At 67.0% G+C, this 112,002-nt stretch carries 114 protein-coding genes and 6 pseudogenes (2 of these 120 running past the window's edge); 37 read left to right on the top strand and 83 right to left on the bottom strand.

All coding sequences use genetic code 11. From position 1 onward, the window contains the following. Nucleotides 1–475 carry the 3' portion of an ABC transporter ATP-binding protein gene (locus F1643_RS05965; RefSeq protein ID WP_370540502.1) on the top strand. Its footprint begins 230 nt before the window's first position, so 475 of the gene's 705 nt are visible here — the last part of the coding sequence; its start codon lies off the left edge, out of view; it ends in the stop codon at nt 473–475. Here the strand turns inward: F1643_RS05965 and F1643_RS05970 are convergent. Together F1643_RS05970 and F1643_RS05975 are read right to left on the bottom strand one after the other, a co-directional pair. Then, the gene (locus tag F1643_RS05970; RefSeq protein WP_194911763.1) at nt 403–1,011 is read right to left on the bottom strand and encodes a hypothetical protein; all 609 of its coding nucleotides are present in this window, start codon (nt 1,009–1,011) and stop codon (nt 403–405) included. The two genes, F1643_RS05965 and F1643_RS05970, sit on opposite strands and share 73 nt — an antisense overlap. Beyond that, a complete protein-coding gene (locus tag F1643_RS05975; protein WP_206692361.1) occupies nt 1,008–1,346 on the bottom strand; it encodes an aquaporin in 339 nt (112 codons plus the stop codon). Before F1643_RS05975 ends, F1643_RS05970 begins: the two co-directional genes overlap by 4 nt. Before the next feature lie 80 nt (nt 1,347–1,426). Between F1643_RS05975 and F1643_RS05980 the strand changes: the two are divergent. Then, nucleotides 1,427–3,077 (top strand): annotated as a pseudogene (locus F1643_RS05980) (IS66 family transposase). Nucleotides 3,078–3,110: 33 nt separating this feature from the next. On the opposite strand, the gene F1643_RS21655 reads toward F1643_RS05980, so the two are convergent. The 4 genes and pseudogenes from F1643_RS21655 to F1643_RS06000 all read right to left on the bottom strand — a co-directional run bounded on the left by F1643_RS21655 (nt 3,111) and on the right by F1643_RS06000 (nt 6,331). Next, nucleotides 3,111–3,347 carry a hypothetical protein gene (locus F1643_RS21655; protein ID WP_206692384.1) on the bottom strand — a complete coding sequence of 79 codons (237 nt, stop codon included), beginning with the start codon at nt 3,345–3,347 and terminating at the stop codon, nt 3,111–3,113. 251 nt (nt 3,348–3,598) lie between these two features. Then, nucleotides 3,599–4,350, bottom strand: a pseudogene (gene istB, locus F1643_RS05990) (IS21-like element helper ATPase IstB). Nucleotides 4,351–4,359: 9 nt separating this feature from the next. Then, a pseudogene (gene istA, locus F1643_RS05995) lies at nt 4,360–5,571 on the bottom strand (IS21 family transposase). A 235-nt stretch (nt 5,572–5,806) separates the two neighbouring features. Continuing rightward, nucleotides 5,807–6,331: an NAD(P)/FAD-dependent oxidoreductase gene (locus tag F1643_RS06000; protein ID WP_255542462.1), complete on the bottom strand. Its 525-nt coding sequence runs from the start codon at nt 6,329–6,331 to the stop codon at nt 5,807–5,809. Nucleotides 6,332–6,427: 96 nt separating this feature from the next. On the opposite strand from F1643_RS06000, the gene F1643_RS06005 reads away from it, so the two are divergent. The 3 genes from F1643_RS06005 (at nt 6,428) to F1643_RS06015 (ending at nt 8,872) form a co-directional block, all read left to right on the top strand. Then, complete coding sequence (locus F1643_RS06005) at nt 6,428–6,820, top strand: transposase (protein ID WP_194911765.1); 393 nt, start codon at nt 6,428–6,430, stop codon at nt 6,818–6,820. Further along, the gene (tnpB, locus tag F1643_RS06010) at nt 6,817–7,164 is read left to right on the top strand and encodes an IS66 family insertion sequence element accessory protein TnpB (RefSeq protein WP_194911767.1); all 348 of its coding nucleotides are present in this window, start codon (nt 6,817–6,819) and stop codon (nt 7,162–7,164) included. The genes F1643_RS06005 and tnpB overlap by 4 nt, the downstream gene beginning before the upstream one ends. Before the next feature lie 82 nt (nt 7,165–7,246). Beyond that, nucleotides 7,247–8,872 (top strand): IS66 family transposase, encoded by a 1,626-nt coding sequence (locus F1643_RS06015; RefSeq protein WP_194911770.1) that lies wholly within the window; start codon nt 7,247–7,249, stop codon nt 8,870–8,872. A 688-nt stretch (nt 8,873–9,560) separates the two neighbouring features. Here F1643_RS06015 and istB (F1643_RS06020) read toward each other — a convergent pair. Both istB (F1643_RS06020) and F1643_RS06025 read right to left on the bottom strand, forming a co-directional pair. Continuing rightward, a pseudogene (gene istB, locus F1643_RS06020) lies at nt 9,561–10,178 on the bottom strand (IS21-like element helper ATPase IstB); the annotation flags it as partial. Between the two features lie 45 nt (nt 10,179–10,223). Further along, complete coding sequence (locus tag F1643_RS06025; protein ID WP_370540493.1) at nt 10,224–12,725, bottom strand: MobA/MobL family protein; 2,502 nt, start codon at nt 12,723–12,725, stop codon at nt 10,224–10,226. Nucleotides 12,726–12,753: 28 nt separating this feature from the next. On the opposite strand from F1643_RS06025, the gene F1643_RS06030 reads away from it, so the two are divergent. The 9 genes from F1643_RS06030 (at nt 12,754) to F1643_RS06070 (ending at nt 23,210) form a co-directional block, all read left to right on the top strand. Then, nucleotides 12,754–13,218, top strand: a complete 465-nt coding sequence (locus F1643_RS06030; RefSeq protein WP_194911772.1) for a hypothetical protein — start codon at nt 12,754–12,756, stop codon at nt 13,216–13,218. Nucleotides 13,219–13,299: 81 nt separating this feature from the next. Beyond that, the gene (locus F1643_RS06035) at nt 13,300–13,560 is read left to right on the top strand and encodes a hypothetical protein (RefSeq protein WP_109156595.1); all 261 of its coding nucleotides are present in this window, start codon (nt 13,300–13,302) and stop codon (nt 13,558–13,560) included. Further along, the gene (locus tag F1643_RS06040) at nt 13,557–15,233 is read left to right on the top strand and encodes a recombinase family protein (RefSeq protein WP_194911773.1); all 1,677 of its coding nucleotides are present in this window, start codon (nt 13,557–13,559) and stop codon (nt 15,231–15,233) included. The genes F1643_RS06035 and F1643_RS06040 overlap by 4 nt, the downstream gene beginning before the upstream one ends. A gap of 202 nt (nt 15,234–15,435) precedes the next feature. Next, on the top strand, nt 15,436–16,593 hold the full coding sequence (locus F1643_RS06045) for a site-specific integrase (protein WP_194911778.1): 1,158 nt from the start codon (nt 15,436–15,438) through the stop codon (nt 16,591–16,593). Nucleotides 16,594–17,023: 430 nt separating this feature from the next. Continuing rightward, nucleotides 17,024–17,644 carry a TetR/AcrR family transcriptional regulator gene (locus F1643_RS06050; RefSeq protein WP_194911779.1) on the top strand — a complete coding sequence of 207 codons (621 nt, stop codon included), beginning with the start codon at nt 17,024–17,026 and terminating at the stop codon, nt 17,642–17,644. Next, nucleotides 17,641–18,636: an efflux RND transporter periplasmic adaptor subunit gene (locus tag F1643_RS06055; protein WP_194911780.1), complete on the top strand. Its 996-nt coding sequence runs from the start codon at nt 17,641–17,643 to the stop codon at nt 18,634–18,636. The genes F1643_RS06050 and F1643_RS06055 overlap by 4 nt, the downstream gene beginning before the upstream one ends. Next, nucleotides 18,573–18,743 carry a hypothetical protein gene (locus tag F1643_RS06060; RefSeq protein WP_194911781.1) on the top strand — a complete coding sequence of 57 codons (171 nt, stop codon included), beginning with the start codon at nt 18,573–18,575 and terminating at the stop codon, nt 18,741–18,743. The genes F1643_RS06055 and F1643_RS06060 overlap by 64 nt, the downstream gene beginning before the upstream one ends. Then, nucleotides 18,736–22,074 carry an efflux RND transporter permease subunit gene (locus F1643_RS06065; RefSeq protein WP_194911782.1) on the top strand — a complete coding sequence of 1,113 codons (3,339 nt, stop codon included), beginning with the start codon at nt 18,736–18,738 and terminating at the stop codon, nt 22,072–22,074. Before F1643_RS06060 ends, F1643_RS06065 begins: the two co-directional genes overlap by 8 nt. Before the next feature lie 209 nt (nt 22,075–22,283). Next, nucleotides 22,284–23,210, top strand: coding sequence for a zinc-binding alcohol dehydrogenase family protein (locus tag F1643_RS06070; protein WP_194911784.1), 927 nt, complete (start codon nt 22,284–22,286; stop codon nt 23,208–23,210). A gap of 153 nt (nt 23,211–23,363) precedes the next feature. On the opposite strand, the gene F1643_RS06075 is transcribed toward F1643_RS06070, so the two are convergent. Genes F1643_RS06075 through F1643_RS06085 form a run of 3 tightly spaced genes read right to left on the bottom strand, consistent with a single transcriptional unit; the run spans nt 23,364 to nt 26,427 of the window. Then, entirely contained in the window at nt 23,364–24,950 is a 1,587-nt protein-coding gene (locus F1643_RS06075) for an NAD(P)/FAD-dependent oxidoreductase (RefSeq protein WP_194911786.1), read from the bottom strand. A 42-nt stretch (nt 24,951–24,992) separates the two neighbouring features. Continuing rightward, nucleotides 24,993–25,361 (bottom strand): nuclear transport factor 2 family protein, encoded by a 369-nt coding sequence (locus F1643_RS06080; RefSeq protein ID WP_194911788.1) that lies wholly within the window; start codon nt 25,359–25,361, stop codon nt 24,993–24,995. 34 nt (nt 25,362–25,395) lie between these two features. After that, nucleotides 25,396–26,427 carry a hypothetical protein gene (locus tag F1643_RS06085; protein WP_194911791.1) on the bottom strand — a complete coding sequence of 344 codons (1,032 nt, stop codon included), beginning with the start codon at nt 26,425–26,427 and terminating at the stop codon, nt 25,396–25,398. 334 nt (nt 26,428–26,761) lie between these two features. Between F1643_RS06085 and F1643_RS06090 the strand changes: the two genes are divergently transcribed. Continuing rightward, nucleotides 26,762–27,643, top strand: a complete 882-nt coding sequence (locus tag F1643_RS06090; protein WP_194911794.1) for a fumarylacetoacetate hydrolase family protein — start codon at nt 26,762–26,764, stop codon at nt 27,641–27,643. A gap of 7 nt (nt 27,644–27,650) precedes the next feature. Here F1643_RS06090 and F1643_RS06095 read toward each other — a convergent pair whose 3' ends face one another. From F1643_RS06095 to F1643_RS06145, 11 genes and pseudogenes are all read right to left on the bottom strand, one after another. Then, complete coding sequence (locus tag F1643_RS06095; protein ID WP_255542466.1) at nt 27,651–28,544, bottom strand: DMT family transporter; 894 nt, start codon at nt 28,542–28,544, stop codon at nt 27,651–27,653. 16 nt (nt 28,545–28,560) lie between these two features. After that, nucleotides 28,561–28,737 carry a hypothetical protein gene (locus tag F1643_RS06100; RefSeq protein WP_194911798.1) on the bottom strand — a complete coding sequence of 59 codons (177 nt, stop codon included), beginning with the start codon at nt 28,735–28,737 and terminating at the stop codon, nt 28,561–28,563. Between the two features lie 129 nt (nt 28,738–28,866). After that, nucleotides 28,867–29,793 (bottom strand): electron transfer flavoprotein subunit alpha/FixB family protein, encoded by a 927-nt coding sequence (locus F1643_RS06105; protein WP_194911800.1) that lies wholly within the window; start codon nt 29,791–29,793, stop codon nt 28,867–28,869. Nucleotides 29,794–29,795: 2 nt separating this feature from the next. Beyond that, a complete protein-coding gene (locus F1643_RS06110; RefSeq protein WP_194911803.1) occupies nt 29,796–30,545 on the bottom strand; it encodes an electron transfer flavoprotein subunit beta/FixA family protein in 750 nt (249 codons plus the stop codon). A 21-nt stretch (nt 30,546–30,566) separates the two neighbouring features. Next, nucleotides 30,567–34,072: pseudogene (locus tag F1643_RS06115) on the bottom strand (indolepyruvate ferredoxin oxidoreductase family protein). 124 nt (nt 34,073–34,196) lie between these two features. Next, the gene (locus F1643_RS06120; protein ID WP_194911806.1) at nt 34,197–35,027 is read right to left on the bottom strand and encodes an SDR family NAD(P)-dependent oxidoreductase; all 831 of its coding nucleotides are present in this window, start codon (nt 35,025–35,027) and stop codon (nt 34,197–34,199) included. A gap of 43 nt (nt 35,028–35,070) precedes the next feature. Further along, entirely contained in the window at nt 35,071–36,195 is a 1,125-nt protein-coding gene (locus tag F1643_RS06125; RefSeq protein ID WP_194911808.1) for an acyl-CoA dehydrogenase family protein, read from the bottom strand. Between the two features lie 93 nt (nt 36,196–36,288). Then, nucleotides 36,289–37,128, bottom strand: a complete 840-nt coding sequence (locus tag F1643_RS06130; RefSeq protein ID WP_206692362.1) for an SDR family oxidoreductase — start codon at nt 37,126–37,128, stop codon at nt 36,289–36,291. Nucleotides 37,129–37,246: 118 nt separating this feature from the next. Next, entirely contained in the window at nt 37,247–38,440 is a 1,194-nt protein-coding gene (locus F1643_RS06135) for a thiolase family protein (RefSeq protein WP_206692363.1), read from the bottom strand. Continuing rightward, nucleotides 38,437–38,835 carry a Zn-ribbon domain-containing OB-fold protein gene (locus F1643_RS06140; RefSeq protein ID WP_194911811.1) on the bottom strand — a complete coding sequence of 133 codons (399 nt, stop codon included), beginning with the start codon at nt 38,833–38,835 and terminating at the stop codon, nt 38,437–38,439. The genes F1643_RS06135 and F1643_RS06140 overlap by 4 nt, the downstream gene beginning before the upstream one ends. Before the next feature lie 127 nt (nt 38,836–38,962). Further along, on the bottom strand, nt 38,963–39,832 hold the full coding sequence (locus tag F1643_RS06145) for an NAD(P)H-binding protein (protein WP_194911813.1): 870 nt from the start codon (nt 39,830–39,832) through the stop codon (nt 38,963–38,965). Between the two features lie 185 nt (nt 39,833–40,017). Here F1643_RS06145 and F1643_RS06150 point away from each other — a divergent pair, with 185 nt between their 5' ends. From F1643_RS06150 to F1643_RS06160, 3 genes are all read left to right on the top strand, one after another. Beyond that, complete coding sequence (locus F1643_RS06150) at nt 40,018–40,434, top strand: winged helix-turn-helix transcriptional regulator (RefSeq protein WP_370540494.1); 417 nt, start codon at nt 40,018–40,020, stop codon at nt 40,432–40,434. Nucleotides 40,435–40,623: 189 nt separating this feature from the next. Beyond that, nucleotides 40,624–41,178 (top strand): glutathione peroxidase, encoded by a 555-nt coding sequence (locus F1643_RS06155; protein ID WP_194911817.1) that lies wholly within the window; start codon nt 40,624–40,626, stop codon nt 41,176–41,178. 23 nt (nt 41,179–41,201) lie between these two features. After that, nucleotides 41,202–42,032, top strand: a complete 831-nt coding sequence (locus tag F1643_RS06160; RefSeq protein ID WP_194911825.1) for a universal stress protein — start codon at nt 41,202–41,204, stop codon at nt 42,030–42,032. Between the two features lie 67 nt (nt 42,033–42,099). On the opposite strand, the gene F1643_RS06165 is transcribed toward F1643_RS06160, so the two are convergent. The 20 genes from F1643_RS06165 to F1643_RS06255 form a co-directional block, all read right to left on the bottom strand. Further along, on the bottom strand, nt 42,100–44,217 hold the full coding sequence (locus tag F1643_RS06165) for a methyl-accepting chemotaxis protein (protein WP_194911827.1): 2,118 nt from the start codon (nt 44,215–44,217) through the stop codon (nt 42,100–42,102). Nucleotides 44,218–44,253: 36 nt separating this feature from the next. Next, complete coding sequence (locus F1643_RS06170) at nt 44,254–44,715, bottom strand: PaaI family thioesterase (RefSeq protein WP_206692364.1); 462 nt, start codon at nt 44,713–44,715, stop codon at nt 44,254–44,256. Next, nucleotides 44,708–45,991, bottom strand: a complete 1,284-nt coding sequence (locus tag F1643_RS06175; RefSeq protein ID WP_194911829.1) for an NAD(P)/FAD-dependent oxidoreductase — start codon at nt 45,989–45,991, stop codon at nt 44,708–44,710. Before F1643_RS06175 ends, F1643_RS06170 begins: the two co-directional genes overlap by 8 nt. 203 nt (nt 45,992–46,194) lie before the next feature. After that, the gene (locus F1643_RS06180) at nt 46,195–46,929 is read right to left on the bottom strand and encodes a fumarylacetoacetate hydrolase family protein (RefSeq protein ID WP_206692365.1); all 735 of its coding nucleotides are present in this window, start codon (nt 46,927–46,929) and stop codon (nt 46,195–46,197) included. Next, a complete protein-coding gene (locus F1643_RS24495; RefSeq protein WP_206692366.1) occupies nt 46,926–47,039 on the bottom strand; it encodes an Rv2993c-like domain-containing protein in 114 nt (37 codons plus the stop codon). Before F1643_RS24495 ends, F1643_RS06180 begins: the two co-directional genes overlap by 4 nt. Continuing rightward, a complete protein-coding gene (locus tag F1643_RS06185; protein WP_194911831.1) occupies nt 47,039–48,109 on the bottom strand; it encodes an amidohydrolase family protein in 1,071 nt (356 codons plus the stop codon). Before F1643_RS06185 ends, F1643_RS24495 begins: the two co-directional genes overlap by 1 nt. Nucleotides 48,110–48,348: 239 nt before the next feature. Beyond that, nucleotides 48,349–49,149 carry a crotonase/enoyl-CoA hydratase family protein gene (locus tag F1643_RS06190; RefSeq protein WP_194911833.1) on the bottom strand — a complete coding sequence of 267 codons (801 nt, stop codon included), beginning with the start codon at nt 49,147–49,149 and terminating at the stop codon, nt 48,349–48,351. Nucleotides 49,150–49,212: 63 nt separating this feature from the next. Further along, entirely contained in the window at nt 49,213–50,373 is a 1,161-nt protein-coding gene (locus F1643_RS06195; protein WP_194911835.1) for an acyl-CoA dehydrogenase family protein, read from the bottom strand. A 14-nt stretch (nt 50,374–50,387) separates the two neighbouring features. After that, nucleotides 50,388–51,452, bottom strand: coding sequence for an acyl-CoA dehydrogenase family protein (locus tag F1643_RS06200; protein WP_194911838.1), 1,065 nt, complete (start codon nt 51,450–51,452; stop codon nt 50,388–50,390). Nucleotides 51,453–51,480: 28 nt separating this feature from the next. Beyond that, nucleotides 51,481–52,653, bottom strand: a complete 1,173-nt coding sequence (locus tag F1643_RS06205; RefSeq protein ID WP_194911841.1) for a thiolase family protein — start codon at nt 52,651–52,653, stop codon at nt 51,481–51,483. A gap of 2 nt (nt 52,654–52,655) precedes the next feature. Further along, nucleotides 52,656–53,546, bottom strand: coding sequence for a 3-hydroxyacyl-CoA dehydrogenase (locus tag F1643_RS06210; protein WP_194911843.1), 891 nt, complete (start codon nt 53,544–53,546; stop codon nt 52,656–52,658). 18 nt (nt 53,547–53,564) lie between these two features. Continuing rightward, nucleotides 53,565–54,371, bottom strand: coding sequence for an enoyl-CoA hydratase/isomerase family protein (locus F1643_RS06215; RefSeq protein WP_194911844.1), 807 nt, complete (start codon nt 54,369–54,371; stop codon nt 53,565–53,567). Between the two features lie 344 nt (nt 54,372–54,715). Continuing rightward, the gene (locus F1643_RS06220) at nt 54,716–55,558 is read right to left on the bottom strand and encodes an IclR family transcriptional regulator (RefSeq protein WP_194911846.1); all 843 of its coding nucleotides are present in this window, start codon (nt 55,556–55,558) and stop codon (nt 54,716–54,718) included. 84 nt (nt 55,559–55,642) lie between these two features. Continuing rightward, complete coding sequence (locus F1643_RS06225; RefSeq protein ID WP_194911849.1) at nt 55,643–56,356, bottom strand: SDR family NAD(P)-dependent oxidoreductase; 714 nt, start codon at nt 56,354–56,356, stop codon at nt 55,643–55,645. Nucleotides 56,357–56,398: 42 nt separating this feature from the next. After that, nucleotides 56,399–57,274 (bottom strand): SDR family oxidoreductase, encoded by an 876-nt coding sequence (locus F1643_RS06230; protein ID WP_194911851.1) that lies wholly within the window; start codon nt 57,272–57,274, stop codon nt 56,399–56,401. A gap of 74 nt (nt 57,275–57,348) precedes the next feature. Next, nucleotides 57,349–58,701, bottom strand: a complete 1,353-nt coding sequence (locus F1643_RS06235; RefSeq protein ID WP_206692367.1) for a DUF1329 domain-containing protein — start codon at nt 58,699–58,701, stop codon at nt 57,349–57,351. A 127-nt stretch (nt 58,702–58,828) separates the two neighbouring features. Beyond that, nucleotides 58,829–61,297, bottom strand: coding sequence for an RND family transporter (locus F1643_RS06240; RefSeq protein ID WP_211106790.1), 2,469 nt, complete (start codon nt 61,295–61,297; stop codon nt 58,829–58,831). 64 nt (nt 61,298–61,361) lie between these two features. Continuing rightward, a complete protein-coding gene (locus F1643_RS06245) occupies nt 61,362–61,835 on the bottom strand; it encodes a hypothetical protein (RefSeq protein WP_194912154.1) in 474 nt (157 codons plus the stop codon). Then, on the bottom strand, nt 61,768–62,418 hold the full coding sequence (locus F1643_RS06250; RefSeq protein ID WP_194911854.1) for a YCF48-related protein: 651 nt from the start codon (nt 62,416–62,418) through the stop codon (nt 61,768–61,770). Before F1643_RS06250 ends, F1643_RS06245 begins: the two co-directional genes overlap by 68 nt. 93 nt (nt 62,419–62,511) lie before the next feature. After that, the gene (locus tag F1643_RS06255; protein WP_370540495.1) at nt 62,512–64,143 is read right to left on the bottom strand and encodes a DUF1302 domain-containing protein; all 1,632 of its coding nucleotides are present in this window, start codon (nt 64,141–64,143) and stop codon (nt 62,512–62,514) included. Nucleotides 64,144–64,377: 234 nt separating this feature from the next. On the opposite strand from F1643_RS06255, the gene F1643_RS06260 reads away from it, so the two are divergent. Further along, the gene (locus F1643_RS06260) at nt 64,378–65,115 is read left to right on the top strand and encodes a TetR/AcrR family transcriptional regulator (RefSeq protein ID WP_085084377.1); all 738 of its coding nucleotides are present in this window, start codon (nt 64,378–64,380) and stop codon (nt 65,113–65,115) included. 44 nt (nt 65,116–65,159) lie between these two features. On the opposite strand, the gene F1643_RS06265 is transcribed toward F1643_RS06260, so the two are convergent. The 13 genes and pseudogenes from F1643_RS06265 to F1643_RS24505 all read right to left on the bottom strand — a co-directional run bounded on the left by F1643_RS06265 (nt 65,160) and on the right by F1643_RS24505 (nt 78,098). Further along, on the bottom strand, nt 65,160–66,122 hold the full coding sequence (locus tag F1643_RS06265; RefSeq protein WP_085084375.1) for a lactoylglutathione lyase: 963 nt from the start codon (nt 66,120–66,122) through the stop codon (nt 65,160–65,162). A gap of 38 nt (nt 66,123–66,160) precedes the next feature. Further along, a complete protein-coding gene (locus F1643_RS24500) occupies nt 66,161–66,355 on the bottom strand; it encodes a fumarylacetoacetate hydrolase family protein (protein WP_370540496.1) in 195 nt (64 codons plus the stop codon). A 34-nt stretch (nt 66,356–66,389) separates the two neighbouring features. After that, nucleotides 66,390–67,142: pseudogene (locus F1643_RS06270) on the bottom strand (fumarylacetoacetate hydrolase family protein); the annotation flags it as partial. Between the two features lie 43 nt (nt 67,143–67,185). Next, a complete protein-coding gene (locus F1643_RS06275; RefSeq protein ID WP_085084371.1) occupies nt 67,186–68,808 on the bottom strand; it encodes an ATP-dependent acyl-CoA ligase in 1,623 nt (540 codons plus the stop codon). A gap of 195 nt (nt 68,809–69,003) precedes the next feature. Next, a complete protein-coding gene (locus F1643_RS06280) occupies nt 69,004–69,399 on the bottom strand; it encodes a dihydroneopterin aldolase (RefSeq protein ID WP_167393198.1) in 396 nt (131 codons plus the stop codon). 46 nt (nt 69,400–69,445) lie between these two features. Then, nucleotides 69,446–70,216: an SDR family oxidoreductase gene (locus F1643_RS06285; protein WP_167393197.1), complete on the bottom strand. Its 771-nt coding sequence runs from the start codon at nt 70,214–70,216 to the stop codon at nt 69,446–69,448. 97 nt (nt 70,217–70,313) lie between these two features. Beyond that, nucleotides 70,314–71,621 carry an amidohydrolase family protein gene (locus tag F1643_RS06290; RefSeq protein ID WP_194911858.1) on the bottom strand — a complete coding sequence of 436 codons (1,308 nt, stop codon included), beginning with the start codon at nt 71,619–71,621 and terminating at the stop codon, nt 70,314–70,316. Nucleotides 71,622–71,811: 190 nt separating this feature from the next. After that, complete coding sequence (locus F1643_RS06295) at nt 71,812–72,381, bottom strand: 3-phenylpropionate/cinnamic acid dioxygenase subunit beta (RefSeq protein WP_194911860.1); 570 nt, start codon at nt 72,379–72,381, stop codon at nt 71,812–71,814. A gap of 64 nt (nt 72,382–72,445) precedes the next feature. Then, nucleotides 72,446–73,819, bottom strand: coding sequence for an aromatic ring-hydroxylating dioxygenase subunit alpha (locus tag F1643_RS06300; RefSeq protein ID WP_255542481.1), 1,374 nt, complete (start codon nt 73,817–73,819; stop codon nt 72,446–72,448). Between the two features lie 170 nt (nt 73,820–73,989). Then, nucleotides 73,990–74,904: a VOC family protein gene (locus F1643_RS06305; protein WP_194911865.1), complete on the bottom strand. Its 915-nt coding sequence runs from the start codon at nt 74,902–74,904 to the stop codon at nt 73,990–73,992. 58 nt (nt 74,905–74,962) lie between these two features. After that, nucleotides 74,963–76,321: an MFS transporter gene (locus tag F1643_RS06310; protein ID WP_194911868.1), complete on the bottom strand. Its 1,359-nt coding sequence runs from the start codon at nt 76,319–76,321 to the stop codon at nt 74,963–74,965. A 140-nt stretch (nt 76,322–76,461) separates the two neighbouring features. Further along, nucleotides 76,462–76,695, bottom strand: coding sequence for a ferredoxin (locus F1643_RS06315; RefSeq protein ID WP_085084356.1), 234 nt, complete (start codon nt 76,693–76,695; stop codon nt 76,462–76,464). A 146-nt stretch (nt 76,696–76,841) separates the two neighbouring features. Next, the gene (locus tag F1643_RS24505; RefSeq protein ID WP_206692369.1) at nt 76,842–78,098 is read right to left on the bottom strand and encodes a cytochrome P450; all 1,257 of its coding nucleotides are present in this window, start codon (nt 78,096–78,098) and stop codon (nt 76,842–76,844) included. Between the two features lie 516 nt (nt 78,099–78,614). On the opposite strand from F1643_RS24505, the gene F1643_RS06325 reads away from it, so the two are divergent. Both F1643_RS06325 and F1643_RS06330 read left to right on the top strand, forming a co-directional pair. Continuing rightward, the gene (locus tag F1643_RS06325; protein ID WP_206692370.1) at nt 78,615–79,010 is read left to right on the top strand and encodes a VOC family protein; all 396 of its coding nucleotides are present in this window, start codon (nt 78,615–78,617) and stop codon (nt 79,008–79,010) included. A gap of 14 nt (nt 79,011–79,024) precedes the next feature. Beyond that, nucleotides 79,025–79,804 carry an SDR family oxidoreductase gene (locus F1643_RS06330; RefSeq protein ID WP_194911872.1) on the top strand — a complete coding sequence of 260 codons (780 nt, stop codon included), beginning with the start codon at nt 79,025–79,027 and terminating at the stop codon, nt 79,802–79,804. 40 nt (nt 79,805–79,844) lie between these two features. On the opposite strand, the gene F1643_RS06335 is transcribed toward F1643_RS06330, so the two are convergent. After that, nucleotides 79,845–80,594 carry an SDR family NAD(P)-dependent oxidoreductase gene (locus F1643_RS06335; protein ID WP_206692371.1) on the bottom strand — a complete coding sequence of 250 codons (750 nt, stop codon included), beginning with the start codon at nt 80,592–80,594 and terminating at the stop codon, nt 79,845–79,847. A 46-nt stretch (nt 80,595–80,640) separates the two neighbouring features. Next, the gene (locus F1643_RS06340) at nt 80,641–81,288 is read right to left on the bottom strand and encodes a TetR/AcrR family transcriptional regulator (protein WP_136703602.1); all 648 of its coding nucleotides are present in this window, start codon (nt 81,286–81,288) and stop codon (nt 80,641–80,643) included. 581 nt (nt 81,289–81,869) lie between these two features. Between F1643_RS06340 and F1643_RS06345 the strand changes: the two genes are divergently transcribed. From F1643_RS06345 to F1643_RS06380, 8 genes are all read left to right on the top strand, one after another. Beyond that, a complete protein-coding gene (locus F1643_RS06345; RefSeq protein WP_085084346.1) occupies nt 81,870–83,243 on the top strand; it encodes an aromatic ring-hydroxylating dioxygenase subunit alpha in 1,374 nt (457 codons plus the stop codon). A gap of 52 nt (nt 83,244–83,295) precedes the next feature. Then, entirely contained in the window at nt 83,296–83,853 is a 558-nt protein-coding gene (locus tag F1643_RS06350; RefSeq protein ID WP_136703600.1) for a 3-phenylpropionate/cinnamic acid dioxygenase subunit beta, read from the top strand. A 53-nt stretch (nt 83,854–83,906) separates the two neighbouring features. After that, a complete protein-coding gene (locus F1643_RS06355) occupies nt 83,907–85,214 on the top strand; it encodes an amidohydrolase family protein (RefSeq protein ID WP_194911877.1) in 1,308 nt (435 codons plus the stop codon). Nucleotides 85,215–85,383: 169 nt separating this feature from the next. After that, complete coding sequence (locus F1643_RS06360) at nt 85,384–86,298, top strand: VOC family protein (RefSeq protein WP_194911879.1); 915 nt, start codon at nt 85,384–85,386, stop codon at nt 86,296–86,298. Between the two features lie 110 nt (nt 86,299–86,408). Next, nucleotides 86,409–87,998 (top strand): NAD(P)/FAD-dependent oxidoreductase, encoded by a 1,590-nt coding sequence (locus F1643_RS06365; RefSeq protein ID WP_194911881.1) that lies wholly within the window; start codon nt 86,409–86,411, stop codon nt 87,996–87,998. Between the two features lie 80 nt (nt 87,999–88,078). Then, complete coding sequence (locus F1643_RS06370; RefSeq protein ID WP_194911883.1) at nt 88,079–88,321, top strand: hypothetical protein; 243 nt, start codon at nt 88,079–88,081, stop codon at nt 88,319–88,321. Between the two features lie 135 nt (nt 88,322–88,456). Then, complete coding sequence (locus tag F1643_RS24510) at nt 88,457–88,558, top strand: LysR family transcriptional regulator (RefSeq protein ID WP_194911885.1); 102 nt, start codon at nt 88,457–88,459, stop codon at nt 88,556–88,558. A gap of 12 nt (nt 88,559–88,570) precedes the next feature. Next, nucleotides 88,571–89,371, top strand: a complete 801-nt coding sequence (locus F1643_RS06380) for a LysR family transcriptional regulator (RefSeq protein WP_194911895.1) — start codon at nt 88,571–88,573, stop codon at nt 89,369–89,371. An 8-nt stretch (nt 89,372–89,379) separates the two neighbouring features. Here F1643_RS06380 and F1643_RS06385 read toward each other — a convergent pair whose 3' ends face one another. From F1643_RS06385 to F1643_RS06490, 22 genes are all read right to left on the bottom strand, one after another. Then, nucleotides 89,380–90,363, bottom strand: coding sequence for a TrbI/VirB10 family protein (locus F1643_RS06385; protein WP_194911897.1), 984 nt, complete (start codon nt 90,361–90,363; stop codon nt 89,380–89,382). Beyond that, complete coding sequence (locus tag F1643_RS06390; protein ID WP_194911915.1) at nt 90,360–91,316, bottom strand: TrbG/VirB9 family P-type conjugative transfer protein; 957 nt, start codon at nt 91,314–91,316, stop codon at nt 90,360–90,362. Before F1643_RS06390 ends, F1643_RS06385 begins: the two co-directional genes overlap by 4 nt. Next, on the bottom strand, nt 91,313–92,104 hold the full coding sequence (locus F1643_RS06395; RefSeq protein ID WP_194911918.1) for a hypothetical protein: 792 nt from the start codon (nt 92,102–92,104) through the stop codon (nt 91,313–91,315). Before F1643_RS06395 ends, F1643_RS06390 begins: the two co-directional genes overlap by 4 nt. Then, nucleotides 92,101–93,372: a type IV secretion system protein gene (locus F1643_RS06400; protein WP_194911926.1), complete on the bottom strand. Its 1,272-nt coding sequence runs from the start codon at nt 93,370–93,372 to the stop codon at nt 92,101–92,103. Before F1643_RS06400 ends, F1643_RS06395 begins: the two co-directional genes overlap by 4 nt. Nucleotides 93,373–93,378: 6 nt before the next feature. After that, nucleotides 93,379–93,561: a hypothetical protein gene (locus F1643_RS06405; RefSeq protein WP_194911929.1), complete on the bottom strand. Its 183-nt coding sequence runs from the start codon at nt 93,559–93,561 to the stop codon at nt 93,379–93,381. 3 nt (nt 93,562–93,564) lie between these two features. Further along, entirely contained in the window at nt 93,565–94,158 is a 594-nt protein-coding gene (locus tag F1643_RS06410) for a hypothetical protein (RefSeq protein WP_255542467.1), read from the bottom strand. A 322-nt stretch (nt 94,159–94,480) separates the two neighbouring features. After that, nucleotides 94,481–96,964 carry a conjugal transfer protein TrbE gene (locus F1643_RS06415; protein WP_194911931.1) on the bottom strand — a complete coding sequence of 828 codons (2,484 nt, stop codon included), beginning with the start codon at nt 96,962–96,964 and terminating at the stop codon, nt 94,481–94,483. 17 nt (nt 96,965–96,981) lie between these two features. After that, nucleotides 96,982–97,317, bottom strand: coding sequence for a VirB3 family type IV secretion system protein (locus F1643_RS06420; protein ID WP_194911941.1), 336 nt, complete (start codon nt 97,315–97,317; stop codon nt 96,982–96,984). 3 nt (nt 97,318–97,320) lie between these two features. After that, nucleotides 97,321–97,611, bottom strand: a complete 291-nt coding sequence (locus F1643_RS06425; RefSeq protein ID WP_194911943.1) for a hypothetical protein — start codon at nt 97,609–97,611, stop codon at nt 97,321–97,323. Next, nucleotides 97,595–98,626: an ATPase, T2SS/T4P/T4SS family gene (locus F1643_RS06430; protein WP_194911952.1), complete on the bottom strand. Its 1,032-nt coding sequence runs from the start codon at nt 98,624–98,626 to the stop codon at nt 97,595–97,597. Before F1643_RS06430 ends, F1643_RS06425 begins: the two co-directional genes overlap by 17 nt. Further along, nucleotides 98,623–98,985 (bottom strand): hypothetical protein, encoded by a 363-nt coding sequence (locus tag F1643_RS06435; protein WP_194911954.1) that lies wholly within the window; start codon nt 98,983–98,985, stop codon nt 98,623–98,625. Before F1643_RS06435 ends, F1643_RS06430 begins: the two co-directional genes overlap by 4 nt. Nucleotides 98,986–98,999: 14 nt before the next feature. Continuing rightward, complete coding sequence (locus F1643_RS06440; protein ID WP_194911957.1) at nt 99,000–100,484, bottom strand: type IV secretory system conjugative DNA transfer family protein; 1,485 nt, start codon at nt 100,482–100,484, stop codon at nt 99,000–99,002. 10 nt (nt 100,485–100,494) lie between these two features. Further along, nucleotides 100,495–100,842 carry a hypothetical protein gene (locus F1643_RS06445; RefSeq protein WP_194911959.1) on the bottom strand — a complete coding sequence of 116 codons (348 nt, stop codon included), beginning with the start codon at nt 100,840–100,842 and terminating at the stop codon, nt 100,495–100,497. Beyond that, nucleotides 100,839–101,579, bottom strand: a complete 741-nt coding sequence (locus F1643_RS06450) for a hypothetical protein (RefSeq protein WP_194911962.1) — start codon at nt 101,577–101,579, stop codon at nt 100,839–100,841. Before F1643_RS06450 ends, F1643_RS06445 begins: the two co-directional genes overlap by 4 nt. Before the next feature lie 326 nt (nt 101,580–101,905). Continuing rightward, nucleotides 101,906–102,559 (bottom strand): ParA family protein, encoded by a 654-nt coding sequence (locus tag F1643_RS06455; RefSeq protein ID WP_194911964.1) that lies wholly within the window; start codon nt 102,557–102,559, stop codon nt 101,906–101,908. Beyond that, complete coding sequence (locus F1643_RS06460) at nt 102,556–102,789, bottom strand: chromosome partitioning protein ParB (RefSeq protein WP_194911968.1); 234 nt, start codon at nt 102,787–102,789, stop codon at nt 102,556–102,558. Before F1643_RS06460 ends, F1643_RS06455 begins: the two co-directional genes overlap by 4 nt. After that, nucleotides 102,786–103,424: a ParA family partition ATPase gene (gene parA / locus F1643_RS06465; RefSeq protein WP_194911970.1), complete on the bottom strand. Its 639-nt coding sequence runs from the start codon at nt 103,422–103,424 to the stop codon at nt 102,786–102,788. The genes F1643_RS06460 and parA overlap by 4 nt, the downstream gene beginning before the upstream one ends. Nucleotides 103,425–103,623: 199 nt before the next feature. Then, complete coding sequence (locus F1643_RS06470; protein WP_194911973.1) at nt 103,624–104,508, bottom strand: replication initiator protein A; 885 nt, start codon at nt 104,506–104,508, stop codon at nt 103,624–103,626. A gap of 10 nt (nt 104,509–104,518) precedes the next feature. After that, a complete protein-coding gene (locus tag F1643_RS06475; protein ID WP_194911976.1) occupies nt 104,519–104,770 on the bottom strand; it encodes an AlpA family transcriptional regulator in 252 nt (83 codons plus the stop codon). A 135-nt stretch (nt 104,771–104,905) separates the two neighbouring features. Continuing rightward, the gene (locus F1643_RS06480) at nt 104,906–105,349 is read right to left on the bottom strand and encodes a DUF2285 domain-containing protein (protein WP_370540497.1); all 444 of its coding nucleotides are present in this window, start codon (nt 105,347–105,349) and stop codon (nt 104,906–104,908) included. Nucleotides 105,350–105,377: 28 nt separating this feature from the next. Beyond that, nucleotides 105,378–105,680 (bottom strand): transcriptional regulator domain-containing protein, encoded by a 303-nt coding sequence (locus F1643_RS06485; protein ID WP_194911979.1) that lies wholly within the window; start codon nt 105,678–105,680, stop codon nt 105,378–105,380. A 215-nt stretch (nt 105,681–105,895) separates the two neighbouring features. Next, the gene (locus F1643_RS06490; protein ID WP_194911982.1) at nt 105,896–106,165 is read right to left on the bottom strand and encodes a DNA -binding domain-containing protein; all 270 of its coding nucleotides are present in this window, start codon (nt 106,163–106,165) and stop codon (nt 105,896–105,898) included. 119 nt (nt 106,166–106,284) lie between these two features. Between F1643_RS06490 and F1643_RS06495 the strand changes: the two genes are divergently transcribed. Next, the gene (locus F1643_RS06495; protein WP_194911984.1) at nt 106,285–106,557 is read left to right on the top strand and encodes a helix-turn-helix domain-containing protein; all 273 of its coding nucleotides are present in this window, start codon (nt 106,285–106,287) and stop codon (nt 106,555–106,557) included. A gap of 209 nt (nt 106,558–106,766) precedes the next feature. On the opposite strand, the gene F1643_RS06500 is transcribed toward F1643_RS06495, so the two are convergent. Further along, the gene (locus F1643_RS06500) at nt 106,767–107,204 is read right to left on the bottom strand and encodes a hypothetical protein (protein WP_194911986.1); all 438 of its coding nucleotides are present in this window, start codon (nt 107,202–107,204) and stop codon (nt 106,767–106,769) included. A 376-nt stretch (nt 107,205–107,580) separates the two neighbouring features. Between F1643_RS06500 and F1643_RS22415 the strand changes: the two genes are divergently transcribed. Then, nucleotides 107,581–107,847, top strand: coding sequence for a helix-turn-helix transcriptional regulator (locus F1643_RS22415; RefSeq protein ID WP_255542469.1), 267 nt, complete (start codon nt 107,581–107,583; stop codon nt 107,845–107,847). Here F1643_RS22415 and F1643_RS06510 read toward each other — a convergent pair. Further along, a complete protein-coding gene (locus F1643_RS06510) occupies nt 107,832–108,287 on the bottom strand; it encodes a helix-turn-helix domain-containing protein (protein ID WP_194911992.1) in 456 nt (151 codons plus the stop codon). The genes F1643_RS22415 and F1643_RS06510 overlap by 16 nt on opposite strands. Before the next feature lie 153 nt (nt 108,288–108,440). On the opposite strand from F1643_RS06510, the gene F1643_RS06515 reads away from it, so the two are divergent. Continuing rightward, nucleotides 108,441–108,674: a helix-turn-helix domain-containing protein gene (locus F1643_RS06515; RefSeq protein WP_014188684.1), complete on the top strand. Its 234-nt coding sequence runs from the start codon at nt 108,441–108,443 to the stop codon at nt 108,672–108,674. A gap of 64 nt (nt 108,675–108,738) precedes the next feature. On the opposite strand, the gene F1643_RS06520 is transcribed toward F1643_RS06515, so the two are convergent. After that, nucleotides 108,739–108,882 carry a hypothetical protein gene (locus tag F1643_RS06520; protein WP_194912156.1) on the bottom strand — a complete coding sequence of 48 codons (144 nt, stop codon included), beginning with the start codon at nt 108,880–108,882 and terminating at the stop codon, nt 108,739–108,741. A gap of 323 nt (nt 108,883–109,205) precedes the next feature. Then, entirely contained in the window at nt 109,206–109,502 is a 297-nt protein-coding gene (locus F1643_RS06525; protein WP_194911993.1) for a DUF736 domain-containing protein, read from the bottom strand. A gap of 429 nt (nt 109,503–109,931) precedes the next feature. Between F1643_RS06525 and F1643_RS06530 the strand changes: the two genes are divergently transcribed. From F1643_RS06530 to F1643_RS06550, 5 genes are all read left to right on the top strand, one after another. Then, complete coding sequence (locus F1643_RS06530) at nt 109,932–110,348, top strand: helix-turn-helix domain-containing protein (RefSeq protein ID WP_194911994.1); 417 nt, start codon at nt 109,932–109,934, stop codon at nt 110,346–110,348. Between the two features lie 106 nt (nt 110,349–110,454). Then, on the top strand, nt 110,455–110,757 hold the full coding sequence (locus tag F1643_RS06535; RefSeq protein ID WP_194911995.1) for a hypothetical protein: 303 nt from the start codon (nt 110,455–110,457) through the stop codon (nt 110,755–110,757). After that, nucleotides 110,754–111,113, top strand: coding sequence for a helix-turn-helix domain-containing protein (locus F1643_RS06540; RefSeq protein WP_194912015.1), 360 nt, complete (start codon nt 110,754–110,756; stop codon nt 111,111–111,113). Before F1643_RS06535 ends, F1643_RS06540 begins: the two co-directional genes overlap by 4 nt. 15 nt (nt 111,114–111,128) lie before the next feature. Beyond that, complete coding sequence (locus F1643_RS06545; protein ID WP_194912017.1) at nt 111,129–111,965, top strand: ImmA/IrrE family metallo-endopeptidase; 837 nt, start codon at nt 111,129–111,131, stop codon at nt 111,963–111,965. Next, nucleotides 111,958–112,002 carry the start of a hypothetical protein gene (locus tag F1643_RS06550; protein WP_194912019.1) on the top strand. It continues 453 nt past the right edge of the window, so only the first 45 of its 498 coding nucleotides appear in the window; it begins with the start codon at nt 111,958–111,960; its stop codon lies off the right edge, out of view. The genes F1643_RS06545 and F1643_RS06550 overlap by 8 nt, the downstream gene beginning before the upstream one ends.

Below are 112,002 nucleotides of genomic sequence, written 5' to 3' on the forward strand. Positions count from 1 at the left end.
GCCGCTGGATTTGCGTGGGCGGCTGCCACGCGCGGAGCGGCTGTCCAGCGCGCGGGCGATGCTGGCGCTGGTCGGTGCCGCCGACATCGGCACCCGCATGCCTCACGAGATTTCCGGCGGCATGCGCCAGCGGGTGGCCATTGCGCGGGCGCTGTCCTACGATCCCGATGTGCTGCTGATGGACGAGCCCTTCGTGGCACTCGACGCGATTTCCCGCGAGGCCTTGAACATGGAGCTTCAGTCGCTCTGGCTCGCGACCCGCAAGACCGTTGTCCTGGTAACGCATTCAATGGTGGAGGCGGCCTTCCTGGCCGACCGGATCGTCCTGTTCTCGCCGGGACCGGGGCGCATCGACAGTGTGATCGACGTGCCTTTTCCAAGGCGGCGCACCCGCGATCTCACCTATTCGCCGGAGTTCCAGCGGATGGTGCGCGACCTGCACGAACGATTGGCCGAATTGATGGGGCAACCATGAAGAAGGTCCGGTTGCGCGATGCGGTCTGGCTGCCGTGGCTGGTCACGCCGTGCCTGCTGGCGGCTGGGCTGCTGGGCTGGCACGGAGTTGTCACCGCCTGGGGCGTCGAGCAGCGCCATGGTCAGCAGGAACAGCGCCGAGATGCCGGTGCCCAGATAGCCGCCGACCTCTTGCACGCCGCGGAACAGCTCCAGCGAGCCGGCGGTGGCGCCGACCGCCGCGGCCACCAGCACAACCAGCGCCGAATGACCGAGCGCGAAGAAGAATCCGACGGCGACCGGGCGCTCTCCCTCCTGCATCAGCTTGCGCGTCACATTGTCGATGGCGGCGATGTGGTCGGCATCCAGCCCATGGCGCATGCCAAGCCCATAGACCAGCAGCGCCATGGCGAACAAGGCAGGATCGCCGCCGAAGGACAGGCAGGCGCCAAGCCAGCCGCCGCCGTTCAGCAGCAGAACGGCCGCGGACACCAGGGCGAGCCGGGCCTTCAGACCAGGTTGCCCGAAGACGGCGGGGGGTGCCGGAAGCGGGATCATGACGCTTCTCCTTTGACGGTGTTGGGGATCGCGCCGCCGGTCGTTGAAGAGGGTTTCGGATAGGCGACCGAAATCGCCAGAAAGGCGACCAGCGCCCCCGCCGACTGCGCCACGACATAGAGCAGCGCCGATCTTCCCGGCAGTCCCACCGGCCCGCCGGTGAACAGTGTTCCGAGCGTGACCGCCGGGTTGGCATAAGACCCCGACGGCGTCGCCAGGATGGCCGCGGCCAGCCACGCGCCGACGGCGAAGGGACCGGTCTGCGCCCGGCCGCTGCGGCTGCAGCCGAACACGACGATCATCAGGCCGGCCGTCGCCACCGCCTCGCTCGGCACCAGCGTCCCTAGAGCATCGCGCCTGAAATCCGAATCGCGGGTTGCGCATTGGCGTCTGGCGTGATTCACCGTAGCTGGAGGTGGATCATGGGCCGGAGCTATTCGTCGGACCTTCGGGTTCGGATTTACGGAGAGATCGAGCAAGGCGGTTCGCGTCGGGCGGCGGTGCGCCGGTTCGATGTGAGCGCGAGCACGAGCGTGCGGCTTGCCCAGCGGATGGCGGCGACCGGCACGCCGAGAAGCTCCGGCGCGAACTCTACGACACGCGCTCCGAGCGCAAGGCACGTCTGCTGGACCAGTTGGAGTTCCAGCTCGAAGAGCTGGAAGCGACAGCCAGCGAGGACGAGCTGGCGGCCGAGCAGGCCGCTGCCAAAACCACCGCGGTGGCGGCCTTCACCCGCAAGCGGCCATCGCGCCAACCCTTTCCCGACACCTGCCGCGCGAGCGCGTCGTTGTGCTGGCACCGGCGAGCTGCCCGTGCTGCGGCTCGGACAAGCTGTGCCGGCTGGGCGAGACGATCACCGAGACGCTGGAGGTGATCCCGCGCCAATGGAAGGTGATCCAGACGGTGCGCGAGCGGTTCTCCTGCCGGGCTTGCGAGACGATCAGCCAGCCGCCGGCGCCGTTCCACACCACCCCGCGGGGCTGGGCCGGCCTCAACCTGCTGGCCACCCTGCTGTTCGAGAAGTTCGGCCAGCATCAGCCGCTGAACCGGCAGGCCGAACGCTTCGCGCGGGAAGGCGTGCCGCTCAGCCTGTCCACCTTGGCCGACCAGGTGGGCACCGCCGCCGCGGTGCTGAAGCCGCTGCACGACCTGATTGCCGCGCATGTGATGGCGGCCGAGCGGTTGCATGGCGAGCCCGAAGGGCCAGCGAAGCTACGATACGCCGGTGCCGGTGCTGGCCAAGGGCAAGACCGACACCGGGCGGCTGTGGGTGTATGTGCGCGATGACCGGCCGTTTGCCGGCCAAGCCCCACCGGCAGCGCTGTTCCACTATTCGCGAGATCGCGGGCGAGCATCCTGAACGGCACCTGGCCGGCTTCACGGGCTGGCTGCAGGCCGATGCGTTCGCCGGCTACAACCGGCTGTACGAACCCGACCGCCAGCCGGGGCCGATCCGCGACGTGCTGTGCTGGGCACATGCAAGGCGCGGCTTCTTCAAGCTGGCCGACATCGCCGCGAACACCAGGCGCGGCAAGGACGCCCCGCCGATCTCACCGCTGGCGCTGGAGGCCGTGAGGCGCATCGACGTCATCTTCGATCTCGAGCGCGCCTTGAACGGCAAGCCGGCAGCCGAGCGGTTGGCAGCACGCCAGGAGAACGGCATCGCCCTGGTAGCCGCTCTGGAGGGCTGGATGCGGACGGAGCGCGCCCGGCTCTCCCGCCATGCCCCCATAGCCAAGGCGATGGACTACATGCTGACCCGCTGGGACGGCTTCTCTCGTTTCCTCGACGATGGCCGGCTGTGTCTCACAAACAACGCCGCCGAACGCGGCCTGCGCGGGATCGCCTTGGGCAGAAAGGCGTGGCTATTCTGCGGATCCGACCGAGGCGGCCAGCGGGCGGCGATCATGTATGGTCTGATCACCACGGCCAAGCTCAATGACGTCGATCCCCAGGCGTGGCTCGCCGACGTGCTGGCGCGTATCCCCGACCTGCCGCAGAACCGCCTGCCCGAACTCCTGCCCTGGAACTGGAAGGCAATCCGCGAGCAGACGAAAGCTGCCTGACCGCGGTACTCACCGGATGCGTACGCTACAGCGTCAAAAAAAACTCTGCTGGCGAGCGAGGCCGGGCGCGCCGACGTCGCGGAAGGCCGCCGAACTTGGCGCAGCCACCGCCAGCCCCGGATGTGCGAGGAACCGGATCGGCTGGTATTCCTCGATGAGACCGCAACCACGACGAAGATGACCCGGCTGCGCGGCCGGGCCAAGCGCGAACAGCGGTTCAATGCAGATTCCGATGAAGCCGGCCGGGTATTCCGATTTGAAGGCGGCCACCGTTCCGAACTGAAGCTGGCCAGGGTTCCGAAAGAACGCGGCCGGGGCGGCGTATCCCCGCGAGGCGTTTTTCGTGTCGCATGAGCATGGCGTCGGGTCAAGCCGCCATGATCATGTCGAGGTGGAGGGCGTCCCCGGAATCCACAGGAGGGCCCCGGGCAAGCCGGTCGCGAGCGCGCCTCATCACGCTGGAGAGCGGCCGGCTTGCCTGGGAGGTGCCTGTGGAGCTCCGGGGGCGCCCGGCGGTCTCGTCACTCTCCGTCGGCCAGGGTTGGCGGACGCCGAGGCTTGCGCATTGAATCTCCGGTAAGATCGATGCGGTAGGCGTTGTGAAGAATTCGGTCCAAGATCGCGTCCCGAGAGTCGGGTCCCCGATGAGTTCGTGCCAGCGGTCCGTGGGGATTTGGCTGGTGATCAGCAAGGAGCCGGCGTTGTAGCGGTCCTCTACGATCTCGAGCAGGTCGCGGCGCTGCTCTGCGTTCAGCGGCTCTGGTCCCCAGTCGTCCAGGATGAGAAGCCGCACTCGGGCGAAGCCGCGCATCAGGCGGGCGTAACGGCCGTCGCCATGTGCCAGGGCCAGGGTCTCGAACAGCCGGGGCATCCGCTGGTAGAGTACCGACAGGTTCTCGCGGCAGGCACGGTGGCCAAGCGCGCAGGCCAGCCAGGATTTGCCGATACCGGTCGGCCCGGTGATGATCACGTTCTGGTGGTCGTGGATCCATCGGCAGGTCGCCAGCTTCTGGAACAGCGCGCGGTCCAGCCCACGCGGCGCCCGGAAATCAACATCCTCGATCACGGCGGGATGGCGCAGCCGGGCGCTCTTGGCGCGGGCTTCGAAACGTTTCTGCCGCCGCAGCGTCACCTCGTGATAGAGCAGCACACCCAGCCATTCCTCATGGCTGAGGGTGCCGGCCTCGCGGTTGGTCTGCATCTCGCGCAACGCCTTGGCCATGCCGTGCAGCCCCAGGTCGCTGAGCTGGTCGAAGGTGGGATGGGAAAGCATGGTGGGCTCCTAATGAAAGTAGCGCGAACCGCGGATGTTGGCGTGGTCCAGCGCCGGCGCCTCGGGGGCGGGCGGTGGAGCGAACCCGGTCCAGGTTGTTGCGCAGGATCGAGGCGATGCTGTCGGCGGTGGTGGCGCCGATCTCCAGCGCCCGGGCACTCACCGCCTCGGCGCGGGCCCGGTTGGAGCCGCGAAACAGCTTCAGCACGCCACGGCAGGTGCGGAAGCCCTGTTCCGGGTGCGGCCGGCTGGCGAGGATGGTGCGGATCAACGCCACAGTGTTGGGGCCAAGGTCGCCGGCGTCCCGCTCGAAACGCTCGGGGCTCCACTCGGCGTAGCGGCGGTGTGCCGCCGGCATGTGCTCGGGAACGGTGCTGTGGCACTCGCCGCCGTGCCGGCGGGCATGGGCGGCGACCCGCTGGCCGCGGTGGAAGAACTCCACGGTGGTGGCGGTGAGGCGCGCGTCGATCTGCTGGCGGATCAGTGTCGCCGGTACCGAGTAGTAGAAGCCGGCGACCTCGACATGGTAGTCGGGTAGCTGCGGTTGAGCTCCGGGTCGTAAAAGGACGCCTTGAGGACGCCGCTTTTCAGGTTGTCCGGCACGATCAGGCGTGGGCAACCGCCGAGGTCCTCGAACATGCGGACATGCGCCCCGATCCAGTCGGGCAGTGTCTGGGTCCAGGTCGCCTCGGCGTAGGTGTAGTTGGAGGCGCCCAGCACGGCGATGAAGAGCTGGGCGGGCCACACGGCGCCGGTGGCGGGATCGCGGATGGGCAGCGTCTTGCCGGAGTAGTCGACGAAGACCTTGTCGCCGGCCAGGTGGGGCTGACGCATGCTGGGGGCGAGCCGCGCCTCGAACTCCCGGTACAGTTCGCAGAAGCGACTGTAGCCGTAGCCGTCGGGATGAGCGGCACGGTACTCCTCCCACAGGATCATCAGCGTGACGCCCGGGCGTTTGAGTTCGCGGTGCATGGCCGCCCAGTCGGGTTCCGGACGCCGGCGGACGCCGGGGCGAATGTTCGGACGGGCGAACAGCCGCTCCTCCAGTTCGGCATCGCTGAGGTCGGGGGGCAGTGGCCAGGACAGGCCGGCGGCATGGGCGCGCTCCAGGTACTCCGCCACGGTGCTGCGCGCGACACCGAACTGGGCTGCGATCTGACGATCGCTGGTCGGCAGCAGGCTGCCGAACTTCAGGCGAAACAATTCACGGATCTGCCGCATGGAAAGCCTCAAGGCTGGCATCCGCTCCTCCTGTCGGTTGGATCAGGAGGCGGTGCTTGATGGAAGCTCTCCTCGCAGGGAAGACGCCATCATCATGCCGACGATGGAGCCGGCCGCCTTCACAGCGGAAGGGTGGCCGGCTTCATGTCGGAATGGTGGCCGCCTTCAAATCGGAATGCCGGCCGGCTTGAGATAGGGACCCTGGCCGCTTTCGCGTCGGAAACCGTGGCCGCTTTCAGTCGGAATCTGCAAACAGGGTCACGGTCGGGCTGTAAGTGCGGATGAAGCTCGCTTCGCCGACCGCCTGCGCGCCGTGGCCGAGGACGGCGATCCGCTTATCGATGACCTCGTAGCCGTCGCAGATCGGACAGACCCGGATTTGGCCGCGCTGCATCGCCTCATAAAGATGAGCTACCCGCGGCTGGCCGTCGATGACGCCGGTCGCGAGCAGAACGGCGGCCGCGTTTACCTCCCTGTCGTCTCCCAGCGTGGCGCGGAAGCCGCCTGCCACCCGCTCCAGCGCGGCGACCGACCCGGTTTCGATATGGCCGCCATGGGTTTCGGCCTGGGCGCGGATGCGGGCGAGCAGATCGGTGCCGCGGATGCCTCCCGTGAAGCCGGCGAGGTTGTGGGAGGTCGGAATCCAGGCGCAACGGCTCTTCGCCTCGTCCACCACCAGGGCCGAGCGGCGATAGCGGGCCAAGTAGATGGCGGCAGTCAGCCCGGCAGGACCACCGCCGACGATCAGGCAATCGAGCATGGACGGCAGTACCCCTCCGCCGAGTGCCGCCTTGTGACGGCCTTGGGAAGCTGAATCATGGCGCCTGTCCCTATGGCTATCCCTATGGCAGTCCCTATGACTATCCAACGCGTCGAGGTGATTACGGGTCTGGAGAAACGGCGGCAGTTCACTGACGATGAGAAGCTGCGGCTGGTCGAAGAGGCTTTCCAGCCCGGCGCCAAAGCGACTGAGGTTGCCCGACGTCAAGGCGTGGACGTCAGCCTGCTCTATCGCTGGCGCCGCCAGTTCTTCGGTCCGCAACCCCGGCTGCCGGCCTTCATGCCGATCACCGTCGCCACCGATGAGCCGTCGCCGGAGGACGCGCCGGAACCGCCCCCAGCCTCCTGCACTCTGCCCGCCGGCATCATCGAGGTTGAGTTCGCGGTCGCCCGCCTGCGGATCACCGGCTCGGCCGATCCGGCTCTGGTCGGAACGGTGATCGCCGCGCTGTCGGGGCGGTCAGCATGATCCCGGTGCCGTCAGGCGTGCGGGTCTGGCTGGCCGGCGGGGTCACCGACATGCGTTGCGGAATGAACTCACTGGCGCTGAAGGTCCAGGAAGGGCTTGGCCGCGACCCTCATGCCGGCGATCTATACGTCTTCCGTGGGCGTCGCGGCGACATGGTGAAGTGCCTGTGGCACGATGGGCTTGGCATGTCGCTGTACGCCAAGAGGCTTGAGCGAGGCCGTTTCATCTGGCCCAGCCCGGTTGACGGAGCCGTGGCCATTTCCGCTTCCCAACTCGCGTATCTGCTCGACGCGATCGACTGGCGCAATCCCCAGCAAACCTGGAGGCCGCGCTCGGCCGGATAGGCTGCGGCACAATGAATCAGCCCGCCGTCATCCGGCAGGAAGAGCAAGGATCGATGCGGGTTTCAGGGTATAATCCGGCCCTATGGACGCCTTGCCCGACGACATTGCCAGCTTGCGCGCCGCCTTGGCGCAGGCCGAGGCGCGGGCGGACGCGGCCGAAGCGGAAGCGGCACGGGCCAAGGCGATGGCGTCGAATACCGAGGCGCTGATCGCCAACCTGAAGCTGGAAATCGAGAAGCTCCGGCGCGAACTCTACGGTACGCGCTCCGAGCGCAAGGCGCGCCTGCTGGATCAGTTGGAGTTCCAGCTCGAAGAGCTGGAAGCGACGGCCAGTGAGGACGAGTTGGCGGCCGAGCAGGCCGCTACCCGAACGACCGCGGTGGCGGCCTTCACCCGCAAGCGGCCGTCGCGCCAGCCCTTTCCCGACCATCTGCCGCGCGAACGCGTCGTTGTGCCGGCCCCGGCGAGTTGCCCGTGCTGCGGCTCGGACAAGCTGTGCCGGCTGGGCGAGACGATCACCGAAACACTGGAGGTGATCCCGCGCCAATGGAAGGTGATCCAAACGGTGCGCGAGCGGTTCTCCTGCCGGGCCTGCGAGACGATCAGCCAGCCGCCGGCGCCGTTCCACGCCACCCCACGCGGCTGGGCCGGCCCCAACCTGCTGGCCACCCTGCTGTTCGAGAAGTTCGGCCAGCATCAGCCGCTGAACCGGCAGGCCGAACGCTTCGCACGGGAGGGTGTGCCGCTCAGCCTGTCCACCCTGGCCGACCAGGTGGGCACCGCCGCCGCGGTGCTGAAGCCGCTGCACGACCTGATCGCCGCGCATGTGATGGCAGCCGGGCGACTGCATGGAGACGATACACCAGTGCCCGTGCTGGCCAAAGGCAAGACCGACACCGGGCGGCTGTGGGTGTATGTGCGTGATGACCGGCCGTTCGCCGGCCAAGCCCCACCGGCAGCGCTGTTCCACTATTCGCGCGACCGCAAGGGCGAGCATCCCGAACGGCACCTGTCCGGCTTCACGGGCTGGCTGCAGGCCGATGCGTTCGCCGGCTACAATCGGCTGTACGAACCCGACCGCAAGCCGGGGCCGATCCGCGACGTGCTGTGCTGGGCGCATGCAAGGCGCGGCTTCTTCAAGCTGGCCGACATCGCCGCGAACACCAGGCGCGGCAAGGACGCCCCGCCGATCTCGCCGTTGGCGCTGGAGGCCGTGAGGCGCATCGATGCCCTCTTCGATCTCGAGCGCGCCTTGAACGGCAAGCCGGCGGCCGAGCGGCTGGCGGCCCGCCAGGAGCACGGCGTTGCTCTGGTAGCCGCGCTGGAGGATTGGATGCGGACGGAGCGCGCCCGGCTCTCCCGCCATGCCCCCGTGGCCAAGGCGATGGACTACATGTTGACCCGATGGGACGGCTTCACCCGGTTCCTCGGCGACGGCAGGCTATGCCTGACGAACAACGCCGCCGAACGCGGCCTGCGTGGGATCGCTTTGGGCCGGAAAGCGTGGCTGTTCTGCGGCTCCGATCGCGGCGGGCAGCGGGCGGCGATCATGTATGGCCTGATCACCACGGCCAAGCTCAACGACGTTGACCCGCAGGTGTGGCTCGCCGACGTGCTGGCCCGCATCAACGACATCCCCCAAACCCGCCTGCACGAACTGCTGCCCTGGAACTGGAAGGCAATCCGCGAGCAGACGAAAGCGGCCTGACCGCGGCGCTCAGCGGATGCTTACGGACGGCATCGCGTTCCTTGTCCTGAACCGGGCAAACGAAGCGTGCCCTTCGGTTCATAGACAAGCGGAGCGGCCGGATGTCACGCCCCGCGCCCATCGGACAAAATGTGCACAGCAAAAAGCCCGCCGAGCGCAAGCTCGGCGGGCCTTTTTTGTAGGTTTGGTTGCGGGGGCGCGAAGCCACCGAGAGTTGACTCTGCCGCCAGTGACGATCTGATGCGCGACGGCTCCATCCCTGCCCATTGCAAGCGACGCCTCTGCCATACTCCAGCGAACGCCTTCTCGAACAAGGCGCCGCCATGGCTGGACAACGTCCTGCCCCGCTTGACGGGCGCGCGAAAGAACGGCCACCAACTTGACAAGTTCCAGGAGAAAACTCCCCCCTATTCGACCTGTTCCAAGTCGGCCTCTTCCCCGGTGATCTCGCCCGGGGTTGGCGCGCTTGGGTCGATGTCCGTCAGCCCAAGCTTCCGAAAGATGTCAATCGGCTTGAGATAGGGACCCTGGATCGGCACGGAAAAGGGACCCCGTGATCTGGCGAGGACTTGTCGTCCAGGTAGTCCATGGAGGGGACCCGCGCGTGCCGCGCAGTGCCCTCATCTGCGACGGAGCGGCACGCGTGGGGAGGCGCTGTGGACCCACCTGGGCGACATCGGGGGGGAAGTCAGGCGCGGTTCTTGAAGCGCCAGCTTTCGTTGCCGGTCTCGAGGATCTCGCAGTGGTGGGTGAGGCGATCGAGCAAGGCGGTGGTCATCTTGGCGTCGCCGAAGACCGACGGCCATTCCCCGAACGCCAGGTTGGTGGTGACGATCACGGAACTGCGCTCGTAAAGCCTGCTGATCAGGTGGAACAGCAGCTGGCCGCCGGATTGGGCGAACGGGAGGTAGCCGAGTTCGTCGAGAACGATGAAATCCATGCGTGCGAGGTGGTCGGCCAAACGGCCCTGCCGGCCAGCCCGGGTTTCGGCTTCCAGGCGGTTGACGAGGTCGACCACGTTGAAGAAGCGCCCCCGGGAGCCGGCCCGGATGCAGGCCCGGGCGATCGCTACGGCGAGATGGGTCTTGCCGGTCCCGGTGCCGCCGACCAGGACGACGTTACGCTGCTGGGCGAGAAAAGCGCCGCCGGCGAGATCGCGCACCAGGGTTTCGTTGACCGGCGTGTCGTCGAAGACGAAATCGTCGATGTCCCTGGCGAGCGGCAGCTTGGCGATGGTGATCTGGTACTTGATCGAGCGCGCCTGTTTTTCGGAGATTTCGGCGGCAAGCAGGTCGCCGACCAGCCGCCACGACGGGCGGACGCAAAGCCGACGCGTCCCAACCGTCACCTGTCACCGCGCATACTCGTCGCGGATCCGGGGCTTGGAGGGCTGGAGAGGCTGCAGGGCGACGTCGCGTTGCCGCGCAATCCTTGCGATGATCGAGTAGGCGTGCCGGTGTTCGTTCCGGCGCCTCTCCTCGCCCGCCTCACGCGCTGCCCGTTCCGTTTCCTGCGCCACCTTCAGGAGGTCGTCCTTGCTCATGACCTTGAGCCGCGCCTCCAAGGCCTTGACAGCCTCGGTCGCGGCGCTGGTCAACCGGACGGCGCCCGCCACCGCGCCCGGCGCCCGCGGCTTCTCGCCTGTCATGACCTCCAGCGACTCCTGGGTTGCCGCGGGTGGTTTCACGCCGCCCAAGATGGGCGCCGCTTCCGCGTCGGGCTTCACCTTGTCGGTGCGGCCAGTCCGTTGGCCTTCCTCCTGCCGCGGGCTCCTGTTCGGCGCCTCACCGCGCACTTGAGCATCATTGCGCCGGCTGGCGAGCGCAGAGGAAAGATCGCCCGGCTCTTTGCCATGACTGATGGCATCCATCAGCAGACGCCACGCCGCCTTCGCCGGTTCGACCAACCCGGCCTGCCGGGCAAGGAGCAACACCAATCGCCGGCCGTGGCGAACCAGTGTCTGATAGGCGCGCTTCCACCCCTGCGCTTCCAGTTCCGCCTGCTCGCGGCTGGCGCGCTCCCGCACAAGCTCCGCATCCCGACCTTCGATCGCCGTCGTGAGGATCGCCAGAGCCGCCGGAACCCGCTCGGCAGCGGCGCCGCGGAGGTGCACACCAAGCGCCCGCACCGGCGCATCCAACAGGGTGGCCACCTCATCCAGTGCCCGGTCGCGGTTCGCCTGCGCAATCGCCCGCAGCCGGGCGCCGGGTTCACTGGGCAGGACCTCCGGCGTCAGCCCCGCTGACCGCGCCGCCTCCGCCACGGCGTCGGCCTGTTGGCTGGCAGCTTGCAACCGCTTGCGCAGCTCAAGCGCCAGTTGCTCGTCAGCAACGTCGGTGTCGATCGTCTGGCGCACGAGGCGGAGTGCCTGTTCGGCGCGGTGACGCCCTTGCCGATCTTCGTCGGCCTGCCGGGCGGCAGCCGCTCCGGTGATGGTCGCCGCCTCGGCGTTGCGCTTCGCCTCGGCCAGTTGCTGCCGCAGTGAAGTCCCTTCCGCGCGCAGGGCACCACAGTCCGCATCCGTTGCCCGCCGCTTCTCCTCCTCCAGCGCCAGGGCGGCCTTCGTACGTGCCAACTCCAAGGTGAGCTCCTCGGCGCGCGTCTCCGCCGACGCACGCGCTTGCTGCTCACGCGTCAGCGCGCCGCGCGATCTCTGGTACGCGGTCGCCATGGCGCCGCGGGCGACGGTGACGATGCCATCGGCCAGAGAGGCCGCGGCATCCGGCTGCGCCTGCCCGGTCGCCGCAGCTATGGTCGCGACGCTCCGCGAGGCAGCATCGAGTTCTTCCCGCAGCCGCACCGCCTCCGCCGTCGGCTCCGGCATCGTCACCGTCCTGTCGCTTGCCTCAGGAACGGCGATCCCGACGGAGCCCGGTTCGGGCGCGCGCGCTTTCCGTTCCGCGTCGCGGGCCTCCAGGTAGTCGAGCACCATCGCGTGTATCCCGCTCCACAAGCCGCGGTCATGCCAGTCAACGACAACACCGCGAGGAGCTTCGACCTTCACCATCCCACCCGTTTCCCGGCTGAAACGAACCCCTTGCGCTTCCAGCTCCTCGATCCGGACAACGGCACGAGCCAGACGCACCGATTTTTTGTCGGGCGCTGCGCGTCTGGACTTTTCGAGTTCCGCCACGATGGCATTGAATTCATGAGGCATGACGTCCACTCCTCCAAAATCCACAGCACGCCCCTCGACGACCGGGTGGTAGGCCGGACCGAGTGGCACCTGGGAAAGCGGTTCAGGGATTGGCCCGGCGGCGGCGCCGAGGTCCTGCTGTTGACGGTGGCGATGCCACTTCGACCGCTGAGATACGCGATGGGTCGCCCCGGTTTCGGCCAAGACCTCGTTGCACAGCCGCTCCCACAGCTTACGGCTTCCGATCAGAAAGGCCTTCCGCGACAGGTCGCGGTCCTTCGGGCCGAGGGCGCCGTCGACGAGCGGGCGCGTCGTCGCCAGAACGTGCGCGTGCGGCTGGTAGACGACGAGGCGCCCATCGGGCAATTCCAGGGCGTGGGGGCCGTCCACCGGGGGAGCGCTGGGGACACGGGCCACCGGGATCACCGGCCACGCGGGATCGACCGTGTTCGCCAACTTCTCGGCGGCGGCCGGCACCCTGGGGTCCAGGGGGCGCCCGTACAGGTGGACCGCAATGTCGGCGATCAGGTTGCGTGCCACGAGGTGCTCATCGACGAAGCGCTCGACCGACCGGATCGATGTCGCGATGGGGACCTCCCGGCTGAGCGACAGCGTGTATTGCAGCGCCAGCGTCGCGTCACGGCGCCGTTCGCTGAGTTCCACCCGGGTCCACAAGATCTGCCGATCGGCGCACCAAGCGGGCGCGCCCGCGGGCACGCGGATGTCGGTGTGGTGAACGCCCGACTTGACGGCCGAGATCGCTGAACAGGAGCAGGGCTATGAGGATCTGGCGCAGGAACACGACCGGATCATGGAAGACCGCAACCATCTGGCGGTGACGGTCGCCGAGCAGGGCGCGGCGCTGACCCGGATGTCCGCGGAGATCAAGGATTGGCAGCGGCAGGCGGCGGACGCGCAAGCCGCTGTGGAGACCGTGAACCGCCTTCTGTCGGAAGAAAAGGCTGCCCTCCTGCGCTCCTCGCTGCAGCTCGACCAGCTGCGTTCTGAACTGACCGACAAGCATCAGGTGGAGCAGGCGCTGGACGAAGCGCGCCGCGAGAACGCCCGCCTGCGGGGGCGGCTGGAGGTTCTGGAGCCGTTGGCGGCGACGCTCGCGGCATCCGCCCATCGTGAAGCCGGTGGCAAGGTGAAGCCCGGCAAGCAGGGCTCGCTGGGGTTGCCGGCCACGGCCGCGCCGCCCGGCTCCTGACCGCACCGATGACCGGGTTGGCGTCGACGACGCCGATCTGCCGCTGTGTTTCCGCTCCTGCCGCCATCGGACCATATCGTCATGGCCGCTCCCACCATGGACTTTCCACCCGTGCCCCACTCCACCGACTCCACCGCCGCGACGACGACGCCCGCTGTCCAGCCGCCCCAGCAGGAGCCGCGGACCGTTCCGCTCGAGAAGCTGCTCGGATTGGCCCGCATTCTGGCGCGCCATGAGATGCGCCGGCGGCCGTCCCAGGCCGGCTTCATGACGTTCGCTGCCGGCCTCGCCCTTGTTCTTCTCGCCGCCCTGATCGCGTTCTCCCTGAAGGCCCTGCGATGACCGTTCTCCACCACCCCCGACTCCGTGCCGTGATCTACGCCCGCTACTCGACCGACAAGCAGCGCCAGGAATCGATCGCCGACCAGATCGAGCTGTGCCGGCGTTACGCCGTCCAGCAGGGCTGGGACGTGGTGGATACCTACACGGACGCCGCGATCAGCGGCGTCTCCCGGCACCGCCCGGGCTTTCTGAAGCTGGTGGATGACGCTGGACGCCGCCGCTTCGATGTCGTGGTGTCGGAGGGCATCGACCGTCTGGGCCGACGGTTGGCGGACACCTCCGATCTCTATGACCGCCTCAACTTCCACAATATCAAGCTGTACACGCCCCACCTCGGCGAGATCACCACGCTCCACATCGCCATCATGGGCATGATGGCGCAGGTACAGCTCAAGGAGACCGGTCAGAAGACCCGACGCAGTCATCTCGGCCTCGCCAAGGAGGGACGTATTCCCGGCGGCAAAGCCTATGGATACGACATCGTCGACGGTGACAAGGCTGGTGGCGGGTACCGCCGCATCAACGCGGACGAAGCCGCAGTTGTCCGCCGCATCTTCACGCTATACGCCGACGGCATGAGCCCCCGCGCCATCGCCCGCCTGTTGAACGACGAGAATGTTCCAGGTCCCAGGGGAAGGAGATGGGTCGATACCACGATCCGCGGACAGGTCGCCCGCGGGACCGGTATCCTCAACAACGTCAACTATGCCGGCGTCCTGGAATGGGGACGTTGCGAGTTCGTCAAGGATCCGGGCACCGGCAAGCGCGTCGCCCGCATCAACCCTCAGGAAAAGCGGGAGATTGTTGAAGTCCCCGAGTTGCGCATCATCGACGACGTTCTATGGAACCGCGTAAAGGCGCGACAGGAGGCGGTTGCCACCGAGATCGGTCGGGATGACCAAGGCAACGCTCTGAACCGCGTGCATCGGCGGCGCTTCCTTCTGTCCGGCATGCTGGTGTGCGGCGTCTGCGGCGGCCGCTACACCATCATGGGCAAGGACCGCTACGGTTGCGCCGGCCACCGGAAATCCGGCACCTGCCCGAACGACCGCACCATCACCCGGCAGGCGATCGAGGGCCGTGTTCTTGCCGGGCTGAAGGAGCGCCTGCTCGGCGCCGACGTGGTCGCCGCCTTTATTGAGGAAATGGTCGTGGCGCAACGGCGTGATCAGGCCGAGGCCCGGAACCGGCGCGGCGACCAGGAGCGCGCCCTCGTCGGCATCGACCGGAAGATCGCGTCGATCCTGGAGGCGGTGGAGAACGGGATGTACAGCCCGGCTCTGAAGGAGCGGCTGTCCGCCCTGGAGGCCGAGCGCGCCACACTCGCCGCCGAGATCGACGCCCTGGGCACGGAGGCGCCGGAGATGCTGCTGCCGGTCAACCTGCCGGAGTTGTACCGGCGGAAGATCGCGGAGCTCGAGTCCGTGCTCGGCGACGGCGACGAGGGGATGGCCGCGATGGAGATGATCCGGTCCATGGTCGACCGTGTCGTGCTGTCCCCCTGCCCCTCGGGCGCCGGGCTGGAGGCGCAGCTTCATGGCGACCTGCTGGCGATCATGGAGGCGTGCACAGAGGCGGACCCGAAACGCCGACAGCCCGCCTTGTTGGAGGCGGGCTGTCAACTGTCGGTGGTTGCGGGGGCAGGATTTGAACCTGCGGCCTTCAGGTTATGAGTCAGATTTTAGCTCTCTACGCTATGATTTCCAATTGCTGCCGAAGCTTGCCAATATCGCGACAAGACTTTGAAAGTCCTTGAATATTTCTGCGTATTTGTCATCCTTCTTCTACGCCACACCATCCCAAGATTTTTGTCCTGGCGCTTCCACGATGCTGCCACGAACCCGATGGAAGTGCATACAGGAAAGGAGGGGAAGCATGCCAAAACTCACCAAACGCAATATTGAGGCTCTCGAAATCAGATCGAAAAACTACATCGTTTTCGACGCTGAATTGCCTGGCTTCGGCGTCCGGATCATGCCCAGCGGCAAACGCTTCTTCCTCGTCCAGTATCGACGTCATGGCCGCACCCGCCGCATCATGATCGGTCAATTCGGACCGATCACCGCTGAAATTGCCCGGCAACACGCGATGGCCCTTCTCGGTCAAGCGAAAGGTGGGGGCGATGACCCGGCGCTCACCCGCGATTCGCTGCGCCAATCGACGACCATGGAGCAGCTTGGTGCCCGGTTCCTCAAGGAACATGTTGCCGTGCGCTGCAAGCCAACCACTCAACGGGAATACAGGCGGTCTGTCGAACTGTTCCTCAATCCTTTCTTCGGCAAACAACGCGTGCGGTCGGTGACCCCAGCCGATGTAGCCGAATTGCATGGCTCTCTCACCAATACTCCCTATCAGGCGAACCGTACCCTTGGCGTCTTGTCGAAAATGATGAGCTTGGCCGAAGTCTGGGGGCTACGAGACCGACATACCAATCCGTGCGACGAGATCGAGCGCTACCCGGAACACAAACGCGAGCGTTTTCTCTCCTTGAAGGAAATCGCAACTCTCGGTCAGGCCCTTAATGACGCGGAAAGTGAGCATCCATACGCGGTCGCCGCCTTTCGGCTCCTTCTTTTAACAGGCTGCCGCCTTGGCGAAATCCAAACGTTGCGTTGGGAGCATGTTTACCTGGACCAAAGCGAACTTCGCTTGGCCGATAGCAAGACAGGAGCAAAGGTCGTGCATCTCGGCACCACCGCAATCAGCATCCTTCAAACCCTACCTCGCATTGATAAAAATCCTTTCGTAATCGCGGGCACCAAATCAAACGCTCATCTCACCGATCTTCAGAAGCCCTGGCGGCGTATCCGTAAAGCTGCCGGCCTTGAGCAGGTGCGTATCCATGATCTACGCCACACCTTCGCATCCGGCGGTCTCGCCGTTGGTGAGGGATTGCCAATGATTGGCAGGCTTCTGGGACATACCCAGGTCCAGACCACGGCCCGCTATGCCCATCTTGCTGCCGACCCGCTCAAAGCGGCGGCGGATAAAATCTCTGACCGGCTTGCCGCCGCGTTGATCTCCCCCCGATAACGCAAAAGCAATTTAAAGTGGCATTAATGGAAGACAATTAGCCTGTGCGTACTGATCATCTCCGGGTGCTCGGTTTGAGGCGGTGCGGACGGAGTTCGGGTATGCTTGATCAATCATGCGGTTGAATACGGCGACGCCGATGGCGGCTTTGGGCCTGCTGAGCGGGCAGCGTCCGGGACTGGAGATGACCGCCAAAGCTCCGCTTGTAGCGCGCCATCGCGATTTCTGCTTTGGCCCGTTTTTCCATAGTCGGTCTGCCTCTGGCTGCGCATGGGCCATCACCTCCACAATCAAGGTGATCCACTACGGCAGCACCGATACCACGATCAAGCCAACCCGAACGCGGTCTGCCCCCCGATATCCACCCCCTGGACGGACCGATCCCGATGCACCATACTGAACTTAACGATCGTTCAGTAAGGATGCCGACATGGCGACCGTCAGCACAAAAGACACCATTCTGGAGGTTGCGGCCCGGCTCTTCGCCTCGCAGGGCTACGCCGCCGTCTCGATGCGCGACGTCGCCACCGAGGTCGGCGTCACCCCGGCCAACCTTTATTACCATTTCAAGGACAAGGAGACGCTGATCCGGGAAGCCCTGGCCCATGTCTTTGCCGACCGGACCGCTCCCTTGGAAGCGATCGCCGGGGATTCGTCGTCGCCCGACCGGACGTTCGAAGTCGTGGTGGGCTGGTTCGTCCGGCTGATCTTCGAAGACGCGGTGTTCTCCCGCCTGTTGTTCCGGGAACTGCTCGACGGCGACGGCCAGCGCCTGGAATACCTGTCGAAGACCGTCTTCGAACGCCCCTTCGCCCTGATCACCGAGGTGACAAGCGCCTACGCGACCCGGTCCGATCCCGTCCTGTCGGCGGTGTCAGTCATTGGCATGATCTTCGGCCATTTCCAGCTGTCGCGGGTCCTGCCTCATCTTCCCGGCGGCCGGGTCGAGTACACCAACACCGATGCGGTCACCCGCCATGTCCTCGCCCTGCTGCGCGGCGCGCTGAACGGTGGGCCGGACGGCGAACCGAACGTGGAAGCCGCGCCATGACCACCCTGCTCCACCCCACGGCCCGCGCCACGGCCCTGCTTCTTCTCGGCTTGCTGACCGCCTGCCAGGACAGCAACCGGGACAGCGGGGCGAAGCCGGTCCCCGAGCCCCGGCGGCTCGCGCTGCCGACGGCGGTGGTGCAAACCGCCGACATCCCAGACCTCTACAGCGTGCCCGGCACGGTCGCCTCGGACGACCGGATCGAGCTGACCTCGCGCGTCGTCGGCTTCATCCAGAGGCTGGAGGTCCGCGAGGGACAGCGGGTCACCAAGGGCGACGTGCTCGTCCGGATCGACCCGGCCGAGATCGACGAGGCCATTCGCCAAGCGCAAGCCGGCCTGTCCGCTGCCCGCAAGGATCGCACCGACGCCGGGCAGGATGTCGGCAAATACACGGCGCTGGCCGAACGCGGCTGGGCCTCGGCGGAAGTGCTGCGCAAGGCCCGGCTGCGGCGCGACCTCGCCCAGGCGGCGCTGGACAAGGCCGAGGCCGCCCTGGCCGCCACCCAGGCCCAGGCCGGCTACGCGGCCATTGCCAGCCCGGTCGACGGCATCGTCATCGCGCGCCACAAGCAGGCCGGCGATCTGGCGACCGCCGGGACGCCGATCCTCACCATCGAATCCCGCCAATCGCTGCTGTTCCGCATATTCGTTGCAGAGAGCCAGCTGGTGCGTTTCCACGCCGCCCTGCCGGTGACCGTCCGCATCGACGCCCTCGCCGGCCGTACGATCCAGGGACATGTGCAGCGCATCGTCCCCTCCGGCGACACCGTGACGCGGCGCTACGAGGTGGCGGTCGCCCTGCGCGCCGATCCGGCGCTGCTGCCGGGCATGTTCGGTCGGGCCGAGATCGCGCTCGGTGCCACCGCCGTGCCAGTGATCCCCCGCAGGCCATGGCGCGGCGCGGCGGGCTGGACGGCGTCTTCGTCGTGGAAGCCGACAACACCGCCCGCTTCCGCTGGCTGCGCACCGGACGGGAGTGGAACGGCCTGACCGAGGTGACGGCCGGGCTGTCGGCCGGCGAACGGATCCTGCTGCGGACCGACACCGCCGTCCGCGATGGCGCCCTCGTCGCCGCCGAGGGCACGGCGCATGACTGACACCCGGCCGAATCTCGCCGGCCGGCTGGCCGGCGCCTTCATCACCTCGAAGCTGACCATTCTGTTCATGCTGGGACTCGTCCTGCTGGGCGGGATGGCCGTCGTGATGACCCCGCGTGAGGAGAATCCGCAAATCCTGGTGCCCGGCGCCGTGGTCACCGTCGCCCTTCCCGGCGCCTCGGCGGCGGAGGTCGAGGAGTTGATCGTCGCCCCGCTCGAAGGGGTGGTCGGCGAAATGACCGGGGTCGATCACACCGGCGGGCTGGCCCAGACCGGCGTCGGCATCGTCCAGGTCCAGTTCAAGGTCGGACAGCCCAAGGAAGCCTCGCTGGTCAAGCTGTACGACCGCGTCATGTCGAACCTCGGCCGGCTGCCGGCCGATGCGGGCACACCGCGAATCCGTTCGGTGGACGCCGACGACGTGCCCATCCTCGCGGTCACCCTGGCGTCGCACCGCTACGACGATCATGACCTCAAACGCCTCGCCGACCGCATGGCCGAGCGGCTGCGCAGCCTGGAGACCGTCTCCGTCGTCTCGGTGCATGGCGGCCGCGACCGGGAAATCGGCGTCGAACTCGACCCCGAACGGCTCCAGGCCTTCGCCGTCGACCTGACCCAGGTCTACGCGGCCTTCGGCTCCGGCAACCTTGCGATCCCGCTGCAAGGCCCGCTCCGCAACCGTCAGGTCGAGGCGATCAAGCTCCAGGGCTTCCTGACCTCCGCCGCGGAAACCCGCAACCAGATCGTCGGCGTCCATGACGGACGGCCGATCATGGTGGGTGACATCGCCACCGTCACCGACGGCCCGCCCCGCGAGATCGACCGGCTCAGCCGCTTCGCCTTCGGCCCCGGCGATCCCCGCTTCGCGTCGGAAGGCCCCGGGGAGATGGCGGCGGTCACCATCGCCGTGGCGAAGAAGAAGGGCGCCAACGCCGTCGTCGTCGCCGACGGCGTGCTCGACCGGATCGAGCGGCTGCGCCAGACCGTCGTGCCGGACGGCGTGCATGTGACCGTCACCCGCGACGACGGGGCGAAGGCCGACGACGCCGTCAACACGCTGATCGAGCATCTCGGCATCGCGGTCGCCACCGTCAGCCTGGTCCTGATCCTCTTCCTGGGCTGGAGGGAGGCGCTGATCGTCACCGTCACCGTGCCGCTCGTCCTGTTCCTGACGCTGGCGGCCGACCTGTTCGGCGGCGTCACCATCAACCGGGTGACGCTGTTCGCGCTGATCCTGTCGCTCGGCCTGCTGGTCGATGCCGCCATCGTCGTCATCGAGAACATCCACCGCCACTACGCCGGCCCGATGAAGGACAAGCGGAAGACCACCGTCGCCGCCACCAACGAGATCGGCAACGCCACCAACCTGGCGACGCTGGCGGTGATGCTGGTGTTCGGGTCGCTGTTCCTGATCACCGGCATGGCGGGCCAGTATTTCTACCCCATCGCCTTCAACGTCCCTATCGCCATGGCCGGATCGGTGCTCGTCGCCTACATCGTGACGCCCTGGGCGGCCAACCGCTGGCTCGGCCCTCACCACGGACATCACGACGGCCCTGCGGACGCGGCGCGGGACAGGGGGATGGACGGCCATGGGAAACCGGACGCCCTGCACCGCGTCTATCACCGGCTGATCACGCCGTTGCAGGAACAGCCCAAGGCGCGCCGCCGTCTGGCCGTGCTGGTCATGGTGCTGATGACCGCCTCCACCCTCCAGGGGGCGTGGCAGTTCGTCCGGTCCTCGGGCGTCGGCGGCCCGCCCTCTCCCTTCGCGGTCGCTTTGGGCTTTCTGCCGAAGGACAACAAGAACACCGTCAACATCGTCGTCACCATGCCGGAGACCGCCCCGCTGGAGGAGACCGACCGGCTGGTCCGCGAGATCGGGCGGGTGCTGGCCGGTAACGCGGAGGTCGTGAATTACCAGAGCTGGGTCGGGCAGGCCGGGGTGGCCGACTTCAACGGGCTGCTCCAGGGCACGGCGGACCGTGTCGGAAACGCCGTCGCCGAAATCCGGGTCAACCTGACCGACAAGCACGCGCGCCGCACCAGTTCGATCGCCATCGTGCGCGCGCTGCGCCCGGCGCTGGAGGCGGTCCGCGCCCGCCACCCCGGCGCCCGCATCCGTCTGGTCGAGGATCCACCGGGGCCGCCGGTGCGCGCGACCGTGCTGGCGCAGATCCACGGCCCCGATCCCGACGGGCTGCGGGTGCTGTCGGCCCAAGTGATCCAGGCCTTTGCCGACACGCATGACATGGTCGACCTGTCGGACAGCGAACCGGTAGACGTGGTCGAGCACCGCATCGTCCCCGACAAGGAGAAGGCCGCGCTGTCGCAGGTGTCGGTGGCGCAGATCGCCCAGGCGCTGCGGCTGGTCTATGGCGGCGAGGTGGTCAGCCGGGCTCATCCGGCCGACGAGAAGAACCCGGTGGACGTCCGGGCCTTCGTGCCGCGCCGCCACGAGGTCGATCCGGCGCGCCTCGACCGCGTTTTCGTCGACAACGCCGAGGGGCGGGCGGTGCCGTTGTCGGAGCTGGTCGCGGTGACGGCCGGACCGCGCGACCGGCCGATCCAGCGCCGGGACGGCGAGCGCGTGACCTTCGTCGGCGGCGAGCTGTCCCATTCCGTGCCGCTGTACGCGGTGCTCGACCTCGACCGGCGGCTCGACGGGATCACCGCCCCGGACGGGCGGCCGCTGACGACCGGCAACCTGACCTTCAAACCGCAGGCGCCCGACGTCATCGGCGGCTACCAGCTGCTGTGGGACGGCGAGATGCGGATGACGCTGGACATCTACCGCGACATGAGCGTCGCGCTGGGCGCCGCGCTGACGCTGGTCTTCCTGATCCTGGTCGCCTATTACCGGTCATTCATCATCCCGATGATCGCGATGTCGTCGGTACCGCTGGGGATCATCGGCATCTTTCCCGGCCATTGGCTGGTCAGCGCCGATTTCTCCGCCACCTCGATGGTCGGGATCATCGCGCTGTCGGGGGTGGTGATCCGCAACTCGCTGCTGATCATCGACTTCATCCAGGACAACCTGCGCCAGGGCATGGCGCTGGAGGAGGCCGTCAAGGAGGCCGGAGCGGTGCGCCTGCGGCCCATCCTGCTGACGACGCTCGCCATCATCCTGGGGTCGGGAATCATGGTCGCCGATCCGGTCTTCGGCGGGCTGGCGATCTCGCTGATCTTCGGGACCGTCGCCTCGACCGCGCTGACGGTCTTCGTCGTGCCGATCCTGTTCCAACTCGATGTCCTGCGGCGCCGGCGCCATCAAGCCGGTGCAAGGGCGCGGCGCGAGGCCGCTTTCGGCATCGGAGAGCCGCCTTGACCAGGGTGGTGATCCGGCAAAGAAGCTATGCTCCAACGCTCCTCCATTCGCTTGACGTGACGCACAATATTGTACATATACAGTAATATTGTTCAATAAATTGGCCCCGCAGGCTGGAGCCACGTGTCGGGAGCCGAACAGGTCCTGCTCCGATTCCGACCGACGCGCCTCTCGAACCACGCCGGGGCATCCAACAGAGGAGTCGCCAAATGCGCGCAGCCGTCATCACGGAGCGGGGCGCCGCCCCTGTCATCGCCGAGTTCCCGGAACCCCAGCCCCGCGACGGTGCGGTCCTGATCGACGTCGATACCGTCGGGCTTGGCGGCTGGGACGTGCTGGGCGCCTACCGCCTCGGCATCCAATATCCCTGCGTCATCCGTGGCGAGGGGGTCGGCCGCACCGCCGATGGCCGGCGGGTCTATTTCGGTGAGCGGTCGGTGCAGCCCTATGGCGCCTGGGCGGAGCGCACCCTCGTTCCGACCGAGGAGGTGTGGGAGGTTCCCGACGGGGTCGACGACAAGCTGGCGATCGTGATGGGCATCGCCGGAACCGGCGCGCTGGTTCCCCTGGAACAGGCAAACATCCAAAAGGGCGAGCGCGTCCTCGTCCTGGGCGCCACCGGCACGCTGGGGCAGATCGCCCTGCAACTGGCTCGCCACCTTGGCGCCGGGCGCGTGGTCGCCGCCGCCCGCAACGAGCGGGCGCTGGCCCGGCTGGTGGAGCGCGGAATCGCCGACGCGGCCGTCCGTCTGGGCGGCGAGGATGACGTCGCCGCGCTGAAGGCCGAGGCGGGGGAAGGCTTCGACGTGGTGCTCGACCTCGTCTGCGGGACACCCATGCTGGCCGCTCTGAAGGCGACACGCTGGGGTGCGCGGATCTTCACCATCGGCACCGGAGCCGGGCGGGAGGTCAAGCTGGACATCGCGGATCTGCTGTTCCGCTCCCTGTCCTGCATCGGCACGGGACAGCGTCCCCCCGCCGACCGGCGCGCGATCTGGGAACGCCTGCTGGTCATCGCCCGTGAACAGGCCATAACCGTCGATTACGCCGATTACCGATTCGACCAGGCCACCGAAGCCTGGGCGGCGCAGACCGCCGGGCCGCACGCAAAGATCACCGCCGCCATTCCCCGGTAACGCTGGCCCCGGCAACGCCGGCTTAGCCGGTAAAAATTCGCTGACGGGAAGAATGCCGAGGATCCGATCCTCGGCATGTCCAGTGCCGTCACTTTTCCCAGGAAGGACAGCCGATCCCGCCAAGCCATTGTCCCGGCCACGTCAACGGCGATGTCACCGGCCGAGGAAGCGCTTGACCCGACCGGCGGCGATCTTGCCCGGCATCCCAGTGACGCCGCCGCCCGGATGGATTCCGGCACCGCCGAAGAACAGGCCCGCCACCGGAAGAGTCTCGCCCCCCAGCCCGGCGGCCGGACGCAAGACGCTGGATCGGAGGATCGAAACGTCAAGGTGCAGGACGCAACCGTTCAGGACGTTCAGCCGCTTGGCCAGCTCCGGCGAGGTTTCGACCCGGCGGCCGATCTCCATGCGCTCCAACCCGTCGATATAATCACCCGCATGGGCGATGGTCCGCGACACCGCCGTTTCGCGCACGGCGTCCCACCCTCCGTCCGGGGACACCGGCATCGCCGGCGGGTAAAGATACACGACATCCTGACCAGCCGGTGCCTGCGACGGATCGGCGGCGCTGGGGGTGGCGATCCACATGTAGGGAAGCTTGGGAACCTGACCGCGGGCGGCCGCGGCGAAATTCTCCAGCACCGCCTCGTCGGTGCCGACCAGCAGAACCGGCCCGCGCAGGTTCAGCCCGTCGCTCCGCATCGCCTGATGCTTGGGCAGGAAAATCTCGCCGTTCAGCGCCAGATCGACCCGCAGGGGCGACGCGCCATGGGCGTTCGACGGCACCATCGCGACGCGGGTCATCAGCTTGCGCGCGATGGAGCCGGGGGTGACCATGTCGAACGTCATCTTCGGATGGCAGGTGGACACCACCGCGCGGGCGGTGACGGCCCGGCCATCCTTCAGGCGAACACCCGTGGCGCGCCCGTCGCGGACGATGATCTCCTCGACCGGCGCGCTGGTCATCACCTCGCCCTTGAAATCCTTGAAGCGGGCCAGCATGGCGTTGGTCAGCATCTGCATGCCGCCCATCGAGCGGCCGATGCCGAAACGGTGCAGGAACCCCAGAATCGAATAATACAGCCCGCTGCCGTCCGCCAGCACCGGCCCGGCGGCGCCGGTCAGGCAGGTCAGCGCCGAGATGGTCACCGGATGCTCGAAACGCTCCCTGGCCACCTGATAGGCCGAGCCGGTCGCCAGCGCGACGATGTCCGGCTTCAGCCTGCGATGGCGGCGCAGCGCCCGGAGGGCGCCCAGCTTGGTCAGCAGGTTCCGTTGCGCCGGATCGACCCGCATCATCGGATGCACGATGTCGAGCAGGGCGTTGACGACCTCCATGAACTCCAGATAGGCGTCCGCGTCGTGCGGCGAATAGCGGCGGATTTCCTCCACCGTCTTCTTGTAGTCGCGCCACAGCACCAGGGACTGGCCGTCCGGATGCAGATAGACGTAGGAGGGTGACAGCTCCTTCTGCTTGAAGCCGTAACGCTCCAACTCCAGCTCGTCGCCGACCGTGTGCGCCCGCCAGGACAGCAAATCCAGGGCGCAAGGGTGCACCAGATGGTTCGGCGCCTCGGGGATGGCGTAGGAGGACGAGGCCATGCCACCGATGCTGGGCAGCGCCTCCACCACCAGCACCCTCTTGCCGTCCGCCGCCAGGTAGCACCCCGCCGAAAGACCGTTGTGCCCCCCGCCGACGATGATCACGTCGTAATCGGCACCCGCACCGTAAGCCGTCATCGCGTCCACCCGTCGCACGATTTCATGAAAGAAGACATTCCGTCAGGCCTCGATGAAATAGCGGACGGACAGTGTCCCGCTGCCGAACCGGTACAGTTCGATCGTCGGAATCGCGCCATCGCCGCCGATCAGCCGGTTGCGGTGATGGCACGCCGCTTCGCGGCCGTTGACGATGGTGGCCACGACCTCGATGTCGATCCGGGCGCTCTGGCCGGTCCACATCGCGTCGAGCGCTTGCCACGCATCGCCGCGCGGCGGCTGGCCGGCATACTCGCCAGCATACTCAATGGTCAGGCCGTTCGGCGCCACCGCGCGGTAATGCGCGAAGAAGCCGTCCCGGTCCTTGGCGTTCCAGCAAGCGACCTGCCCATGCAGGAAATGCGCGATGACATCGCGTTCGTTGGCGTCCATAGCCGTTCCAATCCCTTCGTCGCTCGTCTTGTTTTTACAGATCCAAGCCCGGCACGTTGCGGGCGCTGCCGTTGCGCCGGTCGGACTCGCCCCAGGCGACCCAGCGATCGGGCTCGCGGGTGTCGCCGACCCGGCGCCAGCGCCCCTCCTGCTGGGCGGTGATCGGGAAGCCGCCGACGAAATCGATCATCTCGCCCTTCGGATCGGGCAGGAATTCCCACTCCTCCGACCCGTCGACGGTGACGCGCACCGTTTCGGCGAAGTGGCTGCCGGGCTTGTGGGTGACCGACCCCTCGATGTCCGTGGTGCAGCGAACCCTGCCCGTCTGGTCCATCAGAATGGCGTAGCCGAGGTGGTCATGGCCGACCATCAGCGACCCGGCGTCGAAGCTGCCGTCCTTGTAGACCGTCGCGAAGGTCCACCAGAGGACGTGCTTGTTGTTGTTGACGATCAAATCCTTTTGGAAGTGGATGGCGCCGCCCTCGGCCATGTAGACCTGATCGAGCGCCACGATCCCCTTGACCGGCCGCCCCTGGCAGGTCCCGGCGAGGTCGTAGAGCTGCGAGGCGTAGAAGGTCCCCCAATCGACGCCGGGCAGATACCATTGCATCCCGGTGCCGAGCAGCGGCCCCCGCAGGTCGAACAGCCCCTCCTCCCGCCATGACAATGCGGCGCCGGACGCGGTGAGCGTCCATGGGTTGCCCGCCTCGCCCGGCTGGCTGGTCCAGGTCACGGCCTCGCGGTCGAAGGACTGCACCGGCGTCGGGGTCAGCGCCTGCCGGGCCATCCGCTCGCGATCGAGGCGGATGTTCCGCCCGTCGATCTCGGTCGAGAGGTAGAAGAAACGGGTCGGGTTCGGCGTCCCGGTCGGCGCCATGACCGAGCGGACGAAGGAGAAGATCGTGCCGTCGGCGTCGCGGACCGATCCGAACGGCATGCTCTTGCTGAGAGCGAGGCCGAAGAAGCCACGCAGGCCGTTCAGCGAGGCCCCCGTCACCTTTTGTGGCCCGACCAGCTGCTGGAAAGCGAAATCACCGCGCTCCGGCGCGGCATCGAACCGTTTCATCGAACCGGCTCCTCCCAAGAAAGCCCTGCGGGGATGGTTGTGCAAGCGGGTGGTGGCGGCCCCGGATCACCGGAACCGGCACGGTGAAGGATCGGTTTTCCGCGATCACCGCCGAATCCTGGAACCCACCGACTGTCGCACAACCCCGCAAATTCTGGCGCGTCCCTTCGTTTGACCTGGAGTCAAACGAAGGGACGCTTTCCAGCGCATCGACTGCTGACGGACATGTCTTCGCTTTGCTAAATTATGGCGTCCGCATCCCTTTGACCGGGAGTCGAAGCCCTTTGCCGGACCGTCCACGAGCTTGGACCTCCCCCCGGACCAGAGGCAATGCATGAAGATCGCACGCATTCGCGAGGCCGACGAGCGCTGTGGCTGGGCGCTGGTCGATGCCGACGACGGTCGGGTCCAGCGCATCCGCGCGCCATTCTCACATTGGGCTTCCAGGCTGGCCGGTGACGGCATCGACGCTCTCGACCTCAACACCGCATCCATCGATCTGGCCGACGTGCAGTTACTGGCTCCGGTCGATCCCTCGGCCCGCGTGTTCGGCGTCGGGCTGAACTACCTGACCCATCTGACCCGCCTTGGCCGCAAGGAGGCTCCACCCCACACCATCGCCTATCTCAAGCCGGACTCCGCGCTGGTGGATCCCGGCGGCGTCATCCAATATCCGGCGGTCACCCGTCAGCTCGATTATGAGATCGAACTGGTCGCGGTGGTCGCCCGCCGCCTCACCGACGAGGAGGACGCGACGGAATGCCTGCTCGGCTACACCATCGGGAACGACGTCAGCGCGCGGGACGCCGGAAAGGCGCTCGGCAGCCTGGATCTGTTCACCCAGAAGGCGCTCGACCGCACCGCGCCGATCGGCCCCTGGATCGCGACGCTCGACACGTTCGGCGGCCCGGGCCAGCCGGAACGCGACATGACCCTGCGCATCAACGGGGAAACCCGGCAGCACGACAACACCCGCAACATGATCTTTCCGTTGGCGGAACTGCTGAACTTCGTGGACGCCAGGGTCGCGTTGCGCCCCGGCGATCTGCTGTTCACCGGCTCGACCTGCGGCGTGGGGCTGGAGGACGGGCGCTTCCTGCGGCCGGGAGATTGCATCGAGGCCGAGATCGAGGGGATCGGCGTCCTGCGGAACAGCGTGGGGCCGCAGCGCATCCTGCCGCCTCGGCGGCGGAACGGGCGTCTCGGCATTCCTTGACCGTCCCTTAAGGATGGCCGGAGCGTGTCCGCGCTTCCCACAGCGTGATGGAGAGGGTCGACACGATGATGAGAGCGCCACCCGCCACCATCGACAGGGTCGGCACCTCGTTGAAGAAGCAGACGCCGATGATCACCGCGAAGATCAGGCGCAGATAGTCGAGCGGCGCCAAGGCCACGGCGTTGCCACAGGTCATCCCCTTGATGTAACAGGCCTGCGCCCCGACGCTGGCCGCGCCCATGACGACGAAGAGAGCCGCGTCGCCCGGCGTCGGCCATGTCCAGACCAGGATGGCCGGCGGGATCGACAGCAGGAAACCCAGGATCGACGACCAGCACAGAAGGCTGAAGGTGCCGTGCTGTTTGGCCAGCAGCTTGATGCTGACGACCGTCAACGCGAAGAGCAGGGCCGACCCGATGGCGGCGGCGTGGGGCCAGCCGACCTCCGTCTGGGCGGACGGGTTGACGACCACCAGAACCCCGATGAATCCGGCGATCAAGGCGGCGGCCCGCCCCGGCCCGACCCGCTCCCCCAGCAGGACGACGCCGAGCGGCGCCATCCATAAGGCGCGGGTGAAGGACAACGCGTTGGCGTCGGCAAGCGGCAATTCCTGAAAGGAATAGTAGGAGAGCAGGACCCCGGAGACCGCCGTCAGCGCCCGCCCGAACAGCAGCGTCAATTGCCCCGACCCCAGGATCCCCGGCTTGCGAATCAACGTCGGCGCCAATCCGATCACGACGGCAAGCTGGCTGAAGAACAGCTGGAGCGGCGGCGAATAGCCGGCCAGCCGCTTCACCAGAACCGTCATCACCGTGAAGCAGACGGCCGACGCGATCATCCACACCGCCCCCCGAAGGTTTGGCGTGAGGCGCGCAAAGCCGGCCGAAAGGAACGGAACCATCGGCGGCGTCACGGCGTCAGGTCTCGCCGTCCGCCCAACGGTTCGGCCCCGATGCGCGGAACGGCCGTGCACCGGGATCGACGTCGGCGCGCGCGATGAGGCGCAGGGCGGAAATGGTCCCGACCTCGCGCAACACGGGGGTGGAAGCGAAATCGCCGTCGGCAAGGGCCACGCAATCGTCGAAGGTCAGCATGACAATCATCATCCTTGGTCGAAAAAGGCTTGGTCGAAAAAGGGCCGGGCGCCATCGGGACCGCCCGGCCCAGGTTCCGCGCCGGCCGGGAAGCGCCGGAGCGGCAGACGTGCCTTACGCAGACGTGCCTTACAGGGCCTCCGCCAACTCCGGCAGGGCTTTGAACAGGTCGGCGACGAGGCCGTAATCCGCGACCTGGAAGATCGCGGCCTCCTCGTCCTTGTTGATCGCGACGATGACCTTGCTGTCCTTCATGCCGGCCAGATGCTGGATGGCGCCGGAGATGCCGACGGCAACGTACAGATCCGGCGCCACGATCTTGCCAGTCTGGCCGACCTGGTGGTCGTTCGGCACGAAACCGGCGTCCACCGCCGCTCGACTCGCTCCGACGGCGGCGCCCAGCTTGTCGGCGATGACCTCCAACAAGGGGAAGTTGTCGCCCGACTGCATGCCGCGCCCGCCGGAAATGACAATGCGGGCCGAGGTCAGTTCCGGACGTTCCGACTTGGACAGCTCGGCCGAAACGAAGGAGGACAGGCCGGGATTCCCCGCCGCACTCACCGTCTCCACCGGGGCGGAGCCGCCCGGACCCGCCGCTTCGAAGGCGGTGGTGCGGACGGTGACGACCTTGACCCCGTCCCGCGACTGGACGGTGGCGATGGCGTTGCCAGCGTAGATCGGCCGCTCGAAGATATCCCCCGAGACCACCCCGGTGATGTCCGACACCATACCGACGTCGAGCAGTGCCGCGACGCGCGGCAACACATTCTTGCCGACTGAGGTCGCCGGAGCGAGGATATGGCTGTAATTCCGGCCGCTCTCGACCAGCAGGGCCGCCAGCGGTTCGGCCAGCGCGTGCTCGTAGGCCGCATCGTCGACCAGCAGCACCTTCGACACACCGGCGATCTTCGATGCGGCCTCCGCGACGCCCTGCGTGCCCTTGCCGGCGACCAGCACATGGATGTCGCCACCGATCTTGGCGGCGGCGGTGACGGCGTTCAACGTCGCCGGCTTCAGTATGGCGTTGTCATGTTCGGCCAGAATGAGGATCGTCATGGTCAGATCACCCGCGCTTCGTTTTTCAGCTTGTCCACCAGCGTGGCGACGTCCGGCACCTTGACGCCGGCCTTGCGCTTGGCCGGTTCGACCACCTTCAGCGTCGTCAGGCGCGGTGTCACATCGACGCCGAGCGCGGCCGGGGTGACGGTCTCCAGCGGTTTCTTCTTCGCCTTCATGATGTTGGGCAGCGAGGCGTAGCGCGGCTCGTTCAGCCGCAGGTCGGCGGTGACGATGGCCGGCAGTTTCAGCTCCACCGTCTCCAACCCGCCGTCGATCTCGCGGGTCACGGTGACCGAGCCATCGCCCAACGCAACGTCGGAGGCGAAGGTGCCCTGGCCCCAGCCCAGCAACGCGGCCAGCATCTGGCCGGTCTGGTTGCAGTCGTCATCGATCGCCTGCTTGCCCAGTATGACCAGCGTCGGGCCTTCCTTATCGACCAGCGCCTTGAGAATCTTGGCAACCGCCAACGGCTGGGTTTCGGCGTCGGTCTGCACCAGGATGGCGCGGTCGGCGCCCATCGCCAGAGCGGTGCGCAGCGTTTCCTGGCCCCCGGACGGGCCGACCGACACGGCGATAATTTCGGTCGCCTTGCCGGCTTCCTTGAGGCGAACCGCTTCCTCGACGGCGATCTCGTCGAAGGGGTTCATGCTCATCTTCACGTTGGCGGTCTCGACGCCGCTGCCGTCCGCCTTGACGCGGACCTTCACGTTGTAGTCGACCACCCGCTTCACGGGCACGAGGATCTTCATGATGCGATCTCCAACGCTCTCTTATTCCGCCGCGATGGCGCTGACGTCGCCGTTCCGGTAGGACTGGATCAGTTCGGACAGGCGTTCTCTGGCCTTGGCGACGCCCGCGTCCTTGACCGGTCCGTAGCCGCGCATGTCCGACGGCAGAGAGGCGATCTCCACCGCCAGCACGTAGTTGTCACGGGTCAGGGTGCGCAGCACGTCGCGGATCGTCGTCTCGTATTCGGCGATCAACCGGCGCTCCATCCGCCGCTCCGGCGTCCGGCCGAACGGGTCGAAGGGCGTGCCACGCAGCCCCTTCATCCGCGCCAGCAGTTTGAAGACGCTCAGCATCCACGGTCCATAGGTCCGCTTTCTCGGTCTCTCGCCCGCCGGCACGCCATGATCGAGGAACGGCGGCGCGAGGTTGAACTCCAGCCGGTAGTCGCCTTCGAACATCTCGGCGATGCGCTCGACGAACCCGGAGTGGGCGTGAAGGCGCGCCACCTCGTACTCGTCCTTGTAGGCGAGCAGCGTGAAGTGGTTGCGCGCGACCGCCTCGGTCAGGCTGGTTTTTCCCGGCGCGGCGCGGCGTTCGGCGTCACGGACCCGATCGACGAACGCGGCGTAGCGCGCGGCGTAGGCGGCGTCCTGATAATCGGTGAGGAAACGGGCGCGCCGCTGGATCACCTCCTCCAACCCGCCCGAGCGGCGGCGCAGATCGGCGATGGCCGTCGGCGTTCCGACCGCTTGCGGCGGATGGGCGAGAGCCTCCACCGCCGCCGGATCATGCGCGGCGAACCGGCCCAGGTGAAAGGCGGTGGTATTCATCGACACGGCGACGCCGTTGACCACAATGGCCTTCAGAAGCGCCGCGGCCGACAGCGGAACCAGCCCGCTCTGCCACGCGAAGCCGAGCATGAACGGGTTGGCGGCGATGCTGTCGCCCAGCAGGGCGGTGGCGAGCCGCGTCGCATCGACCAGGGCGAGCGAGCCGCCCGCCATCGCCATATCGATGTCACCGACGAGGTCCTGCACCGGAACCTTGAAATCGCGCTGCCGCGCGAACTCGGCGGTGACGGCCTCGTGGCTGTTGATGACCGCGCGGGTCCGTCCCGGCCGAATCTTCGACAGGCAATCCCCGGCGGCGGCCACCACGATGTCGCAGCCGATGATCGCGTCGGCGCCACCGGCGGCGATGCGGACGGCGTGCAGATCCTCCGGCGTGTGGCCGATGCGGATGTGGCTGGTGACCGCCCCGCCCTTCTGCGCCATGCCGGTGATGTCGAGAACGCTGACGCCCTTGCCCTCGATGTGGGCGGCCAGCCCGAGCAGCGCGCCCAGCGTCACCACCCCGGTGCCGCCGACGCCGGTGACGTAGATCCCCCAGGGCCGATCGACGGAGGGCAGGACCGGTTCGGGCAAGGCGGAGACATCGACCGCGTCCTTCGCCAGCGGCCGGGGCTTGCGCAGCGTGCCCCATGGATCGTGACGAAGCTGGGGCAGAAGCCCTTCACGCAGGAGAAATCCTTGTTGCAGGTGGATTGGTCGATCTGGCGCTTGCGGCCGAACTCGGTCTCCACCGGCACCACCGACATGCAGTTCGATTGGACCGAGCAGTCGCCGCACGCCTCGCAGACCAGCTCGTTGATGACGACGCGCTTGGGCGGGTCGGCCATCGTGCCACGCTTGCGCCGGCGGCGTTTCTCCGTGGCGCAGGTCTGGTCGTAGATCAGGATGGAGACGCCGGGCACCCCCCGCAGTTCACGCTGCACCGCGTCGAGATCGTCACGATGCCGCACCCCGGTGAAGGGAGGCAGATCACCGCCGTTGCCGTATTTTTCCGGCTCGTCGGAGACCACCACGATGCGCGCGGCACCCTCCGCCGCAAGCTCCCTGGCAATCATCGGCACGGTCAGCGTGCCGTCGATCGGCTGCCCGCCGGTCATGGCGACGGCGTCGTTGAACAGGATCTTGTAGGTGATGTTGACCCCGGCGGCGATGGCCTGCCGCACCGCCAGGCTGCCGGAGTGGTAATAGGTGCCGTCACCGAGGTTGGCGAAGACATGCGTTTCCTCGGTGAAGGGGGCTTGGCCCACCCACGGCACCCCCTCGCCCCCCATCTGGGTGAAGGTGTCGGTCTTGCGGTCCAGCCCCATTGCCAGATAATGGCAACCGATGCCGGCCAGCGCCCGGCTGCCCTCCGGCACCACGGTGGAGCTGTTGTGCGGACAGCCGGAGCAGAAGGTCGGCTTGCGATCGACGCGTGCCCGTTGCACCCCTTGCGTTTCGCGGGCGTCGAGGAAATCGACACGCTGGCGGATCCCGTCATGGTCCAGGAAACGCAGCAGACGGCGCCCGATCACCACGGCGATCCGCGCGGGTGAGAGTTCACCGGCCGAGGGAAGAATCCAGTCGGCGTCTTCGTCGAACTTGCCGACCACGCGCGGACGGACGTCGGGGTTCCAGTTGTAGAGCTGTTCCTTGAGCTGGTTCTCGATCAGCGCACGCTTTTCCTCGACGACAACGATCTCCTCCAGCCCTTCGGCGAAGCTGCGCACGCCCTCGCGCTCCAGCGGCCAGGGCATGCCCACCTTGTAGACGGTGATGCCCCAGTCGGCGGCCATCGCCTCGGAGATGCCCAGCTCATCAAGAGCCTGGCGAACGTCGAGATAGCTTTTCCCGGTGGTGACGATGCCGAAGCGCGGGCGCGGGCTGCCGATCACCACACGATCCAGATGGTTGGCACGGGCGAACGCCAGGGCGGCGTACAGCTTGTGCTTCATCAGCCGGTGTTCCTGCTCCAGCGGCGGATCGGGCCAACGGATGTTCAACCCGCCGGGCGGAAGCGGAAAATCGGTGGGGATGACCGGGTCGATCCGATGCGGATCGACATGCACCGACGCCGAGCTGTCCACCGTCTCGGCGATGGTCTTCATGGCGACCCAGCAGCCGGACCAGCGGCTCATCGCCCAGCCGATCAGGCCATAATCCAGGATCTCCTGCACGCCGGCGGGATTCAGCACCGGGATCATCGCGTGGACGAACGCGTGCTCGGACTGGTGCGGCACCGAAGAGGATTTGCAGGCGTGATCGTCGCCGGCCAGCACCAGCACCCCGCCGTGATTCGACGAGCCGGCGAAATTGCCGTGGCGCAACGCGTCGCCGGAGCGGTCGACGCCCGGCCCCTTGCCGTACCACATCGCAAAGACGCCGTCGTGCCTAGCCCCCTCGAACAGCCCGACCTGCTGGCTGCCCCAGACGGCGGTGGCGCCGAGCTCCTCGTTCACGCCGGGCTGGAAGTGGATGTGGTTCTTCTCCAGGAACTTGCGGGCGCTCCACAAATTCTGGTCGAGACCGCCCAGCGGCGACCCGCGATAGCCCGAGATGAAACAGGCGGTGTCCAGACCGGCCGCCGTGTCGCGCTGGCGCTGCATCATCGGCAGGCGCACCAGGGCCTGGGTGCCCGTCAGGTACACCCGGCCGCTTTCCACGGCGTATTTGTCTTCCAACGTCAGGGAGGGCAGCGACAGGGAATCTTGGGTCATGGCGTGATGGTCTCGAAAAATGGGCGGACCGGCCCGCAGGACCGAGCCGCCCAAGGAAGACGGTCGCGGGAGGATGCGTCCGTCCGAGATGAACTGTTCGGTCGACCGCCCGAATCCGGCCCGATCACATGCCGGTTTTGCCAGCCTTCTGGAAGAAGGCGCGCATGGCGACCAGCGACGGCGTGTGGCAACCGAAGCCGCCGTCGGCGACCAGCGTGGTGCCGGTGACGAAGGAGGACTCATCCGATGCCAGGAAGGCGACGACGTCGGCGATCTGCCGGGGCGTTCCCAGCTCCGGCGTCATGTGGTTGTCGCGCAGGATGTCGAGCAGTTCGGCCGGCATCGACCCATGGGCGTTCTCCGCCGGGGCGAGACCGATCTGCACGGCGTTGGCGCGGATCCCCTGCTTGCCGTATTGGGACGCGACGACGCGCGGCAGCATGATGAGCGCCGCCTTCGACGCGGCGTAGCCGGTCAGCGACAGATCACCCTGCACCCCCAGCCCGGAGGTCGCGAAGATCACGGAGCCACGGCCCCGCGTCAGCATGTCCGGGATGCAGTGCTTGCTGCACAGCACGGCGCCGCGCAGATTGACGGCGATGGCCCGGTCGAAGGCGGCCATGTCCAGGTTGCAGATGTCGCGGTCGCGCTGGCGCTGTTGGACATCGAGCGCGGCCGCGTTGTTGTGCAGGATGTCGATGCGGCCGAACCGGTCGATGACCGTCGCAGCCATCGCCGACACGTCGTCTTCCGACGACACGTCGACACGCACGGCCATCGCCTGCCCGCCCGCTTGCGCGATTTCTCCGGCGACCCGCTCGGCCGCGTCCGCGTTGATGTCCGCGACGGCGATGCGGGCGCCGTGGCCGGCCAGGACCCGCGCGCATTCCGCGCCCAGGCCGCCGCCCGATCCGGTGACGATCGCCACCCTGCCGTCAAGCTTGCCAGTTGTCATCTTTTCATCCCCTCCGTCGCCGCCACCGCGCGCCTGGTCCGCGTCACAGCGTGCGCGCGATGATTTCCTTCATGATTTCGGACGTGCCGCCGTAGATGCGGGCGACGCGGGCATCGACCCAGGCGCGGCTGACCTTGTATTCGCTCATGAAGCCGTAGCCGCCGTGCAGCTGGAGCATCTCGTCCAGCAGGCGGTTCTGCATCTCGGCGCCCAGCAGCTTGGCCATCGCCGCCGTGTCGGCTGTCAATTCGCCGTTCAGCAGCAGGCCCAGGCAATGATCGACGAAGACCCGCAGCATGGTGGCGTTGGCCTTGACCTCGGCCAGCTTGAAGCGCGTGTTCTGGAAATCGAACACCGTCTTGCCGAACGCCTTGCGGTCGCGGGTGTAGGCGACGGTCTCCTCCAGCAGCGCCTCCACCGAGGCCGCCGCGCGGATGGAGATGATCAGCCGCTCCTTGGCAAGCTGGTGGGTCAGGTATTTGAAGCCCTGATTGTCCTCGCCCAGCCGGTTCGCCGCCGGAACCGTGACCCCGTCGTAGAACAGCTCGCAGGTGTCCTGCCCGCGCAGGCCGATCTTTTCCAGTTTTCGCCCCTTGGCAAAGCCGGCCATGCCCTCCTCGACGCACAGCAGGGTCAGATCCTTGCTGTCGGACGACAGCTTGGCCGCCGTCACCACCAGCCCGGCGTTCATGCCGTTGGTGATGAAGGTCTTCTGACCGTTGACGATGTAGTCGTCGCCGGACCGTGCCGCGCTGGTGCGCATCGCGCGCAGGTCGCTGCCGGTGCCCGGCTCCGACATGCCGATGGCGGCGATCAATTCGCCGCTCGCCATGCGCGGCAGCCAGCGCCGTTTCTGCTCCTCGGTGCCGTAGGCCAGGATGTAGGGGGCGGTGATGTCGGAATGGGTGGTGAAGCCGACCGCGGTGGCGTTCGCCCGCGCCAACTCCTCGATGAGAACGGCAGAATGGCCGAAATCGCCGCCCGGACCCCCATACTCCTCCGGGATCGTCACGCAGAGCAGGCCCTCGGCCCCGGCCTTGCGCCACAGAGCCTTGGGAACGATGCCGTCGGCTTCCCACGCGGCGTGATGGGGGACGATTTCCTTGTCGATGAAGCGGCGGACCTGATCGCGGAAGATCTCGTGGTCGTCGCGGAAGATCGTGCGCATGCGTGCTCTCCACTGGGCCGGCGGAACCGGGGCAAAGTCCGGGCGTCTCCGCCGCACGCGCGGCGAATTTCCGGCATCCATGCTGCTGGGCCGTTAGCGTTGTTGCTGTTCGAGTTCGGCGAGGTTGCCCGGCCGCGACTGGTAGCCGGGAAGATGGAGGCCGCCATCGACGTTGATGAGTTCGCCGGTGACGTAGCGCGACATCTCCGACGCCAGGAAGACGACGACGGGCCCGATGTCGTCCTCGGGATCGCCGGGCCGCCCCAGGGGTTTGCGCGCGGCCGAAGCCTCGCGGAAGCCGGGGATTTCCCGGCACATCCGTTCAAACACCGCCCCGGCGGCGGTCGGCGCGATGGCGTTGACGCGGATGTTGAAGCGCCCCCATTCGGCGGCGGCGCTGCGGGTCAGGCCGAGCAGCGCGGATTTGACGATGTTGTAGTCCGCGTGCATCCAGGCGCCGACTTGGGCGTCGATCGAATAGAAGTTGACCACCTGACCGCCGCCGCGCGCCTTGAAATGCGGCAAGGCCGCGCGCATCGCCCACCACGCCGCCCAGATGCCCGAATTCAGGCAGCTTTGCAGCATCTCGTCGGTTTTCTGCTCGAACAGGACTTCCGGTGTCGGAGCGAAGGCGTTGTTGACCAGCACGTCGAGACCGCCAAAGCGGTCGACCGCCATCTGCACCGCCGCCAGCACATCCTCTTTTCGGGTGACGTCGGTGCGGATGAAGACCGCGTCGCCACCCAGCTCCGCGCGCAATTCCCCGGCGGTGCGGGCGCCGCTGGCCTCGTCGATCTCGGCCACCACGACGGCGGCGCCTTCGCGCACGAGGCGCCGCGCCACACCGCGGCCGATGCCGCCACCCGCCCCGGTGACCAGGGCGACCTTGCCGTTGAGAAGGGAACCGCCGCTCTGCCGCATGGTTTCAGCCACCACGTCCTCCCAGGAAATCTTTCTTGAATGACGTCAGTCCGCCGCGAAAAAATCAACACTTTTCCGCATAACGTACAATATTAGACCCCAGCAATCGCCGCCGGATCCGCCGCGCGACTCAGTCCCGCACCAGCAGCAGGCTTCCGCCCAGCGGACCGCCGCCCGCCGCCGCGACGGCGACGCGGGGATCGGCCAACTGACGACCACCCGCCCGGCCCCACAGCTGCGCGCAGGCTTCGTGGACATAACCCAGGCCATGGGTGCGCCCGCCCGACAGCTGGCCGCCGTTGGTGTTGAGCGGCACGTCGCCGTCCAGACCGATGCGGGTCCCGTTCTCGATGAAGCGCCCGCCCTCGCCGCGCGGACAAAACCCCAACCCCTCCAGCCACATCAGGGTCAGGATGCTGAAGCCGTCGTAAAGCTGCGCGGTGTCCACATCGGCGGGCGTCAGGTCGGTGCGGTTCCACATCATCCGGCCGACCTCCTGCGTGATCATGGCGGACAAATCCACCTGATCCCAGGCGTGCGGGCTGTGGATGGCGGAACCGATGGCATCGATGCGGATCGGCGGGTTCGGCTGGTCCTTCGCCGCGTCGCGGCGGGACAGCACCAGCGCGGTCGATGCGTCGCAATGGACGTCGCAGTCGAAGACCCGCAACGGCATCGACACCAGACGCGACGCGAAGTAATCGTCCATCGTCATCGGCGCGCGGTAGACGGCCTTGGGGTTCAGCGCGGCGTGCCGGCGGCAGGTCAGCGCGATCTGCGCCAACTGTTCCGCCGTCGTGCCGTAATCGTGAAAATGGCGCTGGGCGTACATGGCCGCAAGGTTGATCGCCGACAGCACGTTGAAGGGCGTGTACCACTGCCAATAATAGGTGCTGTCGCGCCCGGCCGACTTGTTCGTCAGGGCATTCGCCGTGCGCGACCTGGCGCGGCCGGTCGCCTCGGTGATCGTGCGGAAGACCAGGACATGCCGCGCCAACCCGGTGGCGATGGCCATCGCCCCCTGGATCACCCCGGCGAGCGGGCCGGGGCCTTCGTACCCGGCGCCATACCAGTTGAGCTTCAGCCCAAGCGCACTCTTGATCGCCGCCGTGCCGACCGGCGAGAAACTGTCGCCGTTGTTGTTGTCGCCGGGCCAGCAGGCCACGCCGTCGATGTCGTCGCGGGTCAGGCCGGCGTCGCCGATCGCTTCCATGCACGCCTCGACCGTCAGCCGCATGGCCGATTTGGACGAGGGGCGGGCGACCTCCGACTGGCCGATACCGGTGATGGCGACATCCTTTTCGAAGACACGGTCAAACATCATTCGTCCGCCACGAACAGAGGAATCCACACGTCATCGATCGGTTCGAAGGTGACGCGCACCGGCATGCCGATGCGCACCCGGTCCACCGGGCAACCAACGATGTTGGTCAGGAAACGGACCCCCGCCTGTTCCACGATCTCGACGATGGCGATGACGTAGGGTTCCGCCAGCTCAGGCGTCCAGGCCTGATGGTTGACCGTGAAGGTGACGACGCGCGCGCGCCCCGACACCGGCTTGTACCCGACGTCGAGGCTGGCGCAGGCGGGGCAGACCGGCGTCGGCGGATGGAACAGGGTGCCGCAGGCGTCGCAATGAGCGATGCGCAATTCCCCGTCGGCACCGCCCGTCCAGAACGCCGTGTTCTCAGGATTGAGAAGCGGAAGCTTCCTTGGCATGGGGATCCCCAATCATGGCGCGGGTGGAAGCGGACAGAGAGCCGCCGCCACGCGCCGCAGGATGGACCCCGATTGTGCCGATCCCATCGCTGAGGTCAAGAATTTTCCGATATCAGAACTAATTTCTTTATTCAGAATTTTTATCCGTCTCGGAGAACGCGTCGCTCAACACATCCCGCAACGATCGGGGTCGCCGACCCGATAAACGCTCAATGTCCCCGGTAACAATGTCGAAACCGCCCATGGCAAAACGGGTTCGGATGCTGACCACCACCGCGACGATGGGCGGCGGCAACCCGGCCTGCGCCATCGTGGATCGGAACGCCTCTTCCGTCAGTTCGACATAACGCAGGGGCCGCCCGGCCACCGCGCCGGCGATGGCTGCCCGCTCCGTCCCCGACAGGCTCTCCGGGCCGGTGCCGGTGTAGATGGCGCCGTCATGCCCGTCCCCGGTCAACAGGCCGGCGGCGGCCCGTGCGAGATCGTCGCGCGAGACATAGCCCACCCGCCCGTCGCCGATGCCGGCGATGGCTCCACGGTCGAGCGCCGAACGAACCTCCTGGACGAAGGCTTCGGCGTAGAAATTCATGCGCAGGATGCTCCAGGCGCCGGCCGTCCGCATCAGGCGCTGCTCCGCCGGGAAATAGCAGCCCCAGATGTCCGGCTCCTCCGCCCGCCGGGTGCCGGCCGACGACATCAGGCTCACATGCCCGACCCCGGCGGCGACCGCCGCATCGACGGCGGCGAGATGCTGGATGGTCCGCTGTCCGGGCCGCATGTCGGTCGTCGGAATGATCAGCAGCCGATCGAGCCCGGCGTAGGCCGAGGCCAGAGAATCGGGCTGGTCGTAGTCGCCGAACCGCGCCTCGACCGTTGAAGGAAGCGCTTCGGGGGTTCGCGAAACGCCGACGATGCCGTGTCCGGAGGCCAGACCTTGCAACGCGGCGATGGTCGCCGAGCCGAGTTTGCCGCTTGCGCCGCTGACGCCGATCTTCACGATGACATCCTTTCAAAGGGGAGTTTTGGCAGGTGGGTTTCAGTGGGAGAGGCGTTTTCCCGGTGCCGTGCGCCAACCGGCGGCGCACACTGCCGCCAAGGGCACTTTTTTGTGCCTGCCGCCATCATGGGAAGGCGGTGGATCCCCCGCAAGGAGGCATGACTTTGTCACCAGGGAACACGTCTGTGCCTGCCGGAACCGACAACCACGGCGACTGCCGCGCGCTGGCCGAAATCCTCGACCGAGTCGGCGACAAATGGACGGTGATGGTGGTGGGCATCCTGTCCGACGGGCCGATGCGGTTCAACGCCCTGCTCCGCCGGGGAGGCGGCGTGTCGCAACGGATGCTGACCTTGACGCTGCGCGGGCTGGAGCGCGACGGATTGGTCAAGCGAACGGTCTTCCCCACGGTTCCACCACGCGTCGAGTATGAGCTGACCGCGTTGGGGCACTCATTGATCGCGCCGTTGCGCGCCCTGTCACAATGGGCGCGGGCGCACCGTCCGGCGATCGAGGACGCGCGCCGGAACTTCGACGCGACGGCACGGGAAGCGGCTGAAGCGCACGAACCAAATCCGACGATTGCGTTTCCGGCCGATTGATCGGATGATCGCCTCATCGGCACGCCGCCATCCACGGGCGATGCCGATCCATCGGTCGATAGTCCGACGGCCAATAGTCCGGCGGCCGACAGTCCGGCCGACTTTTCAGTCCCCCGACCCTTTCGTCCATCGCCCGATAACGGCCACCTGTCCGAGCCGCCGGGAAACTCCCCCTGACCGGAGACACCCATGACCACGCCCCTCCAGGACATTCCGCTGACCCGCATCACCGGCGAGAGCGCGACACTCGCCGACCACAAGGACTCGGTGCTGCTGATCGTCAACGTCGCCTCCAAATGCGGACTGACGCCGCAATACGACGCGCTGGAGGCTCTGCACCAACGCTACCGTGACCGGGGCTTCGCCGTGCTCGGCTTCCCCGCCAACGACTTCGGCGCGCAGGAACCCGGCACCGACGCGGAGATCGAGCAGTTCTGCCGGACCAACTTCAGCGTCGATTTCCCGATGTTCGCCAAGGTCGCGGTGACCGGCGAGGAGCAGCACCCGTTGTACCGCGCCCTGATCGCCGCCCATCCGAAGGCGACCGCCAAGCCCGACAGCGGCTTTCGCCAGAAGCTGGAAGGCTACGGCATCAAGACCAACCCCGAACCCGGCATCCTCTGGAATTTCGAGAAGTTCCTGATCGCCCGCGACGGCACGGTGGCGGGCCGCTTCGCCCCCGACGTGACGCCGGACGACACGCTGGTCACCACCGCGATCGAAACGGAACTGGCAAAGGCCTGACGGCCGCGCTCGGGAGACACGCCATGCCCTTCAACGACATCCTGGTTCACATCGATGGCGGGGACGGTGCCGCCACCCGCATCGCGATGGCCGCCCGACTGGCCGCCGCCCACGGCGCGCGGTTGACCGGCCTTCATGTGCGGCCGGCCTTGGATATTCCCGTCCTGGCGCAATCCTTCGCCGGCCCCGCCCTGAACGATGCGTTGACCAAGGCCGCCGACGAGTCCGCCGCACTGGCCAGGATCCTGTTCGTCCGCCACGGCCAGCCCGCCGAGGCCCGGCAACGTTGGCTGGACGCTGGCGGAGACGCCGCGCAGACCGTGATCGCCCACGCCCGCTGCACCGATCTGGCGGTGGTCGGCCCGTCCGACATCGGCCAACCCGGCGGACGGCGGATCAGCGGCCAGATCGTGCTGGAGGCCGGCGTGCCCGTGCTGATGGTGCCGGAACGGCCATCGGTAGAAACCCTGGGACAACGCGTCGTGGTCGCCTGGAACGCCAGCCGGGAAGCGGTCCGCGCCGTCCACGACGCCTTGCCGATCCTGCGGACCGCCTCAGCGGTCGAGGTGGTGATCATCGTGGTGAAAGCACCGGATCCGACCGCCGAACCGGGGCCGGGCCGCGAGCTGGTCGATTTCCTCGCCCAGCACCGGGTGGCGGCGACGGTGAAGCTTCTGGTGCTGGAGGACGCCTACGGCGTCAGCGGATCCATCCTGGCGCGGGTCGAGGCGACGGGCGCCGATCTGATCGTCATGGGTGGTTTCGGCCGGTCGCGGCTGCGCGAAGCGATGGTCGGCAGCACCACCGGAAATCTGCTGACCCGCTCGACCGTGCCGTTGCTGGTCTCCCACTGAAAGTCCCGGACGCCACGCGGGGTCTCTCCCGTGGCGTCCGGCCCGTGACGCCCGGCGGTTCGCGGCGTCAGCCGGCCCGCACCACGCCGAGAAAGTTCGACACCTCCGCGGACAGCGCCCTGGCTTCGCTGGACATCTCGGCCGACGCATCGACCACCCGTCCCGCCGCTTCGCCGGTTTCAGTCGCAGCGGTGGTGATCGCGTCGATGCTGCACAGCATGCGGTGCGTCCCGTCCGCCGCCTGGACGACGTTGCGGGCGATCTCCTGCGTCGCCGCGCCCTGCTGTTCGACCGCCGACGCGATGGAGCCGGTGATGCCGTCGATGGACGCGATGGTGCCGCCGATCTTACGAATGGCTTCCACCGTCTTGGCGGTAACGAGTTGCATCGCGGCGATCTGCGTCCCGATCTCGTCGGTCGCCCGCGCGGTCTGGGTCGCCAGCAGCTTCACCTCATGCGCCACGACGGCGAAGCTCTTGCCCGCCTCCCCGGCCCGCGCCGCCTCGATGGTGGCGTTCAGCGCCAACAGGTTGGTCTGGGCGGCGATCTCGCCGATCAGGCGCACCACCTCGCCGATGCGGCCGGCGGCGTCGTTCAGGCTGCGCGCGGTCGCGTCGGTGGCGCGCGCGTCGCTCACCGCCTCCCCGGCGATGCGCGCGGATTCCCGAACCTGACGGGTGATCTCGGAAATCGAGGACGTGAGCTGCTCGGCCGCCGAGGCCACCGTCTGGACGCTGTGCGTGGCGCTGTGCGTGGCCACCGACGCCGACGCGGCTTCCCGCGTCGCCTGCCCGGCGGACCGGGCCATGATTTCCGCCGTCGAATGCATGTTCGAGGCTGAACGCGCGAAACGGTCCACTGCCGCCTTGAAGGTCGCCTCGAACTGTCCGGCAAGGCCGATGAAGGCTTGACGGCGTTCGCCGGCCAGACGCGCGCGCTCCTGCTCGGCGCGCTGGCCGGCTTCGGCCGCGGCGCGCGCGTTCATCTGGAATACCTCCAGCGCGCGCCCCATCTCGGTGATCTCGTCATGGCCGTCGACCGGGATGGGGGCGCTCAGATCGCCCCGCGCGACCGACCGCATCGCCTGCGACAGCCGCGACAGCCGGTTGACCACGACATGCCCGACATACAGCCACGTCATCAGGATCGTGCCGATGACGCTCGCCGCCCCGATGGCGATCAGCGTGCGACGGCCGCGCTCGATTCCGGTGCTGGCCTCCTCCACCAGCTCGGCGCTTTCCGCCCGGACCTTGTGGACCAGACGGGAGGCCTCGCGGCGAAGCTCGTCCGACAGCGACCGGTTGTCGTTCAACGCGGTCCAACTGGCGGTCGCCGCCGCAAGCTCCTCCCCCGATCGCGCGAACAGCCCCTGGGGACCGAGGCCGAGTTCGGCCAGAATCCGCAGATGCGGATCCAGCAGCGCCGCGTCGTCCACGGGAAGCCGGGCGACAAGGGAGGGCAGCCGCTCGACCAGCCGCGTGAAATCCATCCGCAACGCGTCGAGCTGGGGCAGGCTCGACGCTTTCGACGCCTCCGCTGCCAAGCTTCCCATGCGGTTGCCGGCCTGCATCAGTTCCAGACCGGCCATCAACGCGACCAACTCGCCGGCCACCGTTCCACCCGCCTCGCCCGACCCGGCGCCCCGGCGCTCGACGGTGGCGCGCAGGCCATCGACGATGGGCTGGCACAGGACAGCGAAGGCCGCCTGCTCCAGGTCGATGTCGCGGAGCGCCGCGTCGCGCGTCTTGCGGATCGCCAACCGTTCCGACACCGCCTGGATCTGGGCGTTCTGAAGCGTGGTCATCTTGGCGCTGACCTCCTTCAGAAAGGCGAGACTCTCGTCGTCGGGGCGCAGTGGCGTCAGCTCCTGCACCGTCTGCGACAGCAGCCCCATCTGCGCCTTGAGATCCTCGGCCAGATCGGACAGTTCGTTCGGGTTGGTGACGCTGTCGAGCACCGGGGCCTGGGCGACCACGGCGCTGGCGTCGGCCTGAAGCTGCTGAGCCAGGACCACCGAGGGAAGATCCTGCTCGCTGATTTGCAGCATGCGCCCGTGAATGGCGGTCATCGTCCACAGACCGACGCCGCTGGCCAACGTCGTCAGGACCGCCACCACGCTGAAGGCGATGAACAGCTTTCCGCGAATTCCCATGTGAAGCGATGGGAGATACCGGCCGAAACTCATCTCGTCTTCTCCCTACCGGTTTTTTTCAAGGCCGGGTCAGCCGGTCTGGTCCCGCAGCCAGCGCCGATGGCGGTCGAAGTGATCGGGGCTCCGCTCGATCCACACCCCTTGAGCCCTGGCGAGTTCGGCCATGCCAGCGGCAAGGTGCAGCACCCCGGCCAGACGCAGACGCCGGCCGTCCCGCGCCTCCATCCAGGCGCGCGCCACCAGATCGCGCTCGACCGGCACGGGCTTGAGGAAATCGACGGTCAAGCTCGCGGTCACCGCCATGGTGCCGAGAAAGCCGGGAATCCGGCCCAGCACGTCGTCGAACACGGCGGCGGTCCAGCCGCCATGCGCGACCATCGGGCCGCCCTGATTGGCTGCGTCGCAGCGCAGCGCCGCCGACGCGACGCCGTCGTCGCCCATCGTCATCCGCGTGATGCCGAGACGGCAGCGGCCGGCTGGCCGGCAGCCGCCGCACAGCGCGATCGCGCAAGGATCGCCGCCCTCAGACAACCGGGGCGTCCGCGACGAAGATCCGGTCCGACTTGATCGGAACCGCGATGTCGGCCAGCGCGTCGGTGTCGATGCGGCGCGTGGTCGTCAGCAGCGTCTTCGCGGTGATGAACTCGATGGGCAGGTTGACCGATTCCACCACCGCCACCCGGTCGCCGGACATGTGGTAGAGCGCGAATTTCCCCGTCTCGGGCGAGCCGCGCGTGATCGTGCGGTCGATGCCGACGCCGAGCCCGGCCATCTGGAGCTTCAGATCGTACTGATCGGACCAGAACCACGGAATTTCGGGCGGCGGCGCTGCCGCGCCGGTGATCGACGCGGCGGCTTGCTTGGCCTGCTCCAGCGCGTTCGGCACGCTTTCCAACCGCACGCGCCGCCCGTCATACAGCGCCAGCGGACGCGAGGTCATGTCGCCGATGGCGTAGATCGCCGGATCGGAGGTGCGGGCCTGCTCATCGACGCGCACGCCGTTGTCGCAGACCAGACCCGCCGACCGGGCCAGCGCGTCGCAGGGCAGCGCGCCGACGCCGACCACCACCGCGTCGCACGCGACGATGCGGCCATCGGCGAGTTGCAGCGCCCGCACCTTCCCCTCCTCTTTGCCCTCCCCCTGGCCTTGCCCGTCGCCCAGGAAGGCGGCGACCGACGCGCCGGTCAGGATCTCGACGCCCCGGCCTCGGTGATAGGCATCGACGAAGCCGGACAACGCGGCGCTGGCGACGCGGGCGAGCACTCGGCTTTCACGCTCCACCACCACCACCTCGGCGCCAAGCGCGCGGGCGGACGCGGCAACCTCCAACCCGACATAGCCGGCGCCGACGATGGCGACGCGTTTGGCGCCGCGCACCGCCGGCTTCAGCCGATCCGCGTCGGCCTGGCTGCGCAGTTCGAACAGCCCGGCGAGACCGGCGCCCGGCACGTCGAGCTTGCGGACCAGAGACCCCGTCGCCAGGATCAGGATGTCGTAGGCCAGCGTTTCGCCATCAGCCAGCGCGACCGTCCTGGCCTTGGCGTCGATGGCGGTGACCGATCGGCCCAGCCGCAGTTCGATCCCGGACTCGTCGTAGAAGCTCTGCGCGCGCAGTTTCAGCGCATCGGGCGACACATCGGTCTTCAAATAGGTCTTGGACAGCGGGGGGCGCTGGTAGGGAAGCAGCGGCTCGTCCCCGATCAAGACGACTTTGCCCTTGAATCCGTATTGCCGCAGCGTCGCGGCGGCGGTGCCGCCGGCCTGCCCGGCCCCGACGATCACGATCGTCTTGTCGTCCTGAAGCATGATCCGTCTCCAATATCCGGTTCGGCGCAAAAAGGATGGGCGTCCCAGGCCGCGTTTCCGAAGACCCGCACCGGGGACGCCCCGTCATGCCCCCGTGGCGCCGAACGGAGCCGGGGGCGTCCGGACTGGGGACCGGACGCCGGGAGCGGTGACAAGTTTGCTGCCAGTCGTTCCCCGAACCGCGGACCGGCGCGGGACGCGCCTCACGCCGGACGGTCACCCACCACATTGCGGAGCGTGCCGATCCCCTCCACCGTCGCCTCGACCACGTCGCCCGGCTGAAGGTAGTTGCCGGTTCCTTGCGCGACGCCTTCGGGCGTGCCGGTGAACAGGACGTCGCCGCAGTCGAAGCCGACCCGCGCGTCGATGAAGGCCAGCAACTCGCCCACCGTCCACGTCATGTCGGCGGTCGTGCCGTCCTGCCGCACCGCGCCGTTGACCGTCAGCCCGAGCCGCAGCCCGGGCTGACCGGCGGGAAACTCGTCGCGGGTGACGATCCAGGGGCCAAGCCCGGTGGTCTGGTCCTGACTCTTCGCCGAGAACAGATCCATGCCGATGCCGGGCGGCCCGGCCCTCTGCTCGTCACGGGCGCTGACGTCGTTGCCCGCCGTGTAGCCCAGCAGGCCGGCGAACGGGTCCGCCGGGTCGATGCGCTCGGCGCCGACCACCGCGACCAACTCGACCTCGTAATCGAGTTCGCGGGTCACCGGCGGGTAGCGTATGGGGTCCGCCGCGCCGATCAGCGCGCCGTAGGCCTTCAGGAAGGCCACCGGACGCGCCGGCGGGGCGACGCCGAACTCGACCAGATGCTTGCGGTAATTGGCTCCGGCCACCACGACCTTGTTGGTCTTCTCGATGGGCGGCAGCAGCCGCACATCCGACAGCTTGCGGACCTCACCGGTGAAACGGAGCGTCGCCTCGCCCTCCCCACGGGTCACGGCGGGCGCCCATTCGGCGAAGGCCCGAGGAACGGGCGGACAGTGTCTCCCGTCCCATCGACGACGGCCCAGAAAGGGGCGCCTCCGTCGGTGCACCGGGCGATCCGCATCAGGCGGCGACCTTGGCGCGGCCGAGCTTGGCCGGGTCGAGGTGCAGCAGCTTGCAGGCGTTCTTGTAGCGGATCTTGTCCAAGTCCTCCGGCGACACCCGCAGGCCTTGGGTCAGGTCGTGGCGGATCGCGTCGCTGCCGCCGAAATTGGTGCCGTAGACAAGCTGGTCGGCACCGACGACGTCGATCAGCGCCTGACGCATCGGCAGTTCGTGCAGTTCCGGATCGAACCAGAAATTCTTCATGTATTCGCGCATCGGCTTCTTGTTGTGGACGACGTCCAGGTTCTGGATCGTCTGCTCCAAACGGCCGAGCTGGAACGGCACGAAGCCGCCCGCGTGGGTGATGTAGATCTTCAGATCGGGGAAGCGGTCGAGCACGCCGCCGCAGACCAGATACCAGAAGCATTTGGTTTCATCGTAGTTCATGCCGACGATGGCCGTCGTCTCGTAGCGGTCCTCGTTGGCCTTGTCGCCCCAGGTCACCGACTGGTTGTAGCCATGGACGAAGATCGGCAGGTCGAGGTCGACCATGGTCTTCCACACCACATCGAGCTCCGGCGAGTCGAACTCCAGCCCGCCGAAGTTCGAACCACCGGCGCTGATGCCGACGGCCCCCAGTTCGGTGACGGCGCGGCGGATTTCGGCGGCGGCGGCCTCGGGCGCGTTCAGCGGGGCGTGCGCCCAGAAGAACAGGCGGCCCGGCGCACCGGCGCAGTATTCGGCCAGCGTGTCGTTCACCTTGCGGGCGTAAGGCACCGAGAATTCCGGCTCGGTCCAGTACATGTAGCAGTGCGACGGCACCGACAGCACCTGCGCGTCCTGGCCGGCGGCGTCCATCCCGGCAAGGCGGACGTTCGGATCGGCCCAGCGCGCGAAATACTCTTGCAGATCCAGCTTCTTGCCGGCGCGGACGGCGGCGCGGCGCTCGGGCGAGCCGAGGGTCAGGACCCATTTGCCGACGCGCAACCGGATGTCGCCGTCGTCGCACGGCTCGAAGAACGGCCCCCAATGCGGGTGCTGGTTGTAATAGCCCGGCAGCGGCGCATGGGCATGAAGATCGATCAGCATCAGTGTCTTCCCTGCGTGTGTCGTGGGTCACCGACGCCGCCCGCGCAAAGGCGCTGTCACGGCGTCGGGCGTGTGCGATCCGGCGTTGCACGAACGCCTCGATTGGAATGGGGGTCTTCACCGCCGGTGGGGCCGGCGCAAGACCGTCACCCACACAGATTGTTCCAATTCCAATTGTTAGTCAATAATCCAGTTTATGTCCTAAAAATCGGCCGGGCTGTCGTCACGCCCCGCTGTTGTCACGCCCCGGTGAAGACCGGCTTGCGCTTGCCCAGGAGCGCCTCGACGGCCTCGGCATGGTCGGCGGTGGCGTGGGCCAGCGCCTGCATCGCCGCCGACATCTCCAGCAGCGTCGCCAACCCGACGGTGCGGCCCTCGGTCATCAGGCGCTTGGTCATCCGCACCGCGTGGCGCGGATTCACGGCGATGCGGTCGGCCAGCGCACGGGCGGCGGCCAGCAGGCCGTCGTCGGGAACCAGTTTCGACACCAGCCCGCAGGCCAGCGCCTCGGCGGCGTCGATCGCGTCGCCGGTCAGCGCCATCTCGCACGCCTTGGAAAAGCCGACGACACGCGGCAGCAGCCACGCCCCGCCATCGCCCGGCACCAGCCCGACCTTGACGAAGCTCTCCGCGAAGCGGGCGCTTTCGGCGGCGATGCGCAGGTCGCACATGCAGGCCAGATCACAGCCGGCGCCGATGGCCGGGCCGTTGACGGCGGCGATGACCGGCACCTCCAACCGTTCGAAGACCAGCGGCAGGCGCTGGATGCCGTGACGGTAATTCGACCGGGTGCGGGCCGGCAGCGCATCGTTCAGGCCGCCGCCCACCCGCATCGTCTTCAGATTGCCACCGGAGGAAAAGGCGCTGCCCGCCCCGGTGAGGATGGCGACGCGCACGTCGGGATCGCGGTCGAGCCGGATTAGGGCCGCCTCCAGCGCGTCCACCATCTCGGGTTCCGAAATGGGATTGCGCAGGTCGGGCCGGTTCAGCGTCAGCGTGACGATGCCGCCGTCCTGTTCGTACAGAACCGGGTCGGTCATGGTTTCCGTGTCTCCCCATTTTTCGTGCCATTCTCGGGCCATTCTCGGGATTGAGTCGTCGGATCAGCGCAGGCCCAAGCCCCGCGCGATGATGCCGCGCAGGATTTCCCGCGTGCCGCCGCGCAGCGAAAAGGACGGGGCGTTCATCACCAGCTTGGCCAGCACGGCGGAGAATTCCCGCGTCGCCTGGAGATCCGGTTCGGCCTCGACCAGTTGGCGGGCGATCTCGGGGATCTCCTGCTCGAACAGCGCCCCCAAATCCTTGACCAGCGCCGCCTGCAACGCGGGGTTCCCGCCGTTTTCCAGCATCCCCGCCACCGAGCGCGACAGCCGCCGCAGCACCAGCAGATGCGCGGTGAGCCGCCCCACCGCCATCGCCGCGTGGTCGGACGGCGCGTCGCCCAGCGCCCGCACCAATTCGGTCAGCAGCGTCATCGAGGACAGGAAACGCTCCGGCCCGCTGCGCTCGTAGGCGAGTTCGCCCATCACCTGCGCCCAGCCTTCGCCGCGCTGGCCGATCAGGGCGTCGTCCGGCAGGAGCGCGTCCTCGAAGACCACCTCGTTGAAGTGATGCGCGCCGGTCATGTCGAGAACCGGGCGGATGGTGATGCCGGGGGTCTTGAGATCGACCAGGAACTGGCTGGTGCCGCCCTGCCGGTCCTCGGTTCCGCCATCGGTGCGGCAGAACAGGATCATGTAATGGGCATGGTGGGCGTAGGTCGTCCACAGCTTGGTGCCGTTGACCCGCCAGCCGCCGCCCCCGACCCCTTGGACCGGCACCGCGCGGGTGCGCACGGCGGCGAGGTCGGAGCCCGAATCCGGCTCGCTCATGCCGATGCAGAAGGTGCAGTCGCCGGCGGCGATGCGCGGCAGGATGCTTTGCCGCTGCTCCTCGGTGCCGTTCTTCAGCAGCAGCGGGCCGCTCTGGCGGTCGGCGATCCAGTGGGCCGCCACCGGCGCGCCGGCGGCCAGAACCTCCTCCAGCACCACGTAGCGTTCCAACGCGCTGCGCTCGTGACCGCCGTAACGCTTGGGCCAGGTCATGCCGATCCAGCCGCGCTCCCCCATCTTGCGGCTGAAGCCGGCGTCGAAGCCGTTCCAGGAATCGGCGCGCAGGCGCGGCGGCCGGTCGGCCAGTTCGGTTTTCAGGAAGTCGCGGACCTCCGCGCGCAACGCCTCGGTGCGGGCGGTGACGGGCGGCGGGGGAAACACGATGCTGTGCATGATGGTCTCGCTTCTCAGGCGGCGGTGACGAGCGGCCACAGACCGTCGGCGCCCGCAGCCGCGACGTGGCGGCCGATGATCCGGTTCCAGACCGCCTCGTTGCCGAACTCCTCGCGCCACGCCCACAGGCGGCGGGTGAGGTGATGCAGGCTGTGCTCCTGCGTGAAGCCGATGGCGCCATGCACCTGGTGGGCGATGGACGCGGCGATGCCCGCCGCCTCGCCGCAGCGGACCTTGGCGGCGGCGATGGGCAAGGGGCGGAACCCTTCGGCGACCGCCTCGGCGGCGGCGTCCGCGGCGGCCCCGGCGGCGGCGGCCTGCCCGGCCAGCACGGCCAGCGATTGCTGGATCGCCTGGAACTTGCCGAGCGTCCGGCCGAACTGAACGCGCTCGCCCGCGTAGTGCGTGGTCAGCGCCAGCACCCGGTCGATGGCTCCGGCCAAGGCGAGGCTGCGCATCGTGGCGCCGACGGCGCGCAGGGCCGTGCCGTCGATGCCGTCGGGCACGGGCGCGACGGTCGCGGCGTCGAGCCGGACATCGAAACGCAGGGTGTCGCGTGGCTCTCCGGCGAGGTTGGCGGCGTTTTCCGTGGTCCAGCCCCCGGCATCGATGCGCGCGACGTGCGGTACGCCGTCATGCTCGGCCATCACCGCGATTCCGGCGGCGACGCGGCCCCAGGGAACGCGTTGCGCGCTGCCGGTCAGCCGCCAGCCCCTGCCCTCACGGGTCAGCTCCAGCCGGTCGTCCGCCAGCACCGGCGCTACGCTCGCCGGTCCGGCGATCAGTTCCAGCCCGGCCTTGGCGAGCAGCCAGGAGGCCAGCATCGTCTCGGCCAGCGGAAGCGGCGCGGCGGCGGCGCCCGCGATGCGGATCAGCCCCAGCGCGTCCACCATGTCCACGCCGAAGCCGCCGGCCTCCTCGGGCACCAGGGCCAGCGGCAGGCCAAGGTCGTCGGCCGCCGCCCAGACATCGGCCAGCCACTCGCCCGCGTCGGCGCGGTGCAACGCCTCGGGCGTGATGCGGTCGGCGAAGAAACGCTGCGCGGTGTCGACCAGAATGCGGCTGGTGTCGCTCGTCATGCTGTCCCCCAGTGAGTGGTCGTCTCGTTCAGCCGAGCCGTTCCAGGACGGTCCCGGTGCCCAGGCCGCCGGCGCAGCACATGGTCTGCAAGCCGAAGCGGGCGTCGCGCCGCTCCAACTCGTGCAACAGCGTGGTCAGCAGCCGGGCGCCGCTGCCGCCCAGCGGATGGCCGAGCGCGATGGCCCCGCCGTTCACGTTGACCCGGTCATGCCCGATCCCGAACTCGCGCATCCAGACCAGCGGCACCGGAGCGAAGGCCTCGTTCACCTCGAACAGGGCGATGTCGGACAGCGACAACCCGCTGCGGTCGAGCAGGCGCCGGGTCGCCGGAATGGGTCCGGTCAGCATCAGCGTCGGGTCCGCCCCGACCGTGGTCATCGCCCGCAGCCGGGCGCGCGGCTTCAACCCATGCGCCTTGGCGACCTCCGCCGCCATCAGCAGCAGCGCCGCCGCGCCATCGGCGATCTGCGAGGAGTTGCCGGCGGTGACGCGGCCCTCGGGCCGGAACACCGTCTTCAGCGTGCCGAGCTTGTCGCGGCTGGTGTCGCGGCGGATCGTCTCGTCGCGGCTGAACAGCGGGAAACCCTCGGGGGCGGAACGCTCCCGCCATGCGTCCACGGCGACGGGGACAATCTCGCGGTCGAACCACCCCGCATCGGCGGCGGCGGCGGCGCGGCGGTGGCTGGCGATGGCGTAATCGTCGAGTTCGTCGCGCGTCAGATCCCAGGCGTCGCCGATGCGCTCGGCGGCTTCGCCCTGCGACACCTGCGGATACGCGTCCAGCAGCTTCCAGCCGAACGGCTCGCCATGGACGTCGCGGTTGCCGCCCATCGGCACCCGGCTCATGCTCTCGACGCCGCCGGCCACGACGACGTCGAATTCGCCCGACGCGATGGAGCCGACCGCCGCGTGGACGGCGGCCTCCGACGAGCCGCATTTGCGGTCCACCGTCATGCCGGGAATGCTCGCCGGCCAGCCGGCGGACAGCAGCGCGGTGCGCGCCGGGTTGGTCGATTGCTCGCCGACCTGGGTGACGCAGCCGAACACCACGTCGTCCACCAGCTCCGGTCCGATGCCGGCGCGCTCGACCAGCGCCTGGAGAATCACCGCGCCCAGATGGTCGGCGCGCACGGGGGCCAGCGCCCCGCGAAAACGCCCCATCGGCGTGCGGACGGCCTCGACGATCACGACATCCCGCATGATCAGGCGCTCCTCAGGCCGGAACCGGGGATCTTCACCCCGTTCTCGTAGCGGTAGACGCCATGGCCGGCCTTGCGGCCGATGCGGCCCGACTTGACCATCTTGGTGATCAGCGGACAGGGCCGGAACTTCTCGCCCAGCGACTGATGCAGGTATTGCAGCACGGCCAGCCGGGTGTCCCAGCCGGTCATGTCGCCCAACTCCAGCGGCCCCATCGGGTGGCCAAGCCCCAGACGCAGCGCGGTGTCGATGTCCTCGGCGGTCGCCACGCCGGATTCCAGCATGTGCATCGCCTCGTTGCCGAGCATCGCCGACATGCGGCTGGTGGTGAAGCCGGGAGCCTCGTTGACGACGATGGAGGTCTTGCCGATGGCGTCCGACCAGGCCTTCAGCCGCTCGACGACGCCGTCGGCGGTGGCGATGCCACGGACGATCTCGACCAGCTTCATCTTGTGGACGGGGTTGAAGAAATGCATGCCGGCGACGCGGGCCGGATCGGCGGAGGCCGCCGCGATCTCGGTGATGCTGAGCGCCGAGGTGTTGGTGGCGATGATGGCGTCCCCCGCCAACACCGGGTCGATGGCCTGGATGATGTCGATCTTGACCGACAGCCGCTCCGACGCGGTTTCCACCACCAGATCGGCGCCACGGGCGCTCTCGACGAGGTCGGTGCCGGGCGTGATCAGGTCCAGCGTGCGGGCGGCGGCCTCTTCGGTCAGCTTGCCGATCCTGACGGCTTCGCCGGTGACCGTGCGGATATCGGCCAGCGCGGCGTCGATGGCCTCGCGGCTGACGTCGAACAGGGTGACCGGATGGCCGCGCACCGCGAAGGCGTGGGCGATGCCACGGCCCATCAGCCCGGCGCCGACGACGAGGATCTTGTTTGCGTTCATTGGGTTGTGCACCTGGGTTTATTGGCCGGTGAAGACGGGCTTGCGCTTCTCGCGGAAGGCGGCGGCGGCCTGGAGCCGGTCCTCGGTGGACATCAGCAGCGTGAAGAGGTTGCGTTCCAGAATCAGGCCGTCCCGCAAATCCAGGTCGACGCCGGACAGGACGGCCTCCTTGAGATAGGCGACGGCGGTCGGCGACTTGCCGGCGATGTCCTCGGCCAACGCCAGCGCCTGCTCGAACAGAGCGTCCCGCGACGGAGCCAGCCGGGTGACGACGCCCAATTCCAAGGCCTCGGCGGCGGCGAAGCGCCGGCCGGTCAGCATGAGGTCGAGCGCCCGCCCGACCCCGATCAGGCGTGGCAGGCGCTGGGTTCCACCGGATCCGGGAATGAGGGCGAGGTTGAGTTCCGGCAGGCCGAACACCGCGTCGTCGCTGGCGATCCGCACATCGCAGGCCAGCGCGATTTCGAAGCCGCCGCCCAGGCAGAAGCCATGAATGGCGGCGATGGTCGGCTTGGTGGTGCGGCCGATGGCGTCGATGTAGGCCCGAGCGCTGTCGCCGCGCCGTGCCGCCACCAGCGAGGCCGGCGCGCGGAATTCCTTGATGTCGGCGCCCACGCAAAAACCCCGGTCGCCCGCCGCGCGCAGCAGGACGACACGGATCTCCGGATCGGCCTCGGCGTCCCGGAAGGCCCGTGTCAGCCCAGCCCGCAGGGCGTCGTTCAGCGCGTTGATGGCGTCGGGCCGATTCAGCGTGACGATGGCGACCGCGCCCTTCCGTTCGATGGCGACCGCGTCTTCGGCGGTCAAAGTCTGCTCGGCCCCCATGGGTGGATCTCCGGAAAAGTCACGGTCCCGAGCAGCGCGGGAATGCCGGGCGCGGCACAGGATGGCGCCCGGGATCCACGGCGTCGACTCCTCGGCGGGAGTCGCTCGGCCTGTTGATTGTCAGCAGCACGGTAATTCGAACCGAAAGCGCGGCGCAAGAGTTTTTCTTCTATCAGAATGAAATTCTGAATGCGGAAAATCCAAGTGCGGATCAGCCGGACAAAGGGCAACCGCCGCCACGCCGCGCGCTCGGCGCGCCGCACAGCCTCGTGGTTGGGCAAGGGGGATCAAACGGATTGTTGAAGGAAACGGTGGCGGTGCCCTGGGGGACCGCCACCCGAAACTCAGTAGAGCACCGAGGTCAAACGCTGCCCCAACGCTTTCAGCTCATCGCCCATCCGGGCGATGGTGGGGTCGTCGTACTGACCCCGGAACATGGTGGCGACGATCGAGAAGGCGAAGGCGCCCGATGGGTCGAGCACGGCCGCCGCGATGTTCGTCGTGCCGCCATAGAAGAAACCATCGTCCAGCGCCCAACCGCGTTTCGCGGCGGTCTCCGCCTCGTCCCAATAGCGGTTGAAGTCGAGGGGCCGCGCCCAACGGATGGACGCGAAGGCGCTTTCCACCTCGGCCTTGCTCTTGCCGATCTGGGTCGCCAGCAACCGCCCGGTCGCCCCCATCAGCATCGGACCGCGACGCCCCGGCGACACCTGGATGCGGGTGTCGCGAGTGCAGTATTCAACGGCGACTTGGGCAATGCGATCGCCGCCGATCCGGCGCCACAGCGTTACGGTCACGCCGAACCGCTCGGCCAGTTCCTTCAGGTGAGGACGCGCGGCGGACACCCGCTCGCCCTCCGACATCACGCGCTCGGCTATTTTGACGATGCCGAAGCCGACCGTGTAGCTTTTGGACAGGGGATCAAACTCGAGCACATCCTCCGCCACCAGCGTGCGCAGGATGTTGAAGCAGGTGCTGGTGTTGATCGACAGGTCTTTGGCGACCTGCGCCGCGCGGCGCGGCTGCCCGCTGTCGCTCAAGTATTTCAGAATTCGGATCGCGTTGACGACAGGCCGAACGATGACCTGCTTGCTTCGGGAGGAATTGTCGGCGTCTTCTGCTCCAGACTTCGTGCCCTGGCGATCCTCATCCCGATCATTGATCGCGTTGTTCTTTTTATCCGCCATAATCGGTGGCTCATCGCCCTTCACTGTTCTCGGCGGGATTATGCGAAGCGGTCACAGCCTTGTAAACAAGCGAATCCCCGTCCCTCAGGATCGTCCGTAGACCGAGACGACACCGCCGCGCGCCGTACGATTTTCCGGCGACGCGAGGAAGGCGATGACAGCGGCGATGTCCTCTGACTTGGGCCAGCGGTTGTGGTCGGCATCCGGCATGGCGGCGCGGTTGGCGGGGGTGTCGATGATCGACGGAGCTACCGCGTTGACCAGGATGGCATCGGCGGCCAGTTCCTCACCCAACGCCTGCGTCAGGGCGGCGACCCCCGCCTTGGACACGGTGTAGGCGGCCATGCCGGCGCCGCTGCGCGGCTCCAGCGCCGGCCGTGCCGCGACGTTGACGATGCGGCCTCCCGGCGCGCCAGACCGGCGGCGGATCGAACGGACGGCCTCGCGCGTGCACAGGAAGCAGGTCAGCGTGTTCATGCGGAATTGCCGCTCAAAGGCCGCCGCCGACGTGTCCAGCAGGGACGACATGTCGAAGCCGCCGGCGACATGAACCGACGCCCACAGCGGCGGCAGCCCGGCGTAGAAGCGGGTGACAGCATCCTCATCGGTCAGATCTACCCCTTCGACGATGCGGATCGGGCCGCTTTCCGATCCGGTGAGGCCGGTCAGTTCCTCGGCCACCAGATTGGGGATGTGGCAGACGGCGCCGGATTCGACCAGCCGCGCAACCACGGCGCGGCCCAAGGCTCCGGTGCCGCCCGTGACGACGACGTTGGCGCCCTGCAGATTGAGTGCCATGAATGGTGCTCCTTTCTAACTAAGCTACGATGACCGGTCGGCTCAAGCGCCCGGAGCCATGCCCTGGGCATCCACACCCTGGGCATCCATGCGCTGGCGTCCCATCTCGATCATGTCGCGCTTCAAAGTGGGGTAATAGGCGATCTGCCCAGACATCCCGCCAGCGATGTCGATGGACGCGCCGGTGATGAAACCGGCATGGTCGCTCGCAAGGAACAGGGCGATGCCGACGACGTCCTCCGGTTTGCCGAAACGGCCGATCGGAACGACCTTAGTCACCATCGCGTCGAACTCGGCGCGGCTGACGCCCGGCCCCATCTCCTTGTGATGGCGGTCCCACTGCCCGGTGTCGATCCATCCCATGTTGAGACTGTTGACCAGGATGTTGTCCTTGGCCAGCGCCATGCCGAGCGAGCGCGACAGCGCGATGCAGGCAGCGCGGTTGACGACCGACGGAATGCCGTCGGGCGTCGGCACGGTGCCGGCGACGGCGCTGATGTCGATGATGCGGCCCCAGCGCTGCTTGCGCATGTACGGCACGACGGCCTGGGCGACACGGAAATGGGCGACCTGAAGCAGGTTGGCGTGCTCGAGGATCCCTTCCGGGGCCAGCGTGTCGATGTTGCCGCCGCGCCCCTGGCCGGCGTTGTTGACCAGCACGTCAACGCCGCCCCAGGCGTCGGCGATCGCGCGGACGAAATCCTGAACCTGCGCGGTGTCGCCGACATCGACGGAACGCGCCAGCACATGGTCGGTCCGGCCGCGCAGATCGTCCGCTGCCGCCTGGATCGCGGTTTCGGTGCGGGCGCAGATGGCGACCCGCGCGCCCTCGGCGGCGAAGCCGGTGGCGATGGCCCGCCCGATGCCGCGCGAGGCGCCGGTGACCAGCACGCGTTTGCCGGCAAGATCAATCTTCATCTGTCTTCGGTCCTTCCCCGAAAGGCGGTGCCGGGCCCGAGCGGAGGGTTCTTGACCCCGGCATACCCAGCCAGTCAGCGGGCGTTGGAGGCGGCGATGGCTTCTGGCGAGATCTGGTTTTCGGGGATCGGGGACATGAACTTGAACGGTTCGTTGAAGCCGGTGGACATGCCCTGGAACATGTAAGTTCCCTTGACGAAGTCGAACACCGAATAGCCCGGCGAACCGGGCGCCACCGGGTCGTAGAACTGGAGCGCGTAATTGTAGCCGCCCCGGTACAGGGTGCCGCTCTGGTCGTAGGCGTCGAACATCCCGGCTTGGTAGGTGTCTTCGTCGATGTAGTAGGTGCGTTTACTGTAGGCGTGGCGGTAGCTGGGCTTCAACGTCGCCTCCACCACCCACATGCGGTGCAGTTCCCACCGCTCGCAGGCGGGGTTCAGGTGACCGGGCTGGATCAGCGTGTCGGCCGGGCAGTCGAACGCTGTCTTGTAGGCGTTGTAAGGGACGTACATCTCCTTCTTGCCGACCAGTTTGTAGTCGAAACGGTCCATCGCACCGTTGAACAGAAAGATTTCGTCGTACAGCATCACGCCGCCCAGTGTCGACACCGGCGTATCATAAGCGAATTCAGGCGCAAGACGAACACGACGCTGGCCGACCGTGTAGCTCCAGGCTCGACGGCTCCTCTCCATCGGGTCGAGGTAATCGGTGTAGCCCGTCGCCTCTCCGGCCTTGCGCGCCGGGGCCATCGTACGAGAGAATAGGATCTGATAGGCGTTGGGGTCCGACCGCTCGTCGTTGTAATAGGCGAGTTCGACGTAGGTCTGCACCTCCGACGTCATGAACTTGCTGCCCGAACGGTCCATGACATAGGCCTGCGCACGCTGGGTCATTGGCGGATGATAGGCCAATGCCTTGTTCCACATCACCTCGTAGCCGTCCTTCGGGATCGGGAACGGGATGCCGCCCCGGCATTTGACGTCCAACGCCAAGCCATTGTTCAGCGTCTTGCAACTGGTGGCGTTGCGCACCGTCGCCTTCAGCACCGTGTCGGGATAGGCCACCGTGCGTCGGCTCTGGAAGACATTCAGAAAATAGTCGGCGTTGTCCTTGATCATCTTGACCGTACCGGCGGACAGCTTGCCGGCGTATTGATCGACGTTCTTGGCATCGATGCGCAGGATCGGCTTGTCGGACGCGAAAGGGTCGGTCCACTTGAAGCTGCCTTTGGCGTAGGAGGCCGGCGCCTTGGTCAATCCGCCAGTGTAGGCGGGGATCGAGCCGTCGGCGTTGCCCGCCTTCGTTGCGCCGAACTCGGTCAGTTCACCGCCGAGCTTGGCGGCCTCCTGGGACGTGACCGCCGCCAGGGCCGGCGAACCCGCGAGGACCAGGAGCGACGCTCCGGCTAGCCAATGCTTCATCGTCATCACCATTTCTCCCATGTCTTGATTGTTCTGGCGCGGTTGGTACGTGGCGGCCGGTCCGGCGAAATCGTTGTCCGTCAGCCTTGCTTTCCTCACCCCGCGATGCCCGTTTCATAGCGCCGCCGACCGATCAGTCGGCTCCGGCGGATGCTTCGTCCGAGCGCAACACGGCGGCGCCTTCGGTCTTGGTGGTCTTGGCGGCAGCCGCCCGGCGCGCGGTCTCGTCCCGCTCCTTCTTCCCACGCATCAGGAAATGCGAGAGCGCCGGGATCAGCACCAGCGCCCCGACCATGTTCCACAGGAACATGAAGGTCAGCAGGATGCCCATGTCGGCCTGGAACTTGATCGGCGACAAGGCCCAGACGCCGACCCCGGCGGCCAGAGTCACGCCGATCAGCCCGACCACCCGACCGGTGAAGCGCAACGCCCGGCGGTACGCCTCGGCCAAGGGCAGCCCGGCGCGCTGAAGAGCAATCTGGACGCTCAGCAAATACAGCGCGTAATCGACGCCGATGCCGACGCCGAGCGCCACCACTGGCAACGTCGCCACCTTCACCCCGATGCCCAGCACGACCATCAGCGCCTCGCACAGCACCGAGGTCATCACCAGCGGCACCACCGCCACGACCACCGCCCGCCAGCTGCGGAAGGTGACGAAGCACAGCACCAGCACGGCCGCGTAGACGTAGAGCAGCATGATCCGGTTGGCGTCGTGCACGACGATGTTGGTTACCGCCTCGATGCCGGCGCTGCCGGCCACCGGCAGGAACGACACGCCGTCGCGGTTGTGGGTGGCGGCGAAGTCCTCGACCGCCTTGATCGCGCGCTCCAGCGTTTCGGCCTTGTGGTCGGACAGATAGGCGACGACCGGCGTCACCGAGCAGTTGGCGTTGACCGCCGAGGGGTCGACCGCGATTGCGGCGCTCATCGCATTGTCGGTGATGGTCTGGTCGCGGCTGATGGTCGTCCATTTGCCGCCGGCCTCGAACAACGCCGAGGTGATCATCGCCGTCGTTCCCGCCAACGATTCGACCCGCTGGACGCCCGGCAACTGGGCGAGCTTGCGCTCCAGCCGGCCAATGTCGACCAAAGTCGGGAACATCCGGCAGCCCTCCACCGGCGTCACCACGATGACCGCCAACTGATCGCTGGACAGGTTGTAGTGGGACGTGATGTAGGCGTTGTCTTTGTTGTATCGGGAATTGGCACGCAGTTCAGGAGCGCCGGGATCGAGATCGCCGATCTTTAGGTTTAGGCTGACGGCGTAGCCGGCGACGGTCAACGCCAGCGCCGCCGCCAGCGTGCCTGCCGCCCAGCGCCGGTCGGTGAAGCGCACCAGCCACTCCCAGAACCCCTTGCCGCTGCTTTCATGGACCTTCGAGTCCTCGCGCAGGCTGCGCTGGGCGGCAGCGGCGCCGACACCGGAATAGGACAGGATCACCGGCAGCAGCAGCAGGTTGGTCATGATCAGCATGCCGACGCCGAGGCTCGCCATCAGGGCCAGTTCCTTGATAACCGGAATATCGATTACCAGTAGCACCGCGAAGCCGACGACGTCGGCGAGCAGGGCGGTGAACCCGGCCAGGAACAGCCGCCGGAAGGTGAAGCGCGCGGCGACATAGCGGTGCGTGCCCCGCCCGACATCCTGCATGATGCCGTTCATCTTCTGCGCGCCATGCGAAACGCCGATGGCGAAGACCAGGAACGGCACCAGCACCGAGTAAGGGTTCAGCGAATAACCGAGCGCGGTGATCGCCCCCAGTTGCCACACCACCGCGACCATCGAACAGGCCAGCACGACCACCGTGCTGCGGATGCAGCGGTTGTAGAGGAAGATGATAACCGCCGCGATGGCGACCGAGACAGCGAAATAGCCCATCACTTCGGCGACGCCGTCGATCAGATCGCCGATCAGCTTCGCGAAGCCGACGATGTGAACCCGCGTTCCGTCATTCTGCAGGGCCCGGACCTTGTCCTCCAGCGCGCGCGAGAAGGCGCGGTAGTCGAGCTGCTCACCGGTCTTCGGGTCGTCGCCGAGCAGCGGCACCACGATCATCGTCGATTTCAGGTCGTTGGCGACCAGCGAACCCATCACCCCAGCGCGCGCCAGGTTCTGGCGCAGCTTGGCGATGCTCTCGGGCGAACCGCTGTAGTCGGCGGGCATCACCGGCCCGCCGTTGATCCCGGTTTCCGTCACCTCGCGCCAGCGGACGATTGGCATCCACAGCGATTTCATCCAGGATCGATCAACGCCCGGCATCAAATAGACGGTGTCGTTGATCCGTTGCAGATCCTTGAGATAGGCCGGGTCAAAGATATCGCCGCGCGTGTTCTCCACCACAATGCGGACCGTGTTGCCGAGGTTTGGCAGGTCCGCGCGGTAGGTCTGGTAGTTCCCGATGTAGGGATGCGCGGTCGGGATGACCTTCTCGTAGCTGGCGTTCAGGCGCAGGCCGTAGGCTTGCCACGCGAACAGCGCCGTAACCAGGGCGCACAGCGCGACGAACAGGGCGCGGTTGTTGAACACCGCGCGCTCGACCAGATTTCCCGACCGGCGGTCGAACTGGGCCGGATCGCCGATCACCGGCATCGGTGCCATGTCTTGTGCTTGCGCTGCCACAGGCTTTCCTTTGCGAATTTGGTGCGGAGGGCCGATGCCCCGTTCAGGGAGTCGGTGCCGCGCCGGCGACCCGCTTCACGCCAGCGTCGGTGCCGATGGCGACCGCTCCGCCGGCGGCGACCGCCAGCGCATAGGACGATCGCCCTAGGGGCGCCCCCGCCGGAGTGATCCTGCCGTCGCGGTCGGCCACCAGAACACCGCCGTTCTGCGCCAGCAGGGCGAAGCGTCCGCCCTCCATCTGGGAGACCGCCGCGATGGACGCCGTCGTGCGAGTGTCGAGTCGGGTCCAGGCCCGTCCCCGGTCGCGGCTGAGGAATGCGTTGCCGCGCAGCCCCGCCACCACCAGCGTGTCGCCATCGACCGCCATCGAGAAATACGTGCCCTCATAGGGCGTCGGGACCGCGACGAAGCGCCGCGACGCCCGGTCAAACCGCATCAGAAGACCGAGTTCACCGGCGATGTAGACCTCGCCGTCCGGTCCAGGCGTTTCCGCGCACCGCGTAGAGATGGGCGCCACGCGGGTTTTCCGTCCGTTCCATCCAGGGGGTCCAGTGCTCGCCGCCATCTTCAGTGACGAGCAGCAGGTTGAAGGCCCCGATTGCGAAACCCAGCCGGGAATCGGCGAACCACACGTCGAAGAAGGGAAGCGGCGCACCGCTGGCGACGCGCTGTTCCAGCTCCGCGATCCATTGGCGGATCGCCTCGCCGTCCGCTTCCCCGGCCGGAAGCTTGCGGTAGTGGTCGAGCATGGCTTGGTTCAGCGTCCGGACATCGAACTGCCGGGTCCAGCTCCGGCCGCCGTCGCGGCTGCGCATCAACACGCTGTCATGACCGACGATGAACCCATCGGCCTTGGTCGCGAAGGTGATGGCGGTCAGATCGGAGCTGACAGGAGACGGGATTTGCTCCCATCGCGCACCCTGGTCGTCCGACGCCAGGATCGTCCCCTGCGCACCCACCGCGAACAGCCGCTCCGGTCCGCCGGCCACCGCGAAGATTCGTGATGTCAGGCTCGCGACGTCGACCGCCGCCGGAACGTCGAGGGGATCCTGGAAGGCTGCCGACACGGCCGCCTGCGGAAGCATCGCCGCAAGGGTCATGCCGAGCGTCCATGACAAGGCCCGTGCTCGTGCCGATTTCATTCCCAACCTCCACCGTTGCCGGTCCATATCGACGCGCGTCCGCGCACGTTCTCAGAAGGACGTCTTGTAGGTGAGCGACACGTAGCCGCGATCGTTCAACTGCGGGCTTCCGTTGCCGCCAATCAGCGCGTTGTTGGCGTATTTGCCGTCAGCGTGCTGATCGGTGTAGCGCAGGGTCACTTCGTGACGTTGTTGGTAGGTCAGCTTGGCGCCAACCGACCAGGTCAGCACGCCCTCGTTGCCGCCGCCGGCGGTGGGCGCGTTCCCGCGCAGGCCGTAATTGATCGTCATCGGCAGGTCGAGATCGGTGGACGGAAAGACCTGGAGCCATTGCGGCGTGAAGTTCGCCGCGATGCCCACGTAATCGCGCGTCGAACAGCCGTCGGCAGCGCTCAGCCCGACACAGCCGCCATATCCCCTGCCCTTGTATAGGCTGGCATTGTGGGTGACCTCGCCCAGGCGGCTGTAGGCTAGTTCGACGACGAGGTTGCCGGTGTCGTAGACCGGGCTGCTGTCGAGCAGCCAAACAGCGTTGGCCACCGCGTGCCACGTGTTTCCACGCGCACCCTGGTTGTCCACCGCGCTGATCGACGCGCTGTTGAGCGCGGCATTGTGACGGTACGACACCTCCGTACCGATGCTGGCGCCGCCCAGGCCGATGGTGTTGAAGCTGAGGCCGATCAGCTTGGTGTCCTTGGCGTAGACGAACCGGTAGCCGGTGGGCAGCGTTTGCGGTCCCCACGGCGTGTAGTCGTCGAACGCTCGGTAATAGGCACCGACCGTCGAATCGATGGATTCGATGTTGTAGCGGGCGTTAACGCCCCAATTGCCGATGTTGTGCGGCTCCAGATCGCCGATCCGGGGAATCGATCGATTCCCGCCGACGGCCAGCCGGTCGCCGAGCAGAAAGTCGGCCGGCGCCAGATAGGTTCCGCCCGCCGGAACGCGCGTCGGATCCCATTCCAGGAAGAACTGGCCGGCGATCGACAGGTTTGGCGACAACTGCGCCTTGGCCGACACTTGGCCGACCGGCAGGAAGACCTCCTTGGTCTCGATACCGGGGCTGGACACTGCCTTGCGACCGTCGAGCGGCGCCTGGGAATAGCTGATGGCATGGGCGCCGAACAACAATCCTTCGCCCCAATAGATGACGTGGCGGCCGATCTTCACATCGACCGGCACCGTCCCGGCATCGACGCGGCCATACACAAAGGCATCCAGCAGTTCGCCCGACGGGCCGCGATAATAACGGCGCACGTCGCTGTTGTAGCGATTGCCGTTGTAACCGCTGACATAGCCGCGCAGGGCCGGATTCGGATTGACGTCGGTGTCATGATAGGCGTTGTCGTACCAGAAGGCCCCCGTCACCCGCAGGCCGTAGCGTTCGCGAAAGGCGACGTCGAACTCCGACAAGATGTCCAGGCGGTTGGTGATGACGTCGCCACGGCCGAACTTGCGATCGGATTCGTCGTAGTTCGGGTTGTTGGCGATGCGGGAATCGATGCCTTCGGCGCGGACACCCAGATTATAGCGGACCGTGTTGTCGAAGCGGATCCGCAGATCAGGGTTGTCGGTGGGAATTTCAAAGGCACTCGCGCTCGCCGCCCCCAGAAGCAGCATGGCAACGCCAAGGCCGGCGGCTGTCCGCCCGGCATAGGTGCAGGACCGTTGTGGATGTGTCACGTTCCCCCCGTCGGTTTCGAGTCATTGTTGCTTGTTGACCCAGGTCCCCGGCGTCGTGCGCGCCTCGCGCCTCGCGCCGCTCACGCTTTTGAAATCGTCGGCGTCGATACTGTTGCCAGAGACCTACAATCCGTTCTATCAGCAATGTTGTACAACAGAGGCGAAAACGTTCACAATCTTTTTTTGATGGAAGAATGATATTCTAATTTCAGAATTATCATGTCGTGAGGTCGCATGCCGACGATCCGTCAAGCCGATTGTCAATACCCTTCGCGCGGTGATATCGATGTCGCCGCTCGTCATTCGCTAGGCGCATCGGACATCGGATGCGCCAGCCAGCCACGCGCCGCGTCAGGTCTCAATCCAAAGGGCGATTGCATGCCGGTCATTCGAGGAAAGCGCTGGGACCCGAGACCAGCCGAAACCATTCAGAAGATTCTTGAAACCATCGAACAGATGGTCTTGCGCGAAGGCTCGACGGAACTCTCGGTGCGCGCTGTCTGCGAGGAAGCGGACATCGCGCGCGGCACCTTCTATCGCTATTTCAGTTCGAAGGAGGAACTGCTCGAAGGCTTCAGCCGCCACATGCGCGAGAAATTCGAACGCAAGGTCGGCGAGGTCCTGGAATCCTCAGTCGATCCGTCCGAGCGCTTCGCCGCCTATCTGCGCTGCGTCTGGGTGTATCTGAACGCCGACAACGCCCGCCGCCTGTTCGAGATCGAGCCGGTCTTCTCGGTCAAGGATTTCCGGCAGAACTTCGAACAGTCGATCAAGCGCACCCAGCATGTGTTGGACAGCACCTTCACCGACTGGGAGGCAGCAACCGGCGTGACGCTGGACCGCGACCTGCTGTCGGAGTTGCTGATCCGCTACATGCTGAGCGAACTGATCGTGCCGTCCACCGGCAATTATCAGGACTTCCTGGAACGGACGACACGGATGGTGACCGCGCTCTGGCCCCGCCCCCGATGAGGGATTGATAGGAGGGAATGATGCGCGCCGCCTTGGCGGCGCGCTCAGTTCCGGTGCTCGACGAATTCGAAGATCGCCCCGCCGAACTCGGCCGGATCGACGCGCAGCAGCGGGCCGTCGACCGCGTCGGAATGTTCATCCAGCGTGAAGCGGGTGTCACGCGCCCGCAAATCCTCGGCCTTGGCGTCCAGCCCGGTGACCGACACGCGGATGTGGTAGGGGCCCGGTCCCCAATTGTGCAGGTAGCGGCCGGTTTCGCTGTCCCAGCGGGTCGGCTCGATGATATCGAATGTCGCGCTGTGCGTCAGGGCGAATCCCATTCGGGCGCGACGGTAGCCGCTGGCCGTCAGGGTCTCGACCGGCCCCATCGGTTCCCAATTCAAATTGGCCGACAGACGGCGCAGCGTGTCGTCAAGGTCGCGCACCAGGAAACCCCGATTGACAACCCGCACCATGTCGCCCGGCTTGGGATCGCGCGGCAGCGGCGGCGGCGTCAGAAAGGTGTCGGCCGGCATCTGCAACGGCTCCAGCGGCATCACCTCGATGCACAGCCCGCCATCGACCGATGGTTCGTAGCCGGGACGCTCCGGCGTGCAGCCGACCCAGAGCCGGTCGAAGGGCATTTCCGGAGTGATCTGGGCCAGACGGAAGGGCGCCTTGCGCCGCGCCAGCCGCTCGACCACCGCGCCGAAATCGCGGGCGACGAGCACCGTCGCGTGGGTCTTGATCGGGCGGAACGGCCCTTGGAACTCCTCCAGGCTCTTCAGGAACACCGGGAAGAAGGGGTCACCCTGGTTCGGCCGGTCGAGATGGCCCTGCGGCTCGATTCGTGTAGGCGACACCGCCAACGATTTGTGGACTCGCAGGAAATGGGCGACATAGGGATGGTTGCCGAAGCCTTGGCGCCAGTTCGGATGGCCGTGGACACCTAGCTTGGAGACGATGCGCGCGGCCATGTCGTCCGGGTCGTGGACCATCAGGTCGCCGCTGAGAAGCATTTCAAACATGACCTGTTCCTTGTGCTGTTCGCTGACGGGCGCCCGCCTCAGGGCCGGACAACACGGTTGCGCAGGAGGCCGATGCCCTCGACCTCGAGCTCCACGATGTTACCGGGTTTCAGGAAGCGCAGGTGCTCCAGCCCGCAGCCGTTGCCGACCGTTCCAGACCCGAGGAATTCGCCCGGATGCAGGGTTTCGGAGCGCGAGATGAAGGCGATGAGATCCTCGAAGGTCCAGCGCATGGAGGCGCTGTTGCCGCGACCCCCATTCCTCACCGTCGACCCGCGCAATCATCTCCAGCGCGTAGGGGTCGGAAAGCTCGTCGGCCGTCACCAGACACGGCCCCATGGCGCTGCCGGTGTCGAAATCCTTGCTCTTCGCCGGGCCGAGTTGCCCGGCCATTTCGACCGACTGGGTGTCGCGGGCGCTGAAATCGTTGAAGATCGTGTAACCGAAGATGAAGTCACGCGCCTTGTCCTTCGGCACGTCCTTTGCGGCCCTCTTGATGTAGCAGCCGAACTCCAGCTCGAAATCGAGTGCATTGGAATAGGATGGCCACAACACGTCCTGGTCGGTGCCGATGACCGAGAAGCGGTTGCCCTTGTAGTACAGCGGCTGCTGGTCGAACAGCTTCAAAATCCGCTGTTCCAGCGGGCTTTCTCCGGTCTCCATCGGTGCCTGGCCTTTGGCCCGCGCACGAATCTGGCGGGCCGCCGCGTAGCTCTGGCGGATATGGGTTTCGAAGCACATGCAGTCGCGCATCTGCGGCGGCGGTTGCAGCGGCGCCAGCAGCGCCACGGCGGCACGGGGCGTCAACGCGGCGTCGGGGGCCCGCTTCACGATGTCGGCGGCGCGGTCGAACGCGTCGTCGCCGGCTTCGATCAGTGCCAGCAGGCTCAAGAAATCAGCATTGTCCCCGCCGTAAAGGGCGCGGTCGGCGCCAGCGAGGTCGAGGACGAAACGGTCCCCATCCACCAGCGCGCCGGCGCGGGGCTTCATGCCGCTGTGGGTGTAGGTTACCAGACGCATGGGTGCAGCCCCTGTTCGTCGGACATGGTGTCAATGATCGTCTTCAGCGCTTGGCGACCTTGATGTTGGTCTCTTCCAAATCCCAGGTTGCCGGCGTCTTGCCATCGTCGCGCAGTTCATACTTCAGCACGCGCCCCTGCGGGTTCTTCGGCAGCGCGTTGCGGAACTCGATGTAGCGCGGGATGGCGTAATAGGGGATCTTGTCCACGCACCAGTGGAACAACGCCTCTTCGGTCAGCGCCGAGTCTGGTCGGCGGATCGCGGTGACCTTGACGTCGTCCTCGCCCTTGGGCGACGGGACGGCATGCACCGCCACCTCCAGCAGGTCGGGGTGGGCGGAGAAGGCCGCTTCCATCTCGAAGCTGGAGATGTTCTCGCCGCGCCGCCGCAGGTAATCCTTCTTGCGATCGACGAAGTAGAAGAAGCCGTCCGCGTCGAACTTGCCGATGTCGCCGGAATGCAGCCACAGGTTCCGCATGATCTTCAGCGTGTCTTCCGGACGGCGCCAATACCCCATGAACATGATGTTGGGGCGCAGCGGCCTGATGATGACCTCGCCCGGAACGCCGGGCGGCAGTTCGCGGTCCTGGTCATCGACGATGCGGACGTCGAAATCGGGAATGCGGGTGCCCGACGAACCGGGAGCCGCGTAGGCCCCGCCAGGCAGCGACGTCACCACGGAGGCTTCCGTCAGGCCGTACCCATTGCCGCCGACCTGTCGCGCGCCGAAACGCGTGCGCCAGATCTCCTTGACCTCCTCGGTGAAGGGGTTGCCACGCACCGTATGGATCTGGCCGAAACAGGCGCGCATGTCGTCGCTGTCGTCGGCCTGCGCGATCAACTGCCCCATCGACCCCAGGATCGACGCGATGGTGGCGCCCGACCGCCGGATTTCCGGCCAGAAGTTCGACACCGAGAAGCGCGGCGCGATGGCGACCCGCGCGCCGACCAGGATGTTGGAGATGATGCCGACGGAAATCGCGTTCAGATGGAACAGCGGCAGCGGCGTGAAGGTGATGTCCTCGGCCGTCGCCGGCCCCGCCCGCAGTTGGAGACGCGCGAGGTTGCACATGTAATTGTAGCTGAGCATGCAGCCCTTGGACGGGCCGGTGGTGCCGGAGGTGTAGATCAGGCAAGCGAGATCCCCTGGCTCCGGCTTCCGGTCCAAGGGCGTGTCGTCCGTCCCCCGATGGGCGTCGAGCGGCAGCACCGGCTTCGCGCAGGGAACGCCGGAGTCCACGGCTCCGCGTTGCAGGATGAGTTTGACGTCCGGCAGTTCTCCGGCCACCGCCGCGATGCGAGGCAGGTAATCGGGTTCGCACAGGACGATGGCGGCGCCGGCGTCGTGGATCTGGTGGCGCAGGAAGGCGCCGCGCAGCGCCGTGTTGATCGGCACGCTGACGGCGCGGAGCTTGTTGATCGCCAGCCACGCGACGACCGCGTCGATGTTGTTGTCGAGCATGGTGACGACCGTATCACCGTCCCGCACACCCAGCCCGGCCAGCGCGTGCGCGAACCGGGTGCTGAGCCGGTCCACCGCGCCATAGCTGTGCATCTCCCCGCCGAAATCCAGAAGGATACGGTCCGGATGCTTGGCGACGGCGCGGTCGAGAGCGGCGATGACCGTGTCCTGCTCTCCAACGCTCCAGGTTTCGATCGGTCCCATGAGCGGCTTTCGGTCCTTTGAATGGAGGGGCTTTCCAGAGGCGGGCGCGGAGACGCGCGCTGCGCCACGTCCACCCTCATCTCGGTAGGACGAATGGGGGACGGGGGGTGTTCAGTGTCGTCAAGATGCTTGGAATGCCAGCAGTCTGTCAACAGATTTTCTGTATTCGGAATTATCTTCTTATTTCAGAATTTCTTAAGCCCCTGCCCTGCGGTATTCCGCCGCCGCCTCGTATCCGACGCTGGCGCAGTCGGGATAGACGTCGGGTTTCCGCGACGACACGACCGCGCCGGTGATTTCCGGGCGGCCGGAACACAGCACCAGAATGTCGTGAACCAGGGTTTCCTGAAGATGGTAATGCCGGCTCTCGATCAGCGCACGGATGCCGGTCCGCAGAAAGTCGTAGTCGACGGCGGTGACGATGTCGTCGTTGCGGACCTGATGCGCCGGATCGAGGGTGAGGCTCACCGAGATCAAAAGCCTTTGCGGGTTCCGCTTCTCGAACGGGTGGACGCCGATCGACGCCAACAGTTCGAAATCGACCAGGGACAGGGTATGGCGCCGGATCGCGAAGGGTTCCGCCGATGCCATGCGCCGGGTTCCGGGAATTTGGTCCATAGCCTCGTCATCCTTGTCGTCAGTCGGCGAGGAACGCGACGTCCCGGCCGGGATTCGCCAGCGATTGCCCACCGTCGATCACGATGGTCTGGCCGGTCAGCGACGGCGCGCCGAGAATGAAGCGCACGGCCATGGCGATCTGGTCCACCGTGCAGCCACGCCGCATCGGGTTGGCCCGGTGCGCCATCCTGAACTCCTCGGCGGTCTGGCCGCCGCTGACCAACGTGATGCCGGGAGCGATTCCGCACACCCGCAGCCTGGGCGCCAGCGCCAATGCCAAGGTTCCCGTCGCGGCGGACAGCCCGAGCTTGGCGACGCCGTAGGAAAAATAATCCGGGTTCGGCGCCGCGATGCGGTTGTCGAGAATGTTGATGACGCAGCCGTCGTCGCCATCGGCCACGGCGGCGGCGAAACACCGGGTCAGGAAGATCGGGGCGCGCAGATTCACGTCGATGTGGCGGCCCCAACTGTCGGCCGTCATGCGATCCAGCGTGTCGTAGTCGAACAGGGACGCGTTGTTGATGAGCGCCGTCAGGCGCGACCCGCGCCGCGTGGCCGCCTCCCCGGCATCGACGGCCAAGCGCTCGACCTCGTCCAACCGCTCCAGGTCCGCGCACAACACGTCGGCGACACCGCCGCCCTGTTCGATCAGGCGGACGACCGCGTCGGCCTCGGCACGGGACCGCCGGCAGTGGACAAGCACATGCCATCCATCGGCGGCCAGTTGCAGAGACAGTTCCCGGCCGACCCGCAGGGCCCCGCCGGTGATGAGAACGGTGCGCAACGTCACGTCTCGCTTCCTGGAAACGGGCCAACGGCCGCGCGGCGCCGGCTTTCCCGATCGCCCGGAAAAGCCGCCACCGCGCACAGCCCGGAGCGTTATCGGATCAGAGCGCCGACTCCGCAGCGGCGGCCTGGAACATCTTCTGGATGTCCCCCGACGTCACCGGCCCCTTGCCCGACGTCACCGGCTTGGCGCCGCCGAGACCGAGCAGCGGCAGGGTGTTCACATGCTTGGCGCGGGCCTTGAGCGCACCGACCGTGCAGTTCTCGCGCCCCAGGATGGAGAACGGGTCGTAGGAGAACTCCCGCATCGTGTTCAGATGCGTGATCTTGTGGATCGTCTCCTCCGGGAGATGCTTGACGTCGTTCCACAGGATGTCCGCCGATTCCGGCCAGGTGCAGTCGGAATGCGGATAGTCGCATTCCCACGTCACCATGTCCTCGCCGATGTATTTCAGGTTGTCGAGCCCGAAGCGGTCCTCGATGAAGCAGGTGATGATGTGCTTGCGGAAGATGTCGCTCGGCATCTGCCCTTCGAAGTTCGACCCGGTCCAGGCGTTGTGATGGCGGTGGGTGAAGTCGGCGCGTTCGAGCAGGTAGGGGATCCAGCCGATGCCGCCCTCCGACAGGGCCATTTTCAGGTCCGGGTATTTCTTCCACATCGGCGCCCAGATCCAGTCGGCGGCGCTGTTGGAAATGGAGATCGGCATCGACGTGATCCAGGCGTCGATCGGCGACAGGTCCGAGGCGTGCTCCGCATGGGCGCCGGTGCCGATGTGACAGCAGATGACCACCTGGTTGTCGGCGCAGACCTTCCACAGCGGATCCCAGTATTCGTCGTGGATCGACGGATAGCCGAGCAGCGCCGGGTTGTCGGAAAAGCTCATGGCATGAACGCCCTGGGCGCTCAGGCGCTTGACCTCGGCGACGGCGGCCGGGATGTCCCACATCGGGACCAGGCACAGGGGGATGAAGCGTCCGGGCGCGGCGTTCGCCCAGTCGTGCAGGTGCCAGTCGTTGTAGGCCTGGATGGCGGCCAGCGCGATGTCGCGGTCGGGGTGGGCCTGGAACTTCTGGCCGGCGAAGCCGGGGAAGGTCGGGAAGCAGATCGAGCCGAGCACGCCGTTGGCGTCCATGTCCTCGACCCGCGCCTTGATGTCCCAGGTGCCGCGCCGCATGTGCTCGTAGCTCAGCGGCTCCATGCCATATTCTTCCTTCGGCCGGCCGACGACCGAATTCAGGCCCATGTAGCCCCAGGCCTTGCCTTCGAACATCCAGACGTCACGGCCACCGATCTGCTGTGTCTTCGGCTCGCGGCCCTTGAAGCGGGCCGGCATATGGCGGGCAAAGGCGTTGGGCGGCTCGATCACGTGGTCATCGACGCTGACAAGAATCATGTCATCGCGAGTCATTGGGCGCTCCTCGAAGCAGGGTATGGGGCAGGCGTTTCGCCTGGGTGCGGACAATCGTCGGACCGGAACGGCGGGGCAGCCCGGCCGAACCGTCGGCAGGTCGAGCGCACCGCTGGTGCGGCGGGAGGCGGTTCCGGACGCGCTTCCGCCTGTGCTTTCAAAAAACCGCTTTCGGAAGCCGGCTCGCGCCTCAGAGAAAGACGGCGAGGTTCGGCATGCCGAGCACGGACTGTTCCAGGATCACCTCGCGCCGCGCCAGCTTGAAGCCATCGTCGGTCTTGCGCACCACGTCGCGGCGCTCGCCGCTGAGCAGGTGATAATCCGGACTCTCGCAGCGGCTGCGGGTCATCAGCAGGTAGCTGGAGACCGCGAACTCATCCGCTTGCGCGGTTTCGGTCACGCGGATGTTCGTCACCAGACGGCGGGTGCGCGAGGGGGGGTCCTCGGCCCAGGCGCTTTTGGTCCGGGTCAGGCGGGCGATGCGCGTGCTGATCGACCGGTGATCGTCGTGGTAATGCGCGGTGGTGCGGACGATGCTCGCCGCCTGCTGCGACAGCGGCATCGTCTGCCGCAGCGGCACCGTGTAGATCAGATCGGTTGCCAGCGTCTTGCCCCACGCGACCAGATCGATCTGGTCGAGCAACGACGCCTCGTCGTACAGGAATTCGACGATCCCGTTGTAGATGGCGGAGCCGACCGGAACGCGGCGGGCCGTTCCGGCATCGGCCGTCGCCGTGGCGACGGCGGTGTTCCCAGTCATAAGCGGTTCTCCCTTGAGCGGCCTGTCCTTTGATCGGCCTGTCCGTTGACAGGCTCGAGCGGCGTCAGTCGGCGCTGACCATGTGGTCGCGGTAGGCCAGCCACCAGTTCCACTGGGTGTCGTCCTTGGTGAAGCCGTCATAGGCTTCCGCCGGGCCGGGCCAATCGGCCGGTCGGCCGACCGTGTTGATCGCCTGATACTTCAGCGTGACCTTCCGGCTCTGCGATCCGCGCGCCACTTGGGTCATTTCCGGCCACGTGTCGGAATCGTCCTGCTCGATCATGCCCGAGGTGCCGAACATGTGGATCGACTCGCGCAGCATGGCCTGCTTGAGAGGCTCCGGCGTGTCCTTCTCGGCCAGGAGCCAGTTGACGAACTCCATCCGGCCCGGACCGCGCGGCACATAGGCGTGGACCGCGATCAATCCCAGCACCGTGCCGTCCGCCTGCGGAACATAGACGAAGGCGATCAGCATGTTGGGGAAGAGGTTGCCGACCTGCGGCGGGGTGGTGGTCAGCAGCTTCAGCTGGTCGGGCTTCAGATTGCGCATCAGCTCCGGAACCATCTCCTTGCTGATGCCCGGCGGCGGGAACATCGCCAGACGCTCCTCGACCGTCAGCTCCGACGCGCGGGTGCCGGCGACCTGCTCGAACTTCTTGGCCAGATGCGTGCAGCGCAGCGAGTGACCGAGCCGCGACGTCACCTCCACCCCATACATCGAGGTGGTCAGGTCGCCGTTGCCGAAGCCGGCGATCTCGCCCAGCCACTGGTGCAGGGTCAGCGTGTGGAAGCCGTCCGACGCCGATTGTTCCGAGGCCGCCTTCCAGTTCGCGTCGAGGACGAAGCGCTGCGGCGGCCCCAGCACCTCCAACCCCCTGTCGGTGCGGCAGAACAGCATGTCGTAATACCACTTCATGTCGCCGAGGAACTCCTCGAACGACGGGCCGTCCTGGTCCCAGGTCGCGAAGATCAGACCGCCATAGACCGTCACCCGCGCCTTCTTCAACGACAGTTCGGCCTTAGTCCGGATCTCGCCGTGCATCTTCTCGCGTTCCACCGGCGAGCCGATGAACGCACCGTCCGGGCGGAAGGCCCAGCCGTGATAGACGCAGCGGTGGACCGGCAGGTTGCCGGAATCGGAACGGCAGACCCGCATGCCGCGGTGCGGGCAGACGTTCAGCGAGACATGGATCTCACCGTCGCGGGCACGGGCGACGATGACCTGATCCTCGCCCATCGACCGCAGCACGAAGTCGTTGGGATTGGGAATCTCCGTCTCATGGCCCAGCAGCAGCCAGGCCTTGCCGAAGATGCGCTCCATTTCCAGGTCGTAAAGCTCGTGATCGGACAGCGTCCGGATCTGAACCTCCCGCCTTTCCACGTCGATCAGTTCGTCGATCCGCGTTCCATCGGCAAGACGATCCTTCGTTCGCGTCATCACGTCTGTCACTTCCGCGCTCCTCCAACCAGTTGGCATTCGCGCACCACGCTGTGCGTCCCGTCTATTGCTAGACATAAATGCCATAAGTGTTCAAAAAATGCAAGCTCGTAACTGCTGAAAGCACCAACAATTCCGGGCATCCGTCGCGCATCGGCCCGCGTCCCGCCTCAGGCGAAATCCTCGACCGGGCGGACGCTGGGACCAAGGATCGGGCCGACCATCTCGTGCCCCCACAGGCTCAACCGATCGCAGTTCAGCTCGAACGGGTCGCCCGGCCACGGCTCGAACTCCGCGATGCATTCGACGGCGAAGCCCGACGGCGTGAAGTGGTAGAACGACACGTGCGGGTCCTGGGTGTGCTGGCCCAGCGTCATCTGCATCGGAAGGTCGCGCTTGCGCACGATGTCGTACGTCTGGCCGACATCCCGCAGCGTCGCCATGAACATGCCGATGTGCTGCAACCCCCTGTAGCCCGGCCGCAGCCCATAGGCGATGTCGTGGCTGGTCTTGCTGTTCAGCTTCGAGCGGAAGAACCCGGTCCTGCCCTTGCCGGCGCCCGACCCGTACCAGTGGAATCCCATGACCCGGATCAGGAAATCCTCCAGTTCGGCGGTGTATTCCGGCGTGATCAGAACCACGTGGCCGAGGCCGCGCTCGTCGGCGATGAAGCGCCGGCCGTGAATGCCCGGCACGAAGGAATGGGGATCCCATTTCTGCGCGTAGAACAGCTCGTGCTGGAAACCGACCGGATCCGTGAAGCGCACCAGCTCGCGGACGCCCCGCAGCCTGCACAGCGCGTCGTCGCCCCGGCTGAACTCCACGCCCTCGGCCTGGAGCGTGTCGACCGCCGCGTTGAAGGCCAGGCGCCCCTGCGCCTCCCAGCCGATGTAGGTCAGGCGATCGATGGGACCGGGGTGGATGGCGATCCGGTGGCAGCGGTCGTCCATCCGCAGATAAAGCGACTGCGGATCCTCCTCGCGGGCCGGGCGGACGCCCAACCCCAGCACGTTCGGCCCGTAGTCGCGCCACGCGTCGATGTTCGGCGATTCAAGCCCGACATAGCCGATACCGATGATGTCCATGTTTTCAGCTCCCTTGATCGGAGTGTTTTTCTCAAGCGGCGCCCCGGTGCGCCGTGCCTCACGCCGACGCGGCGGTCCGTTCGGCACGCTCGCGCGCTTCCAGCAGGCCGCGGATTTCGAGATAGGCGGCTTCGGTCAGCGGATTGGCCCAGGCGAAGAGCGTTCCGGCGAGGAACAGGAAGGCCGGAAGGCCGGCGAACAGCCCTTTCAACCCCAGCAGGGCCTCCGCCGTGTTCCCCGTCCCCAGCGCCGGTCTGAAGCCGATCAGGTCCAGCGCCACGAAGGACAGCCCGACCGACAGCGCCGCCCCCATCTTCCAACTGCTGATGAGCAGCGCGAACAGCATGCCGGTGTGGTCGGCGTTCGTGCTCAGGCGGACCTCGTCCGCCGCATCGGCCATCATGGCGCGCGGCAGCAGCACCACCCCGCCATAGGGGACGCCCCAGGCCGCCATCGCCAGCGCCGCGACCGTCACGTCGCCTTCCGGCAGCAGCAGCAGGAACGGACAGACCGCCGCCGCGACCACGCCGCACAAGGACAGCGCCACCCGTTTGCCCACCGCGCGCGCCAGCCGGGTGATCAGCGGCGTCGCCGCGATGCCCGTCAGCATCTGACCGATCAACAAAAGGCCGATGGCGCTGCGGTCGATGTGCTTCACGCCGGTGAAATAGAAGATCATCAGCGTCGATGCCAACCCGAAGCCCAGCCCGAACAGCAGGTCGGCGGCGACCAGCCGGAAGACCGACTTCCGTCCGATCACCGCCCCGATGGCCTGGATGCCGGAATGCGGCGCGGACCGCGGCAAGCCGTTGGGAAGCAGCGTCGCGACCAGGACGCTTGCCGGGATGGTGACGCCGATGATCAGCCAGCCCATCGACGTCACCGTGGCCGCCGCGTCGTTCGCGTGGTTCTTGCCAAGGAACAGCGGCAGCGTCAGCACCAGGGCGATGCCGAGAAAGAAGGCGGCCTGCAAGGACCCGTAAACCCGGGCACGATCCGCGACTCCGCTGCCCAGGCCGGCGGCCATGGCGAGTTGCACGAGGGACAGGATCGACCAGCCGACATACACGAGGAACAGCCAGACGCCCAGATAGAGAAGCCCGACCCCGGGCCGGGCGAAGAACAGCATCGCCGTGGACAGAATCAACAGGGGAGCGCCGACAAACAGCCAAGGCTTGAACCGACCCCAGCGCGAGCGCGTGCGGTCCATCAAGCCGCCGAGAAACGGATCCAGGATGATGTCGAAGATGCGGCCCGCCATGACGATCATGCCGACGCCGGCAAGGTCGAGGCCCAAGGCGTTGCTGTAATATTCCGGCAGGGTCACGACCAGCGGCAATCCGAGCATCGCCAGCGGCAGGCTGAGGCTTGCCAGACAGGCCAGTTTCCAGCGTTCGGCACGGGATGTGGCGGCCATGGAACGGCTCCTTCCGGGGCTTGGAAACAGCCCTCGGTTGCGTTCGGTCGGGAATGGGGCATCCAACGAAGGAAGGGCAACAAAGGACGGGACGCTTGCAGCCCCGGCCTTTGCGTCCCCGGTCAGAAGCGGCGGTGCCGTCAAACCTCGATCAGTTCGAGACGCAGCGCGGCCTGCGGGCAGGATTCAGCCCCTTCCCTCGCCTTCTCCTCCAGTCCGGGCGGCACCAGATCGCTGTCGAGAACGATCAGGCCGGCCTCGTCCAACTTGTAGACCTCCGGGCAGATCTCCGCGCACACCCCATAGCCGCAGCACGAGCCGCGATCGGCAACCACGCGAAGGGTGGATTTCTGCGCAGCAACATCGGTCGTCATAACCAACTCTCCTTGCCTCTTTCTTTGGTGGTTTCCTCAGGCATGGGGCGCCTGGACCGTCCCGAAGGCGGCCGGCGTCATCGCCACGATCCTGTCTTTCGCACGGTCGCGCCGGTCGGCCGGCGGCGGCGAAGCCCTGAAAGTGATCAGCCCCAGGTCACATGAACGCTGTCCGGACCGCGCAGATGCATGCCGCGGATCTTGGCGGCCGGCTTGTCCGGATCGAAGCGGATGTTCGGGCACATATCCAGGATGGCGTTCACGGCGACCTCGATCTCGGCCTTCGCCAGGAACAGGCCCAGGCACATGTGCGGCCCGAAGCCGAAGCCGAAGGACAGCTTGGTCGGCCGGTCGATATTGAAGGTCTCGCTGTCGGTGAAGACGTCCTCGTCGCGGTTGGCCGAACCGACCGCGATCGACAGGAAGGAGCCGGCGGGAATCTTGACGCCGCGAATCTCGACGTCGCGCGTCACCAGCCGGTTCTTCCAGGAGGCGACCGGCTCGAAACGCACCGCCTCGTCGATGGCGCGCATCAACAGGCTACGGTCGCGGCGAACCCGCTCCAGAAGCGCCGGACGCTCCAGCAGCAGAACCATCAGGCTGCCGAAGGTCCGCGTCGTGGTTTCGGTCGCCGCCGGCATCAGCATGCGGACGAAATTCGTGACCTCGTGGTCGTTCAGCCGACGCCCCTCGAACTCGGCCCGGATCAGGCTGCTGATGAGATCGTGGCCGGTGGCCCCGGCTGCGCGGCGGTGTTCCACAGTCGCCCGGATCGCGTCGTAGAGCTTCTGCGACAGCTCCATCGCGTTCTTGCGGACGTCGGGATCCTTCAAATTCCGCAAGGACGCCAGGATCTGGAGGCCCCAGGAGGAATATTGTTCGGCCGTCTCGGGATCCGTCATCACGCCGAGAACCTCGTAGACCACACGGATCGGGAAGGCGATGCCGAAATCGTCGATCAGGTCACAGCCGCCGCGCTTGGCCAGCGGAGCGACGAGCTGGTTGCGGATGACCGGAGCGAGAAGCTCCTCTTTCCACTTCTTCAGAATGTCGTGGGAAAAACAGGGCTGAAGCAGCCCCCGCATCTTGCGGTGCTCCTCCCCGTCCATGGCGGTGAGCGCGAAGTCGCCGACGAGCGGCGCCAGCCCTTTCCCGATCAGGGAATTGGAATAGGTCGCGGAATCGCGCAAAACGGCCATCGCGTCCGCGTAGCGGAACAGGGTGAAGGCCGGGCGATCCTCCATTCCGCCATGGACAGAGGGAACGCCGAATTTCGCCATCAGATCCCCCTCCATGACCGGAGAGGTCTGCCGAAGCTCCCGATACAAGGGATAGGGGTCGTCCAGCCCGACCGCGAAACTGGCGCTCACGCTGGAAAACGCGGCGCTGACGTCGGATGACACGTTTGTCCGTTTTTCCAGATTCTGCGTGGGCATAGTTTCCTGCCTGCCTGTTTTTTGGGTGGGATGTTTTTTAGACATAAAGTGTATTGATGTCTAACATTAGGCAACGTCGTCGTCAACCGTTTAGTTTGTGCGGTAAACATTCAGGACTTGAGCAATGACCACGCGCGAAGTGTGGTTGCACGCCCCGGTCGCAGCCGGACGAGCAGCGTGACAGGCTGCTTCGTCGTCATCGAACTCTCCCAGGGGCATCAGAAAATTCTATAATCAGAACAATAGTCTGACATTGACACGACCAAAGCCGCTGACTACGGTTCGTCTCCATCATCACGTTGTCGATCAAGGCGATGAACAGGGAGGCATCCTGCATCGCCGATGCGGCCTGACGCTGTGCCATGCCGCTCGTTTTTTCCGCGACGTTCTCGGAATGGTTAAGCCGGCCGACGGGCGCCAGCCTCCGCTTTCGCCCTGAAAACCGGGAAAAATCCCGACATCAACGGACAAGAGGGTTTGGGCATGTCCATCATCCAGACCATGGACCACTTCACGATCGTGACCGCGGACCTGCCCGCGACACGCGATTTCTATCAAGGCCTGGGACTGGTTTCGGGCCCTCGGCCCGACTTTCCGGTCCCCGGCCTGTGGCTCTACGCCAACGGCAAGGCGCTGCTCCACGTGATCGAAGTTCGCGAGGCGGACATGCCGACCCCTCGCAGGGGCGTGCTGGACCACATGGCGTTTTGGGGAAAGGATCTGATCGGTACGGTTGAGTGGATCGGCTCCCGAGGCATCGCTCACCGGCTCGTCCGCGCGCCGAAGCCCTTCCGCACGTGGCAGCTTTTTTTCCTAGATCCGAACGGTGTCGAGGTGGAGATCGATTTCGATCCTTCGGAACCGGCACCCGCAAGATAGAGAGGTTCGACCCCATGGATCTTGGCCTGTCCGGACGACGGGCGATCGTCTGCGCCTCCTCCCGCGGTCTCGGCCGGGCGTGCGCGCTGGCGTTGGGCCGGGAAGGCGTCCAGCTCGTGATCAACGGCCTGACCGAAGCCCACCTGTCCAGCGCCGAGGACGAGATTTGCGCCGCCACCGGCCAGCGCCCCCGCACCGTCCTGGCCGACGTCGCGACCGACGCCGGGCGCGCGGCGCTGCTGGCCGCCTGTCCGGAGCCGGACATCCTCGTCAACAACAACGCCGGCCCCGCGCCGGGCACGCTCGAGGATTGGGATCACGCCGCCTGGATGGCGGCGCTGGAAAGCAACATGCTGGCTGGAACGCTGCTGATCCGCGCCGTGCTGCCCGGCATGCGGGCGCGGGGTTTCGGGCGGATCGTCAACATCACGTCGGCGATGGTCAAATCGCCCCAGGCGGCGATGGGCCAGTCGGCGGCGGCACGCGCCGGGCTGACCGCCTTCAGCAAGGCGTTGTCCCGCGACGTGGCGCGCGACAACGTGACCATCAACAGCCTGATGCCGGAAAAATTCGACACCGACCGCATCCGCTTCATGACGCAACGGCTCGCCCGCGCCAAGTCCATCACGGACGGCGAGGCAAGGGAGCGCATCATCCGCGAGATCCCGGCCCGGCGCCTCGGCCGGCCGGAAGAATTCGGCGCGGCCTGCGCGTTCCTGTGCTCCGTCCACGCCGGCTACATCACCGGCCAGAGCCTCCAGATGGACGGCGGCGCCTACGGCGGGCTGTTCTGAGCGGGAACGGACGCCCCGAGCAGGTCGGGGCGCGCCATGGTCAGGTCGCCATCATTCCACCGTCCACGACGAAATCGGCCCCCGTGATGTAGGACGCATCGTCGGACGCGAGAAACAGCGCCAACCCGACGACCTCGACCGGCTGGCCGGGCCGGTTCAACGGGATGTGGTCGAGGATCCCCTTCAGGACGGCCGGATTTTCCAGCACCTTGGCCGTTCCGGGCGTCAGGATGAAGCCGGGGCTGATGCTGACGGCGCGGATCCCCTTGGGCGCCCCTTCGAGCGCAAGCTGCCGGGTGAGCGCCACCACCGCCCCCTTGGTCGCGGCATGCGCGACGAGACCGGCATGGGCGCTGCCGCCCCACCCGGCGACCGAGGCGATGTTGATGATCACGCCGCCCTGCCCCGCCAGGAACGGCCAAGCGAATTTGGTGGTGTGGAAAACCAGGTCCAACTCGTTGCGGATGGTGAAACGCCAGTCCTCGACCGAAAGCTCGGCGACCGTGCCGAACCGGGCGGCCGACGCGTTGTTGTAGAGGATGTCGATCCGGCCATGCTCGTCGGCCGCCCGCTCGACCCAGCGCCGCGCGTCGTCCGGATCGCCCAGATCGACCGGCGCCGTTCCGCCCATCCGCCCGCCGGCGTCGCGGACGAGCGCGATCGTCCGTTCGTTCGCCGCGGCGTCGATGTCGCAGCCGACCACCATCGCCCCTTCCGCCGCGAAGCGCAGCGCCGCCTCCCGTCCCTGACCGCCACCGGTTCCGGTGATCAGCGCGACTTTCCCTGTCAAACGACCACTCATGTTGTCTCCTGTCGATGTGTCGCGCGGCACGCCGTTAACGGGCGCGGATCGCCGCCATGATGAAGTCGGCGGCGTGACGGTGCCACGCCGCCATTCCCTCCTCGGAGGTCGTGCAGAATCCGACGATGGATGAAACCGAATAGCGGTTGGTGAAGCCGCCCGACGTGATCAGCGCCGCCGTTGCAAGGAACAGGCGGGCATCGATGCCGGGCTGGAAATCGCCCCGTCGAGCCCCTCGCTTGAGAACAAGGTCCAGCTTGGCGACCAGCGCCGGAGCCATCCCGATGAACTTGTTTGCGGGTGTGCTGTGGTTCTCGTGATAGCGGATGCCCTCCTGGGCGAGAGAGCCGAGACATTTGTCGGTCTTGTACCGCGTGAAGATCGCGTCCAGGAAAAACAGAATGGCGTCCGGCGGTTGCAGGTCATCGATGTCCAGCGCAAGAAGCTCCGACATGACATCGAAGGACGACTCGTCGAGGACGTTGGCGAACAGCGCCTCCTTCGATCCGAAATAATGGTAGACGAGCTGTTTGGTGACACCAGCCTGTTGCGCGATCACATCGACGCGCGCGCCCGCAAGGCCTTTGGCGGCGAACTCCCGCCGTGACACGGCCAAAAGCCGCTTGAGGGTTTCCCGCTTGCCGTGTTCCGGGCGAGAGTGCGTCACATCCACCGCCGGCATTGATTCGCTTCCCATGCAATCGGTTATCCCATCGTCCTGAAGAACGCCAGAAAATCACGCCTCCTTTGGACTGGGTCCAAGAAGACAAGGCGGAACGCCGTCGCCGGGGATTCCGTCAACGCGCGGGGCAGTGGGCGCACGTGCCTGGATGCGCCAGAATGTCGCAGGAAACTCCCCTTCATCCGCTGTGGTCATTGTTGACCGCGCCAACATTTTGAACATAATATCGAAATGTGTTCAATAAATCGATCCCCATCCGGCACGGAAAACGGGGGCGAGCCAGGGAGACGGCGCGTGGACGGTGATGATCCTCGTTCCTGACTGAATTCCCTTGCGGAAACGTCGAGCGCCACAGGGGCTGCGCTTCCGCGTGGGCAGGGCATCAAAAACCAGCAGCGGAGATCGCCTGTCCTCGGGCCGGGGAATCGGCTGCCCGACGGTTTGCGCACCTGGATCAAGGGGTTCGGCGCGCTGCGTCCCCATGCCTGTCGGGGGTGCCGTTTTGCCGGCCACAGGCCCCGGCCCGTCGATTGAGAACCGGGACAGGCAACGAGAAAATCGAACATTCTGGAGGAACGTCAATGAGCAGTTTTGAGAGGCGCCTGTCGGACGGCACCCGCATCGAAGACCTGATCGATGTCGACACGCGGGAAGTCCGTGTCCGAACCCTGGCCGATGCGGAACTCCACCAGATCGAAATGGAGCGGATCTTCGGCAAGGTGTGGCAGCTCCTCGGCCATGAAAGCGAGATTCCGAACCCCAACGATTTCATGATCCGCGCGCTGGGCGAGGATTCGGTCCTGGTGGCGCGCGACCGCGACGGTGAGATCCATGTCACCCTCAACGTCTGTCCGCACCGTGCCATGCGGGTGTGCCGTTCCGATGCCGGCAACGCTCCGACGCACCGCTGCCCGTATCATGGCTGGGCCTTCCGCCCGGACGGCGCGTTCATCGGCTCGCCGGTCGGCGGCGAGACGATGCACGGCAAACTTCTGGACAAGAAGCAGCTAAGCCTGAAGAAGGCCCGCGTCACCCTCTATGGCGGCCTCATCTTCGCGACCTGGAACATCGACGGCCCCTCGCTCGACGAGTTCCTCGGCGAGATGAAATGGTACTTCGACATGCTGTTCGACCGCACCGACAAGGGGCTGGAGGCGCTGGGTCCGCCGCAGCGCTTCGTCCTGCGCGCCAACTGGAAGTCGGCCTCCGAACAGTCGGCGTCGGACGGCTTCCACGCCTACACCCTGCACGAGTGGCTCGGCCAGCTCGCCGGGTTCGGCAGCGGCGACCTGACCTCCTCCATGCTGGGCGTCGAAGTCACCTCGAAGCTGGGCCATTCGCTGCGCTGCATGCCGATGGCGCAGAAGTTCGAGCGCGGCGCCGCCCTCAAGGACACCAGCCTGTCGCTGGCGGAACGGCTGGAGATTCTCGCCCCGCCGGGCATCATCCCGTCGATGGCCCCCGAGCTTGAGCGGCATCTGAGCACGGAGCAGATCGAGCAGCTGCTGCTTCAGCCGCCCCAGGTCGGCAACATCTTCCCGAACCTGATCATCGAACATGTCTATGTGCCACAGCCCGGCGGCAAGCCACTCGGCCTGTTCGCGGTGCACACCTACATGCCGCGCGGCGTCGACAAGATGGAGTTCGTCAACTGGCTGCTGGCGGAAAAGGACACGCCGCAGGAGATGAAGGACGCCATGCGGAAGATGGGCGTCCGCATGCTCGGCACGTCGGGCATGATCGAGCAGGACGATTCCGATCCCTGGCTCGATCAGGCGGTTCTGGCCAAGGGCGCCCAGGCGCGCAACATCACGCTGAAGTATCAGGCGATCCACAACCCGGAACGCCCGTCCTGGTGGGTCGGCCCGGCCGAAGTCTACGAAGGCTTCACCAAGGACGACACCCAGTGGAACTGGTGGCTGCAATGGCGGGACCTGATGCTGAACGCCGGGTGACCCTCTCCGCCTTCCCGCCCCATGCATCGACCGACCATCAAGGATGGGCTCCATGACCGCTTCCGCCACCGTCACGATCGCGGGGTTCGACAACCCCGTCGCCATCGGTTCCCCCGTCTACAACGAGGTGCAGACCTTCCTGTTCAAGGAAGCGGCGCTGCTCGACCAGATCCGCCTGAACGACTGGGTGGGCCTGCTGGCCGAGGACATCCTCTACACCGCCCCGCTCCGGCAAACCCGACCGACCCATGAATTCGACAAGACCATCGTCCGCACGATGTTCCACTTCGAAGAGGATATCGGCTCGCTCAAGCTGCGGGTGGCGCGTCTGATGAACACTCGGAGCGCCTATGCCGAAGACCCGCCCTCACGCTGCCGCCGCCTGATCACCAACCTTCTGGTCAGCGGCACGGCCAACCCGGACGAGTTCGAGGTGTCGAGCTACATCCTGATGACCCGCAGCCGCTACGACGCCGACCAGTTCGACCTGATGAGCGCCGAACGCCGCGACCTCGTCCGCCGCGTCGATGGAAGCTTCAAGCTGGCCCGCCGCGAGATCATCCTCGACCAGAGCGCGCTCGGCATGCCGAACCTCGGCGTCTTCCTCTGATCGGCTCAAGCCTCGTCCCATTTTTTAAAATCTCCGTCGGAAGGACCGTCACGATGACTCGTGAAGACATGATTCTCGTCAGCGTCGATGACCATGTGATCGAACCGCCCAACGCCTTCGCTCCCCACATGCCGGCCCGCTTCAAGGGCCGCGAGCCGAAGATCGAGCGGATCGGCGAGCGCGACGTCTGGGTGTTCGAAGGCAAGAAATGGGGCTACATGGGCCTCAACGCCGTGGTCGGCCGCCCCAAGACCGAATACGGCATGGAACCGCTGAGCTACGACCACATGCGGCGGGGCACCTGGGACATCAAGGCGCGCGTCGAGGACATGGACGCCAACGGCGTGCTCGGCTCGATCTGCTTCCCGACCTTCCCCGGCTTCGCCGGCCAGAAGTTCCAGGCCCACCCCGACCGCGACGTCGCGTTGGCCGCCATCCAGGCCTACAACGACTGGCACCTGCACGACTGGGCGAACGCCGCGCCCGGACGCTTCATCCCGCTGTGCCTGGTCCCGATGTGGGACATCCCGGCCGCCGTCGCCGAGGTCAAGCGCCTGAGCGCCCAGGGCGTCCACACCATCAGCTTCTCCGACAACCCCGCCCAGCTCGGTTATCCGTCGATCCACGACGAATACTGGGATCCGCTGTGGAAGGTCTGCGCCGACAACCAGGTGGTCATCAGCTGCCACATCGGCACCGGCAACCATGCGGAACACGCGTCGGACCTCTCGCCGATCGACGCCTGGATCACCGCGATGCCGATCTCCATCGCCAACAGCGCCGCCGACTGGATCTGGGCGCCGATGTGGAAGAAATACCCGGACCTGAAAATGGCCCTGTCGGAGGGCGGCATCGGCTGGATCCCCTACCTGCTCGAACGCGCCGACTTCACCCACCGGCACCATGGTTCCTGGACCGGAACGGATTTCGGCAGCCAGAAGCCGAGCGACATCTTCCGCAAGCACATCATCACCTGCTTCATCGAGGACCGCTTCGGCCTCGCCAACCTGAAGGACGTCGGCGAGGACATGGTGGCCTGGGAATGCGACTATCCGCATTCCGACTGCACCTGGCCGGACTCCGCCGAGCTGCTGTGGGAAGACCTCAAGCACCTGTCCAAGGACACGATCGACAAGGTCACCCACCTGAACGTCATGCGGGAGTTCTCCTACGACCCGTTCTCCGTCCTGGGGCGCGAGAACTGCACGGTCGGCGCCCTCAAGGCCCGCGCCAAGCATGTGAAGACCGAGCCGATGCTCGGCCTTGGCGGTGCGGTTCCCCAGGTCAGAAAGGACGGTCCGGTCACCTCCGGCGACATCAACAAGATGTTCACCGCCGCCGCCGCCGAATCGGCGCTCTGACCGAAGCCCGCGCATCCGGGAACCGGCGGTTCCCGGACTCCACCGAAACCGCGAGCCTTCGGCTTGCGGAACCAGACACGGGCCGCCGGACGTTTCGGCCTGCGGCGGCCCGTGCCCTCGGCGGAACGCGCCCTAACCAATACGTCAAAGCTATCCCAGGGGGCGAAACATGGACATCATCGGCGTTGGCTACATCGGCATCGAGTCGCCGAACATCGATGCCTGGCGGGATTACGGGCCGAACGTGCTGGGCATGGGGGTCGGCGTCGCGCCGGAAGGGGACGAGCAATCCCTGTATCTGCGCATGGACGACCGCCGTCACCGCATCGCCATCCACCCCGGTCCGATCGACCGCGTGAGCTACATCGGTTGGGAAGCCGTCGGCCGGGTGGCGTTCAACGCCGCGGTCGAAAAATTCCGGGCGGCCGGCGTCGAGATCACCGTTGGCGACGAGGCGCTCCGCAAACTCCGCGGTGTGCGCGAACTGATCCGCTTCACGGATCCGGTCGGTTTCCAGCACGAGTTATTCTACGGGCAGAAGTGGGATCCGCACTCCTTCGTGTCCGGCCTGCCCAACCGCAGATTCGTCGCCGACGAGCGCGGCCTCGGTCACATCGTCGTGATCAGCCCCGAATACACGCCCGCTCTGGAAAGCTTCCTGATCGACGTCATGGGCTTTCACTGGTATGGGGCGGGTGCCGGCAAGGGCAAGACCGGCTTCTTCCGCTCGAAGCTGAACAACAAGACCAGCCACGACATCGCCTATGGGCTGCGGCCGGGCTCTATGGGATTGCAGCACATCGGTATTTTTTTCGCCACCTTGCGCGATCTCGGCGAAACCTACGACATCGTGCAGAAGCGCGGGATCCAAATGCAGATGACGTTGGGCCAGCACACCCAGGATCCGCACCTCTCCTTCTATCATTTCACGCCGTCGGGTTTCGTGGTGGAAGCCATCCATGAATTCGAACCGTGGCCGGGCGATCCCTTCGAACTGAACCCGGAGCGGTTGAGCCTGTGGGGGCACGAGGTGACCGGCCCGATCCTGGGGCCGAGCGTCCGTCCGCTGGAGGATTTCCAGTAAAGACCGAAACGGCGCCTCCGTTCGAGGTTCTTCGAACAGGCCGCCAACCCTTTCCAGCGTGACGGTCCGGCCATGGACGTCCGGAACACATTTTTCCTGAGGAAATTCCGATGGTTGAAACCTACGACATCGTCGTTGCCGGCGGCGGGCACAACGGCTTGGTCGCCGCCAGCTATCTGGCCAAGGCGGGCCTGACGGTCTGCGTCGTCGAGAAGAACGACAAGGTCGGCGGCGGGGTGATGACCCGCGAACTGACCATCCCCGGCTTCAAGCACGACGTCTGCTCCGTCGCCCATACGCTGTTGCAGGCCAACCCCCTGCTGCGGAACGACGAACTGAAGCTGTTGTCGACGTTCGGGTTGAATTATCTCAATCCGGACAAGATGACGTCGATCTTCTATGACGACGGCTCCACGCTCGAATTCTACACCGACCTGGAGAAGACGGCGCAGTCCATCGCCAAGTTCTCGGCCAAGGACGCCGACGCGTATCGCCGCTTCAACGAACATGTGTTCGGGACGCTCGACCTGATGGTCACGGGGATGTTCAACACGCCGCCCAGCTACGGGCACCAGACCATGCTGATGGACAGCAGCCCGGAGGGGCGTGAACTGCTGCGCACCATGTCCATCAGTTCCTGGGATCTAATCGGCGAGTGGTTCGAGAACGACAAGGTCAAGATCGCCTTGGCGCGCTACGCATCGGAAGCCATGATCAACCCGTTCGACAACGGCACCGGCTTCGGCTTTTACATCATCCTGCCCTTCATGCACCGCTACGGAGTGGGTGTGCCGGCCGGCGGGTCGGGCGCGTTCGCCGACGCCTTGCGCGCCTGCCTCGAATCGCACGGCGGCGTGGTCAGGACCAGCTGCCCGATCAAGCAAATCAAGCTCGACGGCCGGAAAGCGACCGGTGTCATTCTGGAGAGCGGCGAGGAAATCCTGGCAACCCGCGCGGTGGTCACGAACCTCCACGCCAAGCAGATCTTCCCGCACATGGTGCCCGGCGTCGCGCTGCCCGATGGGTTCGAGGCGCGGATCCGCGGGCTGAAGCCCAGCAGCTTCCAGCCCTTCAACATGCACGTCGCCCTCAAGGAGCCTCCGAAGTACAAAGTGGGACCGGCAGTCGATGATTTCTTCTGGGTCGAGCGGTCGCATTCCAACGCCGAGGAATTCGAGAAGGCGTTCCGAGACCTTGAGCGGGGCTATCCCCGGCGGGACTTCGTCGCCTATGTGACGCAGGACTCGGTCGACAAGGGCGGACGCGCGCCAGAGGGCAAGCGGGTGCTGAACATGTACGCCTTCTGCCCGTACGACCTGAAGGATGGTGGTCCGCAGCGCTGGGACGAGATCGGCAACGAGGTCGCCCAGGGCTTTCTGAACGATCTGAAAGCGCTGACCACCAACATGGACGAGGACAACATCCTCGGCTTCTCGTTCATGACGCCGCTGGACATCGAGCGCCACAACAACGCGATGATTGGCGCCGATATCCTGCATTTTGGTTCCTATTCCTGGCAGATTGGCGGCAACCGCCCGGTGGCCGGCTGGGGCCAATACCGGTCGCCGGTTGACCAGCTCTTCCTGTGCGGAGCCAGCACCCATCCCGGCGGCGGCGTCACCGCCGCTTCCGGCCGAAACGTCGCCCGGCTGTTGATGGAAGAGTTCGGCATCGACTTCGACAAGGTCGTCGCCGCCTGACGAAACGGCGGTTGCGGGGCGGTTCACCCGCAACCGCCACTCTTTCCAAACAGCAATATTTCATAAGGTAAGCGGGTATCATGAAGGTATTCAGCAAGGAAGGAATGGAGATGATGGACATCAAGTCCATTCATCGTGAGGGAGACGTCATTATCATCAAGGGCAAGATCATGGGAGCCATGTCGGCCGTTATGGTCATCAAACCTGAAGACTGCTGGCAAGCCGCCAAGCTTTTGGGCCTCTCGCTGACCGCACAACTTCCAGCACTGCTGATGAAGGGGTTGTTTCGGTCCCGAAAACAGGCGATGGAAAAGCCGATATGATCAAATTACGGAAGTTTGAATAACATTTCATCATCCCGCGTTTCTGAAAATGACTGAGATAAATACTCCTCGCCGTCACCACGGAGTCCCTGAAAATCGGATTTTTGTTAATCATTCAATAATCAAAGATCTAAAATGGACCTACGCCATCTTCGTCACTTCATCACGTTGGCCGAGACGGGCAGCCTTCACCGGGCTGCACGCCAGCTTCGGCTTCGACAACCAGCGCTCAGCTAATCGATCCGCTCGTTGGAAGCCGATGTCGGCACATCTCTGGTCGATCGGACTCCATCGGGAACGCGCCTGACCCAGGCTGGGGAGATGTTCCTGAATGAAGCCCAGAACATCCTCTCATCACTCGACCGAGCGGTGCAAATCGCACGACAAGCTGGAGACGGTACGGCCATTCCACTGCGTCTCGGGATCACGTGTGACATCGTCACTACCAGGCTTACAGATGCGTTGAGCCGATTTCGGAAAATTTCCACCTCCGGCCAAGCGACCGTCAGCGACGCGCCGCGACCGCGTCACCAATGGATGCTGGACAACGGCTTGCTCGACCTCGCTTTGTTGCCCTCCACTCTGACGGCTGACGTCGAGCATGCCGAGATCCTGTGGGATGAAGACGTCCATCTCGTGCTGCCGACAACCCATCCCCTCGTCGCAGACGCTATCATCGACATCCGCCGGCTGGCGAATGTTCCCCTGATCCTGGACAGCAGCAACGACGACGATGGGATCGGCCACGCATTGTTGAATGCCAGTCGAATTGCCGGCCTCACGATCGGCATCACCTCACCGGTTTTCTTTCTGGAAACCCGGCTTATGCTGGTCGCCGCCGGCTTCGGTATTACGGCCCTACCCGCCTTGAGCTCGGCTCTCGCCGCCACGCCAGGCATCGTGGGCCGGCCTCTGTCGCCCCCATTGAAGGTGACCACTGTCGCGGCCTGGCCAACCTCGGGGCTTACGCCGGCAGCGCAACGTTTTCTCACCATCGCCCGCTCCTTCAAGGAAATCGGAACTGACGATGCCTCGAGCAATCCCTCCTGATCGCCTGGTTACGATCTGAAATCATCCGCCCGCAAGGCCCCGCGCAGCACCAGCAGCAGCGGTTCGCCAGCCTCCAGCATGATCACCGGCGCCCTCTCCAGCATGTCCTTGGCCGCGCGATCCAGCGGACTTTCTATGCTGCGACCGAGGATGGTGCCCAGCAGGCTGCCGCCTCCGGTCAGTGCCGCCGAGGCAAGGTCCACCGCTACGCTGGCACCGATTAGCAGGCCCGTCTGAACCCAGGGCACCTCCACCGAGCCCGGCAGGCCTCCGGCACCGGTCGCATCGGCCGCCACGGCCGCCGGTTGAACGGTGTCATTGCGCGGCCACGGCCGGGTGATCATCGGCTTAGCGACCACGATGCGCTTTTGACCTTTGGTGACGCTGCTGCCGACCTCCATCGTCACCAGCGATCCGGCCGGCACCGCCAGGCAGGCGAAGCCGGCGTCCCAAACATCCTGCGTCACCTGGGCGGTCAGCACGCCGCCCTGCTCCGTCACGACCCGGCTGATGGTCTGCAGCGGGATCGGCGTTCCCGCCGGCACGATGCAGTCCCCACCGGCGGCCGCAAAATCCGTCCCTTCCCGGTGTCCGGCGGGTGTGCTCTCCTCTGGTTCCTTGCGGCTCCAGCCGCCCACCCCGGCCTCCAGCGCTTTCTTGCGCAGCTCGTCCTCCTTGGCCGGCCCACGCATTTGCGGCTTTGGTTGCGCCGGGGCCGGTTTCGGGACCTCGACACGGGGAGCCGGCGGCGGGGGCGGCGCCAGATCGGCGTAACTCGGCAGCTTGCCCTCGGGCGGACGATGGTCGAACAGGATCGGCAGCTTCGACACCGCCTCCCCTCCCTGGCCGCGGCCAACCATGTAGGCGACCAGCCCCACTCCAATCACCGCGGTGCTTACCAGCAGGATGCGAACGAGGTGCGGGCCGGAGACGATGACCCGGCGGCGCTCCAGTGGGTCGGGCGTCAACGGCGTGGTATCGGGCGCGCTCATGGCCGGTTCCTCCGGATACGAACCTCCTGGGCGCCGAGGCCCAGCAGAAGATGATCGTGGATGCCGGCGACGCGGTAGGTCGCGTTCATCCGGCCATACTGCACCGGCGTTCGAGTGCCATCCCCGGCGACGCGCCATAGCACCGGCGCACCGTAGGCGCCGAGCGCGCCGGGGGTGAAATTGATGATGGTCACCTTACCGTCGTCGCACACCGGCGGCTGCCCGTCCGCCGTCGGCGCCGGCCGCCATTCCGGCGTGTCGCCGTCCAGCGTGTAGCTGCAGCGGCGGTCGCGATAGGCCAGCTCGGTCGTGCGGTCACGCGCCTCCACGGTGGCAGCGCCGGCCACGGTCGCCGGTCCGTTCAGCGTGGCCAGCCAATCTTCGGGATAGCGCCACCGGACCTCGACGTGATGGACCCGCTTGTGGGTCTCGACGTTCAGATCGTATTTGCGCTCGTTGGTGAAGACCGAGATCTGCTGGTTGAGGCCGGCGCGCCGCGGCATGAAGGCGATGCATTCGGTGCGCTGCCGGCCTTTGCCGAAGCTGTAGGGCTGGTGCGGGATCCACACCTGGGCGCCCGGCGTCACGATGTCGCGCACCACCTCGCCCGGCTTCAGGCAGACCAGCGTCTGGTTCCCCTCGGCCATGTAGACGAGATACTGCTGGTCGGGCTGGAACCAGTATTCGCAGCTCTTGCCCTTGAAGCAGGTGAGATTCGGCAGGTCGAGCGCCGCCTCGTTGGCCTGCCCGACCCAGTTGCGGGTCTGCGCCCGCGACGGCCGCGACGCCAGCTTCTCCTTCGGCTCGCGCTCCATCGCGGTCGGTGGAATGTGGAGGTCGGCCATCGTGTAGGAGCGCGGTGGGCCGACTGCCGTAATGGGCTCGGGGGGCGGCACGTCGGTGGCGCAGGCGGCGAGCAGCGGCAGCGCGAGCCAGGGAATCAGGCGGGTCACGGCTGGGACTCCGAAGGTGTCGAAGCGGATGGGGAAACCCGTGGCTGGGGCGGTGCGGGCGACTTGACGCCGTCGCGCGGCTCGAGGGCTAGCGGCGTGCCGCTCGGCTGGGAGAAGCCGGAGATCGACACGCCGTCGAGCGCGCCATCGCGCGGCACCCCGTCCACCGTCACCACCGCGGCGCTCATCAGCGCACGGCTCTCCGGCTTGAAGCGCCGGTACACGGTCTCGGTCCATACCACATAGAAGGAGGAGGCGCCGGTCTTCGGGTCGGCTTCGCGCTCCTGCACGCGGATGTCGGCGACGTCGCGGCTCCAGCCTTCGTTTGGATCGAGGTCGGCCGCCAGCAGAGCGTCCAGCTTGTGCTCGGCCCCGCCGGTGAGGCGGGCGCGGGCGGCGGCGCGGTCCTTGGCCCGCATCACCGGGTCGGTGCCGATCTGACGCTGCCAGCGGATGAACCAGGACACCGCGTTGACACGGGCGCCCTTGCTGACGCTCAGCGTGGTGTCGAGCAGCAGCAGGCTCTGGTGGCCGTCGAGCGCCTGCTCGACCCGGTAGACCGGCTTGGTCCGGGCGATTTCCACCAATTGACCGGCGACGCGCAGATTGTCCCAGGTCATCAACCCGCCCCAGCCGAGGCCGAGGATGGTCAAGCCGAGATACCAGCGCTTCAGCCGCAGCGCCTTGGCCTCGCGGCTGGCCCGGTAGGTCATGGCGTCGAGATAGCGGGCGCTGTCCGGCACGCCGGCCGGCGGCGGATCGTAGGCGTTGACGATGCGCTCCCTCATGATGGTTCTCCCTTTTTCGGAGCATCGGGACTGGGTTTGCGGGTGCCGGCGGCGTCTCCGGCGCGCAGCCAGGAGTCTTCGCCACCCCAATCCTCGATCAGGCGGCTGGCTTGGCCACGGGTGAGGTCGGCGGAATAGGTGCGGCCGGCGGCGAGACGATCGAGCTGGCCGCGCTGGGCCTCGGTCATCGGCTTGTCCCAGCCACCGCCGGAACGCGTGGAACCTCCCTGCCCTGTCCCGCCGAAGCGGCCGGCCGGGTAGTGCCGGCTGGTACCGGCGGATCCGTCCGCCGAGCCAGAGCCGGACGCGCCGCCGACCGAGCCGGTGGCGCCGGTCGCCACGGTGCGGAGAAGGCCCAGAGCCGATGTGCTGCCGGCCATCACGCTGCCGGCGGCGTTCGAGGACGCGGCGGCCCCGCCGGCGATGCTGCGGGCGCCGAGCCAACCGGCGGTCCACAGGGCGGCCAGTGCCGTCATGCCATCCATCACCGGCCCGCCGTTGACCAAGCCGGCGGCGGCGCGCGGCGCCTTGATCGCCAGCACGAAGATGGCGGCGGCCAGCACCGCCACCCCGAAGGCCTGGGCCAGGGTCGGCGTGCCGGTGAAGGTCAGGCTGGTCAGGGTGGCGCCGCAGACGGCGATGATGGCGCCCAGCACGAGCAGGTTCATAGCCGACGCCGCGATGTAGCCGATGGCGCGCTCGGCGACGAAGCTGGTCGGCCCGAGCACGGCGAAGGGAATGGCGAGATAGGCGGCCAGCGACAACAGCCGGTATTCCAGGAAGGCGAGGAAGACCTGGATGGCCAGGATGCAGAAGCTGACAATCACCACCAGCGCCGCCAGCAGGAAGATGACGATCTCGACAAAGTTCAGGAAGAAGTCGACCGGCCCCAGCATCTCCTTGACGCGCAGCATCAGCGGGATCACCGCCTGGATGCCGAGATGGGCGATGTAGCCGGGGTCGTCGAGCGAGAAGCCGCCGGGGCCGAGGCTCAGCCCCTGCTGCGCCGCCGCCCGCATCAGGGCAGCGGAGCCGGCGGGGAACCACTCGACGAGCGCGCCGATGACGGTGAATTTCAGCAGCATGCGCAGGAAAGGGCCGTGGACCGCCGGCTTGCCCTCGAACAGCCAGAGCAGCAGGGCCAGGGTGTAGGACAGCATCATCAGCAAACGGAGTGCCGTGTGCGCATCCGGCCCGAGCAGGCCGAGGCCGGTGACCACGGCAGCCGTCAACTGTTGCAGGGCAATCGACAGGCCGCTGACGTCCATGGCCGGTCACTCCCGGCCGGGTGGGACGACGCGGTACCCCTCGAGGCCGCGCCAATCCGACAGGCGTTCCAACCGTTCGCGGGTCCAGGCGCCGTCATCGGTCAGCACCAGCACCACCAGGACGGCGGCGCCGACGACGCTGAGCAGAAACAAGCCGACGAAGACCAGGGCAATGCGTGCGAGGGTCATGGTTCAGCTCCCCGGGACGCCATAGGTGTCGAGGCCGCGCCAGCTGATGGCGGTCTGCTGGCGGGCGCGTTCGATGGCGGCCTGCTCGTAATCGAACTGGGCCTCCAGCGCGCGGCCATGGGCGGCCTGCAGCATCAGCAACTGGCCCGCCATCTCGGCGTTGAGCAGCGTCGCCTGGGTCCCGGCGTCGATGGCGCAGGTCTGACCGTCGCAGGCCTTCAGCGTCGCCGCCAGTTGGCGCGCCCGGTCCGGGTAGGACTCGATGCCGGTCATCACGTCGGCCGAGACCCGCTTGCTGATCCGGCTGGCGTCCCGGGCAAGGCGGGCCTGCTCGGCCTGATGTTCGGCAAGGCCCTCGGCATCCAGGCCGGCGGGAAGTGCGTCGGGATAGAGCGCGGTGAATTGCCGCTCGACCCCGTCGAGGTTCCAGAGCACCCGCCCGACGCCGTTGGCGACCTGACGGGCGTCACCGAGACGAGCCGCCACAGCACCACTGGTGTCGAGGTCGGAGAGCGCGCGCATGCGGATCATGTTGTCGATCTGGGTGATCATGTGCGCGGTCTGGGCGATGATCTCAATTTCCTGGCTCTGCACCATCTCCTCGACGAGCAGCGGCTTGCTCTCGACGATCGGGCAGCCCTTGCCCTGGCTCTGGGCGCTGCGACAAGGCTGGAGCCGGCGCTGACGGCGGCACCGGCGGGGCCGCTGGTGATATAGCCGACCACCGCGGCACCGATGGCGCTGAACAGCCCATTGCCGCCGCTGCTGCAACTGCCGCCACCGCTGCCGCCGAACAGGCCGCCAAGGCCGCCACCGCCGGAGAGCTGGGCAGCCGCCGGCAACGGGGCGGTAGTGAGGGCCATCGAAGCGAGCAGAAGAGCGGCGGCCGGAGTCAGCGTTCGGCATGGGGACATCCTGGTCATGACGGGTCTCCCGGATGGATGGAAGGGGAATCGGAATCGAGGGCCTCGGCGGCCTCGGACAGCCGGTGCCGGCGCAGCCAAGCGGCGGCGAAGCCGGCCGGGCCGGCCTCGGCGATAGTCTCGAAGGCGGCCCGGCGCTGGGCGGCCCCGCCGCAGCCACACACCGCCAGTGCCACCGGATCGAGGGTGAGCTGGCCGAGCCGGCTGCCGTCCGGCGTCTTGAAGAAGACGTCCCGCCGAGGCATGGCGTTGGCCACCAGCGCGGCCTCGGCGGCGTTCAGGCCCCAGTCGCGATAGAGCGCGCGCTTGGCGGCGTTGGAATCGGCGAGCAGCAGGAGGACACGGATGGTCTTCAGCATCGCCGCGATGGCCGAGCCCTCGATGTCGTCGAGCTGGTGGGTCGCCAGCACCAGCGCCACGTTCTTCTTCGGCCCGCGCCGGCGCAGCTCGTCCAGTTCGGCCGGCTGGTGCTTCAGCGCCTTGAAGGCCTCGTCGACCAGGAAGAGGGTCGGCCGGCCATCGGCGAAGAGCCGGTAGAAGCGGCGGAACAGCGCCTGGATCACCGGAGCGGCGCCGGCACCGCGGTCGATCAGCGCGCCGATGTCCACCGTGGTCCAGCAGGATCCCAGCAGCCGGTCCTCGGCGGAATCGACGAGATCGCCATAGGGGCCGCCGCGGCAGTAGGGCTCCAGCGCCACCCGCACCAGATTGTCGGGCACGAGATGGGCAAGGTGTGACAGGGTGCGTTCGGCCGGCGGCGAGGCGGCCAGCAGATGCAGCGCCGAATCCACCGCGTCGCCGGCCTCGGCCGCCGAGATGCCGCCCGGCACCAGCAGACCCTGGACACGCAGCAGCTCCATGACGAAGCCGTGGCCCCAGGCAAAGCCGCCGGGGGTATCGACGTCGGCCAGCGGCTGCAGCGCCAAGTCGGCGTAGGCGAGATCGCCCGAGCCCATCGAGAGAAATTCGCCACCGGCCGCCCAGGTGGCGGCGAGGCTGGTGCTCTCGGTGGCGTCGACGTCGATCCACACCACGCGGCCCTCCGGCACGCGGGCGAGGAACTGGTGACCGAGGAAGGCGAGCACGGTGGACTTGCCGGTGCGCGGCGGCCCGATCACCAGCGCGGCGCCATCCGGCCCCTGGTGGAGGTCGAGCATCAGCGGCGTGCCACCCTCGGCCTCAAGCTGCATCAGCGGATCGCAGCGGAGATGCGGATTGCGCTCCGGCCCGCCCCAGACCGACGACATCACCAGGAAGTCGGCGAGCTGGACCTGGGTCAGCGGCACCTTGCGCGGATTCGGCCGGACATGGCCGGGCAGCGTGCCGTACCAGGCGCGCTCGGCGCCCCAGCTCTCCTCGATCGCGGTGAAACCCAGCGTGCGCAGCGCCTTGACGAGCTCGTCGCGCCGGGTTTCGGCTTCCTCGACGGAGGATCCCCACAGCACGGCGGTCGGCGTCATCCAGCCGGAGCTGGTGCCGGCCTGCTCGGCCTCGAGCCGGGCGGCCTCGGCCTCCAGGGCTTCCAGCACGCCCACCGGGTCGTGGCGCAGCGCCGAGAACCCGCCGACGGCGCGCAGCAGCACGGACCGCCAGTCATAGGAGGTGTCGTCGTGTTTGCGCCACAAGGCGGCGAAGACACCACGGGCCTGGACATGGTCCATCGCCTCGAAGCGCACCGACCAGCGGAAGGGAAAGGGCAGCGCGTCGAGCGCGTTCAGCAGGCCGGGGTGGCTGACCTTGGGATAGCCACCGATGCCGACGACGCGGACATGCCAGCGTTCCGCCCCGTTGCTCCAGGCCGGAAAGGAGCCGGGGAGAAAGCCGACATCGACGAGGTTGGCCTTGATCGGAAAGCCTGGGATGTCGGGAGCGGTGACGTGGGGCTGTTCGACCGGCGAGACGCAGGAATGGAGAAAGGCCATCACCGCGTCGTCGCCCAGCATGCGAGCCCAGCCGACGGCGCGGCCGAGCAGGCCGGCGAACTGCAGCACCAGCTGGCGGAAGGGCTCGACATGATCGCGCATCACGTCGGGCCGGGCACGCTCGGGCGGGTTGCGGGTGAACCAGCCGGCCAGTCGCCGGGCCTGCCGATGGGTTGGCGTGAAGGTGATGGCGATCAGGCTGCGCGAGCGCAGCTGCCGGCCGGCGGCATCGAGCCGCTCGCGGCGCTCGGCGTCGATCAGACTGGCGACCGGATGGGTGCCGGTGCCGCGCGGATAGCCGGTTCCCCAGCGGCGCTGCATCTCGAAATGGAAGGTCCAGCCGCCGGTGAAGGGGAACAGCACATTGCTGGCGGCCATGGCGGTCTGCTGGATCTCGGACAAATCCTCGACGCTCTGGTCGCGGCCGCCATATTCGACGACGGCCATCAGGGCGCCGTCCTCCTCCAGCAGCACGACACCGGGCCAGACGAAACAATCCCAGGGCAGGTGGCGCGACAGGGCGTCGAAGCCGTCGTCGAAGGCGGTCAGGTCGAGCATGATCGACGCATCCATATTTATCGGGGAGCTTTGTAGGCGGAGCGGCCAAGCGAGCCGCCGCGGGTGCGCAGCGTCCGGGCCAGCCAGGCGGCGGTGCCCTGACGGACGATCTCCAGCCACCAGGGATCGCGCCGCGTCAGGTGACGGGCCGTCAGGAAGACGGCGAGGAACCCCGCCACCGCCTGGGGGATGGCGCCGAGGGCGAACCACAGCTCGGCGGCCAGCCACAGCGCGATCGCCAGCAGTTCCATCGGCACGCCGAGCGGCATCTTGGTCGGCCGCACCGAGGTGCGGCGCACCGGCTTCTCCCAACCATCCGGCAAAATGGATGGCGGCGGCAGCGGGGCCTGCACGGCTTAGCCTCCCGCCAGCGCGATGATGGCGTCGCGGGCACCGTAGGCGGCGGCCCCGGCGACGGTGAAGACGAACACCACCACGCCGGCGATGCGCGAGAACATCGCGGCGACCAGCGCCAGCAGCAGCCCGGCGGTGACGGCGATCGGTACGAAGTTGGTGTCGAACACCGCCTGCCAGGACAGGAGCTCGGCGCCGAGGTTGGCGATCACCTGCGCCCGCGCCGGCCCGCTCACCGCGGCCATCGTCAGCGCCAGGGCGAGAGCCCGGCGCATGTTACCGTTGGATGTCATGGTCACCTCCACCGTCAAAATCCCCCGCCCCCAGCGGGCGGAGGAGGAAGCCGCGGTCGGGGTCGTAGCCCTCCACACGGACGATCTCGTGAACGAAGCGGCGTCCGTCGGGACGGCGGGCGAGATGGACCACCGCGTCCACCGCCTTCGCGATCCAGCGCATCTGCAGGGCGTCCATGGCGATGCCGCCCAAGCCGACCATCTGGGCGACGCGGTCGAGCGCGTCCCAGGCCGAACCGGCATGCACAGTGCACAGCCCCGGATGGCCGGTGGTCCAGCCGACCACCATGGCGCGGGCCTCGGCGCGGCGGACCTCACCCAGCACCAGATGCGTCATCGGCACCCGCAGCGCGCCGGCGACCAGGGCCTCCAGCGTCACCGGCGGGCCGGCCAACGGATCGGCGACCATGGCGTAGGCGAAGGGACAGGGCGGCTCGAACTCGAAGGGGTCCTGGAGGATGGCGGGAAGCCCCTGCTGGAAGGCCGGCTCCTCCAGACAGGCCCGCAGCAACGTCGTCTTGCCGGTGTCGACGTCGCCGGCGATCACCAATGTGCGGCGCGCGACGATCAGCTGGCGGATCAGCGTGACCTGGAGTGTTGTCGCGGCTCCGGTGGCGGCCCAGTCGTCGAGCGTGATGCGGCCGCGGTAGGGCTTGCGGATCGAGCAGGACGGTCCCGGCGTCACCGGCGGGATGTCGGCGTGGATGCGCTCGCCGGTGACCGGCAGCACGGCGTCGAGCGTCGGGCGGTCGCGGCGGAGCTCACGGCGGGCAAAGCCGGCGACGGTGGCGAGAAAGCGCAGCACCTGGGCCGGCTCGACGGTGCGAACGAGCTCGGGCACCGGACCATTCTTCACCACCACCCGGCAGAGGGCGGAACCGCCGGCCGGCGGCAGCACCAGGACGTTGGCGACATCGTCGCGGGCCAGCAGGTCGCCGAACAGCTCGGCACGAAGCCGGGCCAGCGAGGCGAGCATCAAGGACTGACGATCGAGCTCGGCGTCCCGGTCATTCATGATGCCGCTCCGTTGCGGCGGCCACGGTGGGACCATTCCTCCAGGATCGCGGCGCGGGTCTCGGCGACCGCTTCGGCGTCGACCTCCAGCCCGACATTCAGCAGGGCGAGCTGGGTCACCATCATGTCCTCGATGCGCAGGATGGTGGCCTCGATCTGGTCCTCCTCAACCCGGGCGCGGGCCAGCGCCGACAGGCCGTGGTCGATCACCAGCGTGACGGCGTCGGAGAAATGACGGAGCCGGTGACGCTCCTGAATGATCTCGACCTGCCGGGCCAGCGCCTCGGGAATGCGGGCGGAGATATGGCGGAGCTTGCGCAGCTCTTCGGCACTGGGGGTGTTGCCGATGTCGCGGCTCATGGGCGATCCTCCCTTCACACGATGGTCTTGCGGCGGGGCGGACGGACGGAACGCGCCGGCTTCACGGGCGTGTTCGCTCCGTCCCCTGCCCCGCCCGGCGCACCGAACCAGCGATTCGCCTCAGGCCGAGGCGTCCAGGGACGAGCCGGCGGCCCGTAAAAGCCGCGCCATTGCGGATCGCTGTAGGGATGCAGGCGGGCGGCGCGGATCGGCTTGCCGTAGCCGAAGACGATCAGGTCGTTGCCGTCCATCTCCAGCGCCGCGTGCATCGGCATCACCGGCCGGCGGTCCACCCGCACGCCACGGCTGACCGTCGGCACCAGGTCGAGCAGCCCCTTCGATGTCGAGCGCGTCGGCACCTCCTCGATCGCCTCGCCGACCATCCGGCTGATCCGCTCGGCCTCGTCCGACGAGTTCGGCCGGAAGACGACGAGCCGCGTGTTGGCGGTCAGGCCCTTGCCGTAGCGCTCCTCGACCTCACCCAGGCTCTGGGCGAGCAGAAACAGGCGGATGTTGTATTCGCGGACGTAGCGGATCCATTCCGCCGCCTCGGCCATGCGGAACTGCAGGAACTCGTCCAGCGCCACCAGCAGCTTCCAGCGCCGCGATCGCCCGTCGTCGGTACGGTCGCGATCGACGGTGAGAAAGTCGATCATCTGGGTGAGGATCAGGGTGAAGACCCGGCGCAGCCGGCGAGCGTCCATCGGCCGGGCGACGATGTAGAGCGTCACCGGCCGCTCGCCGGCCACGAGATCGGAGATCGAGAAGTCGCTGGCGGCGGTCTGGGCGTCGAGAACGGAATCCTCGAACTCGGCCAGCAGCACCGAGGCGGTGACGTAGACTGACTTGCGGTAATGCAGGCTCTTGTCGACGGCTCCGCCCCGGCCGCCCTTGCGCGCCGGAGCATCCTTCTTGCCGTCCTCGTCCGTCGGCTCGGCGTCGGCGGCGACGCTCTTGTCCCAAAGCTCCTGGGCGGCGCGCTGGGCGGTCGGGTGGACGCCCTCGGCCAGCATCAAGGTCAGCCCGTCGTCACCGAGCAGGATGTGCCGGCGGGCGCCGGCCAACGACTTCCCGGAATCCGCTCCCGATGTGAGGAGATAGACGAAGACGCCGGTGAGGTAGGAGAAGGCGGCGTTGCGCCAGTGCCCCTCCTTCTCGCCCTCGGTGAGGATGCGGGCGGCGTGCTGGCAGTCGGGCACCAGATGCGGGCCAGGCCGTACCGCCATCAGCGGGTTGTAGCGGGGGCCGCCAATCCTGGCGAGGTCGAGCACGATGACGTCGCCGAAGCGCTCGCGCGCCGCCCCGCTGTCGCCGGCCATGGCGCCCTTGAAGTCCCAGACGACGGCGCTCTCGCGCCAGCCGGCGAACAGGGTGGGCAGCATCGTGGTGGTGGTCTTGCCCGAGCCGGTGGGGCCGATCACCAGCACCGGCTGCAGGCTGCGCTCGCGCAAGGGGCGGCCGTTCCAGGCGCCGAGGACGATGCAGGAGTCCGTCGTCATGCCCGCCTCCTCACAGCAGGCCGCTGCGGCGAAGGTCGGCGTCCCCGGCCCAGCGGCCAGCCCCGAAACGGGGACCGCGCTCGCCGCGCATGCCGAGGCCGACGCGCATCGCCAGCGCCAGGGCTCCGGCGACGCAGACCAGGACGGCCACCGTGACGATCCAGCGATGGCCGGGTGCCAGCAGCGTGCGCCAGGTCAGGAACTGGCCGGGCCAATAGAGCGCGATGCCCCCAACGCGAAGCCCGCCGAAGACAGCGGGCCAGACGAAAAGCCAGCCAACCAGTTCGGTGACGGCCTGGATCGTCAGCAGCCAGACGGCGACGACGCCGAGCACGGCACGAGGGGAAAGGCGGGTCACAGTTCGCGCCCTCCCAACTCGTCCAGGCCGTCGCGCCCAGCCTCGCGGCCGCGCTCCTCGCGCAGGCGCTGCATCTCGACCAGTTGGCGCTCGTAGGCCTGCCGCTCGCGCTCGTCCATCCAGCCCAGTGTCCGGGTGGTGACCTCGACCGCGTCGTGACGGAACCAGTGGGTGACGACGTCGCGGTCGAAGTAGAGGTCGCGGTCGTCCTGGACGCCGCGGATCATCACGTGCAGGTGCTGGTTGCCGTCCGGATGGGCCATGTCCGGCTTGCGCTCGACGGCCGCCACCCATTCCAGCTCGCCAACCCGGCGTTCCCAGGCGGTCATGACCGCGCGGCCGTAGGTCACCATGTCGTCGATACGGTGGCCGTCGTTCGGGCTGACGATGACGTGGAAGACGCGGCGGTCGTCCGACCAGGATGCTGCGACCTCGCCCTTGTCGATGCCGAGCCGCTCGCGGTCGAACAGCGGGCCGTCCTTGGCCAGGTAATTGGCCAGCACCGCCACCGAGTTGGGGAAGGCGCCGCGGGCGCGGTCGTGGTAGATCAGCTTGACGTTGACCGGGCGGGCATAGGCTCCGTGGCTGGCCGGAGCGGCGCGGACCTTGACCCGGCGCTCGGCCCGGCGGACGTAGCCGCGGGCGAGAGCCCGGCCACGGTCGGCCAGCGCCTTCATGCGGGCCTTGAAGCCGTCATCAGCCGCAAGGCCGTCGAAGATGGACCCACGTCCCTTCATGCCGATGCCCCTCCGTCAAACCGGAGCTGACGATGAACCGGAATCGGGCATGAGTGAAAGTTTTCAAAGGGATGACGGGAGATCGGAGACCATGTTCACCAATGTTCGCCCCAGGATGGGGGGTAGACAGGGAAACATGAAGGAAATCAACGATCCCGAACGACGGCGAACCGCCCCTTTATCTTGCTGTCCGTTGATTTCCTCTCTTCCACAGACCACCCCTGAGCACCGACGAGACTTGCACGCTATGGCCGACGTCCTGTCTTTGCGCGCTGTTACACGCCAGACTTCGCTGTTGGGTTGGACAGCACCGCCGACCCCCTTGATCAGCCCGCCGACGAGGCCAGTCCCCAACCAAAGACCTCCCAGACGACGTGGCGGACTTCCACCTCGGCCCGCCCGGCCATCTCAAGCTCCGGCACCAGCAACCCAGTGCTCCGGCTTTCCGCGAAGGTCCGCCGCTGCCGCACCACCGCCGCCGCCACCGGCAGGCGCAGCCCCAGCACCGTCGCTTCCGCCCCTGGTTCGACTGCCAGCCCATCCGCCACCCGGGTCAGCACCAGCGACGCCGTCAGACCAGGTTCGACCGCCAGCGCCTCGGTGACGAGCTGCATCGTGGTGGCACTTCGCCCCAGAGCCGCCCGATCCGGTGGCGTCGGCACCAGCACCGTCTCCGCCGCCAGCAGAGCCGCCCGCACCGCCGCCGGTGAGCGGGATGGAGTATCGAGGAGGATGTAGTCGAAACGGGTGGCCAGTCCCCACAACCCGCGGCGCAACTGGCTGCTGGTGATGGCGATGGTGTCGAACAGGGCCGGCAGGTCGTTGGCCCGCCGCATCCCCGCCCAGTCCCGCGACCCTGCACAGCCATCGACGTCGAGCAGCGCCACCCGCCGGCCCTGCAACGCCAGCTCGCCGGCGAGATTGACCGCCAGCGTGGTGCGGCCAACGCCCGGCGTCAGGTTGACCAGAGCGACGATCATGGCCGGTCCTTCCCGGCGAAGCGGGCTTCCAGCAACTCGCGCAGCAGCACCGCCATGGTGACTCCCCGGCGAAAGGCGGCGATCTTGATCCGTCCCCGCAGTTCCGGCGTGACGTCCACCGTCAGCCGCGCGGTGTAGAGCTCCGCCTTGGACGGTGTCCCCTCGCCCCGCCGCACCCAGGCGTCGGGCGCACCGGGGCGGGCGCCGAAGCCGATCCGTTCGCCGCTCATGGTCCAACCTCCAGCAACTCGGTGGCGAAGGCGGCGATCTCGCGGGCGGCGGCGGAATGCGGCTCCAGCTCGAAGGCCAACCGGCCGGATCGGACGCAACGGGCGAAGACGACGCGCTGGCCAACCGACGCCGCCAGCGCCGGTGGAACCACCCCGGCCAGCTCGCGCCGCGCGTCGGCCAGAAGCCGGGTGCGGGCGATGCAGCGGTTCAGCACGAAGCGGGCCGACAGCTCCGGTTTCCAGCCGCGCGCCTCGTCGAGCAGCCGCAGCAACTCGGCCGAAGCCCAGGCGTCGAAGGGGCTGGGCTGCACCGGGATCAGCACCCGCTCGGCCGCCAGGATCGCCGAGCGGACCAACGCGGTCACCCGGGGCGGCCCGTCGATCACGATATGCGCGACCCCGGCGGCAAGGTCAGGCACCTCGCGGTGCAGGGTCTCCCGCGCCAAGCCGGTCATCGCGAACAGCCGGGGCAGACCCTCCCGATTCCGCCGCTCGGCCCAATCGAGCGCCGAACCCTGGGGATCGGCATCGATCAGCAGCACGCGCTGCCCTTGCCGGGCCAGTTCACCGGCGAGGTGGAGGGCCAGCGTCGTTTTGCCGACCCCGCCCTTCTGGTTGAGCAGTGCCACGATCATGGCGAAACCCCGTGACGCGGCTTCTCCCCAGGATTCCACCCGGCCAACAACATAGAATCGTTAGAGTCTTTGTTAGATAAGTTAAGAGCGCGAATCGTCGTTGTGGACCAGAGGTTTGCCGAGGGTTCGCGCACCCGATGGCACGACCTCGCCGCACCCGATGGCACGAGCGTTTGCACACGCGATGGCACGAGCGGTTTCACCGGTTTTCCCCACGTGTCTGTGGATAAGTGTTCGGCGGCTCCGGGGGCGTGGCGAGGACGCCGCCCGGCCGGAAACGCAGGCGTTCGCTGCCATCTCGCCGGCGCTCGACGCTCAGCCGGTAACCGGGCAGCCGCTGCCGCCGGGCGATGCTCCGCAGGTCGATGGCGAAGTTGGCGAAACGGGCGAGACTGCCCGATTTGAGGTGCAGGTGGCGGAAATCGAAAACCCAGCCCTCGGCTTGGCGGCCGGCGTGCTTGCGGGCCAGCCGGTACAGCCAGCGCTCGATCCCGCCGGTCAGATCGAAGTAGTCCCGCTCGATGGTGAGGACGAAGGCGTCCTCCAGCACACCCTGGTAGAACCAGTCCGGCAGGATCAGCTCCAGCCCGAGCGGCCAGCCGGCGGCATCCGCCCGTTCCTTCCACTCGTTGATCCAGGAGAAGCGATGGCGGCGCCGCTGGTCGGCCTGCCGCAGGTTGGTGACGATGGTGGTCGCCTGCAAGCGGTCGAGGGCGGCGCGCAGGCGCTGGTAGTCGCGCACCGAGGTGCCACGCCCGGTGAAGGTGAGGATCTGATGCGGTGTCGTCACCAACTGGCGGGCGGTGCGCAGACCGGCGTCGCGCGCCTCCACCAGTTGGCTGGCCGCCCAGATCAGCACGTCGGCGTCCCAGATGGTGGCGATGCCATGCTCGGCGGTGCCCTCGACCCGGATGCAGACGTCGCCGGCGGCGTAGTCGATCGGCACCGTGCGCCGGGACTTGGCGAGCGAGAAGAAGGGATGCGCCATCAGGTCCTGCTGATCGCGCACCGCCATGTCGCCCGGCAGCGTGACGAACAGATCGCGTTGCCAGCGCGCGGCATCGCCGTTGCGAAACCCGTCCATCGCGCCGCCCTCAGCGCGTCGCCGGCCGGGCCGGCCGCACCGTGCCGGTCCCGGGATCGGAGGTCGAGGTGCGCAGGCCCTGATCGGCCCAGGCCTTCAAATCGTCGAGCGCGTAGACGACGCGCCCGCCGATCTTGCGGTAGCGCGGTCCGGTGCCGTAGACGCGGTGCTTCTCCAGCGTCCGGCCGGACAGGCCGAGAAGGCGCGCAGCCTCGGGGGTGCGCAGAAAGCGCGGCGGCAGATTGCCAATGGTGTCGGACATGAGCGAGCCTCCGTGAGCCGCAGCGCACCATCGGAGGAGGGCGCGCGCGGTGGAGGAAGGCTCGCGGAAACAGCGAAACGCCGGGGAGGGGAAAGACCGCAGGGGCCGGAGTCCCCCGGCCCCTGCGGTGACAGCCTACGCGGGACCGCGCCCGAACCGGCCGGCCAGCAGGTCGCGATAGCCGCCGGTCATCAGCCGCCGGCCCCGGCGGATCAGGTAGCGGACCTGATCGCGCAAGGGGCTGGAACGGAACCAGTCGGTGGATGTCCGCTGGTCGCCGAACAGCGCGGCGGCGGTGTCGCGCAGGCTGGCGCCGGCCAGCGCGGCGTCGAGCCCTTGCAGAACCCGGCGCAGCATGTCGGTCTGGTAGCCGGTCAACTCGGCTGGCGGATCGGACTCCGTCATCAGCGCCGCCAACCGCTCGATCCCGGCGATCTGCGGAGCACGCGGGGCGTCGAACGCCACGGTGGCCCACAGCGGCGTTCCCGGCTCGGGCAGTTCGGGGGCCAGGACGAGGAAGCGCCGCTCCCGTGGACCATCGGCGATGACGACGTGCAGACCGTCCGGCGTCGGCAACACCGCCCGCCGCCCTGGTCCCGTCAAGGGATCAGCGGTCGCGGGGACCATTCGTCCGGGTACTGGGTCCGGGATCAACCGCACCAGCCCCGGCAGGAGGTCCGGCGTCCAGAAGAGCGCCGTGTCGTGGCCGCTGCGGTCCGGGTCCTCGGCGACAGGACAACCCCCAGCGCCGGCCGGCGGCGGCGCGGGCCGTGGAGCGCGGTGCCGCCGCCCGAGTCTCGGCCCGATAGTCGGGGTTGCGGCGCAGGAATTCCCACGCCCAGCCGGAGACCGACAGCGACACCGTGTCGGCGTAGGCGGCGGCGGACCGCCAGTCCTTCGTGTTCGTCATGGAACCGTCCTCGTCACGAATGGAAGGGACGGATGCGCATCCGGACGGTGAGGTTGCGGACGGGACGCGACGCCGCTAGGCCGGTGCTGCTTATCGGGCGATAAGCCCAGTCCGCCCTCCTCCGATCGAAAGGGAGAAAAGTCTTTGATCGTACTGGGATTTCGCGCCCGGCCGGCGCGATCCGGCACCAGTCGCGCCACAGCGGCTCCGTCGGCCTAGCTCGACCCGAGCAGGTGACGGTATCCGTTCTCGGTCATCCAACGGGCACGGGCGAGGTGGCTGGCGTGGGCACGCCGGGCGCGCTCGGGTTCCTCGATCGGATCGATGCGCAGAACGATGCGGGCCACCTCGTCCGGATCGGCGCCCTCGGCCGCCGCGTCGAGTAGGCGCAGATAGGTGACCAGATGCAGCCGGTCGTACGCGGTGAGCGTCTCGCCACTGGGGGCTTCGTCGAAGACCGGCGCGTCGATGCGCGGCTTTTTCATGCGTGCGCTCCCTTCCACCGAACCAAACCCGCACAAAGGCCCCCGGACCAGGGGGCCGCCGTCGGAATGGGAGATGTATCCCGTGGAGACATCTCCCGCAATGAGGCTCCATCCTGGCGATGGAGGATCTGCCCGACATACTCGCCGCGAACATCCGGCGTCTGCGGCGTGAGCGGGGCATCACGCAGGAGGACCTTGCGCACAGGTCGGGCATCGACCGCAGCTATGTCGGCCAAATCGAGCGGGCCGAGCACAAGGCGACAGTCGTCACGCTCGGCCGGTTGGCGCAAGCGCTGAAGGTTCTTCCCGGCGATCTGCTGACGCTTCCGTCCCATCACCCCTATCTCTCCGAACTGACGGGTAGCCACCCGAACGGCGACGACGCTGGATAGCATACTTGGATATGGCGCAGCGTCACCGCCACCCTTGCTTTGAGGCCGAAGGGTTCGAATTTCCAACGAACTTTCGTCGGAAGCCCGTCGAATTTTGCGCATATGCACGGCAATTTCAGTGTGGGCTGGCGGAAATCCGTGAAACCGGGCTTCCGGCCTGCCGCTTTTCCGTATCGGCGGTTTCGCCGGCCGCTACCCAGCAGTGGACGTCACGGTGCCGGCGTATCCGTGCTTCGCGCGGCCGCCACTTCGTTCACCAGATCAGCCAGCGCGCTGTGCAGAAAGGGCCAGGGCTGGGCGTCATGATCCGGATCGTGGCTTCCCCATTCGGCGGCGATGGTGAGTTTCGCCAGCACCCCGACCAGGGAACGCGCCGGGATCGCCGCCGCCAGTTCCAGCACCGCCTCGGCCCGTTGGCTGGCGGCGGCCTCCTCCGCCTGGGCGGCGTTCAGGCCACTGGTGACGGCCTCCCGCTCCCAGCGCGCCAGCCTCGCCGCGAGGTCCTGCTTGAGGCGGTCGCGCAAGGGGTGGCTGACGAGGTCGGTGCCGAGCAATTGATCGATGGCGCGAGCGTCGGACACGTAGACCGGTTGCGAGGGCGGCGGGTCCAGCGGCACTTCGACGCGCGGCGGGCCGATGCTGGCCATGAGTTGGCGTTCCAGCCTCTGCGCCGCCCGACACGACCGGTTGACCGCGGCGGCAGCCCTCCGCCATTCCCGCCAGAGCGGCACCAGAGGCTCCGAACCGTCTGGATCCCTCGCCGCCGCGTTCAGCAGACGAGCCGCCGCCGCGAGGCAAGCGCGAAGGGTTGACGGCCGGACAGTGACCGGTGGCGTCGGAACGGGCATGGGAACCTCTTTGAGATCCAGCCAAAGGGAAAAATGCCGCTTGGGCCGCGTCATTCGCGCGGCGGCTGTGTCCGGCGCTTGCCGGCAGACTCAGGGTCACTTATCCCTCTACGTTAGAGCACGCACCGCTCCGCGTCAACCCAAATGGGATCCTTTTATCCCATATAGGATAAGATTGGAAAGCCGCACCGTGCCGACCGGCGAACAACTCCGAGCTGCGCGCTCCCTTCTCCGATGGGAGCGGAAGGATCTGGCCCTCGCGTCCAAGCTGTCCGAACCGACCATCAAGCGGCTGGAAGCGACCCGGGGCGCTGTGAACGCCCATCCGGTCACCATCGAGGCCTTGCTGCGCGCCTTCGATGCCGCCGGCGTGGAGTTGATCGAGGCGGTTGACGGCAAGGGGCCGGGCGTTCGCTTCAAAACCGATCAGCCTCCGGCGTGAGGCGAGTCCCCCGCCTCCAGGGCGGACACCGTCGCCTTCAGCAGATCGAAGAGACGATGGCGAACCGCAGGATGAGTCAGCCGATAATAGCATTTCACCAACTCCAGGGTTTCCCGGCGGTCGAACTCCGGGGGCGGAGGGGCCAGTTCCCCACCGTGTCCAGCACCGGGCAGGCCGTCGAAGAAGAAGCTGACCGGGACATCCAGGGCGTTCGCCAATTGCCAGAGCCGCGCGGCGGAGATGCTGGTGGCGCCGTTCTCGTATTTTTGAACTTGCTGAAAGGTCACACCGACCCGTTCGGCCAAGGCACTCTGGGACAGCCCGGCCAGGGTGCGGCGCAGTTTCACCCGCAGACCGATGTGGGCGTCGATGACGTCCAGACCGGCCGCCAGCTTGGCGCGGCTCCGGCCTCTGGCTCGGACAAGGGGTGCGGTGGTCACGGGCGTCGCCCTCCTCGTGTCGGATTTCCCAAGTGCATTTCCGCCGGCTGTCCCCGCGCGGAACGGGTGCGCGGCGCCTCGGCGCAACCGGTCACCGCACAATGTTACTCATAGTCTGTAGACTGATCGGCTGCAAGGTGGCTTTCTGCCGGGATGGACATTCGCAAGCGGATCGGCCTCAACGTTCAGCGGATCAGACGCGCGCGCGGCTGGTCGCAGGAGCAGTTTGCCTTCGAATCCGGGCTGCACCGGACCTACATCAGCGGCATCGAGCGCGGGGCGCGCAATCCGACCGTGACGGTGGTGAAGGACATGGCCGACGCCCTGGGCGTGACCCCGGCGGCGTTGCTGGAATACGAAACCGCCAGCGCGGAGACGGCGGAATAGCCGCTCCCTCCCGGCGGTGGTGGAGCGGTTATCCCAGGGACCGCCCGCCAAGCGGAACAACGCCTCAACCGGGCGCCGCATCCTCGGCCATCCGCGGGTCGAAAGCCCTCTCCCTCGCCGCCCGCCGGGCGATGAGCGCGGTCAGCGCCGCCTGAGCCTGGGCGCGTTCACGGCGGGTCAGGACGCTGCCGGCCAGTTCGGCGCGCAACTCTTGATCTCGCGGTCGATGGTGAGCATCGTTCCCTCCTCTGTTTGAAGACAGGAGGGTCCCCACGATGCCGGATCGGCCCGGGTCGAGGATCGCCGCAGGCGACCGGCTGACCAGCCGGCGGGCGGGGGAGCCGAAATGCGCAGCATTTTGGGGGGAACCGCTCGTCCTCGAGGCGGGCCGATCCGGCATGGTAGGCTGGGAGGTCTGAAGAGACAGACCAACGTTTGGGGACACGGGGAACGTCCCGGGATCGCGTCGCCTGGCTGTCCCGCCGGTTCGCGGCGCTCCGGATGGAGCGCCGCAGCCGATGAATGCGGACCTCAGCGGGACCAGATCAGGGCGTAACCGCCGTCGATCTCGACCAGGCTGGCGTAGATCGGGCCGGGGAAGCTCGGATCGTCCAGCTTGACGGAATGGTAGAGACGTCCGGTGTCCTTGGCGGCCTTTCGCCACCCGGCGCCGATCTCGATCGGCCCGCAAAGCACCCGCAGGTCGGGAGATTTCTCGTTGTCCTTCTCGACGGGAACGAAGCGGGCCTTGATGTTGAGGGTCAGCGTCTTGATGGTCCCGGCAAAGGAGCCATCGTCATTGCGGGTGAAGGTGCCGATCTGAGCCATTTTCGTCTCCATGTGCTGGATTCGGTCGCGACCATCGCGTCCTTGATGGCGATGAGAAGACGCCGGACGACCGGCCCGCACCCGAAGGGCCACAGCGCAGCGGAGGACGGCCAAGGGGCCGAGCTTCTTGCCGCGCGAGGAAGGCGCGCACAGGCGTCCGCCGAGCACGGCGGGGAAGAAGGTCGTCCCCGGATCGTTGCGGGATCGAGGTCGGGCTGCCACGGCAGCCGAACCCGGCGTCAGGGTCGCCAGCAGGAAAGGACGCGGTGGACGCGCCGGAGCACGGAACCCGGGAGACCATGCGAACGCACGGGTGCCGAAACCCGATGACGGTGAGAACGCGGTTTCCAGTGAACACCGCGATGGCCGACGCCAACGGTCCGGACCCGGACAGAAGGGCTGTGAACCGATCCTGCCCATGATGGCGGCATGCGGCGTTTCGTCGTGCCGGTGGAGAGTGGTGGCGTGACCCAGCAGCCGTGCCGGCTCATCCGAACACGTATCCGATGGTCGCAGGAAGCCCTCGCCGAGAAGGCAGCCTTGTCGGTGTCGGCGATGCGCCGCTTCGAACTGGCCGAGAGATCGTCGCACGGCTGCGTGCTGGGCAGCATCCGGCGCGCCTTCGAAGCGCCGGGCATTTTCCTGGGATGCACCCATCTGGGAACGAAGCGGCAGGGATCGAAGGCTGAAGGCCCGAGACTCCGCAGGAGGCTCGGTTCACGAGAGCCCGGCGCGCGGGTTTGCCCGCGCGGGCGCCATTCAACTTTTACCCATGTTTATGGCGGCAAAGCGCCAGAATCTGACATATCTGTACGGCCACTCACAGCCCGATTTGCAACCGTCTGACTCCCATATTCCCTTCAGCTCACCAACGCAGGCAAAAAAACTATCAGGGCTTGAATATGGGCGCCGGTATAGTAAGATTATCTTACCGGGTGTAAGGGAGGTGTCCATGACTCTCGATGAAGCCAGAGCGGCGATCGTCAAGACGCTGCAAAAAGTCCAAGACGTGAGCGGTTTGCCCTGCCCGGTGCTGACCGGTGTTGACGTGCCCCGGCGGGTCCTTGAAAAGTTCGACAGTACGGTGTGGCCGGTCGCTACATCATGGATTGCCAAGGAGCTTGGGGTGAAAATCGATAATAACGTGCATGTGTTTGGCGGAAAAAATGGAGGACCACTTCTGACAATCAACCAGTCAGCGAATCTCATTTGCGCGCATGTCGCAGCTCAGACTTTTGCGATGGCAGCGGAATGAGTACCGAGGCCGAACATCGCCAACTCATTGCCCAGCGTATTCGCGAAGCACGCACACTTGCGGGCTTGAGCCAGGGCCAAGTTGCTAAAATGATGGGCATGCACCGCCCTTCGATCAGCGAGATCGAAGCGGGCAATCGTCGCGTAACTGCCGATGAACTCGCGCGATTAGCCGACATCTTCGACGTGGGCACAGCATATTTGCTAGGTAAAACGCCCGATAAGTTAGCGGTGGACGATCCCAAGTTGCAACTCGCCGCACGCGAACTCGCCAAGTTGTCACCTGACGCTCTCGATGGTCTACTTCGTGCGCTTGCAGCGATGCGTACTGAAACTGATGACGAAACCAAGGGCTGAGCAATGAACCGGCGCATGCTCATCCTAGACGGTGCCCAAGCCGCATCTGACACGCGCGATAGGCTCGACCTTGATCTCATTACGCCAATCGACGTCTATGCGGTGGCCGAGGCGATGGGCATCCGCATCCGCTTCCTGCCAGTGAGCATGGAGGGTTTTTATCGTAAAGGCGTTCCACCATGCATCATGCTATCAGCGTTCCGCCCCCTCGCCCGTAAGGCGTTCACCTGTGCCCATGAGATTGGGCATCACTGGTTCGGCCATGGTTCGACGATTGACGAGCTCAAGGGCGACGATCGGCAAGACTCGGAAATCCCGGAAGAGGTACTCGCCAACGCCTTCGCCGCCTTTATGTTAATGCCCACGATCGGCGTGCGCCGTGCCTTCAACAGCAGGGGATGGTCGCCGGCAACGGTCAATCCACTGCAAGTCCTGACGATCGCAAGTGAGTTCGGTGTCGGATACGATACACTGCTCACACACTTATCGATGACACTCAACGACATGCCGCGCAACGTTCGAGCCGAACTAGGCAAATGGACGCCGCAGCGCATCCGTAAGCGCATACTAGGTGATGATGACGCCGAAGGCCTCGTCATCCTCGACGACCGGCAGCGCTCAGCTGGGGTTGATCTCGAGGAGGGCTATGCGCTGGCGGTCCCAGCCAATGCCACGGTCTCCGGCCATGTCCTCACCCCTCGGCAGTCGATTGAAGGATTTGACGTCTATAATGCGGTCGGTCGCGGCCGAGCGACTATTACCACGTCTTGCTGGCAGATCGAGGCGCGGGTAGCCCCCGCAAGCTTCATTGGTCCTGCCAAATATCGCTTCCTGGAGGATCCAGATGAGTAAAATCGCCGAGCCCGAATCCATCGTCGCCGCCAACCTG

Origin of the sequence: Azospirillum sp. INR13, from assembly GCF_015390205.1 — a bacterium.
Classification (GTDB): Bacteria; Pseudomonadota; Alphaproteobacteria; order Azospirillales; family Azospirillaceae; genus Azospirillum.

What these genes read in the sequence shown, in the direction of transcription:
- F1643_RS06325 (WP_206692370.1), top strand. Translation starts at nt 78,615, where the DNA reads ATGTCCATCATCCAGACCATGGACCACTTCACGATCGTGACCGCGGAC.
- F1643_RS06460 (WP_194911968.1), bottom strand. Translation starts at nt 102,789, where the DNA reads ATGAGCGGCGAACGGATCGGCTTCGGCGCCCGCCCCGGTGCGCCCGAC.
- F1643_RS06450 (WP_194911962.1), bottom strand. Translation starts at nt 101,579, where the DNA reads ATGAAGGGACGTGGGTCCATCTTCGACGGCCTTGCGGCTGATGACGGC.
- F1643_RS06310 (WP_194911868.1), bottom strand. Translation starts at nt 76,321, where the DNA reads ATGGCCGCCACATCCCGTGCCGAACGCTGGAAACTGGCCTGTCTGGCA.
- F1643_RS24510 (WP_194911885.1), top strand. Translation starts at nt 88,457, where the DNA reads ATGGACCTACGCCATCTTCGTCACTTCATCACGTTGGCCGAGACGGGC.
- F1643_RS06470 (WP_194911973.1), bottom strand. Translation starts at nt 104,508, where the DNA reads ATGGACGGGTTTCGCAACGGCGATGCCGCGCGCTGGCAACGCGATCTG.
- F1643_RS06090 (WP_194911794.1), top strand. Translation starts at nt 26,762, where the DNA reads ATGAAGATCGCACGCATTCGCGAGGCCGACGAGCGCTGTGGCTGGGCG.
- F1643_RS06300 (WP_255542481.1), bottom strand. Translation starts at nt 73,819, where the DNA reads ATGACGCGAACGAAGGATCGTCTTGCCGATGGAACGCGGATCGACGAA.
- F1643_RS06015 (WP_194911770.1), top strand. Translation starts at nt 7,247, where the DNA reads ATGGACGCCTTGCCCGACGACATTGCCAGCTTGCGCGCCGCCTTGGCG.
- F1643_RS06355 (WP_194911877.1), top strand. Translation starts at nt 83,907, where the DNA reads ATGACTCGTGAAGACATGATTCTCGTCAGCGTCGATGACCATGTGATC.
- F1643_RS06485 (WP_194911979.1), bottom strand. Translation starts at nt 105,680, where the DNA reads ATGACGAACACGAAGGACTGGCGGTCCGCCGCCGCCTACGCCGACACG.
- F1643_RS06140 (WP_194911811.1), bottom strand. Translation starts at nt 38,835, where the DNA reads ATGCCAAGGAAGCTTCCGCTTCTCAATCCTGAGAACACGGCGTTCTGG.
- F1643_RS06155 (WP_194911817.1), top strand. Translation starts at nt 40,624, where the DNA reads ATGACCACGCCCCTCCAGGACATTCCGCTGACCCGCATCACCGGCGAG.
- F1643_RS06490 (WP_194911982.1), bottom strand. Translation starts at nt 106,165, where the DNA reads ATGAAAAAGCCGCGCATCGACGCGCCGGTCTTCGACGAAGCCCCCAGT.
- F1643_RS06135 (WP_206692363.1), bottom strand. Translation starts at nt 38,440, where the DNA reads ATGATGTTTGACCGTGTCTTCGAAAAGGATGTCGCCATCACCGGTATC.
- F1643_RS06190 (WP_194911833.1), bottom strand. Translation starts at nt 49,149, where the DNA reads ATGACCGACCCGGTTCTGTACGAACAGGACGGCGGCATCGTCACGCTG.
- F1643_RS06225 (WP_194911849.1), bottom strand. Translation starts at nt 56,356, where the DNA reads ATGGCACTCAATCTGCAGGGCGCCAACGTCGTCGTCACGGGCGGCACC.
- parA (WP_194911970.1), bottom strand. Translation starts at nt 103,424, where the DNA reads ATGATCGTGGCACTGCTCAACCAGAAGGGCGGGGTCGGCAAAACGACG.
- F1643_RS24495 (WP_206692366.1), bottom strand. Translation starts at nt 47,039, where the DNA reads ATGCGGATCGCCCGGTGCACCGACGGAGGCGCCCCTTTCTGGGCCGTC.
- F1643_RS06410 (WP_255542467.1), bottom strand. Translation starts at nt 94,158, where the DNA reads ATGGTGCAGAGCCAGGAAATTGAGATCATCGCCCAGACCGCGCACATG.
- F1643_RS06215 (WP_194911844.1), bottom strand. Translation starts at nt 54,371, where the DNA reads ATGGGGGCCGAGCAGACTTTGACCGCCGAAGACGCGGTCGCCATCGAA.
- F1643_RS06430 (WP_194911952.1), bottom strand. Translation starts at nt 98,626, where the DNA reads ATGAATGACCGGGACGCCGAGCTCGATCGTCAGTCCTTGATGCTCGCC.
- F1643_RS06125 (WP_194911808.1), bottom strand. Translation starts at nt 36,195, where the DNA reads ATGCGCACGATCTTCCGCGACGACCACGAGATCTTCCGCGATCAGGTC.
- F1643_RS06475 (WP_194911976.1), bottom strand. Translation starts at nt 104,770, where the DNA reads ATGTCCGACACCATTGGCAATCTGCCGCCGCGCTTTCTGCGCACCCCC.
- F1643_RS06065 (WP_194911782.1), top strand. Translation starts at nt 18,736, where the DNA reads ATGACTGACACCCGGCCGAATCTCGCCGGCCGGCTGGCCGGCGCCTTC.
- F1643_RS06370 (WP_194911883.1), top strand. Translation starts at nt 88,079, where the DNA reads ATGAAGGTATTCAGCAAGGAAGGAATGGAGATGATGGACATCAAGTCC.
- F1643_RS06350 (WP_136703600.1), top strand. Translation starts at nt 83,296, where the DNA reads ATGACCGCTTCCGCCACCGTCACGATCGCGGGGTTCGACAACCCCGTC.
- F1643_RS06220 (WP_194911846.1), bottom strand. Translation starts at nt 55,558, where the DNA reads ATGGCGGATAAAAAGAACAACGCGATCAATGATCGGGATGAGGATCGC.
- F1643_RS06055 (WP_194911780.1), top strand. Translation starts at nt 17,641, where the DNA reads ATGACCACCCTGCTCCACCCCACGGCCCGCGCCACGGCCCTGCTTCTT.
- F1643_RS06035 (WP_109156595.1), top strand. Translation starts at nt 13,300, where the DNA reads ATGGCCGCTCCCACCATGGACTTTCCACCCGTGCCCCACTCCACCGAC.
- F1643_RS06525 (WP_194911993.1), bottom strand. Translation starts at nt 109,502, where the DNA reads ATGGCTCAGATCGGCACCTTCACCCGCAATGACGATGGCTCCTTTGCC.
- F1643_RS06535 (WP_194911995.1), top strand. Translation starts at nt 110,455, where the DNA reads ATGACTCTCGATGAAGCCAGAGCGGCGATCGTCAAGACGCTGCAAAAA.
- F1643_RS06265 (WP_085084375.1), bottom strand. Translation starts at nt 66,122, where the DNA reads ATGTTTGAAATGCTTCTCAGCGGCGACCTGATGGTCCACGACCCGGAC.
- F1643_RS06530 (WP_194911994.1), top strand. Translation starts at nt 109,932, where the DNA reads ATGCGGCGTTTCGTCGTGCCGGTGGAGAGTGGTGGCGTGACCCAGCAG.
- F1643_RS06045 (WP_194911778.1), top strand. Translation starts at nt 15,436, where the DNA reads ATGCCAAAACTCACCAAACGCAATATTGAGGCTCTCGAAATCAGATCG.
- F1643_RS06075 (WP_194911786.1), bottom strand. Translation starts at nt 24,950, where the DNA reads ATGACGGCTTACGGTGCGGGTGCCGATTACGACGTGATCATCGTCGGC.
- F1643_RS06395 (WP_194911918.1), bottom strand. Translation starts at nt 92,104, where the DNA reads ATGAGGGAGCGCATCGTCAACGCCTACGATCCGCCGCCGGCCGGCGTG.
- F1643_RS06040 (WP_194911773.1), top strand. Translation starts at nt 13,557, where the DNA reads ATGACCGTTCTCCACCACCCCCGACTCCGTGCCGTGATCTACGCCCGC.
- F1643_RS06415 (WP_194911931.1), bottom strand. Translation starts at nt 96,964, where the DNA reads ATGCTCGACCTGACCGCCTTCGACGACGGCTTCGACGCCCTGTCGCGC.
- F1643_RS06305 (WP_194911865.1), bottom strand. Translation starts at nt 74,904, where the DNA reads ATGGACATCATCGGTATCGGCTATGTCGGGCTTGAATCGCCGAACATC.
- F1643_RS06085 (WP_194911791.1), bottom strand. Translation starts at nt 26,427, where the DNA reads ATGAAACGGTTCGATGCCGCGCCGGAGCGCGGTGATTTCGCTTTCCAG.
- F1643_RS06195 (WP_194911835.1), bottom strand. Translation starts at nt 50,373, where the DNA reads ATGCACAGCATCGTGTTTCCCCCGCCGCCCGTCACCGCCCGCACCGAG.
- F1643_RS06120 (WP_194911806.1), bottom strand. Translation starts at nt 35,027, where the DNA reads ATGACAACTGGCAAGCTTGACGGCAGGGTGGCGATCGTCACCGGATCG.
- F1643_RS06515 (WP_014188684.1), top strand. Translation starts at nt 108,441, where the DNA reads ATGGACATTCGCAAGCGGATCGGCCTCAACGTTCAGCGGATCAGACGC.
- F1643_RS06275 (WP_085084371.1), bottom strand. Translation starts at nt 68,808, where the DNA reads ATGGGACCGATCGAAACCTGGAGCGTTGGAGAGCAGGACACGGTCATC.
- F1643_RS06050 (WP_194911779.1), top strand. Translation starts at nt 17,024, where the DNA reads ATGGCGACCGTCAGCACAAAAGACACCATTCTGGAGGTTGCGGCCCGG.
- F1643_RS06435 (WP_194911954.1), bottom strand. Translation starts at nt 98,985, where the DNA reads ATGAGCCGCGACATCGGCAACACCCCCAGTGCCGAAGAGCTGCGCAAG.
- F1643_RS06165 (WP_194911827.1), bottom strand. Translation starts at nt 44,217, where the DNA reads ATGAGTTTCGGCCGGTATCTCCCATCGCTTCACATGGGAATTCGCGGA.
- F1643_RS06230 (WP_194911851.1), bottom strand. Translation starts at nt 57,274, where the DNA reads ATGAAGATTGATCTTGCCGGCAAACGCGTGCTGGTCACCGGCGCCTCG.
- F1643_RS06365 (WP_194911881.1), top strand. Translation starts at nt 86,409, where the DNA reads ATGGTTGAAACCTACGACATCGTCGTTGCCGGCGGCGGGCACAACGGC.
- F1643_RS06100 (WP_194911798.1), bottom strand. Translation starts at nt 28,737, where the DNA reads ATGCTGACCTTCGACGATTGCGTGGCCCTTGCCGACGGCGATTTCGCT.
- F1643_RS06000 (WP_255542462.1), bottom strand. Translation starts at nt 6,331, where the DNA reads ATGCTCGATTGCCTGATCGTCGGCGGTGGTCCTGCCGGGCTGACTGCC.
- F1643_RS06385 (WP_194911897.1), bottom strand. Translation starts at nt 90,363, where the DNA reads ATGAGCGCGCCCGATACCACGCCGTTGACGCCCGACCCACTGGAGCGC.
- F1643_RS06290 (WP_194911858.1), bottom strand. Translation starts at nt 71,621, where the DNA reads ATGACTCGCGATGACATGATTCTTGTCAGCGTCGATGACCACGTGATC.
- F1643_RS06425 (WP_194911943.1), bottom strand. Translation starts at nt 97,611, where the DNA reads ATGACATCCAACGGTAACATGCGCCGGGCTCTCGCCCTGGCGCTGACG.
- F1643_RS06500 (WP_194911986.1), bottom strand. Translation starts at nt 107,204, where the DNA reads ATGGCCAGCATCGGCCCGCCGCGCGTCGAAGTGCCGCTGGACCCGCCG.
- F1643_RS06005 (WP_194911765.1), top strand. Translation starts at nt 6,428, where the DNA reads ATGACTATCCAACGCGTCGAGGTGATTACGGGTCTGGAGAAACGGCGG.
- F1643_RS06260 (WP_085084377.1), top strand. Translation starts at nt 64,378, where the DNA reads ATGCCGACGATCCGTCAAGCCGATTGTCAATACCCTTCGCGCGGTGAT.
- F1643_RS06175 (WP_194911829.1), bottom strand. Translation starts at nt 45,991, where the DNA reads ATGCTTCAGGACGACAAGACGATCGTGATCGTCGGGGCCGGGCAGGCC.
- F1643_RS06330 (WP_194911872.1), top strand. Translation starts at nt 79,025, where the DNA reads ATGGATCTTGGCCTGTCCGGACGACGGGCGATCGTCTGCGCCTCCTCC.
- F1643_RS06105 (WP_194911800.1), bottom strand. Translation starts at nt 29,793, where the DNA reads ATGACGATCCTCATTCTGGCCGAACATGACAACGCCATACTGAAGCCG.
- F1643_RS06540 (WP_194912015.1), top strand. Translation starts at nt 110,754, where the DNA reads ATGAGTACCGAGGCCGAACATCGCCAACTCATTGCCCAGCGTATTCGC.
- F1643_RS06400 (WP_194911926.1), bottom strand. Translation starts at nt 93,372, where the DNA reads ATGGACGTCAGCGGCCTGTCGATTGCCCTGCAACAGTTGACGGCTGCC.
- F1643_RS06200 (WP_194911838.1), bottom strand. Translation starts at nt 51,452, where the DNA reads ATGACGAGCGACACCAGCCGCATTCTGGTCGACACCGCGCAGCGTTTC.
- F1643_RS05970 (WP_194911763.1), bottom strand. Translation starts at nt 1,011, where the DNA reads ATGATCCCGCTTCCGGCACCCCCCGCCGTCTTCGGGCAACCTGGTCTG.
- F1643_RS06095 (WP_255542466.1), bottom strand. Translation starts at nt 28,544, where the DNA reads ATGGTTCCGTTCCTTTCGGCCGGCTTTGCGCGCCTCACGCCAAACCTT.
- F1643_RS06495 (WP_194911984.1), top strand. Translation starts at nt 106,285, where the DNA reads ATGGAGGATCTGCCCGACATACTCGCCGCGAACATCCGGCGTCTGCGG.
- F1643_RS06080 (WP_194911788.1), bottom strand. Translation starts at nt 25,361, where the DNA reads ATGGACGCCAACGAACGCGATGTCATCGCGCATTTCCTGCATGGGCAG.
- F1643_RS06360 (WP_194911879.1), top strand. Translation starts at nt 85,384, where the DNA reads ATGGACATCATCGGCGTTGGCTACATCGGCATCGAGTCGCCGAACATC.
- F1643_RS06315 (WP_085084356.1), bottom strand. Translation starts at nt 76,695, where the DNA reads ATGACGACCGATGTTGCTGCGCAGAAATCCACCCTTCGCGTGGTTGCC.
- F1643_RS06280 (WP_167393198.1), bottom strand. Translation starts at nt 69,399, where the DNA reads ATGGCATCGGCGGAACCCTTCGCGATCCGGCGCCATACCCTGTCCCTG.
- F1643_RS06070 (WP_194911784.1), top strand. Translation starts at nt 22,284, where the DNA reads ATGCGCGCAGCCGTCATCACGGAGCGGGGCGCCGCCCCTGTCATCGCC.
- F1643_RS06160 (WP_194911825.1), top strand. Translation starts at nt 41,202, where the DNA reads ATGCCCTTCAACGACATCCTGGTTCACATCGATGGCGGGGACGGTGCC.
- F1643_RS06405 (WP_194911929.1), bottom strand. Translation starts at nt 93,561, where the DNA reads ATGACCCTCGCACGCATTGCCCTGGTCTTCGTCGGCTTGTTTCTGCTC.
- F1643_RS24500 (WP_370540496.1), bottom strand. Translation starts at nt 66,355, where the DNA reads ATGCGCTGGACCTTCGAGGATCTCATCGCCTTCATCTCGCGCTCCGAA.
- F1643_RS06205 (WP_194911841.1), bottom strand. Translation starts at nt 52,653, where the DNA reads ATGCGGGATGTCGTGATCGTCGAGGCCGTCCGCACGCCGATGGGGCGT.
- F1643_RS06110 (WP_194911803.1), bottom strand. Translation starts at nt 30,545, where the DNA reads ATGAAGATCCTCGTGCCCGTGAAGCGGGTGGTCGACTACAACGTGAAG.
- F1643_RS06545 (WP_194912017.1), top strand. Translation starts at nt 111,129, where the DNA reads ATGCTCATCCTAGACGGTGCCCAAGCCGCATCTGACACGCGCGATAGG.
- F1643_RS06295 (WP_194911860.1), bottom strand. Translation starts at nt 72,381, where the DNA reads ATGACTGGGAACACCGCCGTCGCCACGGCGACGGCCGATGCCGGAACG.
- F1643_RS06340 (WP_136703602.1), bottom strand. Translation starts at nt 81,288, where the DNA reads ATGCCGGCGGTGGATGTGACGCACTCTCGCCCGGAACACGGCAAGCGG.
- F1643_RS06210 (WP_194911843.1), bottom strand. Translation starts at nt 53,546, where the DNA reads ATGAACGCAAACAAGATCCTCGTCGTCGGCGCCGGGCTGATGGGCCGT.
- tnpB (WP_194911767.1), top strand. Translation starts at nt 6,817, where the DNA reads ATGATCCCGGTGCCGTCAGGCGTGCGGGTCTGGCTGGCCGGCGGGGTC.
- F1643_RS06440 (WP_194911957.1), bottom strand. Translation starts at nt 100,484, where the DNA reads ATGACGACGGACTCCTGCATCGTCCTCGGCGCCTGGAACGGCCGCCCC.
- F1643_RS06235 (WP_206692367.1), bottom strand. Translation starts at nt 58,701, where the DNA reads ATGACGATGAAGCATTGGCTAGCCGGAGCGTCGCTCCTGGTCCTCGCG.
- F1643_RS06250 (WP_194911854.1), bottom strand. Translation starts at nt 62,418, where the DNA reads ATGACCCTTGCGGCGATGCTTCCGCAGGCGGCCGTGTCGGCAGCCTTC.
- F1643_RS06455 (WP_194911964.1), bottom strand. Translation starts at nt 102,559, where the DNA reads ATGATCGTCGCTCTGGTCAACCTGACGCCGGGCGTTGGCCGCACCACG.
- F1643_RS06345 (WP_085084346.1), top strand. Translation starts at nt 81,870, where the DNA reads ATGAGCAGTTTTGAGAGGCGCCTGTCGGACGGCACCCGCATCGAAGAC.
- F1643_RS06240 (WP_211106790.1), bottom strand. Translation starts at nt 61,297, where the DNA reads ATGGCACCGATGCCGGTGATCGGCGATCCGGCCCAGTTCGACCGCCGG.
- F1643_RS06185 (WP_194911831.1), bottom strand. Translation starts at nt 48,109, where the DNA reads ATGCTGATCGATCTTCATGCCCATGCGCCGCTGCCGGGCTATTACAAC.